At 48.7% G+C, this 115,343-nt stretch carries 98 protein-coding genes and 1 other RNA gene (1 of these 99 only partly in view); 55 read left to right on the top strand and 44 right to left on the bottom strand.

The features are described 5' to 3' along the window. Positions 1-223, bottom strand: partial view of a polyprenyl synthetase family protein gene (locus EL633_RS03905; protein WP_126625939.1) — the 5' end (the start) only. Its footprint begins 902 nt before the window's first position; only the first 223 of its 1,125 coding nucleotides appear in the window; its start codon is at positions 221-223; the stop codon falls past the left edge of the window. Between the two features lie 76 nt (positions 224-299). Further along, complete coding sequence (locus tag EL633_RS03900; protein WP_126625938.1) at positions 300-794, bottom strand: hypothetical protein; 495 nt, start codon at positions 792-794, stop codon at positions 300-302. A gap of 295 nt (positions 795-1,089) precedes the next feature. Here EL633_RS03900 and folP point away from each other — a divergent pair, with 295 nt between their 5' ends. Further along, entirely contained in the window at positions 1,090-1,998 is a 909-nt protein-coding gene (gene folP, locus EL633_RS03895) for a dihydropteroate synthase (RefSeq protein WP_246039077.1), read from the top strand. 9 nt (positions 1,999-2,007) lie between these two features. Then, on the top strand, positions 2,008-3,432 hold the full coding sequence (locus tag EL633_RS03890) for a bifunctional folylpolyglutamate synthase/dihydrofolate synthase (protein ID WP_126625937.1): 1,425 nt from the start codon (positions 2,008-2,010) through the stop codon (positions 3,430-3,432). A 43-nt stretch (positions 3,433-3,475) separates the two neighbouring features. On the opposite strand, the gene EL633_RS03885 is transcribed toward EL633_RS03890, so the two are convergent. Together EL633_RS03885 and EL633_RS03880 are read right to left on the bottom strand one after the other, a co-directional pair. After that, the gene (locus tag EL633_RS03885; RefSeq protein ID WP_126625936.1) at positions 3,476-5,083 is read right to left on the bottom strand and encodes an asparagine synthase-related protein; all 1,608 of its coding nucleotides are present in this window, start codon (positions 5,081-5,083) and stop codon (positions 3,476-3,478) included. A 46-nt stretch (positions 5,084-5,129) separates the two neighbouring features. After that, positions 5,130-5,432: a hypothetical protein gene (locus EL633_RS03880; protein WP_126625935.1), complete on the bottom strand. Its 303-nt coding sequence runs from the start codon at positions 5,430-5,432 to the stop codon at positions 5,130-5,132. Positions 5,433-5,938: 506 nt separating this feature from the next. Here EL633_RS03880 and EL633_RS03875 point away from each other — a divergent pair. Further along, positions 5,939-7,003: a C39 family peptidase gene (locus EL633_RS03875; protein ID WP_126625934.1), complete on the top strand. Its 1,065-nt coding sequence runs from the start codon at positions 5,939-5,941 to the stop codon at positions 7,001-7,003. A gap of 85 nt (positions 7,004-7,088) precedes the next feature. Here the strand turns inward: EL633_RS03875 and EL633_RS03870 are convergent, their stop codons facing one another. The 3 genes from EL633_RS03870 to EL633_RS03860 all read right to left on the bottom strand — a co-directional run bounded on the left by EL633_RS03870 (position 7,089) and on the right by EL633_RS03860 (position 9,380). After that, complete coding sequence (locus tag EL633_RS03870; RefSeq protein ID WP_126625933.1) at positions 7,089-7,925, bottom strand: PIG-L deacetylase family protein; 837 nt, start codon at positions 7,923-7,925, stop codon at positions 7,089-7,091. 26 nt (positions 7,926-7,951) lie between these two features. Then, positions 7,952-8,737, bottom strand: coding sequence for a lipoyl protein ligase domain-containing protein (locus tag EL633_RS03865; protein WP_126625932.1), 786 nt, complete (start codon positions 8,735-8,737; stop codon positions 7,952-7,954). A gap of 193 nt (positions 8,738-8,930) precedes the next feature. Further along, a complete protein-coding gene (locus EL633_RS03860; protein WP_161981925.1) occupies positions 8,931-9,380 on the bottom strand; it encodes a MerR family transcriptional regulator in 450 nt (149 codons plus the stop codon). Positions 9,381-10,000: 620 nt separating this feature from the next. Here EL633_RS03860 and EL633_RS03855 point away from each other — a divergent pair. The 3 genes from EL633_RS03855 (at position 10,001) to efp (ending at position 12,908) form a co-directional block, all read left to right on the top strand. Continuing rightward, positions 10,001-10,798: a hypothetical protein gene (locus tag EL633_RS03855; protein ID WP_126625930.1), complete on the top strand. Its 798-nt coding sequence runs from the start codon at positions 10,001-10,003 to the stop codon at positions 10,796-10,798. A gap of 376 nt (positions 10,799-11,174) precedes the next feature. Continuing rightward, positions 11,175-12,227, top strand: coding sequence for a THUMP domain-containing class I SAM-dependent methyltransferase (locus EL633_RS03850; protein WP_126625929.1), 1,053 nt, complete (start codon positions 11,175-11,177; stop codon positions 12,225-12,227). A 111-nt stretch (positions 12,228-12,338) separates the two neighbouring features. Next, entirely contained in the window at positions 12,339-12,908 is a 570-nt protein-coding gene (efp, locus tag EL633_RS03845) for an elongation factor P (protein WP_126625928.1), read from the top strand. A gap of 397 nt (positions 12,909-13,305) precedes the next feature. On the opposite strand, the gene EL633_RS03840 is transcribed toward efp, so the two are convergent. The 9 genes from EL633_RS03840 to gltX form a co-directional block, all read right to left on the bottom strand. Beyond that, the gene (locus EL633_RS03840) at positions 13,306-13,536 is read right to left on the bottom strand and encodes a hypothetical protein (protein ID WP_126625927.1); all 231 of its coding nucleotides are present in this window, start codon (positions 13,534-13,536) and stop codon (positions 13,306-13,308) included. Positions 13,537-13,684: 148 nt separating this feature from the next. Next, positions 13,685-14,113: a diacylglycerol kinase family protein gene (locus tag EL633_RS03835; protein ID WP_126625926.1), complete on the bottom strand. Its 429-nt coding sequence runs from the start codon at positions 14,111-14,113 to the stop codon at positions 13,685-13,687. Continuing rightward, complete coding sequence (gene ybeY, locus EL633_RS03830) at positions 14,110-14,682, bottom strand: rRNA maturation RNase YbeY (RefSeq protein ID WP_126625925.1); 573 nt, start codon at positions 14,680-14,682, stop codon at positions 14,110-14,112. Before ybeY ends, EL633_RS03835 begins: the two co-directional genes overlap by 4 nt. Positions 14,683-14,874: 192 nt before the next feature. Beyond that, positions 14,875-15,057 carry a 30S ribosomal protein S21 gene (rpsU, locus tag EL633_RS03825; protein WP_126625924.1) on the bottom strand — a complete coding sequence of 61 codons (183 nt, stop codon included), beginning with the start codon at positions 15,055-15,057 and terminating at the stop codon, positions 14,875-14,877. 137 nt (positions 15,058-15,194) lie between these two features. Then, positions 15,195-16,364, bottom strand: a complete 1,170-nt coding sequence (locus tag EL633_RS03820) for a lysylphosphatidylglycerol synthase transmembrane domain-containing protein (RefSeq protein WP_161981924.1) — start codon at positions 16,362-16,364, stop codon at positions 15,195-15,197. Between the two features lie 577 nt (positions 16,365-16,941). Next, a complete protein-coding gene (locus EL633_RS03815) occupies positions 16,942-17,892 on the bottom strand; it encodes a UDP-glucuronic acid decarboxylase family protein (protein ID WP_126625922.1) in 951 nt (316 codons plus the stop codon). A gap of 315 nt (positions 17,893-18,207) precedes the next feature. Further along, complete coding sequence (locus tag EL633_RS03810) at positions 18,208-18,843, bottom strand: CPBP family intramembrane glutamic endopeptidase (protein WP_161981923.1); 636 nt, start codon at positions 18,841-18,843, stop codon at positions 18,208-18,210. Positions 18,844-19,013: 170 nt separating this feature from the next. Next, positions 19,014-19,670, bottom strand: a complete 657-nt coding sequence (locus tag EL633_RS03805; RefSeq protein WP_126625920.1) for a DUF6483 family protein — start codon at positions 19,668-19,670, stop codon at positions 19,014-19,016. Between the two features lie 93 nt (positions 19,671-19,763). Beyond that, positions 19,764-21,287, bottom strand: a complete 1,524-nt coding sequence (gene gltX, locus EL633_RS03800; RefSeq protein ID WP_126625919.1) for a glutamate--tRNA ligase — start codon at positions 21,285-21,287, stop codon at positions 19,764-19,766. A 94-nt stretch (positions 21,288-21,381) separates the two neighbouring features. Between gltX and lysA the strand changes: the two genes are divergently transcribed. Then, positions 21,382-22,716, top strand: a complete 1,335-nt coding sequence (gene lysA / locus EL633_RS03795) for a diaminopimelate decarboxylase (RefSeq protein ID WP_126625918.1) — start codon at positions 21,382-21,384, stop codon at positions 22,714-22,716. 90 nt (positions 22,717-22,806) lie between these two features. Further along, positions 22,807-23,454, top strand: coding sequence for a hypothetical protein (locus tag EL633_RS03790; RefSeq protein WP_126625917.1), 648 nt, complete (start codon positions 22,807-22,809; stop codon positions 23,452-23,454). Here EL633_RS03790 and EL633_RS03785 read toward each other — a convergent pair. Further along, entirely contained in the window at positions 23,451-23,990 is a 540-nt protein-coding gene (locus tag EL633_RS03785; RefSeq protein WP_126625916.1) for a bifunctional nuclease family protein, read from the bottom strand. The two genes, EL633_RS03790 and EL633_RS03785, sit on opposite strands and share 4 nt — an antisense overlap. A 341-nt stretch (positions 23,991-24,331) precedes the next feature. On the opposite strand from EL633_RS03785, the gene lexA reads away from it, so the two are divergent. The 3 genes from lexA to EL633_RS03770 all read left to right on the top strand — a co-directional run bounded on the left by lexA (position 24,332) and on the right by EL633_RS03770 (position 27,266). Next, positions 24,332-24,976: a transcriptional repressor LexA gene (gene lexA, locus EL633_RS03780; RefSeq protein WP_126625915.1), complete on the top strand. Its 645-nt coding sequence runs from the start codon at positions 24,332-24,334 to the stop codon at positions 24,974-24,976. A 294-nt stretch (positions 24,977-25,270) separates the two neighbouring features. After that, complete coding sequence (locus EL633_RS03775; RefSeq protein ID WP_126625914.1) at positions 25,271-26,371, top strand: hypothetical protein; 1,101 nt, start codon at positions 25,271-25,273, stop codon at positions 26,369-26,371. 97 nt (positions 26,372-26,468) lie between these two features. After that, positions 26,469-27,266 (top strand): DedA family protein, encoded by a 798-nt coding sequence (locus tag EL633_RS03770; protein ID WP_246039076.1) that lies wholly within the window; start codon positions 26,469-26,471, stop codon positions 27,264-27,266. A 141-nt stretch (positions 27,267-27,407) separates the two neighbouring features. Here EL633_RS03770 and EL633_RS03765 read toward each other — a convergent pair whose 3' ends face one another. The 3 genes from EL633_RS03765 to EL633_RS03755 form a co-directional block, all read right to left on the bottom strand. Next, entirely contained in the window at positions 27,408-27,863 is a 456-nt protein-coding gene (locus tag EL633_RS03765; protein WP_126625913.1) for a hypothetical protein, read from the bottom strand. Positions 27,864-27,885: 22 nt separating this feature from the next. Beyond that, positions 27,886-29,064 (bottom strand): AI-2E family transporter, encoded by a 1,179-nt coding sequence (locus EL633_RS03760; protein WP_161981922.1) that lies wholly within the window; start codon positions 29,062-29,064, stop codon positions 27,886-27,888. Between the two features lie 352 nt (positions 29,065-29,416). Further along, on the bottom strand, positions 29,417-29,617 hold the full coding sequence (locus EL633_RS03755) for a hypothetical protein (protein ID WP_126625911.1): 201 nt from the start codon (positions 29,615-29,617) through the stop codon (positions 29,417-29,419). A gap of 378 nt (positions 29,618-29,995) precedes the next feature. On the opposite strand from EL633_RS03755, the gene EL633_RS36460 reads away from it, so the two are divergent. Further along, complete coding sequence (locus EL633_RS36460; RefSeq protein WP_161981921.1) at positions 29,996-30,172, top strand: hypothetical protein; 177 nt, start codon at positions 29,996-29,998, stop codon at positions 30,170-30,172. 38 nt (positions 30,173-30,210) lie between these two features. On the opposite strand, the gene EL633_RS03750 is transcribed toward EL633_RS36460, so the two are convergent. Further along, positions 30,211-31,782, bottom strand: coding sequence for an MFS transporter (locus tag EL633_RS03750; protein WP_126625910.1), 1,572 nt, complete (start codon positions 31,780-31,782; stop codon positions 30,211-30,213). A 224-nt stretch (positions 31,783-32,006) separates the two neighbouring features. Here EL633_RS03750 and EL633_RS03745 point away from each other — a divergent pair, with 224 nt between their 5' ends. Further along, complete coding sequence (locus tag EL633_RS03745) at positions 32,007-32,543, top strand: RNA polymerase sigma factor (RefSeq protein ID WP_126625909.1); 537 nt, start codon at positions 32,007-32,009, stop codon at positions 32,541-32,543. Positions 32,544-32,555: 12 nt separating this feature from the next. Then, on the top strand, positions 32,556-34,151 hold the full coding sequence (locus tag EL633_RS03740; RefSeq protein ID WP_126625908.1) for a WD40 repeat domain-containing protein: 1,596 nt from the start codon (positions 32,556-32,558) through the stop codon (positions 34,149-34,151). 20 nt (positions 34,152-34,171) lie between these two features. Here the strand turns inward: EL633_RS03740 and EL633_RS03735 are convergent, their stop codons facing one another. Further along, positions 34,172-35,332 carry a sensor histidine kinase gene (locus EL633_RS03735; protein ID WP_126625907.1) on the bottom strand — a complete coding sequence of 387 codons (1,161 nt, stop codon included), beginning with the start codon at positions 35,330-35,332 and terminating at the stop codon, positions 34,172-34,174. 381 nt (positions 35,333-35,713) lie between these two features. Between EL633_RS03735 and EL633_RS03730 the strand changes: the two genes are divergently transcribed. The 4 genes from EL633_RS03730 to EL633_RS03715 all read left to right on the top strand — a co-directional run bounded on the left by EL633_RS03730 (position 35,714) and on the right by EL633_RS03715 (position 39,363). Further along, positions 35,714-36,037, top strand: coding sequence for a sigma factor (locus tag EL633_RS03730; RefSeq protein ID WP_161981920.1), 324 nt, complete (start codon positions 35,714-35,716; stop codon positions 36,035-36,037). Positions 36,038-36,049: 12 nt separating this feature from the next. Beyond that, the gene (locus EL633_RS03725) at positions 36,050-37,054 is read left to right on the top strand and encodes a Clp protease N-terminal domain-containing protein (RefSeq protein WP_126625905.1); all 1,005 of its coding nucleotides are present in this window, start codon (positions 36,050-36,052) and stop codon (positions 37,052-37,054) included. Between the two features lie 1,251 nt (positions 37,055-38,305). Next, the gene (locus EL633_RS03720) at positions 38,306-38,887 is read left to right on the top strand and encodes a hypothetical protein (protein ID WP_126625904.1); all 582 of its coding nucleotides are present in this window, start codon (positions 38,306-38,308) and stop codon (positions 38,885-38,887) included. A gap of 275 nt (positions 38,888-39,162) precedes the next feature. Further along, a complete protein-coding gene (locus EL633_RS03715) occupies positions 39,163-39,363 on the top strand; it encodes a helix-turn-helix domain-containing protein (RefSeq protein WP_161981919.1) in 201 nt (66 codons plus the stop codon). A 128-nt stretch (positions 39,364-39,491) separates the two neighbouring features. Here the strand turns inward: EL633_RS03715 and EL633_RS03710 are convergent, their stop codons facing one another. Together EL633_RS03710 and ssrA are read right to left on the bottom strand one after the other, a co-directional pair. Next, positions 39,492-39,815 (bottom strand): FHA domain-containing protein, encoded by a 324-nt coding sequence (locus EL633_RS03710; protein ID WP_161981918.1) that lies wholly within the window; start codon positions 39,813-39,815, stop codon positions 39,492-39,494. 452 nt (positions 39,816-40,267) lie between these two features. Continuing rightward, positions 40,268-40,639, bottom strand: a transfer-messenger RNA (tmRNA) gene (gene ssrA, locus EL633_RS03705). 186 nt (positions 40,640-40,825) lie between these two features. On the opposite strand from ssrA, the gene EL633_RS03700 reads away from it, so the two are divergent. The 4 genes from EL633_RS03700 to EL633_RS03685 all read left to right on the top strand — a co-directional run bounded on the left by EL633_RS03700 (position 40,826) and on the right by EL633_RS03685 (position 46,882). Further along, a complete protein-coding gene (locus tag EL633_RS03700; RefSeq protein WP_126625901.1) occupies positions 40,826-41,599 on the top strand; it encodes a glycerophosphodiester phosphodiesterase in 774 nt (257 codons plus the stop codon). A 213-nt stretch (positions 41,600-41,812) separates the two neighbouring features. Next, positions 41,813-42,826, top strand: a complete 1,014-nt coding sequence (locus EL633_RS03695) for a glycosyltransferase family 2 protein (protein ID WP_126625900.1) — start codon at positions 41,813-41,815, stop codon at positions 42,824-42,826. Positions 42,827-43,040: 214 nt separating this feature from the next. Further along, the gene (locus EL633_RS03690) at positions 43,041-45,311 is read left to right on the top strand and encodes a DUF2079 domain-containing protein (protein WP_126625899.1); all 2,271 of its coding nucleotides are present in this window, start codon (positions 43,041-43,043) and stop codon (positions 45,309-45,311) included. Between the two features lie 65 nt (positions 45,312-45,376). Further along, complete coding sequence (locus tag EL633_RS03685; RefSeq protein WP_126625898.1) at positions 45,377-46,882, top strand: hypothetical protein; 1,506 nt, start codon at positions 45,377-45,379, stop codon at positions 46,880-46,882. A gap of 74 nt (positions 46,883-46,956) precedes the next feature. Here EL633_RS03685 and mfd read toward each other — a convergent pair whose 3' ends face one another. The 4 genes from mfd to EL633_RS03665 form a co-directional block, all read right to left on the bottom strand. Continuing rightward, entirely contained in the window at positions 46,957-50,469 is a 3,513-nt protein-coding gene (gene mfd / locus EL633_RS03680; protein ID WP_126625897.1) for a transcription-repair coupling factor, read from the bottom strand. A 263-nt stretch (positions 50,470-50,732) separates the two neighbouring features. Beyond that, positions 50,733-51,695 carry a helix-turn-helix transcriptional regulator gene (locus tag EL633_RS03675; RefSeq protein WP_126625896.1) on the bottom strand — a complete coding sequence of 321 codons (963 nt, stop codon included), beginning with the start codon at positions 51,693-51,695 and terminating at the stop codon, positions 50,733-50,735. Positions 51,696-51,727: 32 nt separating this feature from the next. Continuing rightward, positions 51,728-52,447: an aminoacyl-tRNA hydrolase gene (gene pth / locus EL633_RS03670; protein ID WP_126625895.1), complete on the bottom strand. Its 720-nt coding sequence runs from the start codon at positions 52,445-52,447 to the stop codon at positions 51,728-51,730. Positions 52,448-52,465: 18 nt separating this feature from the next. Beyond that, positions 52,466-53,767: a metallophosphoesterase family protein gene (locus tag EL633_RS03665; RefSeq protein WP_126625894.1), complete on the bottom strand. Its 1,302-nt coding sequence runs from the start codon at positions 53,765-53,767 to the stop codon at positions 52,466-52,468. A gap of 247 nt (positions 53,768-54,014) precedes the next feature. Here EL633_RS03665 and EL633_RS03660 point away from each other — a divergent pair, with 247 nt between their 5' ends. Continuing rightward, positions 54,015-55,013, top strand: a complete 999-nt coding sequence (locus EL633_RS03660) for a sugar phosphate isomerase/epimerase family protein (protein WP_126625893.1) — start codon at positions 54,015-54,017, stop codon at positions 55,011-55,013. Positions 55,014-55,104: 91 nt separating this feature from the next. Here EL633_RS03660 and EL633_RS03655 read toward each other — a convergent pair whose 3' ends face one another. The 4 genes from EL633_RS03655 to EL633_RS03640 all read right to left on the bottom strand — a co-directional run bounded on the left by EL633_RS03655 (position 55,105) and on the right by EL633_RS03640 (position 58,269). After that, positions 55,105-56,085, bottom strand: a complete 981-nt coding sequence (locus EL633_RS03655) for a D-alanyl-D-alanine carboxypeptidase family protein (RefSeq protein WP_126625892.1) — start codon at positions 56,083-56,085, stop codon at positions 55,105-55,107. A 103-nt stretch (positions 56,086-56,188) separates the two neighbouring features. Beyond that, positions 56,189-57,646, bottom strand: coding sequence for an Asp-tRNA(Asn)/Glu-tRNA(Gln) amidotransferase subunit GatA (gene gatA, locus EL633_RS03650; protein WP_126625891.1), 1,458 nt, complete (start codon positions 57,644-57,646; stop codon positions 56,189-56,191). Between the two features lie 6 nt (positions 57,647-57,652). Next, complete coding sequence (gatC, locus tag EL633_RS03645) at positions 57,653-57,943, bottom strand: Asp-tRNA(Asn)/Glu-tRNA(Gln) amidotransferase subunit GatC (protein WP_126625890.1); 291 nt, start codon at positions 57,941-57,943, stop codon at positions 57,653-57,655. A gap of 29 nt (positions 57,944-57,972) precedes the next feature. After that, positions 57,973-58,269, bottom strand: a complete 297-nt coding sequence (locus tag EL633_RS03640; RefSeq protein WP_126625889.1) for an acylphosphatase — start codon at positions 58,267-58,269, stop codon at positions 57,973-57,975. Between the two features lie 314 nt (positions 58,270-58,583). On the opposite strand from EL633_RS03640, the gene EL633_RS03635 reads away from it, so the two are divergent. From EL633_RS03635 to EL633_RS03590, 10 genes are all read left to right on the top strand, one after another. Continuing rightward, on the top strand, positions 58,584-59,552 hold the full coding sequence (locus tag EL633_RS03635; protein ID WP_126625888.1) for an AAA family ATPase: 969 nt from the start codon (positions 58,584-58,586) through the stop codon (positions 59,550-59,552). A 2-nt stretch (positions 59,553-59,554) separates the two neighbouring features. After that, positions 59,555-60,757 carry a DUF58 domain-containing protein gene (locus EL633_RS03630; RefSeq protein ID WP_161981917.1) on the top strand — a complete coding sequence of 401 codons (1,203 nt, stop codon included), beginning with the start codon at positions 59,555-59,557 and terminating at the stop codon, positions 60,755-60,757. Between the two features lie 14 nt (positions 60,758-60,771). Next, positions 60,772-63,258, top strand: a complete 2,487-nt coding sequence (locus tag EL633_RS03625) for a DUF4129 domain-containing transglutaminase family protein (RefSeq protein WP_126625886.1) — start codon at positions 60,772-60,774, stop codon at positions 63,256-63,258. A gap of 111 nt (positions 63,259-63,369) precedes the next feature. Beyond that, positions 63,370-63,732 carry a hypothetical protein gene (locus EL633_RS03620; RefSeq protein WP_126625885.1) on the top strand — a complete coding sequence of 121 codons (363 nt, stop codon included), beginning with the start codon at positions 63,370-63,372 and terminating at the stop codon, positions 63,730-63,732. A 175-nt stretch (positions 63,733-63,907) separates the two neighbouring features. After that, positions 63,908-64,102, top strand: coding sequence for a hypothetical protein (locus tag EL633_RS03615; protein ID WP_126625884.1), 195 nt, complete (start codon positions 63,908-63,910; stop codon positions 64,100-64,102). Between the two features lie 315 nt (positions 64,103-64,417). Further along, positions 64,418-65,353, top strand: a complete 936-nt coding sequence (locus EL633_RS03610) for an ABC transporter ATP-binding protein (protein WP_126629329.1) — start codon at positions 64,418-64,420, stop codon at positions 65,351-65,353. A 12-nt stretch (positions 65,354-65,365) separates the two neighbouring features. Beyond that, entirely contained in the window at positions 65,366-66,196 is an 831-nt protein-coding gene (locus EL633_RS03605; RefSeq protein ID WP_126625883.1) for an ABC transporter permease, read from the top strand. Between the two features lie 88 nt (positions 66,197-66,284). Then, entirely contained in the window at positions 66,285-67,265 is a 981-nt protein-coding gene (locus EL633_RS03600; protein WP_126625882.1) for a GNAT family N-acetyltransferase, read from the top strand. Between the two features lie 97 nt (positions 67,266-67,362). Further along, positions 67,363-68,052: a GNAT family N-acetyltransferase gene (locus EL633_RS03595; protein WP_126625881.1), complete on the top strand. Its 690-nt coding sequence runs from the start codon at positions 67,363-67,365 to the stop codon at positions 68,050-68,052. A 237-nt stretch (positions 68,053-68,289) separates the two neighbouring features. Further along, complete coding sequence (locus EL633_RS03590) at positions 68,290-68,484, top strand: hypothetical protein (RefSeq protein WP_126625880.1); 195 nt, start codon at positions 68,290-68,292, stop codon at positions 68,482-68,484. A 33-nt stretch (positions 68,485-68,517) separates the two neighbouring features. On the opposite strand, the gene EL633_RS03585 is transcribed toward EL633_RS03590, so the two are convergent. Further along, positions 68,518-68,886, bottom strand: a complete 369-nt coding sequence (locus EL633_RS03585) for a VOC family protein (protein WP_126625879.1) — start codon at positions 68,884-68,886, stop codon at positions 68,518-68,520. 8 nt (positions 68,887-68,894) lie between these two features. Further along, entirely contained in the window at positions 68,895-69,392 is a 498-nt protein-coding gene (smpB, locus tag EL633_RS03580) for an SsrA-binding protein SmpB (protein ID WP_126625878.1), read from the bottom strand. A 377-nt stretch (positions 69,393-69,769) separates the two neighbouring features. Between smpB and EL633_RS03575 the strand changes: the two genes are divergently transcribed. Further along, positions 69,770-72,094: an MMPL family transporter gene (locus EL633_RS03575; RefSeq protein WP_126625877.1), complete on the top strand. Its 2,325-nt coding sequence runs from the start codon at positions 69,770-69,772 to the stop codon at positions 72,092-72,094. After that, a complete protein-coding gene (locus EL633_RS03570) occupies positions 72,091-73,212 on the top strand; it encodes a lipocalin-like domain-containing protein (RefSeq protein WP_126625876.1) in 1,122 nt (373 codons plus the stop codon). The genes EL633_RS03575 and EL633_RS03570 overlap by 4 nt, the downstream gene beginning before the upstream one ends. A gap of 80 nt (positions 73,213-73,292) precedes the next feature. Here EL633_RS03570 and EL633_RS03565 read toward each other — a convergent pair whose 3' ends face one another. The 3 genes from EL633_RS03565 to EL633_RS03555 all read right to left on the bottom strand — a co-directional run bounded on the left by EL633_RS03565 (position 73,293) and on the right by EL633_RS03555 (position 77,218). After that, positions 73,293-74,375 (bottom strand): ABC transporter permease, encoded by a 1,083-nt coding sequence (locus EL633_RS03565; protein WP_126625875.1) that lies wholly within the window; start codon positions 74,373-74,375, stop codon positions 73,293-73,295. A gap of 3 nt (positions 74,376-74,378) precedes the next feature. Continuing rightward, on the bottom strand, positions 74,379-75,398 hold the full coding sequence (locus EL633_RS03560; protein WP_218027414.1) for an ABC transporter ATP-binding protein: 1,020 nt from the start codon (positions 75,396-75,398) through the stop codon (positions 74,379-74,381). A gap of 101 nt (positions 75,399-75,499) precedes the next feature. Beyond that, positions 75,500-77,218, bottom strand: a complete 1,719-nt coding sequence (locus tag EL633_RS03555; protein ID WP_126625874.1) for an alkaline phosphatase D family protein — start codon at positions 77,216-77,218, stop codon at positions 75,500-75,502. Positions 77,219-77,733: 515 nt separating this feature from the next. On the opposite strand from EL633_RS03555, the gene EL633_RS03550 reads away from it, so the two are divergent. From EL633_RS03550 to EL633_RS03510, 9 genes are all read left to right on the top strand, one after another. Continuing rightward, positions 77,734-80,436 carry a sensor histidine kinase gene (locus EL633_RS03550; RefSeq protein ID WP_126625873.1) on the top strand — a complete coding sequence of 901 codons (2,703 nt, stop codon included), beginning with the start codon at positions 77,734-77,736 and terminating at the stop codon, positions 80,434-80,436. 69 nt (positions 80,437-80,505) lie between these two features. Beyond that, a complete protein-coding gene (locus EL633_RS03545; RefSeq protein WP_126625872.1) occupies positions 80,506-81,228 on the top strand; it encodes a response regulator transcription factor in 723 nt (240 codons plus the stop codon). Between the two features lie 946 nt (positions 81,229-82,174). Further along, positions 82,175-83,578, top strand: coding sequence for a DUF4388 domain-containing protein (locus tag EL633_RS03540; protein WP_126625871.1), 1,404 nt, complete (start codon positions 82,175-82,177; stop codon positions 83,576-83,578). Beyond that, complete coding sequence (locus tag EL633_RS03535; protein ID WP_126625870.1) at positions 83,578-84,009, top strand: response regulator; 432 nt, start codon at positions 83,578-83,580, stop codon at positions 84,007-84,009. The genes EL633_RS03540 and EL633_RS03535 overlap by 1 nt, the downstream gene beginning before the upstream one ends. Positions 84,010-84,118: 109 nt before the next feature. Beyond that, on the top strand, positions 84,119-84,484 hold the full coding sequence (locus EL633_RS03530) for a response regulator transcription factor (protein WP_126625869.1): 366 nt from the start codon (positions 84,119-84,121) through the stop codon (positions 84,482-84,484). A gap of 119 nt (positions 84,485-84,603) precedes the next feature. Continuing rightward, positions 84,604-85,209: a chemotaxis protein CheW gene (locus EL633_RS03525; RefSeq protein ID WP_126625868.1), complete on the top strand. Its 606-nt coding sequence runs from the start codon at positions 84,604-84,606 to the stop codon at positions 85,207-85,209. A gap of 210 nt (positions 85,210-85,419) precedes the next feature. Further along, positions 85,420-87,489: a methyl-accepting chemotaxis protein gene (locus EL633_RS03520; protein ID WP_161981916.1), complete on the top strand. Its 2,070-nt coding sequence runs from the start codon at positions 85,420-85,422 to the stop codon at positions 87,487-87,489. 153 nt (positions 87,490-87,642) lie between these two features. Then, positions 87,643-92,151 (top strand): response regulator, encoded by a 4,509-nt coding sequence (locus EL633_RS03515; RefSeq protein WP_126625866.1) that lies wholly within the window; start codon positions 87,643-87,645, stop codon positions 92,149-92,151. Positions 92,152-92,173: 22 nt separating this feature from the next. Continuing rightward, positions 92,174-92,401 (top strand): hypothetical protein, encoded by a 228-nt coding sequence (locus tag EL633_RS03510; RefSeq protein WP_126625865.1) that lies wholly within the window; start codon positions 92,174-92,176, stop codon positions 92,399-92,401. Positions 92,402-92,438: 37 nt separating this feature from the next. Here EL633_RS03510 and leuB read toward each other — a convergent pair whose 3' ends face one another. Further along, entirely contained in the window at positions 92,439-93,557 is a 1,119-nt protein-coding gene (gene leuB / locus EL633_RS03505; protein WP_126625864.1) for a 3-isopropylmalate dehydrogenase, read from the bottom strand. A gap of 116 nt (positions 93,558-93,673) precedes the next feature. After that, a complete protein-coding gene (locus tag EL633_RS03500; protein WP_126625863.1) occupies positions 93,674-94,747 on the bottom strand; it encodes a Gfo/Idh/MocA family protein in 1,074 nt (357 codons plus the stop codon). A gap of 560 nt (positions 94,748-95,307) precedes the next feature. Between EL633_RS03500 and EL633_RS03495 the strand changes: the two genes are divergently transcribed. The 7 genes from EL633_RS03495 to EL633_RS03465 all read left to right on the top strand — a co-directional run bounded on the left by EL633_RS03495 (position 95,308) and on the right by EL633_RS03465 (position 105,365). Next, positions 95,308-95,838, top strand: a complete 531-nt coding sequence (locus EL633_RS03495) for an NADH-quinone oxidoreductase subunit B (protein ID WP_170216718.1) — start codon at positions 95,308-95,310, stop codon at positions 95,836-95,838. A gap of 3 nt (positions 95,839-95,841) precedes the next feature. Continuing rightward, the gene (locus EL633_RS03490) at positions 95,842-96,582 is read left to right on the top strand and encodes a hypothetical protein (protein ID WP_126625861.1); all 741 of its coding nucleotides are present in this window, start codon (positions 95,842-95,844) and stop codon (positions 96,580-96,582) included. Further along, positions 96,575-97,903, top strand: a complete 1,329-nt coding sequence (locus tag EL633_RS03485; protein ID WP_126625860.1) for a complex I 51 kDa subunit family protein — start codon at positions 96,575-96,577, stop codon at positions 97,901-97,903. The genes EL633_RS03490 and EL633_RS03485 overlap by 8 nt, the downstream gene beginning before the upstream one ends. 32 nt (positions 97,904-97,935) lie before the next feature. Then, a complete protein-coding gene (locus tag EL633_RS03480; RefSeq protein ID WP_126625859.1) occupies positions 97,936-100,344 on the top strand; it encodes an FAD-dependent oxidoreductase in 2,409 nt (802 codons plus the stop codon). Positions 100,345-100,548: 204 nt separating this feature from the next. Beyond that, on the top strand, positions 100,549-102,957 hold the full coding sequence (locus EL633_RS03475; RefSeq protein WP_126625858.1) for an FAD-dependent oxidoreductase: 2,409 nt from the start codon (positions 100,549-100,551) through the stop codon (positions 102,955-102,957). 267 nt (positions 102,958-103,224) lie between these two features. Further along, complete coding sequence (locus tag EL633_RS03470; RefSeq protein ID WP_126625857.1) at positions 103,225-104,607, top strand: glycoside hydrolase family 1 protein; 1,383 nt, start codon at positions 103,225-103,227, stop codon at positions 104,605-104,607. A gap of 128 nt (positions 104,608-104,735) precedes the next feature. Continuing rightward, positions 104,736-105,365, top strand: coding sequence for a DUF4126 domain-containing protein (locus EL633_RS03465; RefSeq protein ID WP_126625856.1), 630 nt, complete (start codon positions 104,736-104,738; stop codon positions 105,363-105,365). 35 nt (positions 105,366-105,400) lie between these two features. Here EL633_RS03465 and EL633_RS37085 read toward each other — a convergent pair whose 3' ends face one another. The 3 genes from EL633_RS37085 to EL633_RS03450 all read right to left on the bottom strand — a co-directional run bounded on the left by EL633_RS37085 (position 105,401) and on the right by EL633_RS03450 (position 107,728). After that, positions 105,401-105,649, bottom strand: coding sequence for a hypothetical protein (locus EL633_RS37085; protein WP_174845154.1), 249 nt, complete (start codon positions 105,647-105,649; stop codon positions 105,401-105,403). Between the two features lie 313 nt (positions 105,650-105,962). Further along, on the bottom strand, positions 105,963-107,504 hold the full coding sequence (locus EL633_RS03455) for an ArnT family glycosyltransferase (RefSeq protein WP_161981915.1): 1,542 nt from the start codon (positions 107,502-107,504) through the stop codon (positions 105,963-105,965). A gap of 44 nt (positions 107,505-107,548) precedes the next feature. Continuing rightward, on the bottom strand, positions 107,549-107,728 hold the full coding sequence (locus EL633_RS03450; protein WP_126625854.1) for a hypothetical protein: 180 nt from the start codon (positions 107,726-107,728) through the stop codon (positions 107,549-107,551). 182 nt (positions 107,729-107,910) lie between these two features. Between EL633_RS03450 and EL633_RS03445 the strand changes: the two genes are divergently transcribed. The 4 genes from EL633_RS03445 (at position 107,911) to EL633_RS03430 (ending at position 113,100) form a co-directional block, all read left to right on the top strand. Further along, positions 107,911-109,200, top strand: coding sequence for a sensor histidine kinase (locus EL633_RS03445; protein ID WP_161981914.1), 1,290 nt, complete (start codon positions 107,911-107,913; stop codon positions 109,198-109,200). Then, positions 109,197-109,892 carry a response regulator gene (locus tag EL633_RS03440; protein ID WP_126625852.1) on the top strand — a complete coding sequence of 232 codons (696 nt, stop codon included), beginning with the start codon at positions 109,197-109,199 and terminating at the stop codon, positions 109,890-109,892. The genes EL633_RS03445 and EL633_RS03440 overlap by 4 nt, the downstream gene beginning before the upstream one ends. 481 nt (positions 109,893-110,373) lie before the next feature. Next, the gene (locus EL633_RS03435; protein WP_126625851.1) at positions 110,374-111,807 is read left to right on the top strand and encodes an IS4 family transposase; all 1,434 of its coding nucleotides are present in this window, start codon (positions 110,374-110,376) and stop codon (positions 111,805-111,807) included. Between the two features lie 294 nt (positions 111,808-112,101). Then, the gene (locus EL633_RS03430) at positions 112,102-113,100 is read left to right on the top strand and encodes a BON domain-containing protein (protein WP_126625850.1); all 999 of its coding nucleotides are present in this window, start codon (positions 112,102-112,104) and stop codon (positions 113,098-113,100) included. Positions 113,101-113,386: 286 nt separating this feature from the next. Here EL633_RS03430 and EL633_RS03425 read toward each other — a convergent pair whose 3' ends face one another. Both EL633_RS03425 and EL633_RS03420 read right to left on the bottom strand, forming a co-directional pair. Further along, positions 113,387-114,622 (bottom strand): trans-sulfuration enzyme family protein, encoded by a 1,236-nt coding sequence (locus EL633_RS03425; protein WP_126625849.1) that lies wholly within the window; start codon positions 114,620-114,622, stop codon positions 113,387-113,389. Positions 114,623-114,741: 119 nt separating this feature from the next. Beyond that, positions 114,742-115,242, bottom strand: a complete 501-nt coding sequence (locus EL633_RS03420; RefSeq protein WP_126625848.1) for a redoxin domain-containing protein — start codon at positions 115,240-115,242, stop codon at positions 114,742-114,744. Positions 115,243-115,343: the final 101 nt, after the last annotated feature.

Raw genomic sequence — 115,343 nt, 5'->3', positions numbered from 1 at the left:
CCAGCAGCAACAAAGTTGGACGTAACAGTTTACCTGGATTACTTCTGGTGGGAGTTAATTCCGCATCTACCCAGCCAAGATGATATTGCATTTGCCCATAATAGGCATCCAGGGCTGCGACCCCAGATGCATCAGCGACCGTCTGAAGCGTTGTCCGTAAAGCGGTATCAATCGAACGCTGGTGTCGGAGCAATGTAGATTGTAGAGTTGTCGATAAGACCATGAATATGACGATACGAGATGGTATAGCGCGTGCTCGCTATTCTCCTCGTCCCCCTTTCTCTCCTCAGTATCTCGATTTATGGATGCAGATAAAAGAAAACCCCTGCGGCTACTGTTCCAACTGCAACCAGGATGCGTGACAGGCCGCGAATGCCGCCAACACGTTTGAATGGTGAGCACATGTCGCAATAGCGATTAATATATTGATAACGATGCCCACGTAATCCTTCGCGTGCAATGACCACATCTTCATCCTTGCTTTGTGTATGGAGGTCATCACAGATATAGCGTCCACAACCATGGCAGTTGGACTGATCGACATAGTGCGTCGTTTTTGAAAGTGACCACTGATCTGGATAGACCTGGGTGCCACAGACGTAACAGACCTGTGTCTGCGCTAATTTCATCTGTCTTTCCGCACAAGGAGAATGTTGTTGCTTGGGGAAATGTTCCTGGCAGAAGCCCATATGGCAATCAGGACAACGTCCAAGTGCCTCTTCATTGCATTCATGACAACGACGAGCGGCATTAACACTACGCTGATAAGCTTTCATCTCAGTGGTGTTCTGCATACTTTTTCTTCTTCCATTGTCGTTATTGGCTGATTGCGATATATAGTCGCAATCGTATCTGTACAATAAGATGTTTAAGAACATGCTATTAGGTAGTATAGCACTGATAGATCTGTGGTTTATAACGAATCAGACGGCTGAGTTGTTGTCAATCTGACTAAAAGACCTATAAATGATGGCTACTTGCGCTAGTACAGTCTTTACTTTTACCTATCGTATTCTGAATGAGAAGATTGAAGTTGGTCTGGTAGTTGCCCGTGAGTTGAGTGACAAGGTATGATGTGGAGTGATTCTCGTGTCTGAACAGAAGGATGGTTTCTTGATGGCATCATTACTAGCAGCTACTTTACCTCCAACCCGCTGGGCTGATTATAGTCTTGAATGGGGCCAATCTACCTATGTGATGGGGATTATCAATGCGACACCCGATTCATTTTCGGGTGATGGTTTACAAACGGATAAAGATGATTGGATACAGCGTGCTGTGTCACAAGCGCAACAGTTTGTGGCTGAAGGCGCAACCTTTATTGATGTTGGTGGGGAGTCGACGCGTCCCCATGCTGAACTGGTTACAGCGACGCAAGAGATCGAGCGGGTGGTGCCTCTGATTCGGGCTTTACGTGCGGCCTTGCCTGCGCAGATTATGATCTCCATCGATACCTATAAAGCTGAGGTAGCTGAGCAGGCATTAGCCGCTGGTGCCAGCATCATCAACGACATCTGGGCGCTCAAGCAAGATCCAGCGATGGCTGAGGTTGCGCGGGCACACGGAGTGCCAGTGGTGTTGATGGCTAATATGCGTGGTTATCAGAAGCATGAGATTGTCAGCGATGTGACACGTTTTTTGTCCTCTGCCATCGATCATGCACTGGCCGCAGGTATTGCCTGGGAACATATTATAATTGATCCTGGTATCGGATTTGGTACCACTCCTGAGGAGAATCTGACCTTGTTACGTCGCCTGGGTGCTTTACAAGCACTGGGACGCCCCATCTTATTGGGAACTTCGCGCAAATCGACTATTGGCCTGATTCTGGGAGGCTTGCCAGCTACAGAGCGGCTAGAGGGTACCGCCGCTACCGTTGCTCTAGGAATTGCGCAAGGAGCCGATATCGTGCGTGTTCATGATGTGCGAGAAATGATGCGAGTTGTGAAGATGAGCGATGCCATTGTACGTGGCACATTCCAGCAACCCCAGGTGTAAAGAGGGAGGATGATGATGGATTATAAAGAAGCCTTAAGCTATATTTATGGTTTTACCGACTACGAACGTAATGGAAAATACACACGTGATCGTAATGAAAATATTTTGCGTGAGGTTGAACTGCTCAAGCGTCTGGGCGATCCCCATTTGCAGTATAGCAATACATTGATTGCCGGCACCAAAGGCAAAGGTTCGACCGCTGCATATATTGAACGTGTCTTGCGTGAGGCGGGCATACGCACCGGTTTATATACCCAACCTGATCTGCACACATTCCGTGAGCGTTCTCAGTGTAATGGTCACCTGATCAGTGAACAAGAGGTAGCTGAACTGGTGCCGGAAATCAAGTCTGCTGTTGAGCAGATTGAGGCCAGTCAGGAGTATGGTCCTTTTATCACCTACGAGATTGGAACGGCCCTGGCACTCCTCTATTTCGCGCGCCAGCATGTACAGCACGCGGTCGTTGAGGTTGGATTAGGTGGACGGCTGGATGCGACCAATGTGACGCATCCCCTTGTTTCCGTGATTACCTCAATCAGTTATGATCATATGAGTATCCTCGGCGATACCCTGGCCAAAATAGCGACTGAAAAGGCTGGTATCATCAAGCCGAATGGCATAGTTGTGACTTCCGCGCAGGCTCCCGAAGCCTTGTTAGCGATCGCAGCGATTGCCCAGCAGCGCAATGCCCGTATGATGCGCATTGGCTCTGTGGGAGTAGATCCGGCTGAAGCGGAAGTTGTGGCGGGCGCCTTGCTGCCATGTAGCTATCGCTATCAGATCCATGAACAAAGTGAGCAAGGGCAGCGTTTCTCGATTCAGACACCAGCTGGAACCTATGCTGATCTATGGACGCCGCTGATTGGTGCGCACCAGGTTGAAAATGCCACGGTTGCGGTTGCGACGCTAGAAGAGCTACTCCAGAAAGGTATCCAATGGGATGAAGCGGCGCTGCGTAAAGGTTTAGCCGCGGTCCATTGGCCCGCGCGTATCCAGGTAGTAGGCCATCAGCCCACTGTTGTGGTTGATGGCGCACACAATGCTGATTCGATGCATAAGCTATTGATTGCGCTGCGCTCAACCTTTGAGCCACATCGTTTGATCTGTGTACTGGGCGTCAATAAAGACAAAGATATAGCGCGGATGTTGCAGGAATTAGCTACCGTCGATACCATTGTGCTCACACAGGCGAATAATCCCCGCGCCATGAAACCGGAAGAGCTACAGGCGTTGATGAGCGCATATGCGCCCGCTGTCTCTGTGCATCTGGCTGATACCTGCGATCAGGCAATAGAGCTTGCCAAGGATCTGGCTGATCCTTCTGACCTGATCTGTGCCACCGGTTCTCTTTATCTGGCAGGAGAAGCTTTACGCTGGGCTGCCGGACATGGTGATACAACCGTGGCTGCTGAGATTGAAGGCATCGATCACTAAATTGTGCGAAAGAGCGCCTCCAAAAAGTAGGGCGCTCTTTTTTTTATACCCACTCCTCGATACCAAACAGCATACAGAACAACTGCGTCGTAAAGATGAAGATCAATGCCTGCTCTGAGGCCTGGTCATCCTGCATACTTTTCTGTAGGGTCTGGACAGCAGTAGAATCAAACAGACCGATATTTTGTATGATGACTGGTGAAAGTACCTGTTCGAGCAGCTCGTTGGCCTCAGGACCACCACCGTGTAGCGATGATGTGGGTAACGTCAGTGGTAGTTTTGCTGGCACTTCTGATAGTCCAGGAATATAACGGTTGATCATCTCTGCAATCTTTTTCCTATAGCTTAGATCATCTTGCAGCGGTCGGGCCAGACCAATCAGTGTTTCCATAATGGGTGGATGTAGATACGGTGAGCGTATCAGCATTTGCTCTTGAAGTGCCAGCTGGTAGAAGGGGTGAACCAGTAGATCTGCAAGGTTTAAATGGAGGTCCAGATAATGCATACCCAGATCGTCGTCTGTATATTGTTGTGCCCGCCGCTGGAGTTTGCGGGCATGTAAAGTCTCTTCCCAGGCTTCACTGGATTGTAGCAATTGTTTCGCGTCCGACGACCAGATGTTCTGCAGTGTCTGGGTGAGATCTGGTTGCGTTAGTTGGCGTTGGGCTGCTAACCGGTTGGATGTTTGGGCCAACGCAACAGGTAAGCGTTTACTGGTTAGTCCCATCAGCGTCTGTGAGCCCAGGCCGCTGAGTACAACCCTGGCACCTGTTTCAGTTGAGACCGTATGTAACAACTGATGGATCGCCAGCGGGCGGCTATCGCGACAAGGAGCCTCAAGTCCAAGGATGGTGGCTTGCCAGAATTCTGGTTGATCTACACCAGTCACTTCCAGTAAAGGGAGCTGATACCTGTCTGAAGTGGTTTGAATGTTGTGCCAGGCAGAGGTGGCGAATGGTTGGTTAGCGCCCAGCGTCGCCAGCGGAAATGCCTGTTGTTTACTCTGGGCAGCCAGGGCCGCAATCAGTAATGCGGCCCTGTCACCGCCTACCAGTGCCACCAGCTGATCATGAGAAGGTAGCATCGCCTGGCAGGATGAGGAGAGCAGGCCCTCTAAGCGTTCAAGGTTTTGTGCCGCCGAGTCAGGCGTCTCCATGACGAAATCGCTGGAGGGGCTGAGTACTACGTTGGTATGTTGCCAGCGTAAAATTGAGCCTGCCGGTACTATATGGATATCTTTAAATGCTGTCCACGGAGCTGGAATTGTACCATAGCGGGTCAGGGCATGTAGAGCCGCTATATGCAGGCGTCTGGGGGCTCCTAATGCGAGTAGCGCTTTTATTTCGCTGGCAAAAAGGAGATTCCCTTCCGCTGGCCAATTCTCAATATAGTATAGGGGATGCAGTCCCGACAGTGGTCTACGATAGACGAGCGTTCGACGTTCAGGCACCCAATCTAATACTGCCGCCTCCTTCTGTTGCTGCATCGCATAGGCCGTATCGGCAAATGCGATCAGGCCCGCACCTGGCTGGATGGTACGGGCCGCTTCACCACCATGGCTGGCCAGGACCTCGCCCATGGCCGTCAGTGTCTGCTCAATCACCTCTTGCGGCACCTGCTCGCCGGTCAACCATCCTGCAAGTACGGGCATCTGCTCCTTGCCTTTCTTTTCGCGATCGTGCGTATGGCCTTGCTAGCTATCGATCTTTGGCCTGACGGGTATTTCCCAGTGGAACATCCGAGCGACGAATCCAGCGCTTTTCGGCGTATACATTTTCAGCATATACATAGGTATCATCGCGATCATAGTATTCATTGGTCAGATCGCACTCGGTCCACTCGGCGGTTGTACCTTCATCTGCCAATTTTTTAATTACGGCTTTGATGATATCAGGACCCTCTGTCCGATCCAGACCAGGAAATTCTTCCTCGGTCACATCGCCATCCAATTCAACTGGCTGTTGCTGTTGCGTTCCACGCAGAATATAGTACACGTACATGGTCATCCCTCTTTTGCTGAATTACTGGTCGAGCATGCAAGCTATATGTAGAAGCTCGTTCATTTTCGCTGCATTGCTTGCTCAATAGAAATAAAACACCTAGATCATATCATGATCCTGATCCTGTGTTAAGACAATATTTTGCGCCTATGTGCAGGAGATAAATGGCTGCGAAAAAGCGTAAGTGCCTGAGTTTATAATGATATATCACCTGATGCGGTAACAATAAGTTTTGTGTTTCCAGCCTGCGCCATCAGATTAAAGTTTTTTAATATAGATAGCTATATTCTATTATGATTTTGCTGGCAAGCGCCTGTTTTGTATGTTATAATAGTAAAGATTTGACTGGCTTAATACCAGGAATGAAGCGGCTTCCCACTTTATAGCTGAGGTGTAGATTACATCCGGGCTACGCAGGTTGGAATGGTAGCAATTGTCATATATAGTTGTAGATGATTATCTTTCATTGTAATCAAGTAGTTTTTTGTATAACAGGGGAGTTGTAAATGATTATTGTCCTGCTGACGCTGTTGGCTATTGCTTTGACGCTAGTAGTTGCAGGATTATTCCTTTCGCCCAGGCCTCAGTCCTCCAACCGCCGCGAAATCTCATATGCATCGCGTAATGAAGCACGCCAGCGGTTATATGGTCGGGCCAGTGGTCAGGGCTATCGTGATGATAAAAGCATCAAGCTTCCACAAAACGCTCGTGTTCAGCGCACAGCTCGTTTACAGCAACCCCAGATACGCTATAACTATGGGGCCTATGACCTCTCAGAGCCTGCGGCGCCAGCAGCAGGTGGCTGGTCGCACTTTTTTTCCTTATTAGATGTCAGACAATTAATCCAACCACGTCAAGGAGAGCCAACTCCCTGGTTAGGCATGTGTTTGATTCTTGTGGCATTGTTTGGCGTTGGCATGATTTCATTGCAGCCATTGCTCTTTGCACGTTCTAGCTCTGTTCAATCCTTCTGGAACGCCATGCCAGACACTTCTACAAGTGACTCCACTACGAAACCAGCGCCAAAGCCCGTCACCAAACCTTCCCAGCCATTATATGCAGGCGTTTCTGGTGCCTCTCAGGCTTTGTTGCGTGTCAATCAGATGTCGCTTGATCAATATTCATCCCAGAGTGAATTTGATCAGTGGGCGGCATCAGCATGTTCGGCTGCGGCCATGACTGAAGTCATTAATTCCTATAATAATAGCCATAAATTCCGTGTTACCGACATCTTAAAAGTCGAGGCGAATTTGCACCAGATCACGCCTGAGAGCGGTTTGTTACAGCCAAGCGGCATCGATATTACCGTTGATAAATTCGGGTTTGATGCCACTCATTTAAACAATCCCCCGCTCGATGATATAGTGAAGATTGCCAATCAAGGACATCCTGTGATCGTAAGTTTCCCCCCGGATCGTGTACCTGGTGGACATATTCTGGTCCTCCGGGGTGGTCAGGGCGATAATGTCTATCTGGCTGACTCTTCGCTGTTAAATCGAACAGTGATGACAAAGCAGAAATTTCTGGCTCTCTGGGGCGGCTTTTCCGTGGTCGTGACCCCTAAAAAATAGCTGAAACGGACCAGTTAAAGACAGAGAAACAGGGCCTGCTCTCAATCGAGAGCAGGCCCTGTTTCTCTGTCTTCAGGTATAGGCGTTACTCTTCACTGCCAGGAAGAGTCGTGGTCTTGGGTGCTGGTGGAATATGCAGTTTCATGCGGCGGAATGATTCTGCATAGCTCATCTCCAGGCCCTTTTTCTCTTTGGCCTCTCTGGCTACGCTGGCGGCCCGCTCACGCATACGCTCAGCCATGCGCTCGGTATCATCTGGATTAAACTGTGAAGCATGGCACATCAAGCCCTGTCCCTTTTTATCAATGCTCTCAGTCACATCCACATAGGTGTTAGTCTGCAGTGTCCCGAAGAAGTATACTTCATGCACGCGATAAGGCTGTAGTCCTTCAGCCAGCAGTTCGCGGAAGGAGCGAGGGTTGCCAGCAAAGGGGAAAATCGAATCAACGACAATATTCCCGGTTGCTCGGTGATCTGGATGGTTCAGATAGCCGGTGGCATCTGGCTTCTCATCAGGATCCGGAGCCATGATATGGGAAGTAGGATCGTGTGTGAAGATAACACGTGGGCGATACTTCCGAATCAGTTTAACCACATTGCGGCGTACATCCTCGGTATTCACCAGGTGACCATCACGATTGCGCAAGAACTCAACGGCTTTTACACCATAGACTTCAGCGGCGGCGCGCTGTTCCTGTTCGCGGAGCAGCATCAACTCTTCATCGCTCTGGCTAGGAATTTCACTACCTTCTGTACCATCGGTCATGACCACCCAGACCACTTTTTTGCCCTGGCTGGCCCATAATGCACACGTAGCGGCAGTGCCAAAATCATTATCATCAGGATGTGCCCCGATAACCATCGCTTCATAATCGGGCTCAGTCAACATCTCGACTGCACCTTCAGCTGTTCGATCTCCCATTGTATAAAAAAGCCTTTCATAGAATATTAAATAAAGGATAGAGGATCAATCACAAAACGCTGACGCTCGTCTGGAATGAGGACACGTTCAAACGCACTGATCACTTCGTTACTAGTGATAACACGTCCGAGTAGTGTATCTAATCCCACCGCACGATCCAGTAAGCCTTTTTGTAGAATTTCTTGTTCCTCTGGCGTATGACCTAATAGATGGGCCAGAAGCTGTGTATCCCATTGCAGGAGTACACCTGCCTGTAGCAAACTTCCCGATCGCCTGCGGATCATATCAAATCCAACTACTTTACGTTGCCCAACCACCACCTCATACGGTGAGAGCGAGCCATAGCAAGCACGGTTCATCAATAATTCATAGTCTCGCGTCTCTGGCTGTTTGCGCAAGGCACGCTGCGCATGAGCCTCGGCTGGTGCTACTACCCGTGTGGCTACTTCGAGTTGTGCTAGAGCGGCAACCCAGGCTTCTCCAAACCAGCGGTATGACTCAACCAGATCTGGCAATTGTAGAGGATGATCAGCGGGCAAGATTACATCTAAGCTAAGCAAAGTTGGACCTACCAGTACCGCAGTCCCACCGGCGCGCCGATGATAAATAGGCAGTGATCCGGCCAACAAGGCAGCAGGATTAATGACCGTTTGCTTTTGTGAAAACCCAAGCACCAGACCGGCAGGTTCGGCGATAGACCAGAAAAGGGTGGCGGGATCACCAGTTTGAACCGTCGATAGTAAGTGTTCACCCTGCTCAATGTGCCGTTGCTGATCTGCAATTGTTAATGGATAGATGAGCCAGTTACTCATAGCGGATTTAATACATCTTCTTTTTGTGTTATCTTAACCATCCTGCTTTGTGAGCCTGTTTTCAGGCAGATCGCAAACCGGACTGGCATTGACAAGGATAATGTAGCAACGCTCCTGATTTTATCACGGACGAGATTTGCTGTCACTGCCTGAAGCATTCAGTTGATTGGAGCATAACAAATGAGCGACACGTTCAGGAATTTTGGAGGATAGAACGTTTGTGGCTATGTTTCTCCAGGCGCAGTATTAATTGTTGACGCATTTGTTCCAGGCCGGTAATTTTTTGTTCGACCAGGGCAAGTTGCTCATGAATTAGCTCATCGGAACGATCCAACTGGGCAATTTTCTCTTGCACATCGGTTTGTTGACGGAAGGCTGTCCTTATCAGTTCGCGTTCATCTTCAACCTGCAAGAACTTGCGGACCTCATTCAATGAAAAGCCCAGCAGTTCACGCAGCGACTTAATGTAGAGGATCCGTTGAATATCATCTTCCGTATAGCGACGATAGTTTCCCTCTGTACGTTCCGCCTGCGGCAGTAATTCCATCTCTTCATAATAGCGCAAGGTACGCTTGGTTAATTGTGTCCTTGTGGCTACCTGTTCAATAGTGTAATAAGCTGATTCAGCTCTATTTTGATCCATTGGGATCTCATCTGAATGCGTCATAATTACGCAAGCCTTCTTCTTCATATGTTATAAACCGCCTTGAAAGCAGTCAACAGCTCGCCTACCCAACACAATCTGCCAGCAAAAAGTTGCATAGGATGTTGCAGATCCATTATCCAGATAATTGTAGCACAACTTTAACGTTTACGTCAATGTTGTGCTTTGATATACCAGGGCTTTTTCATGTTCCTTTTTGGCGCCTGCGGTGCCGGGTTGGGGGAGTGGAGTGTGTGTGGTGCGGCTGCAGCCGCGCACCACACACACTCCACTCCCCCCGAAACAATGTACATCTGATTGCTTGCGAGTGATCTCCCTGCCATCTTTGTGCGAACATGAAAAAGCCCTGTTGATATACCCCTCTAAAAAGTAACGGGCATGCAGCGCAGGCTTATTTTTAGCGGTTCTGCTTAGTGGGAAACGTATGGTAAAATGATGAGTGTAGTAACCTATAAGCCCTCATACTGGCTACCTGGTATATGGAATGCTTATTTGAGAGCATGATATGTCAGGAAATGGTGAGGTACCTATGACGTTGTGCAGGAAATTGAATTGGAACCAGCGTTATTTTCGTTGTTTTGATGCAAGGGATAATTGATATGCACGACACATTATCCTCTCTGGTTGAGAGGGCCGTAACAGGCCATCATCGACCCTTAGAATTTTACCTGCGTGAGCATAGTCGTCTTCCTGGACCGCGCGCCAACCTGGAATTGGCCAATGACCTGGCCTATTTATTAGCGTCTGCTAGCTCTACCCATCCAGATACTGTGCTTTCTCTGATCTATGCTTTTTCCAATGGAAATCGGAAAGCTATGGTTGATAATACGCCATCCGAGTTTGTAATGCTCTGCGGTGTGGTTGCAGCAGGAGCCTGTGCCGCTGTGCGTAGTGAATGGAGAGAGCAAGTTATCGAAATGCTTAGCTACTACGCTTGCAGTACCTCCTGGCGGGTTAGAGAGGCGGTCGCCACAGCTTTCCAGCATCTTTTGACCGCAGATTCAGAGATGATATTGCCGCATCTCTCCCAGTTGGCTGCCAGTGAAAACTTTTTGCAGCAGCGGGCAGCCGTTGCGGCGCTGGCAGAACCGCGTCTTTTATATACCCCAGAACTGGCCGAAAATGCTCTCCAATTGCAGCGCATCGTATTTGAACACATGGCGCACATCCCTATGCCGGAGCGTAAATGTGAAGATTTTCGTACCTTGCGCCGAGCACTCGGCTATACACTCAGTGTCGTTGCCGCAGCCTTGCCAGAGAAAAGCTTCGCCTTTATGTGTGAGTGTGCGCTTTGGAATGATGGTGACATTAATTGGATTTTACGCGAAAATTTGAAAAAGAAGCGCCTGGCAAAATTTTCGCATGAGATTACAAGTGTGATGAACCTTCTCACATAAACATGAGGAATGTTGTCCACATGCATAATGCGACTTAAACACCTGAAGTGCTACGCCTGTGGGCAGAAACGATGGGCGTGGAGGGGGATCGCAGCAGGGATTGCGAGATCAGGTCATCTATGGTATGATGACACGCTGATATATACTATCGTACGTGCCAGGCTTGTGCTCTAGATGGAGGCGTGGCAACTGGCTGTACATTTTTATGGGTAAATCTGGACAGCCACTGCGCTTTTTTCCTCTACCTGATCAATGTCAGGATATGCGCGTTAAAAAATATCCAGGCTCCACACTAATAGACTGTTTGTGGTGTCTGGCAGAGATATATGCTGGCTCTAAATATAGAGCAGAGTAAGCAGCAAGAAATTTGGAATACATGTCAGATCTTTTCTATGCAATGACTATGCCAGGATTGGAAACGCTGGCTTTTAGCGAGATCCGTGCGGCGATCCCCGAGACAGAACTGGTCAAATTTATGCGCGGTATAGCGCTTTTTCGTACAACTACCTCGGCCGAGAATCTGTTGGATTTGCGTACCACTGAAGATGTGTTCGCGAATCTGGCCCACATCAAGGGCCTGCGCCGTGGACAGGACGCTTTACGTGTCTTGCATAGCGCTACTTTAAACGCAGATCTCGCAGGTGCTATCGCCAGTTGGAGACGCGCCCATCATGGTGCGAGGCCACAAACATGGCGAGTGGTGAGCCAGATGTCAGGAACATATGATTTTCGCCGTGTCGATGCCGGTCAGGCTGTGATAGACGCTCTACGCAAAACGATGCCGCGTGGCATACGTCAGGTTGAAGATGACGCAGATTTAGAGATCTGGCTCTGGCTAGGTGGGGGTGACGTGCTGATTGGTTTGCGCCTCAGTGATGCTACCATGCGGCATCGCCCGTATAAACGGGACCACATTCCCGCCTCCTTGCGTCCGACCGTAGCGGCCTCTATGGGCTGGCTCTCCCTTCCGACCGCCGAGGATATTGTATTAGATCCACTCTGCGGAGCGGGAACGATTTTGACTGAGCGTGGCCTGTTAGCGCCATACCAGCAATTACTGGGAGGCGATCTACAAGAGCAAGCCATCAAGATTGCGCGGCGTAATGCTCGTTCAGCCGATGTGGATGCCACTTTGAAAAACTGGGATGCCCGAGCTTTACCGCTTGAAGCATCGAGTGTGACCCGCATTATTACCAATTTGCCCTTTGGTAAGCAGATAGGTTCACGTGAAGAGAACGAAGCGTTGTATACTGCACTAATACAAGAGTTCGATCGTGTGATGGGTCCCGATGGACTGATGGTTTCACTCACTAGTGAAGATCGTTTATGGGATAGAATTCTGCAGGAACATGGTTGGCGTACGCAGAAAAAAGTTGTCTTTGTCGTGCTCGGTCAGCCAGCCAGTATTTTTGTATCTGGACGAGCATAATATCCGTAAGCAAAATTAGAGCCATGAACCATCACCTGAAAGTAGGTGAAGCAGGCGCCTGGCTCGTATAGCTGAAAAAAACTTTGAGTATAGAGAGAGGAGATTACTCCCTTGGCTAATGCATCTACCACTGATTTCCGTAACGGCATGGTGATCCGCTATAACAATGATCTCTGGACAATTACTGAGTTCCACCATGTCAGTCCTGGTAACTGGCGTGCATTTGTACGTACACGCTTGAAAAACCTCAAAAATGGCCGTGTGATTGAGCAACGCTTCCGCGCCGGTGAAGAGGTTGATGAGGTACGTGTTGAGCACCAGAACTGGCAATTTCTCTATGTAGATGGTGATGATTATGTCTTTATGAATACCGCGACATTTGATCAGCAGCCAATCGCCAAAGAGATGTTAGGCGATGCCATCAAGTTTTTGAAAGAGCAAGATGAAGTAGAAATGCTTGTTGATGGCGAAAGTATCATTGCCGTCCAGTTGCCAAACTTCTTGGAGCTTACGGTTGAAAGTGCCGAGCCTGGTGTTCGTGGTGATACTGCCAATAACGTTACCAAGCCAGCAACGTTAGAAAGTGGTGCTGTGGTTAACGTGCCCCTCTTCGTCAATCCTGGTGACCGCATTCGTATCGATACACGTACTGGTCAATATGTTGAGCGCGTGAAGCAATAAAAATTTTGCGTACATAGCGATAATTGAATGTAAGAAATTATTCCGCTTGATGGGCTAGCTGTAGCTAGCCCACTTTTTATGCCTATTGTGATTATATATTGATTGCATTCTTAGCTCGATCTGTACATTTTTCACACTTTGAGCTGAGAAAGATCCTGGATTGTCGTCATTCTGCGAGCTCATTTTTCGGCATTTTTACAAAGTCGAGGTTCGATAGTGTTTATTTTCTACTCCCATCGTGGAGCGTGTAGCTAGGCACACGCGGGCCCTGAAGGGCCCATCCTTTTTTTTAATGTGGGGTCAAAAAGTGTCCTACGAACACTTTTTGACCCCACATTAAACTGTTGGAGCGCTTTAGCGCCCGAGTGCGGCTGTCCGCTGTGATGACCCAGCAAAATCAGCGTTTGTGGGTGATCAGGTCGCGTAAATAGGTAAATATGCCCGGGAAAAAGAAAATAATCAGCATCAGGATCGCGAAGCCGAGTATTGTGGGTATACTTTCGATAAAGGCTTGCCGCCTATATTCGCGAGGACTTCTGAAGATGCGCAACAGAATAATGATTGCGATAACGATGATTACAACGATCCATAAGAGTAGCGCTACGATTGGATTGGAAAGAAAAGACATCCCTATAAACTTCTTTCTATGTTATAAAGGGTGGCCATTGATCATAGAGAGCCATAAAACATCCAGCAAATATTCATCTCCATGATTGTAATTATCAAAGATCTGACCTGGCGTTTTTGCGACTTGAGAAGCAAATACAGTTAGCCCCTTAATGCAAGTGGGAAAACAAATCCCATAGATGAGGTCCGAAAACGCATAGGGCAATGATGATTGATAAAATTGCGTTTGCCAATACGGCTCCGGCCGCTACATCTTTCGCAATTTTTGCCAGGGGATGATAGGTGGGTGAAGCCAGATCCACACAAAGTTCAGCTACAGTATTAAACATCTCAGCGATAAAGACACTGCTAATGGCAATGAAGATTATCGCAAATTCGAGGGCTGAAATACGCAAATAGATACCCAGGAGAATGGCTAGAATAGCGAGTGTCGTGTGTACACGAGCATTGCGCTGGGTCCGTATTGCATACCAGAGTCCTCGAAAAGCGTAACCAAAACCCGCAATAAATTTTGTCAGTTCATTGCCTGACGTCTTCTCATCTAATGAAGGTTCTGGTAAGTCCGTTCGTCGGTTCATGAACGATAAGCCTTTTGTCCCATTGTTTGTAAAACAGCCTGCTGAATACCAACCATGGCTTGATAACCGGCTTCAGTCTGATCGTCATAGCCAATGAGATGCAGTATGCCATGTGAGAAGAGATAAATCATCTCGGTCAGGTAATCGTGGCCAGCAGTCTGTGCCTGGAGTAGAATGGTTGGCCAGGAAATCACGATATCACCTAAATTCATAACCATACCTGGAGGCGTTACGAAAGTTGTGCCCGGCTCTGTGGCTTCAGCTCCCTCTTCTATGCGTGGAGGCCATAACTGATCTTCAGGTGCCTGTACGATTGGTTGCTCCAGTAAGGGGAATGAAAGAACATCGGTTGCTTTATCTTGTTCACGATACTGCTTATTCATATCCCGAATGCCAGCGTCGTCAGTAATCAGCAAGGTGAGCATGACCGGCTGTGTGATGCCTGCAAGCTCTAAAGTACGGGTCACCACATTATCCAGATTGATTGTAGAGAGAGCCTGCTCAACCTGGGTATTTTGTGAGTCATCGTTTAAATTCACATATAACTCAATTGATGGATGCTCTTGCATGAAAAAGATTCCTTAAAAATAGAAGAGAACGTATATGGAGGGCGTAAAAGATAATTTTCGAGGATAAAGGAGCGAGCGGTTGATAAACAAAAAGTGTTACGAGAGACACCATAAATACTGTTTGTGCAGACTTATAGTGTCTCTCAAGCAAGACGTACCAGACGCTTGATCTGAAACCGTTCGCTTTAGCCTTTAGCCTTTGCGAGCAAGTTTACGTAAGCGTGCAGCCGCTTTTCTTTTGCGTTTTATGCTTGGCTTCTCATAGTGTTCACGGCGGCGTGCTTCAGCGAGGATACCGTCCTGCTGAATTTTGCGGTTGAAGCGTTTCAACGCCGTCTCAAACATTTCTCTATCGCCGATTTTTACTTCTGACACCAGATCCCCCCTCTCCTGGCCTGTTTTCAAAGTAGAGATAATTGTGTTCGTATTGTATACCTCTACTTCGTGGACCTGCGCAAAAATTATAGTGTAGGCATTCCAACATGTCAAGGCATATGGCCTTCTGGCCTGACTTACTTTGTGGATCGAGCCGCTTTTTTACTAAAGGCCACAATAAAGACAATAAAGCCAATTACCAGGATACTAAACAGACTGATAATGCGATCAAGGAGAATCGCGGCTGTAGTCTGATTGACCAGATCAGCTCCTGTGTAAAAGAGAGCGATCATAGCAGCCATGCCCCCCTCTACGAGGCCAATACCACCACCAGTAGCTGGAATGACCGTTAGTAACGCCTCTCCTAGCCCTATAAAGATTGAGGCAGCCAGGATATGGAAGATATTGCCACCAATCAGGTTAAGAGCCAGAGCAATAAAAAAGAAGCGCAATGCCTCACAGCCCCAGACGCCAATAGTCAGAACAGCCAATCGTGGTAAGCGCCGGAAAGAGCCAAGCGTCCCTTCCTGGAAGTGGTAATACTGCTCACGAAAACGAGCCGGTACTAGCCGGGCGATCGGTTCGCGAGCCAGCCGTAAGACAAAAAGGCCCACAACTCCAATAGCTACAGCGACCAGGAGAATCTGCATCCCAATGGCAAGTTGCGGAGGCATATTTTGATGCAGACTGATAAGAATAGCTGGAATGAAGAGCAGCAAGAGCACAATCAGGTCCAGTAGGCGTTCTGCCAGCACCGTACCAAAACTACGCGTGGTGGAGACATTAATCTCCTGGCGCAACAAATACGCGCGATAAAGATCACCTAATTTAGCCGGTACCACAACATTTGCGAAAAAAGAGATATAGACGATTTCGACCAGTTTTCGATATTTGGGAAGGTGAATACCATTTTCAGGCTTAAAACCGACATTCTCTAGCAGATATTTCCAGCGGAGAGCCCGCAATCCAAAGGAGAGGTAATAGATGGCAAAGGCCGCCAGAAAGAAGAAGATATTTGCATTCTTTACCGCATTCCAGGTTTTTTGTGGGTTGATGTTAGCCTTTTGAGCCACAAACACCAGAGCGATAATCACAATGACGAGAGGAACCAGTGTACGCCAATTCAGAAGTCGCTTCCCTAACGCGAGTTGTTCACGCGTAATCTCGGCCTCGTGTGTGACCTCTGGCTCAGAATTATCGAGAGGTGTAGTATCTTTCACAGATTTTCCATATGGTGCTTGTTGTTCGCTATTACTATCTACAGCAACCAGGCGGGAGCGCCGGGCTTCATCCTTATCATGAATCAAGACATCCTCCACGTTGTTTGCGATCCTGCATGTGCTCGATTGGTAGCGTCATCATTGACGCTGGTATGTTGGACATTGAGCGTTTGAGCTATACAGGGAGAGATTGAATGTTATTAGATTGGGATTGCGCAAGGTAGAAACGAGCGAATGTGCTTGTGTATACCCTATCTCTACCCAGTATACTGGAGCACCTAAAAAAGATACGGATGAGAGATCGGGAAGGATCCTTAAACGAGGGCGACAAGGGGATAGCGCTTTTGGCTCTTTTTCATATCAAATTTCATTGATAATCTCACTTTCCCATGGCCCTTACTTATTTTTGTGTGTCGCATAGATGTCTATCTATGCGACACACAAAAATAGTGAACTTTGTGCATATACCTATGTATAAGTAGGGAAGGATAAATAAATCAATAAGTGCAGAGGGCATATCATTGATATGTTTACCACTAGAGTCACTTTATCCCCTCAAGGAACATTTCTGCTTATGCCAGCTGCACAGGCTATCTTGTCCTTTGTTAAGTATATTTGTTTTTGCTAACCATGAGACGACGGACCATAAGGAAATGATGCGCTATTAGGAAACTGTTGAGTATTGGGCAATACGCTTGGCAAACCACTCAATCGTTTCACGCAGGCCCTCTTCCATACCAACCTTACGTTGCCAGCCCAGGATTGTTTGAGCTTTCGTTGCATTAGCACGACGGCGTTCGGGATCATCAACACGACTGGTCTCAAACAAGATCTCAGATGACGAGTTGCAGAGGCGAATAATCATCTGTGCATATTCCAGCACGGTATGCTCTTCAGAACTACCCAGATTAAAGACCTCGCCCGTGGTATTTGGGCTAAACATGGCTCGTATCAAGCCATCGACCAGATCACTCACGTAGGTGATACTACGGGTTTTATTGCCATCTCCATAGATCGTAATCGGTTCATTTTTCAGCGCCTGCGTAATAAAGTTAGGGATCATGCGGCCATCTTCAATGGCACTATTTGGACCATACGTATTGAAGATACGTACGATGCGTACATTGGTCTGATACTGTCGATAGTATTCCATAACCAATGTTTCTCCCAGGCGTTTGCTCTCATCATAGCAAGCACGTGGACCAATGGGATTTACATTTCCCCAGTAATCTTCACGTTGTGGATGGACCAGGGGATCACCATAGATCTCTGATGTAGAAGAGATCAGGAAGCGAGCGTTGTTTTTACGTGCCAGTTCCAACATACGGTGGGTGCCAGTACTATTGACCAGAATTGTCTCAATAGGATGTTCAAGGTAGCCAACCGGGCTAGCTGGACTGGCCAGATGGAAGATAACCTCGGCATCATTATCAAATGGTTCGGTTACATCTTGTTTTAAAAATGTGAAATGAGGATGATCAATGAATGCTTGAATGTTTTCAGTTGAGCCAGTAATTAAATTGTCAACACAAAAAACAGTATGTCCTTCATCAAGTAAGCGTGCACAAAGATTGGAGCCAATAAAGCCTGCTCCACCTGTAACTAGGATTTTCAATGAGAACCTCCAGACATAAATAATATCTCTGCTAGATATTTTGTACCTAATGGGTAGACGAATTGTGCATGGTCTGGTAACGAGAATAGCACAAAGGGCTGTTACTCGCTTTTGTCTTCATTGTAATTCCTACGAAAGGATAACAATCGACACCCAGCACGTTTTTTCCTGGTTCAGTTTTATGCTTTAGCACCCATCCACCCAACCATTTGTGGCAACCTGTAGCATCCAATGGTTGGCTTTGGCCCGCCTATTCCTACAATCAATACGGTTTGGTGCTGAAATTCGTCGCAGAATATTTGCACCAAATATATTTTACACTGTTTTTGCTTGTAGATGCTTCCATCTCTGGTAAAGCACCTCGTCGCCCCAACTGAGGAAGCCGCTAGTTGTAAAGCCATGGACAATAATCACTGCCAGCAATGAGTGAGGTCCTGGTAGTAGCAGATAAACCAGGCTGAAGACTACTCCTGCCAATCCAACTCCACCAACGCTCCGCCAGTTCCATTTACCCAGGCGATGATAAAGAGTATACACAATTGTACTAGCTAGCCAGCCCAGGAATAGAGAATGCGTCCACTGTGCAACTGCCGCCAGCATAAAACCACGGAAAAACAATTCTTCAACTGGTCCATTGATGAAGAGATAGAAAATGGTTTGGATACATTGATCCCACGCAGTTGGTTTGCGGAACCAGGGACCAACAATCAGCATGCGATATGTTACCGCGAATGCCGCCATGCCCACACCTACCAGTATACCCACCAGTAGATGAAGTGGGACCGAGGTCAAGGTCAATCCCAAGAATGACAGCGGTAAATGAAAGATTGCAATATATATAAGTGGTACGCAACCCATTGGAATGATACGCATCAGAATATCGGGCCACATCCAACGCCAGGTACTATTTACTGTTGAATAAACTAACTGAGAAGATTTTGCTGATGACACACGATTACCTCTTCTCGGTAAAAAAACGCTTTTTGCTTGTGTTGTTGCCATTGATTATACGAACTTTCTCATCTTTTGGTTTAAGGGATTGTTAAGAGATGTTAAGTAAGTGTAATCAATGAACGTGTTATTTGTCTAGTGCATAGGAAGGGCCTCACATTTTACAAGGGCTATACTTCAAACGCTTTGAGCTGCTCAATGCCTTCATGTATCTCTTCTTGCGAAAAATTGCCCAACTCCAGATCAGTAGAACTTTTCTCCTGTAGGCGCCCATAAAAAGCCCGACCAGCCTCAATCATGCCAGGGGCGGGATGATGTTCCAGATAGTCAAAAAGAATATTCTCGGCCTGTGCATACATGCCTTTTTGTTCATAATAGCGAAAAAGCTTTTGTTCTAAATGTGCTGGCAATTCATAGTCAGCCAACTTCGCGATAAGATTGGCTGCATCTTCGTAAAGATCAGAATCGAAAGCCACATGCTCTTGATGTAATATTTCTAAAAGGATAAAAAGAGATTTTGTGTAGCGATAATAGCTTTCGCGGCTATTATTCAAGGCGCTATAGGCTTCTCCCTCTTCCTTAAGTAAGGATGCGATCCATAAGCTGGATTCCACATTTAGCTTACCGAGGGGCGAGAGACTTTGTAACAAGGTCTCATCTGAGAGGGAATTAATAAAGCGCGAGGTCATGCCTGTATATTTAAGGAGGAGATTATCAATAGCCAGTAACTCATCCTCATGGAGGTTACGTTTGCGTAAGCGCAGCACGATTGAGAGTTCATATCCTATCTGTTCGGCGAGCCGTAAAATATAGTCCTTATTAATCATAAGTGTCCTCAAAGCTGTGGAAAAAAAAGCGATAAGAAGACAGAAGGGCACCCATCATGAGTGCCCTTATTCTACAAACCATAGAGTTACTTACTAAGCAACTTTAGCGATAGCCTTATCAATACGTTGCATACAAACATCACGTCCGAGCACCTCCATCATCTCGAAGAGAGGCGGAGTTGCGGTACGACCGCTGACAGCGCTCCGGATCGTACCAAACAGCTGGCCATTTTTTATACCAAGTGTGGTCACCAATTCACGCAGGCGTGCCTCCAGTACGCTGTGCTCCCAGGTCTCCAGACCAGCCAGGAGTTCACGCGTCTTCACCAGGGCGTCATGGGTGCTTGCAGCATCCATCTTTTTCTGAATGAGAATGTCAAGCCCATAATCAATTTCTTTCTCATAAAAGAAAGAAACGACATAAGAAGCCTCACCTAATGTCTTGAGGCGCTCATGCTCCAGTGCCAACACACGCGTCGTATAGTCGCGATCTAATGGACGTTGCACACTGTCAGGTAGTCCACCCTCAGCCTCGGGACGCTCCATAAAAGGTAGGGTACGCTCTACTAATTGCGCTAAAGTCAGTTTACGGATATAGACGCCATTCATCCAGAGCAACTTATCAGGATCATAGATGCCCGAAGAGATGCCCACTTTCTCCAGTGTGAATGCCTTAATCAGCTCTTCCTTTGTGAAGAGTTCGGTCTGATCATCATATGCCCAACCCAGCATTGCCAGGAAATTGAAGACTGCCTCTGGCAGATAGCCCTCTTTCTTATAATCGGACCAGGATGGGGCATTGCGGCGTTTACTTAGCTTCTTTTTGTCCTTCCCCAGCACATTGGGCACATGGTAGAAGAGAGGAGGCTCCCAGCCAAGCGCCTGATAGAGCTGAACATGGCGTGGGGCACTGGAGATCCACTCTTCACCACGCAGGACATGGGTAATCCCCATCAGATGGTCATCGACCAGATGGGCCAGATGGTAAGGGGCCAGACCATTGGTTTTGAGGATCACGGTGTCATCCAGATCGGTATTTTTAAACACCATGTCGCCATGTAACATATCATGTACTACGGTCTCGCCCTCTAATGGCATGGCAAAGCGCACTGTCCATGACTCACCTGCATCCTCATGGGCGGCTCTCTCTTCAGGAGTCAGATACCGACAGCGTCGGTCATAGCGTGGTGGCAGCTTATTGGCGATCTGCTCTTTACGCATCTCATCCAGGCGCTCAGGTGTGCAATAGCAGTGGTATGCGCGTCCAGCCTCTACCAGCTGATTCGCATACTGCTGATACAAAGCTTTACGCTGTACCTGATAATAAGGGCCGTAAGGACCACCAATCACTGGACCCTCATCGACATCCATGCCCAACCATTCCAGACCATTCACAAAATCTTCAACCGCTCCTTCTACTGTGCGTGCCAGGTCTGTATCCTCAATACGTAAAATGAATTTGCCACCGCTGTGACGGGCATAGAGCCAGCTAAAGAGAGCGGTCCGAAATGCACCAATGTGTAGAAATCCGGTAGGGCTAGGTGCGAAACGCAGGCGAGGAGTGTTGGTACTCGTCGCCTGTAGGTGCCCCTCCGTACGGTTGTCCGTCTGTGTCATACGAAGAATGGTTCTCCTTCACTTCTTTACTACATTACCGATCTATTGTAACATAGCATCACTATACTGAATAGCGTGCGAAAGGTTGTCTTTTATGGTACCGCCACAACTTGCTACTGACCTCCAACTTCTACCTGATACTACCACGATTTCTGCCGACGGGCAGGTAAGTATCGCCGGGAAAACGTTAAGTGAACTGGCGGATAGCTATGGCACCCCACTTTATATTTTTGATCGAGCCACGCTTATCAATGCGTGCGTAGCATACAAGCAGGCTTTTGCTACTTATTATAAGGCGTCGACGGTACGTTTTCTCTATGCATCCAAAGCATATCTTTCTCCTCACCTGGCGCGCCTGTTAAGTGGCCAGGGATTTGGTCTGGATGTGGTTTCCGGTGGTGAAATGCTCGTGGCACAACGAGCAGACTTTCCGCTGGAACATATCTCTTTTCATGGGAATAATAAATCGGAAGCGGAGCTGGAACTGGCGCTTAAACTAGGGATTGGCCGCATTATAGTAGATAACTGGAGCGAGCTTGAGCGTTTAATACGCATCGCTCGTAAAAGCCAGTCGCGCCCTTCGGTCCTATTGCGGGTTGCTCCAGATATTGATACAGACACACATAAATATCTACAGACCGGACATGCCTCGGCTAAATTTGGCTTCCCGCTACAATCTGGAGAAGCAAAGGCGGCTATATTGCGTATCCTGCAAGATGGTCAGCTGCAACTGGTGGGTTTGCATGCTCATAGTGGAACCCTGTTACGCGAGACGCGTCCATATGAGGAGTGTCTGGAGCGACTATTGGGATTGGCCGGTGAGCTCTACCAGGAGAAGGGCTGGTGGCCTGAAGAGATCAGTCCAGGTGGTGGCTGGGGTATTAATACTGTGGAGGCTCGGCAGATGCCAGAGGTAGCGCTGCTGGCGCAGGCGTTGCAAAGGAAAGTAGAGGCCCTCTATCCACAATTACCAGCGCCCATGCCGAGCCTTGTTCTCGAGCCTGGCCGCTCTATTATCGCGCGTGCAGGTGTCGCGCTCTATCGGATTGGTGCCAGCAAGGACACGCCTGGTGGGATCCATTATCTTTTCGTGGATGGTGGCATGGCTGATAATATTCGTCCAGCATTATATGGCTCACAATATACTGCCATCGCACCTGAACATATATATGAAGTTGCCGACCAGACCTATTGTATCTCGGGGCGTTACTGTGAATCTGGCGATATGCTGATCGAGCAGGTAAAATTACCAGTCCTGCGGGAAGGTGATCTGGTCTGCCTGCCAACCTCTGGCGCCTATTGTTTACCCATGGCTAGTAACTACAACCTCGTCCCACGGCCGGCCGTAATATTGATTGATGACGAACAAATATGCGTAATGGAACGCCGTGAGACATACGAAGATATCCTCAAGCGCTATCCTATATAGCATTTACAGTAATTGATAGCGCGTATGGCAGGGAAGATAGTAGGCTGTGTTGTTGTTTATGCCTGCATATTCTTAAGAAAAGAGGTATCAATGGGGTTACGTTTTGTATTGCACAAGCCGGAAAAAATCGATGAGCATGATTTACCAACGGAACCACTGCCAGACCTTGTTTTCGCACAGCCAGACCAGCCTGATCGTGACAAATTGCCCGATCAACATACCACAGTTTCTATCCCATCCTCTACTAATAATCCTGCTTTCTATCCAGCATTGCCTGGTATGTCGACAGGTGGTGGGGCATTGCAGGTAGAAGCTGGTAAGATTAAGGGGCCTGGATCTCTTTTTAGACAATTGCGGATGTGGCCCCAACTTCTTCCGATGTTCGCATTACGGTTACTACCCTTAGGGGTGGGTTTATGCTTTGTGGGTCTGCAATTACTACTATTGCTGCGTTTCGGCCTCAAAATTTGGAGTCCCACCCAAGAGACGACGTGGATGAATGCAGTTTACGTAAGTAGTGATCTGGCGTTGTTGCCTTTCCATCTATTACTTCCTCCCTTACAGCAGGAAGTATTTACACGGATAGAGCCCTATACACTGCTGGCGGTGATCATCTATGGACTATGTTCGCGTATGTTTGTCCATCTCTTGAAAATCATTGTCAGTGCATATCTGGCGGCAGGTACACGTGCTGAGGCGGATATACATGCGAGCAAGCTAGCCAGCCGAACCGATTAATCCTTACCGAATTCATCCAGAACATCTAAACTATTGATGAAATCACGATAAGCATCCAGATTTTCCTCTTCCTCATCGGACTCATCTTCGTGTTTGATATCAGATTTCAACATAGGGGGTTGTGGCTCTTCATTCTGCTCGGGAACAACGCCAGCGCGTTCTAACACACTTTCGTCAACATAAATGGCTGTTTTAGCCCGTACAGCTAACGCAATTGCATCGCTTGGCCGCGAATCGATTTCTACATGCCGACCGTCTACATCGAGTACAATGCGAGCATAATAGATTTCATCGATCAAATCAGAAATTACGATACTCTCAATTTTTGCATTCAGCTCCCCAATGACATTTTTGAGGAGATCGTGCGTAAGCGGTCGCGGCGACGTGGTTCCTTGCAGCTCGACAGCAATAGCATACGCCTCTGCATACGCTATCCAGATGAAGAGATAGCGTTCTTGCTTCGTCGCTTTTAAGATGACCACTCGCTGTTGCGTAGCCAGATTTATGCGCACGCTCTCAACTGTCATCTCTACCATAGTTTTTCTGACTCTTTCTTTCGTGCATGGATCCGTCGATTACCAATGCCTCTATTGTACACCTAGGGAAGTATTGGACGCAAATCAATGCGCATCTTTAGATAGCTTAGCGTATCTCAATGTTCCTTTTCAAGGGAGTATAACAAAACCTACTGTCGCTGCCAAGTCCTGGCCTTATAAATGTCCCTTACAAGTATATACGAATAAATATTTGAAAAATACGTTCAAAAAAAGCTTGAATTGCTTGTGCTGTTGTGGTATGATCATTTGGAATAGTCGTTCTAGTTTTTGGCTGTGTGGGGGAGTTAGCTGAGGTGTTCAGAAAGGCAGGAGACCATACTATGTCGTTGGAGCAAGCCAGCGAAATACAGCGCCGCATGTATGATTTCATTGTAAATTACATGAAGTCTGAGGGGATGCCCCCTACCAATCGTGAGATTGGTCGCGAATTAAATATTGCCAGCACCGGCCATGTTGACTATCATCTCACCATGCTAGAAAAGAAGGGCTTGATCTCTCGTCAGGCGAAAAAGAGTCGTGGCATTAAGTTGACCAAGCAGACTCAAGACGGTATCCCTGTCATGGGCCATATCGCAGCCGGAGAGCCCCTGGATATTTTTCCTGGTGCGACTGAATCAGTCGACGTTGGCCGCAATTTTACAGATATTGATAATACCTATGCTCTGGTTGTACGTGGACGCTCAATGATTGAAGATCACATTTGTGATGGTGACTATGTGGTGATTAAAAAGCAGGCCACCTGTCGCGATGGAGATATCGTTGTAGCTGTTCATATGCAAGAAGGCGTCAGTGGAAGCGCGACACTCAAGCGTTTCTTCCAGGAAAAAGAACACGACCGTGTTCGTTTACAGCCTGCCAATTCAGAGCTCGATCCTATTCTGATCCCTAAAAGTATCTGGGATCGTGAATGGCAGATTCAGGGGAAGGTTGTGGCAATCTTCCGGCAGTGTATTCCCGCTGCATAAGACACTGGCTGGCATTTCGGGTTTTAATATGGCCACACAAGGCGAAAGTAGCGACAGATACATGTATCGAGATAGCTCTTCTCACTTCGCCTTGTGTTTGCTTTGTCACATGATATTTTATAGACATATGTCTATGTATACTTCCACATGTTCTTCGCCCTCTGGCCCCTCCTGAATGCCCCATGCTCTTGTACTCTTCTCTCAAGTTTGGTATACTCCTAACTAATAGGATTGTAGGGATTTTTTTGTTGTGAGCCTCAATACTTTACGGGAGCTCAGAAAGGAAGCAGGCCTTTGTTAAAGGCTGTTGCTGCGGCACTTGTGTTTATTATCGGTGCTGCGGTTGTTCTCTGGTACGCGAATACTCTGAATTCCTGGGTGGTAGGTGGCTTGATCGGTGGTCTGGCGGCTTTACTCCTTAGTATTCCCATTTCTTTAACTCTTTTTGCTTATCTCTCACGACGTCATGAGCAACATGTGCAACCAGATGTGGAGTATGAAGAAGAGGAATTTTATGCTGAACCGCAGCAATTTGTCTATGAATACCGAGAAGTTCCTGAGCGTGTAGCCAGAACAATCTATATAGAAGAGCAGGATGACTATCCTACCGGCCATAGGGGTAGGGATGAAGACTATGAGGATGAGCGACACTACCTACCCGCACCCGCACCCAGACGTCAACTTCCCTCACCCTCTTCACGTTATTCGGATTCAGATCGCTATCCTGTGTATCGATCGCCTTCAACACAATCACCCTCTACCAGGCAACCATCCAGGCGTGACAATGAAACGCCCAGCCGACGGGCAACGACGCGTCGACTGAATACCCCTGGTTTTCCTGGCTATCAGCCAGAAATGACACGGGGACAATTCCAATCGCAGGCTTTACGTATCGCACGCCAGGAGGCTTCCCAGCGTGCCGAAGAAGACTATACTGAGGAGTATGTGGACTACCGTTCACGGCGTCCATCATCACCATTGTCTCGACAGCATGGAACAGATAAGCAGCCTACTCAGAAGCCTCCCACTTCGCATGGGTATCGTCAAAGTTCGCGAGAGAGGCAAGATCCTGAAGAGGGGAACTCTTCATCCCTGGAAACCTATCCACGGCGGGGACGACGTGTTGTTGATGCCAGTCCTACTCCGAATAGCCCTTATCGATCTTTTTCGTCATCTCAAGAGCGACCAGCCTCCCAAAAGTACCAATATACAGACCCTGAAACAGAAGCGTTCGATCAGAATTTCTCAACTGGAAATCTGAAAAAACCGCTTGTGCGTCGAGCACCATATATGTATGATGATGATGCACTAAAAGACGAGTTGGCACAACAGGTTGAGCCACCGAAAACGCGCCGTTCCTCAAGAAATCTGGCACCGAAACGTGATGAAGATTAAACTCTTTATGCTCATTTTCAGGACCATCGATTCTGGCCTCTTTCGATAAAATGTGCTAGTATGAAGCAAAATTGCAAGCTCTACGAAGGAGGCAGACGTGGCCCAAATTTCGGAACTTTTAACTACGTTTATTACCAATCTCTATATCTCGACCGGTTTGTTAGGTATTGTGTTGGCAATGGCAATTGAGAGCTGTTGTATTCCTTTGCCCAGTGAAATTGTCATGCCGGTTGCCGGACTCCTGTTAGCCCAGCATAAACTACTTCCCGGGGTAGATACAAATGTTGGCATTGTATTGCTCGGTTTATCAGGCGCGCTGGGATGTCTTGTTGGCTCTATTCTGGCGTATTGGATTGGCTATAAAGGTGGCCGTCCGTTGATGTTGAAATATGGGCGCTATGTCTTGATTTCGCAACACGATGCGGATCTAGCGGACCGTTTTTTTCAACGCTGGGGAAGTCCAACGGCCTTCTTCTCCCGTTTGCTTCCCGTGGTTCGTACTTATATTTCCTTGCCAGCCGGTATCACAAAAATGTCTTTTACCAAGTTTTGTATTTACTCATTTCTTGGTTCTTTCCCATGGTGTGTCTTGCTCGCCTATGCCGGCGTCGTGTTGAATGGCAATATGACCAAAATCGAGCCATATTATAAAAGCTTCGAGTATGTGATCGTAGCTCTTTTGATTGTACTGGTTGTGTTGTATGTCTGGCGCCATGTGCGCAACGACAAGCGTGCACGGGCCGAGCACGCCGCTGCCGAAGCCGCAGAGGAGAACGCAGAAGCCACTACTAGCAATCAGCCATTGAATAATCGTCAGCATCAGTTCCAGCAGCCCTGGAACCAGCAGCCCCAGCAGCCTCAAGAGCCGACCCAGTCTCAGCCTCCTCGTTGGTAGATAATAGATGTTTTGTCCCATATAAAGCAGGAGCGCCTATATCCTCATGGATAGGCGCTCCTGCTTTATATCAGACAAAAGTCCTAAATTTCAAATGCTGATTTTTTGAGCTATGAAAGTTTTTCGCTGGATCGTCCTGCATCAAAAAAGCGGCTGTTGAATTGGCCTGGGAGCAGAAGAAGGTGGAGAGATAATAAATGCTGGCACTCCAGCTTTACGAGCAATGGACAGCGCGCTGTTGGTGCCTGGACTCTGACCATCCCAAAATGCTACTACAATTGATGCCGTACATGCAATCTCATTATTCTTCTCACAAGCTGCACTGTTTCCTAAACCCTCCCAATCCGGAATGAATTCCTCGACTTTATAACCATATTGACGGGCCGTCGTAAGTGCCTGCTGATTAACCTTGCCTGTCCGACTGGAGATAACAATGCAGCCTGTCGGGAGATGAGCGATAAAGGAAGTAATCAGCGCTAATGGCGAGAATGATGTCGATCCAATGATCGCGACCCGCACAGACTGCGCAGGTTGATTAGCGAGCAGGGTCGAAATAGCTTGTAACGCTTCGGCAAATTGAGCCGCACTGGCAGTCACGATCTTAATCCTCCAATAGACCTTACGTTTGCTCTATACCTGGTATAGTTCTGTTTGCGCTTAGAGGAAGCACCGGAAGCTGATCTGCGATCTCCTCTGGAAATTCCTCTGGATGGCGTTTAGTCCAGGAGCGCCAGTAGGTCAGAATAATAATTTGTATAATACCAGCAATCGGAGCGGCAAAAAGGGCTCCAAGTAAACCAAAGAGGTCAGCGCCTATCAGCAGGGCTCCAATGGAAATAATCGGATGAATACCCACCGAATGACCGAGAATACGCGGGGCTAATATCTGACCATCCAGGCCACCTTGCACAATGCCAGAGAAGATGGTCACGATCAAGGCAGTCTGCCAGCCCTTTGTCACGAGCGTAAGAGCGATGGCGATACCAATTGAAATATATGACCCGATCTGAGGCACAAACTCAAACACAAAAATAATGATCGCAATAAGCATAACATAGGGAACACCGATAATCGTATAGCCAAGCCACATAATCGCACTGATGACCGTGGCCAGCGTGATTTGTCCACGCACAAAGCCGCCCATTGTACTATGTAACGTATCTAGAAAAAAGATGATTTTAGCACGTAAATGAAGTGGTGTTTTTTCACGTAGCCATTTAACTGTATGCTGTCCATCCAGCAAGAAATAAACACTTAACGAGGTCACAATGATAATATTGATGGCAATCAAGAAGATGCTATTTACCAGAGGAAAGATATTGCCAGCCACTGATAACAAGTAATTAAGAACTTGTTCACTCGATGCCAGTAACTGATTGGGAGAGATACTGGTCTTCGTAATCTGACTGATGAGTGGTTGTAGCCTGTTAAGAATGTCAGGTAAGCTTTTTTGAATTGAGACAATCAAGGCCGCCAATTGTCCAATCGCAGTCAGGACTACAAAATAGATAAGCAGGAGCAGCATGGTCAGGACTCCTAGATAGACAAGCAAGATGGCGAGTGGACGTGGGATGAAACGTTCAAGGAGCCGTACCAGAGGATAAATCACATACGCGATCAAGGCTGAGATACCGATAATGATCAAGGCATTAAGAATCCTGCTGAGCACAAGCCAGATTCCCATCAGAATAATCATCCACGCGACAATGGTCAGTGCAATGAGAAAACGCCTCGTCCATGCCGCAGTGGAATTTTTGTCGCCCTTTGGTACAATGTTAAAATTCGATACAGAGGACATTAGTTCTCTCCTCATGCGTAAACCACCTGTGGATGAGCATAGATATGCAATATTCATGCCATGATCGGCCATGCTTTAAAGGATGTTAATGAGAAGATAGCAGAAGGGACACTATTTTGCTTCAACCAAAAGATGTAATATTGGGGCGGATTGCCTTGATTCTGATTATCCTGGGATTGAGAAGAGCATGTGAGAGTTAGTTACATTCCATACTCTTCTCGATCCATTTTACGCGTAAAATAACTTTAGCTCGTATTCTCTAACGGCTAAGCAGTAATTTTCATCACGTTCATGAGGTTTGTCGCAAATCCCTTTGGGAACAAAAGGACGATCGTAGAAGGCAGAGTATAGACTATGAATGCTTTTTCTCTGTAGCTGGTTGGGCTTCAATGCCCTCTGAATTCATTTTGCCTGCATACATATAGGCATCATGGCGTACACTGAATGACCGCACAATTGGATCATTCGGGCCAGGACCCCCACTCATTGACGTACGTTCGCGAATCAAAAAAACCTGTTCGGTTAAGGGTTGGACATAGTAGCGATTTTTCATCACCCAAATACCTCCGCTGAAAATCCCATTTGGGATTTAAAGTATGTAGTAGGATTATGCGCAGATACTTAACACGTAGTACCGTGACTTATCTGGATATTCCAGTGGCGGGTTACTGTTGGTAGCCCCTCGTTGTAATGTGTATAGGCAAAAGTGAACATTCAATACGCATCATGCGTGTGTGCCAAAACAATTGAATATTCATCAGAAAATGTATCGGCAAGTGGAAATAAGCGTACGTTGAAAATCGTCAGGATACACGCTGGCTATGTCTTCAAACATCGGCGCTTCCATGCAAAGTGATGTGAACGCGAGTACCAGTAAAGCGGCAGCGTTCATGGGAAGAACTGATAATGAACGCCGTCAGGGAAGAGGAACATGGTGCTCGTTCGCAACTATAAGACTACTGGCAGTATAGCCTACTTTGGCACAAAAAACAATATTTTTTTATGCCACTTCATTTACTTTTTGCGTTTGTTTGTGTTTCCCAGTGATGCAACCTTCATTGGTATGGTTGAGCAGACAATGGAAAGCTGTCAGTTGATTCTGGGTTGATCAACTGACATACATCGTTATACGCAAGCATGGGTTGCCTAATGAAGCTGTTCCACGGTCGCTCCTTTACCACGTGCCAGGGCGGTAAAGATACCGATGGCCGCGAAGGCTGCACAGCCGAGTAGGCCAGAGCGAAAACCATTGATAAACATCTGTTGCAGTGAATGCAATTTGTCAGGTGTCAGTGGGTGCGCCTGGGTTGAGAGCAGATGACCGGCTAATGAGCCACCGAAGGCTGCAAAGATTGTTCCGATCAAAGCCACACTCAGCGCCTGCCCAATTACACGTCCTGTGGCTAATAAACCTGAGGCTTCCCCTTGAGCGCTACGAGGGGCTGCCCCCATTATCGTACGTGTATTAGGAGACTGAAAGATTCCCTGACCAATGCCGATAACCACCAGGCGCCAGATAATGTCCCATAACGCGCTGTGAGTATTGATCTGGGCCAGTAAGACAAGTCCCAGACAAGCGATAGCCAGACCCACCGGAGACAGCCAGCGAGAGCCAAAGCGATCAGCCAGCGAGCCACTGATAGGAGCCAGGAGTGCCATGGTTAATGGGAGTGGTGTCAGTAATAGTCCAGTTTGTTCGGTTGAGAAGCCGCGCAACTGCTCAAAGTAGAACGGCATCAGAAAGCCAGGCGCAAACAGGGCCATCATACAGAGCATAAAGCTAATATTGGCAAAGGCAAATGTACGATTGGTGATCAAGTGTAGATCCAGAATAGGATAAGGCATCCGACTCTCAACAAACACTGTAATTGCTAGTGTTACCACTCCGATGCCAATTGAGCTCAAGGTAGCAAGAGAAAGCCAGCCCCATTCCTGTCCAAAAGAGAGGCCTAACGTGAGCGTAGCCAGTCCAATCGCCAGGAGCGTGGCACCGATAGGATCGAAGCGCCCTCGTTGTCCAGAGGCAGGACGCTTCTCTTTATAAATAAAGTAAGCGGCCAGCAGAACAACCAGACCTAGAGGAACATTCACATAAAAAATCCAACGCCAGGTCAAATATTGAGTGATCAAGCCCCCAATAGTTGGCCCCGCGCTGACGCCTAGCGAAACAATAACGGCATTCAATCCCAGTGCTAAGCCACGTTCATTGCCAGGAAATGTGCTGGTAATCATTGCGATATTCACCGAAAAGATCAAAGCGCCTCCTAGCCCCTGAAAAATGCGAGCCACGATAAGTAAAAGTAGTGATGGTGCCATACCACTCAGGGCTGAACCTGCGATAAAAATTACCAGACCGGTTAAGAAGATTGGTTTGCGCCCAACCATATCAGCCAGTCGCCCAAAAGTTAGCAGCACCGCTGCAATAATGACCAGATATCCAATAATGATCCACTCAATGGCCCCACTCACGCCCACATGAAAGGTTTGAGAAATAGCCGGCAAACCGATATTGACAATTGAGCCATCTAACGTTGTTAAAAAACCACTAGAAGCCGCTAAACAGAGTATCGCCCACTTATTGACCGCCACCTGTTGCTGGGTGGTATCACGAATAACCTGCGCCGACGAAGCCTTCAGATCCCCCGAAATACGCAGCGATTGGCCATGGGTAGCCGTCTCAAACTTGCCATACGCAACATCCTTGCGTTTATCATACATTCTTGCATCTCCCACCAAAAAAGATAACGTTTTCTGTCATACTTTAGTTATAACAAAAAACGAAGAGAATATCATCCGTTTTTCATGTTTGATATTTCTTATGGAGCGACCAGTCCTCACTATAGCTTTTTAGGGATAAACTTGTGACGTTTTGTGTATATCTGCGATAGTTATGACTGATGTGTTCATACACAAACATTGATGAAAAAATGCAGGAATCAGATATGCGGCAAAAGTTATACCTGGATGAGAATGTAGATTCGACAATAGCTGTCGTCTATCAGCAGCACGCACCCAAACTCATTACATATTTACGTTTACATTTGCCTTTACGGGAAGATGCGGAAGACATTCTGGTGGATATCTTTGTTGCGGCTATGGAGAATCAGACATTCAGCACACTTGAGCCTGTACAGCAGCGGCAGTGGCTTTGGCGTGTCGCGCACAACAAGGTTGCTGACTACTATCGTCTGGTGGCCCATAAACGGCACACAGTGACCTTAGAGGAAATCACTGATAGCCTTCTTGATGACGACGAATTGGCGCCCGAATGGCTGGCAGAACGTAGCGAGGAACACACAAATTTACAGATGCATGTACAAGGACTGCCAGAAATCCAGCAGAAGGTGTTACATTTGCGCTTTGTGAATGGCTTACGTTGCGCGGATATCGCCAGAATGATAGGAAAACGAGAAGGAAACGTACGCATGATCCTTTCTCGCACACTCAATCTCTTACGCTCTATCTACGAAAGGCACTAAGGTATAGGAACGATGACAGATCACAACAACGAATTCACACCTGAGGACGTGGATGAAAAGATTGAGCAACATATGATCTTCACAACCAACGAGCCTTTGCAGTTGATAGGTCCAGAAGCTAGTGCTGATGACAGGCTGATAGTAGATTTACAGCTGATGTATAGCCAGGGCGCACCGCGAGCGACAAGTGATGAAGATGAGCAATCACTCCAGTATGCCTGGAAGCGCATCACAGAGGTTGCCGCAGTGAATCAGGCAAGGAAGTCGGGGCATGTTCTGCCTCAGAATAAGAGGAAGGTCACAATGCTTCAAAGAGACAAGCAGAAGAACGGCCTGCCAGAGAAGAAGCATACACTGCAGAGCCGCCTGGTATTGATTGCCGCGGCATGCGTCGCGATAATGGTCGTAGGTAGTATGGTGTTATTGCTCCATAACGTACGTCAAGTAAATACAAAGGTGACCGTACAGCAAGGAAACACACAGGCAGGTGCTGGTACGGGAGGGGGAACTCCAAGTCCAGCGGTAACCCCAACACCTGGCTTCAAACCCACGACAACCAACTCACCCGTGAAATTGAGTGGCAATGTAGGGAAAAACGTCTATACCTGGAGTGGTAACAAGCATGGACAGGTATCTGGTATGTATGATCTAGCCTGGTCGCTAGATAGTAAGCGTATCGCCAGCGCCAGTCTGGATGTTGATGTGTGGGATGCCACCACCGGTAATAATGTTGTCTCCTTTCAGCCATTTAATAGTAGTACTGGTGGAGCGAGTATCCTGGCGGTAAAATGGTCGCCTGACGGTAAGTATATTGCATCTTCAAAAAATGGACAGATACAGATCTGGGACCCCATCACAAAGGCGATTGTCCAGACCCTGACCTATCCAGGATTTCCACCTCTCGCCTCAAATGGACTTCTGCCAACGATGAGTATGAATTCATATCTTGGCAGTTATCAGCAGATGAGTGGTGGCGTAATGATCAACGACTTTGACTGGTCACCCGATGGAAAACAACTTGTAGCTACCAGTCCGGTTCCCAATGGGGCAGATAGTATGGCAATCTGGGATCTGGCAACCCAGAAGACAACGACATTGAAAGGGCATACCGATCAGGTAGCTCATGTTGTCTGGTCACCTGACGGTAAGTACATTGCTTCATCGTCCTACGATGGCACGGTACGTGTATGGGATGCGACAACCGGAACAAACATTTATACACGCAATGCTCCAGGACCACGTGCTGCCGCCTCACTCGCCTGGTCACCCACCAAAGGAGACGAGCGATTACTAGCAGGTTATAGTAGTGGATCAATTGAGATCTTTGACGCACCTGATGGAACTCATGCGCTGTCATATAGCACACATGTGAGCCAGGGCATTTCTGCAGTAGCCTGGTCTCCAGATGGAAAGGTTGTTGCCGCTGCTGGTGGTGGTGTGAAGTTGCTCGATGCGCACAAAGATGCACTCCTCTATACCTATACCGGAAACACAAACTACATCCGTTCGATGGCCTGGTCTCCGGATGGCAAATACATTGCCACAGGCGACAATATGAGCGATGGTGGTTCCGCGAATAGCGACGTAAAGGTATGGATCGCTCAGTAGAGGAGACCGGGGGACAATAGTTACATTGTCTTCTTTTCCAGTTCCCGCGCAATAGGCAGCATTACGGAGAATGTAGATCCTTTTTCTTCTTCACTTTCTACAGTAATGTTGCCATCATGACGTTTGACTATTTCTTCGCAGATATAGAGTCCAATACCTAGCCCTGTCAATGTCTGGTTTTTTTGCTCACCAACGCGATAGAAGCGTTGAAAAATTTTCTGCTGGTGAACCTTTGCGATCCCTAATCCGAAATCATGCACACGGACAATGGCATTTTTTTCGTCACTATCGATTTCAACGCGTACAGTTATCTGGTTTGCATGTGGAGAATATTTGATGGCATTTGCCAGCAAATTTATGATGACCTGTCCGAAGCGATCCTTGTCACCAAAGACCTGTACGCTTTCCTGATGCTCTATTATTATCTGGTGGGTTAGCGTTGCCTCCTGTACCGTCTCCACAATTTCTTGCACAAGTGCATCCAGGGCGAATACTTCTTTATGATATTCGAGCTGTCCAGTTTCGATAATAGAAACATCTAGCATTTCGTTGATGAGTCTGATGATCCGATCTATTTGCCGATTCATACGTGCTAGAAGGCGTATGGCATCCTCATTATTCTGCTGTTTAAAACGGCGCAACAACACTTGCGTAAAGCCCTTCAGACTGGTGATAGGTGTTTTCAGTTCATGGCTGGCCATGCTGATAAATTCGTCCTTTTGTCTTTCGGCTAGTTTTTGCTCACTAATATCACGAGCAATCTTCGCTCCCCCAATAATTTTGCCCTCACTATTTTTGACTGGAGATATACTTAAGGAGACATCAAGGCGGGTTCCGTTTTTGCGCACGCGAATAGTTTCATAATGGCGGATGCGTATGCCCATTTGAAGTTTCTGAATGATTTCTGGCTCTTCATATTGAAGTTCTGGAGGAACGATGATGGTAATTGGTTGTCCAATAGCTTCTTCAGCTGTATAGCCAAACATTTCTTCGGCTGCATGATTCCAACTTATGATAATGCTATCAAGTGTTTTACTAATGATTGCATCATCTGCAGAGTCAACAATAGCTGCGAGGATAGCTTTTTCTTCTAATATACTTTCACTTTGTATGAGTGTTTCTCCAGCTTCTTGGCTTTCGGTGCCATCGGTACATGTGATTTTCTTCTCGCTTGATGCCATATGAGTTTATCCTCTTTTAGCAGTATTAGGAACTTCATGGAATTCTTGATGTGTTATAGCATCAGAAAAATATTTTCCCCTGTAAAGAATTGCTTAAGAATAGATTTTGCCTGTTGATCTATATTAGCATGGCTGATCGATAGTGCACACCTTAACTTTGATATTATATCTTTTTTAAAGAACACTGGACAGATGTGGAATCTTTTCCTGCTTTATCGGACTATTGATGTGTTGTTGATTGATATTTAGCCTTTATCTAACGCCATCAAGAAATATACTGTACCTCTCTTGCATAGGCTGTCCTTAAAGAGGGCCTGTAACGCGGAGCTGTTCTATATAGTGAAGAGTTATTACAGAGGGGAATACAAAGCAACAATGGAAATGTCCTTCTCGGAAAAGGATGGGCTGCGACGTACTCTTATGGAAAAAATTTTCCGTGAGCACTACACTGAAGTGCATTCCTTTATCTCCAACAAGGTTAGAAATACTGATGTCGCTGATGATCTGACCAGTATGGTTTTTCTCAAGGCGTTTCGCTGGTTACTTGAGGATCGTGGTATGTGGCAAGTGCGCAGCTGGCTTTATGCCACCGCTCGCACCACGCTTGCTGATTACTGGCAAGAGCAACTGAAACATACCTTTCTCCCACTTGAGACTATAGAGGACAGTGTCATAGCCCCTTTTGAACGGTTGGAGAATGAGTAGCTTCAGGAACGTGTGCAACGCCTGCTTTCTTTGTTGCCAGCCCGTGAACGCGAGGTACTGCTTTTACGATACCTACAGGGCTATACGGCGGCAGAGGTTGGCCGAGAATTGGGCTTAAGTGCTGGTCATGTGCGGGTAGTGCAGTTACGTGCCTTACGCCGTGCGACCCTCTTTGCACCGAAGGAAAGGAAGCTTTCACAGATGGACGAAAAAGATCTCACTTATACAGAACAGGGTCAACGTGTTCTTGCGTTAGCAAAAGCAGAAGCACTCGCTTTGAAGCACTACTATATCGGAACCGAGCACCTTTTGCTCGGCATCCTGGCCGAGGGGAGTGCCGCAGCTCCTTTAGTTGAGCAAGGAACAACACTTGAGCATGCGCGAGCAGGCTTGATTTTCCTCATAGGAAGAGATCAAGGCGACCCTGAAGCTAACATCCAACTCACACCACAATCACGACAAGTTCTTGTAGAGGCGGGGCAGGAAGCCGGGGGGATGGCGATCAGCCCACAACACATCCTACACGCTTTACAGAGCACAGAAAGCGAGTACGGAATAGCCTATGGGATGCTGCAATCATTAGGGCTCGAACGAAGTCCAGGACAAAAGCAGCCTGTCGATGAAACTGTGAACGAGAGTGTTTTGAACTTGCAGGAACATCTCATTAAGCTACATCCTGCACTGAGCCCAGAGGAAGAACTACAACTCGCTCACCTGGTAACGAGCAGTGAAAAGGAAAAGAAACGTGCTGAATACTTCAACCAAAGCCTGGATAATCAAGTTGTTGAGGAGGGCAAAATAGCCTACTTTCGGCTATTCATGGCGAGCCAGCACCTGGTACTCTCTGTCGCAAAGGAGTACTTCGCGCCCGGAAAAGACCTGGGAAAACTTCTTGAAGCCGGCAATAAAGGGCTCACATATGCGATCCACAAATTTGGCATGAAGAAGCAGGTTCCCTTTCGCTCTTACGCAGCCCACTGGATTCACCTGGAAATTATGGAATCAGTCCTTGAGTGATTAGAATGGCGAGGAGAGAGGGCAACTCAAACACTCTTCAGTGTATCCTCTCACCTCGCCATAGAATGCGTAGCATACCGCTTATTCGGATTGTCTCTGAGTCCAGCGTAACAACAAAATAGAAATGATGCTAACAATACAATAGAGGATAACATTTACATAACCGAGTATACCTCGGTTACTCCACATAGTCACAAAGAGCTGCACTACTGCAAAATAAAAGAATGTGGTAATAACAAACACCCAGGGATGTATTTGTTTAAGTTTCCGCATCATTTCATTTACCTCATTTGGCTCTCCGTCCTTTGGGGGGAGACCATCCATTCAAGAAAGCAGGTGATGGCCATGGATATGCTCACGCCTCTCGAGCACGTTCCCCAGCGTAACGGCAGGGCTTGCCCCTGCTCCAGTTCACGTACGAACCGTGCCAGAAACACGTGGTCATGATGCGGCGCGCCTGAGGAAACGTCGCCAACCTCGTACGTGTACCTGCTCGTACGTGAACTGGAGCAGGGGCAAGCCCTGCCGTTACGTTGAGAGACAGGCTCACTGTTCGCCAGCCTCTCTATCAGGAGGCGCCAGGGTGAATAGATTGGCCCTTGCAACCCATTTCACCCTGAAGGACGGTGAGCCCCTCATTTTTCGTCATCATGTCCTATATGTAAGACGTTTGGCGCTTGAATTTATAAATAGAAAAACGCACCCCACACAATCAGTAACACGTGGACACAAGTTACACATGAAAGACATCGTATGCTTTTCCAATATTGAAGAAGAGCGTCATAGTCATGTTACGTGTCAGCCCTTTCACTATCAATTTGAGTCGTTGTAGTCAAATATTGTAGTCAAAGGTTAGTTATGTGACCTGAGCATGTATATAAGAGAGGCTAGAAGCGATAAGGTAAAGCCGCTTCTAGCCTCTCTGTGTGGTGGAGATGGGTAGAGTCGAAGTCTGCAAAGTCCATTTTTCGACTTGGCTTGTCTGTTGCCTCGACGGGCTTCTAAAGCTCACTTACAGAAATTTTCTTGTCTAACTTTGTCTAACGTTGATGAATGTCGTTGAGGGTTTTTGCTCCCAGTTTTGCTCCCAGTTTTGCTCCCAGTTTTGCTCTTAGACAAAAGGATATTAACATCTCAGTTTTTCGTGTGCTTAATCATTTCTCGTTATGATATAGTAGAGCTATACAAGAACACAAAAAGAGATTATAAGGGCATGTTTGGCTTCAAATTTTGGTGGAAAGAAAATTGCTGATGGAACAACGTACTCACTCTACTGAGATTTCCGAACTTTCAGAAGAAGCGTACCGTTTTGCAGAAGACGCTCAAGTTGGTTCCCCTCTGCGCCTCTATAAGATGCGGTCACTAGCATTATCTATGTATAAATGGATTCTCATTACGAGTATCGTAGGAGCTATTCTGGGTATTGCTGTTGGTTTTATCGGACTCTTTATTTTTTTGTACCGGTGGTTTATCCCTCCCTGGGAAAGCTTTGACTACTATGCACCAATGGGCATCTTTCTTCCCTGGCTTATCGGTCTTATGTGCAGTGGATATGCTATTGCGTTAAAAGGGATGTACAAACGTGGACTTCCTATGTCTGTTTTAGTCTGCAGCAAAGGTCTGCTCGTAATTCGTCCTAGGGGAGTTGAGGTAACATGGTGGAATGAGGTGAACTATATTGTCAACTTCTCAGATGGCAACAGAAGAAAAATTATACTCGGCCGGAGCAATCGTAAATCACTCTCCTTGGGTAGCGCACTTGAAGATCTGGATGGTTTACAGGCCCAGATCGAGCAGCATATCGAAAAAGGGATAAAACACCTAGACGTATAATGCACGAATATACATGTATTAATTGTCTCTAAATGTTCATTTTTTCTTCTCTTTCTAGTCCAGGTGCTTTTTTTTGTTTGTCTTAGCTCTTTATCGGTTTAATCTTGCTTCGAACACTCACAACCTTGTGGACAGGAAATTTTAAGTCTCATCAACACTGGAGCTGTCTCCATAAGCCGCTTGAGCTCCTATACATCTTGTTCAGCAGGAGAGATTTTCGTATGGCCAATTTGAATATTTCTTGTGTGTGTTTTTCTAAAAAAACAAAAACTAATATGCAACATTTACAACAGATAGACGAACAACCATTATTGCTCACTATGAAGCAAGTAACACAAAGGTTACAACTGGGCCGACATAAGATTTATGACCTGATCATTAATAAAGGCTTACCAGTACAGCGCTTTGGTCGTGCTATTAGATTTAATCAAGAAGAGCTTCTGGTCTGGCTGGAGGCTCGTGATCAACAGAATTAGATGTAAGTATGTGTGGTTTGCTAGTGGTCCTGCCCTCATCGGACACTTTATGGCTTGCAAGGATGATTGGACACTTTAGGGTATAAAAGGTCTATTCAAGCAAGAACTGCCTTTGAACATGAACCGATTTACAGCTCATGTTCAAAGCGAACTTGTACAGCCCCAAACTTAAGAATATCACCGTCATGGAGGGGGTACTTTTGTTTGGGCGTGAGGAGGACGCTATTTAAGCGGGTTCCGTTAGGTGTATTAAGGTCCTCAATGGTATAACCTTCTTGCTTATCTATGATGGCGTGCCTCCGGCCAACGCTCCGATCATTAAAGTTGATGTCTGGGTATGGAACTATCTGGGTATCATCTCGTCGCCCTACTGTCATAGGCGGGGCATCCAAAGGAATTGACTGTCCTGAAGCGAGTACAACGAGATGTGCAGGTTTGTGATTAAGTGGCATTGGTGAAATTTCCTCCATATGCGCCATGTTAGTCATCCTTGAATATGTCCGTTACTTGGGAAACGAAGATCTCGCATCATTTTAGCGTATATGTTTCAGCCCATGGAATGAAAGGATTTACACATAACAGAGCTAAAAAGCTGGGGAGCACTTATCAGCTGGGAAGCGTAACTATCATTTAGATTGGTCAGTCGCTGAATATGCCTTTGTACTATAAAGTGTCCTGTTTGGTGTATATCTACGAGCATCAGTTCCCAAAAATATGAGCTTTTTGTACAGTTTGCCTCATCGTGCGAAAGATTTGGATCAAAGGACATTTTGACACTGATTCTGAGCCGTTGTAGTCAAATATTGTAGTCAAAGGTTAATTATGTAACCTGAGTGTATAATTGAGAGAGGGTATAAAGAGAGGCTAGAAGCGGGTTTACACCGTTGCTTCTAGCCTCTGTGGTTGGTGGAGATGGGGGAGAGTTGAACTCCCCGTCCAAATAGCCCTACCGAGGAATGTACTACAGGCTTAGTCGATATTTTTCTTATACGCCCTGGTCTCCTATCGACAGGATACTTGAGCGCTGGCCCGCTAGTCTTTTATGACGATTAGTAGGCGGTCGTCGTCATAGCACCTCATGTTTATGGCGCCTGTACCCCAACCCCATGAGGGAAGGTTGGGCAGACGTCGTGTCGCTACTTCTTAGGCAGCGAGAGCGAAGTTGTTTGTTGCTGGTTTGGCAACTAATGTTTTGTCGGTTGTTTAACGAGAGTGCGTACCGACACCTCGACCTGCAATTCTTCAATCTGACTACCTGTCGAAACCCGACATCCCCAGATTGAGTTGAGTGTTTTTCAAATGAATACTGGCTTTTGGGGCACAGAATCCGTTTGATGTACTCAATATTATAGCATGGTGGTTGACAAATAGCAAGACATTGTGCCTGGCTTTTTTGTTCTGTTGTATAATATTTTGCGTTGCCTGTACGTGAAATACTTTAGTTTAAGGTAGGTGGATATTTATGGCCGGATTTCAGCGTTCGTTGCTGCGTATCGCTCATCGGGGTGGGGCTCATCTTGCTCCGGAGAATACGTTGGCGGCTTTTCGCAATGCTTTGACTATGCCGGTGGATATGGTTGAGCTGGATGTTCAATTGAGTAGTGATGGCCAGGCGGTGGTCTTTCATGATGCTACGATGGAGCGTCTGACCGATGGCGAGGGTAATGTACTGGATCTGAACTTTGAATATCTACGGTCCCTGAATGCGGCTGCCCATTTCTCCGGTGGCTGGCCTCAGCGGGAGCAGATTCCGACGCTGCGAGAGGTGTTGACGCTGGCTCGCAATCGTACTCGGGTCTGTATTGAGATTAAGTTTGGCGAGCGGGATGGCACGTATAGCCGCTATCACAATATTGCTGAAGCTGTTGTGCGCGATCTACGGGCGACGAAAATGGTGGAGCGGGTGATTGTGATTTCATTTGATTGGGTGATGCTGGCGAAATTACGTCGCCTGGAACCTGATCTGATAACGGGCGCTATCGTGAGTCATAATCTTTGGTCCGCTGATGAAGATCCTCAATTGGTACAATTATTTAAGCAGATAACGTTGGCTGGCTGTAACTGGATCCATCTGGATCGTCAGTTGTTTACTCCCGAAGTACTCTCCTTGAGTCATCGCAATGGTTTTAAGCTAGGCATCTGGACCGTCGATGAGCTTGATGAATTGCGTGCGCTGGCTGAGGCTGGCGTTGATTCACTGACAACTGATCGTCCTGACCTTTTTGCTCAGCTTTAGCTTTTTTGCTGCATAGAGTGGTGATGGATACTTACAATTAAGTAATGGTTCAGCGGGCGAATGTATCTGCCTTAAATAGTTATCCGTTTGTATTACCAGAAAGAGCAATGGTACCATGTGCTATAGCTCGTAATCAAGGGTATGTTATAATGAGCCCCGAATACCAGCCATAGGGCGGGTTGAATCTCGGTTGTGAGTGGAGAATCTGAGGCTATGCAGCAATCTGAAATTGCAATAAAAGAACACGCGTCTGAGCTGGCGGCTCCTGAGTCGTTATCGAAACATATTGATATCACGATTGTCGTTCCTTTGATGAACGAGCAGGAGAGCATTCGTATTCTTTTTGAGAGAATACAGGCGCAAATTGAAAAAATTGGTAAAGTGTATGAAATTATTTTTGTAGATGATGGTAGCACGGATAAAACTTTTGAGGTCTTGAAAGCGCTTCATGCCGAGAATCCTGGGATTGTGCATGTTGTGCGTTTTCGTAGTAATTTTGGTAAGACTCCCGGTCTGGTAGCTGGCTTCGAGCGCGCACGTGGCGATGTTGTGTTTACGATGGATGGCGATCTGCAGGATGATCCACAGGAGATTCCTCGCTACCTGGAGAAATTGGATGAAGGGTATGATCTGGTTACCGGTTGGAAGTTTCCTCGGCTAGATCCTATCTCCAAAACGTTCCCTTCACGTATCTTTAATGGGCTGGTGAGCCAGTTGACAGGTGTTCATCTGCATGACATTAACTGCGGCTTTAAGGCGTACCGACGTGAGGTGATTGAAGATCCATACTTGAAGCTGTATGGCGACTTCCATCGCTTTATCCCTGTCATCGCCAAGTCTCGCGGCTTCCGTATCGCGGAAATTAAAGTGACGCACCATCCTCGCCAATTTGGTGTCTCCAAGTTTGGTGCTAAACGCTTCGCCCAGGGTCTGATCGACCTGATGAATATTCTGTTCCTGACCACCTTCCTGCGCCGACCATTGCGGTTGTTTGCTCCGCTAGGTTTCTGGTTTTTTGTTATAGGTGTTCTGGTTGATCTCTTTATTGTGCTGCGCAGTTACTTCTGGATCCATGAGCCGATTCACCAGCAGCCAATGCTGTTTGTGGGTATCTTGCTGATGATCTTTGGTGTGCAGTTCTTCCTGGCAGGCTTGCAGAGTGAGATGGTTCGTCACTATGCATTTCAACGCGGTGAAGAGTATAGTATCAGGCAGGAACTTGTTTAATGCAAGGGGAGTTCCTTCCGGGATCAAGGAAACGGGTATGTCGGCAGTGGCTACCCGTTGGGGTATGGGCGGCCTCGGTATGCCAGATTACCTTGCCTTACCTTTATGCTGAATGTGCTGCTCGTCCAGTGGACGATTTCAGACGAGCAGCAATTTCCCGGACCTCCTCCGTTTGGGTCGATGTGTTGACAGTGATGGGAAAGAGGTGTAGAGCGTGAATAGGGAAATCTGGCGTAAACGGCTTGTCTATGCTCGAGATCGCTTATGTTTGTATCCGGAGCCACAGCCGCTACCACGTACACGGGTATTCTGGTTCGTGATGGGCTTGATCACATTGGCAGTTATCTGTTTTTGTACCTTCTATATCTCATACATGGGTGCCCGACACGTTGCTTTCCAGACTAATGCTGAAGATTTCGGTATTATGGATCAGTCAATCTGGAATACCTCCCATGGGAATATCTTGCATGATAGTATTTGCAATATTATCGGTGATACCAATTGCGCCTCACCAGATGGATATGTACGCTTTGCTATTCACTTTGAGCCTATCTTATTTCCTATTTCCTGGCTATATCTTCTCTGGTCCGATCCTAGAGTCTTATTTTTCCTGCAAACGATCGTGGTCGCTTCAGGTGCCTATCCCGCCTTCTGGTTAGCTCGTTTACGTTTGCGCAATGAATGGCTTGGAGGAGCATTTGCTTTTCTTTATTTACTCTATCCTGCTCAACTGCAAGCCACGACATCTGATTTTCATGCTGTTACCTTAACCATAGCTTTTCTGCTGTTTACATTGTATTTTATGTATACACGCCAGACGCTCTGGTTTTTTGTCTTTGCGATCCTATCCATGGCTTGTAAGGAGAATATTCCGCTGGTTGTGGCCACTATCGGCCTGTGGTCTGTTATTTTTCAACGCCGCTGGAAGAGTGGCTTATCCGTAACGCTGCTGGCAGTCATCTGGCTGTTCCTGGCCACCAAGGTGATTATGCCACACTTTAGTCCAACTGGTGTTCCATTGCTCAGTGGCCGTTATGGAGGGAATGCCGGGATGGGCTCCTTATTCAAGGATGCTTTGTTCCATCCGCTAAATTTCCTGCATACCTATGTGTTTGAGTATAAGCATCTGTCTTATATTCATGCGGTACTTGCACCCGCTGGTTATATTCCTAAGCCACATGGGGGGGGTATTTTCTACCTGCCAATGCTGGCTCCCTGGATTCTGATTATGGCAGTACCTTCGTTCGCTGTTAACCTGTTAAGCTCAAATCCACAGCAATATAGTGGTTTATTTCATTATAATGCCGATCTTGTGCCGATCATTATTTTCTCAACTATCGAGGCATTGGTAGTGGTACGCTGGTTAACGCGGGTCTGTCTGGCAGAATTGGGGCGCAGACACATAGTTACACCTACACTGACATTTCCAAGACGTTTGTGGTCAGATCAGGGTGTGTTGCCGCTGATATTGATAAGCTTATTGCTGGTGGGCGTGATTGGGAGTACCCTGCGCACAGATTATTACTTTCATGGTCAGCTTCCTGTTTCTATTGGTTTTCAATGGCCGCAGGCATCAGCGCATGATGAGTTGGCGCAGAAGTTTATACATATGATTCCAGAGGATGCCTCCGTCTCGGCACAAACGAAGTTGGTGCCACACCTGAGTCATCGGAAGAACATCTATATGTTTCCTTATGCTGTGGACACTAAGCTTACAGGGGAGCGATATGCTGATAAACTGGCTGACTATGTTTTGTTAGATGTAACCGGCGATATCTATCCATATTTTGAATCACAACAGTATATTACCCAGGTAAAAAGCGTGCTGGCCGCTGGAAACTATGGCGTGCTGGCGGCACAGGATGGCTATCTTTTGCTGAAACGCGGCTTGCCCGCGCCACATAGGTTGCCCGGAACGGGACGGTCGCAAGATCCCGCATCATTATTATTTGATTTGCCGGAGAGCTTCTGTTCTAATATCTATGTTTCTGCCCAGGAGGTTCAAAATCCTCTGCAAGTGCAGTTTCAACAAAAAGATGGTGGCAATGTACAACTTGCTGGCTTTCAAGTAGGAGCGAGTAGTCCATTTAGTCGAACCAATGGCTATGGAACGCTGACCACCTACTGGCGTGTGAATCAGGCAGGCAAACTGCCACTACAAGAGCTTATTTTCTTGCAAGGAAGCAATGGACGCGAATATTTTGTCAGTACAGATGTATCAGACCTTGCCTGGTGCCCAACACAGACGTGGAAACCTGGCTCTATCGTGCGCTTGCAGAGTCGCACGTTTAATCTGCAAAAGAGCGATATATCAAATGGACTAGCACAAATGTCCATAGCACTTTTGCCACAAGCACAATCATCGAGTACAATAATGGATGTACAAGCCCGGCTGCCGTTGCAGGTTTTGAATGCGCCACGTACAGTTAGTGTCAATCAACGTACGAAGGCGTTGCAGTTAATGCCACTAACCATTGTGGATTAATGGTTGGTTAGTGGCATGAGCAGGTCTCCATGGCATGCCCGCAGTAGAATGAAAGAGGATGTAGGATGGGCATTTATTTAGGTCAACTCCCGCCCGCGGAAATCGCGCGCTTAAAAGCTGAATTAGCTGAGACGCTGATCGCAAATTTCTGCTATCCGCGTTTTTTTGATCATCGTACCGAGTCACTGCAGATGCGTCCGGTTGACCGTGCCAAGCGTCAGGAAGTGTGGCTCTACCTCAGCTCTGTCGATTTTACTGCCTGGAGCCGTATTGACCTGACAACTCCTGACTTTCAGCATCAGATAGAGCGTCTGTTTATCCAGTTTGTTCAGCGCAACCGTAACTTTTTCGGCAATCAGGGCCGTCGACGTATGTCGGATATCCGTTTATTGATCAGCGCATGTGCATCGACTGTGGCACAAAATCTGCGCAATCATTTAACAGGTCAGAAACCTGCGGCGGGCAGCCTGCCTTTTGGTACTCCCCGTCCAGTAGTTTCCTGGTCCGCTTCAAGCATTAGTGGCCGGGCAGAACCAACGTGGGAACAGATTGCGTCTTCGACGTTGGCTTTACAGCAGCAATTGCAAGAGATTCGGGGTGAAGGTAAGTCTGCTCCTGTCGCACCCGCTGCTCAGCAGTCGCAGGCACCTACACCAGTTGGAGCAGGTGCTAGTTCCGCTAACCACTATGGATCCAATGGGGCAATCCGTCGTGTTACTCCGACCGCCGCTCCGACCAGTGCGCCGCATCAGAAAGAGACGGCTATACCAGCAACACAGAGACCGGCAGCGGCAGCGCCGGCAGCCACATCACGTCCAGCGCAGCCCGTTGCGCCTGCTGCAGACGGCAGAAAAACCGCAGCCCCGGCGGCAACTGCTGCCGCCGTGGCATCACCACCAGCGGCCAGAACTGGCCGGCCAGCCGAAGCAGAACCAAAGGCCGCGCCACGCAAATTAGATTCATTATCCCAGCCCTATGATGGTAAGGTGGCAACTCCAACCAATCGCAGTTCTCAGTCGACGGCAACGCCATTAGCGCCGCCACCGGTAGCTCCGGGTGCACCAGCGCAGGCTGCTCCTGCATCCTCGCCAGCCTGGCAGAATGGTACAAATGGAACACGTCCACCAACCTCCCCACTGGGAGATACCTCACCAGCAGCAGTAGCTACGAAGCAAGCGTCACAGGCAGCCGCCGTCAATGTAGGTCGTGATCTGTCAGCCACGACCTCTCCCGTCTCTTCATCCAACTCCATGGCTACCACAACTGCTAATGGAGCGCGTGACATGATGTCGGTAGGTGAAGATGATGTGGCCATTTTTGAGCAGATGCGTCATCAGCTGGTTATCTGGCTACGTGTTGAAGCTATCAGCGCGGGACTAGAAATAAATAGTCAGAGCCCAACGCAGTTGTTAGAGATGCTCCGCCAGCAAGCTCGCTTTGATGAGACACGACTTCAGGTCGTCTCAACCCTATTAAACCTGGCCAATCAAGTCATTAAGACTGGTATGGTTACGGTACTGGATTATAAGCAGGCGTTGATGTTCCATCTTATGCATACACGTCGCCAGTAATACACACAAAAAAGCCAGGCTCTTTGTAGATAATGCAAAGAGCCTGGCTTTTTTATATCCGGTTATATGGAGCTTCAGGATGCTGTTGAGGAGGCTGAAGCTGTAATCACCGGCAATAGATCCTTCAGCTGCTTCATCCATGCCTGGCCTAATAGGCGACGTGGGATGCGAATGACACCCTGTTGAACACGGGCCTCATTACGGAAACGTCGATAAAGGATAATACGGTTGGGTACAACATCCCGCTTGACTGTCAGCACAAACTCGTTGTCCTTAACGGAAATGGCTTCATAACCTAGATGCGCCGCTTCAACTTTTAAGTTCACCAGTTCTAATAGATTATGAACTTGTTCTGGTATAGGACCAAAGCGGTCTGCCATTTCTGCAGCCATAGCTTCGACTTGCTGTGCATCTTTCAGATTAGCCAGTCGTTGGTAGAAATTGACCTTTAACGTACGATCTCCAATGTATTCGTCAGGCAGATACGCGTCGATGGGCAGATCCACAGATGTTGTTGGCGTTCCTGCCTCTGCTTGCTTGCCTTGTAGTTCCTGAACGGAATCTGCGAGTAATTTACAGTAAAGGTCAAAGCCAACGGAATTCATAAAGCCAGATTGTTCAGCTCCCAGTAGACTACCGGCGCCACGGATCTCTAGATCTTTCATGGCAATGCGGAAACCGGCACCCAGCTCGGTGGCTTCAAAGATCGCGCGTAAACGCTTCTCTTGAATTGGGGTCAACTTGGCATTTTTACCATAGAAGAAGTAGGCGTACGCTTGCTGGGTCGCACGTCCCACACGTCCACGTAGCTGATAGAGCTGTGAGAGTCCAAAGAAGGCCGCATTGTTCACGATAATCGTATTGGCATTCGGAATATCCAGACCATTTTCGATAATCGTGGTCGAGATGAGTACATCATAATCCCCGTTGGAAAAGCCTACCATGACGCGTTCAAGTTGTTCCTCATTCATCTGCCCATGTCCCACAATAATGCGCGCTTCAGGAATCAGGCGTTGGAGTTTTTGTGCCAGGACCTGAATGCCTTGAACCCGGTTGTGGACAAAGAAGACCTGACCGCCGCGATCGATCTCGCGTAAGATTGCTTCGCGGATCAAGGCGTCATCATACTCACGAATTGTTGTACGAATTGGCAGGCGTTCTTGTGGTGGGGTCTCAATAATACTCATATCGCGTAGATTAACCAGCGACATATGCAATGTACGGGGAATAGGTGTCGCCGTCATCGTTAAGACATCGATCTCTGTACGTAATTGTTTTAAACGCTCTTTATGAATGACGCCAAAGCGTTGCTCTTCATCCACGACTAGCAAGCCGAGATTTAAGAAGACAACATCTTTTTGGATCAGGCGGTGGGTACCGATAATAATATCTACCTTACCGAGCGCCAGATCTTCCAGGATCTGTTTCTGTTCTTTCTCGGAGCGGAAACGACTCAGCAACTCTACCCGTACAGGATAAGCTTTCAGGCGTTCTTTGAAGTTATTATAGTGCTGCAGGGCTAGAACAGTAGTGGGAACCAGGATGGCGACCTGATGTTGATCTAGCACGCATTTAAAGGCTGCCCGTAGCGCGACCTCGGTTTTTCCATAGCCAACATCACCACAGACCAGGCGATCCATTGGTCGCGGCCGCTCCATGTCGGCTTTGACTTCATCGATCGAGCGCTGTTGATCGGGCGTTTCCTGATAAGGAAAACCGTCCTCTAGTTCTTGTAGCCATGGTTGATCACTATCCGGTGGAAAGGCATGGCCCTGAGCCGCCTCGCGTATACTATAGAGTCTGAGTAGCTCGCGAGCCACCTCCTGTACATTTTCTTTGACCTTAGATTTTGCGCGGGTCCATTCTGTTGTTCCCAGTTTACTCAAAGCTGGCACTGAGTCACCCATGCCGATATAGCGGGTGATACGATCAAGTTGATCGGTAGGAATATAGAGTTTGTCTGTGCCAGCATAGTGAATCAGAAGGTATTCGCGTTCGACGCCCGTCAGATTCATTTTGACCAGGCCTTCAAAGCGGCCAATACCATGTTCTTGATGAACTACATGATCGCCGGGATTAACTTCAGCCAGGAATGATGCTGGCGTGACCGGTTTGCGGCGCTGGACATTGCGACGTTTCGACCAGCCAAAGATCTCTGTATCGGTATAGACATGCAGAGCCAGTGAACGGGACTGCCAGCCTTCGTTTAGCTGTCCTTGAATCAGTGTCAGTGTACCGGCCTCTGGAAGATTATTGATATTGGTACCCGGACTGACCTCAATAGTTTGATCCTGTAGAATGGCTTCATCACCCAGAACCTCGGCCATACGTCGCGCCTGCATCGTGATGATTATCACCCGATCCCTATTATCCAGCGCCTTGCGGCAATCCTGTACAAAGGCGCGTAAGCGGCCTCCATAAGAATTCGCACTATGACTGCCTGGAACGAGATTTTCAGTCCCGCCTTGCTGGCGAACATCAAAATCGCTCTCGGCCGTTGAAAGGATATCGGCGAAGCGTAGTTGTCGGCGTTGTTGGATCTGAGTTTCCAGATGCTTCCAGTCCAATGATGCTTCGCGTAGATGGGCTGGATTTTCTCGTTCTTTTTCGTGTTGTTCGCGGATCTCCTGCGTCTGCAAATCAAGTTGCAAGATATGGTTTTGGATGCTGGCAGGATTATCCAGGATCAGCAAGCCATTGCGCGGTAGATAATCGAGCACACTGGCTGGAGCATGGAGATAGGGAAGATAGAAAGCAATGTCATCGAATGAACGTCGCTGGTTAAGCAAGTCCATATCACTTTTCCAGCGTGCCTCGGCATCTTTATTCAAGAGGCGTGTATCCAACTGCGCAAGCTCTTTAATCGCCTCTGGCCCACGAGCCGGCAGGGCTTCACGTGCTGGTCCCAGTGTGCAGGAATCGATGGTATTAAGTGAGCGCTGTGTCTCTTGATCAAATGTACGGATTGACTCGATTTCATCGCCAAAGAACTCCAGGCGTACCGGTCGTGGCAAGGTGGGTGGAAACATGTCGATGATACCACCACGATGACTGAACTGCCCGGATTCCTCAACTTCAGCCACTGGCTCATAGCCAAGATTATAGAGGTGCTCGATCAGCATATTTAGATCGACTTCCTGGCCGGTTTGTAAGCGGAACAGAGATGCTGCAAGTTCCTGGGGAGGAATGATCAATTGAGTCAGGACACGCGCAGAGCAGACTACTAGCGGGGTGCGCTCGCGTTCAACCATCGCCATTAAGGCCTGCATGCGTTGTTGTGTGGTTAGAGCATCGCCAAGCAAGCGTTCGTAAGGAAGTGCATTGCGGTCTGGCAGACAAAAGACATCGCTTGGATTGGGCACAAAACTTTTGAGTGTCTCAACCATTTGCGTGGCTTCATTTTCCTCGCTGACCACCAGTAGGATAGGCTGTTTAAATGAAACTGCCAGGCTAGCAACGACATAAGGGCGTGCGGCCTCTGTGATCCCCGTAAGCGCTGGAATGCCTTCTGTATTTTGCAGTTTTTCGCTTAGACGGCGAAATTCTGGTCTTTGTGTTAGTAATGTTAGTAAACCCTGTAGTGTCAATTCATCCTCCAGCAGTGGACAGTATAAACAGCACCCCTTCCGCAATTCCAGTGGGGGTGTCTGTCGTGAGCGTTGCCCGTATTCCGTACTTTTGTTATCATACCGTACTGAACACCTTGCCGTCTAGACAAGACGGTATACGTTGCCTCTTTTATCCTATCATAGAATAATTTGAAGTTTCATCATATTAAGTTGGAGAAAACTTTTAACGTATCTTTAGTATAGGTCTATCCAGCAACTTTCTGACTAAAAACACCTTTTGGCTATTCTGTTGGTATCGTTGTGGCGATGCGTGTAATGTCAGTGGCTAATGCCAGTAACGCGTCGCGCAACTCTGGTGGCTCGTGGACCACAAAGGGCAAATCAAGTCCAATGAGGTAACGAGCCATGGAAGGTAAATGGATATGGTGGCTTTGAAAGAGTACACCAGTCGCTGTTTCTGTCAACGTTCCATGGGAAGAAGGAATCTTATGTTGGGCTTCGTAGAGTTTTGTTTGAAACTCTACTTTTATAGTCCACCTGTCAGGTATTGTACCCAGCCGTTCAATGATAAAGGCCTGATAATCAAAATCCTGGGTTGGGACAAATATGGTGTTGAGTAGCTGTACATCTTGCATCCGATCCAGGCGAAACATGCGTTGCTCCTGACGCAAAATGCAGTAGCCAACCACATACCAATTCCCTTTCCAACCAGCCACACCATATGGTTCAAGCTCACGCTGTGTTAATTGATTGTGGTGAGAGCGATAGTTGAATCTGATACGACGATGTTCGTAAATTGCGCTACTCAACTCAACGAGCAAACTGATATCAGGCCGCCTGTCCTTCTGATGGGGAGAGAGGAGCATATGGGTGGAGATAGCCTGTAGTCGTTCACGTCCTTTTTGTGGTAAGACGCGATAAACTTTGGCGAGCGCTCCTTCGACACTGACCGAAGGGAAGTTAATTTCCAGCCAGGACGTTCCTAGTAGCCCTAGAACTACAGCCGTCGCTTCATCTTCGCTAAACAGGAGAGGAGGAAGTTTAAAGCCTGCGCGTAAGCGATAGCCACCGCCAGGTCCCCGATTACTTTCGATAGGCATCCCCATATCTTGTAGCATACCAATATAGCGACGGACCGTACGAGGTTCCACCTCAAGTCGACGAGCCAGTTCATCTCCATTCAAATGAGGATGTGTTTGCAGTAACTCAAGAATAGTCAGTAGACGTGTGCTGGGATGATACATGCCAACTTCCTCTCATTGACCGACTGCCTGAATCAGTCCGAGACGGAAGAATTTTCTGACTGCTGCTGATCTTGCTCTGACTGTTTGGAGGCTGCTTCCTGAGCCAGACGTTCGGCTTTAAGGCGTTTCTCCTGCTCTCGGCGTTCCAATTTCAAGCGTTTTTTCTCTTCGGCTTTGCGTTGTGCTTCAGGATCTACATTGATCAGATTCATTGTTGCATCCAGACCTTTTTCCAGGTAGAGAGGGACCGCATCAGCCGCCTTACGCTCACTGATCTCTAAATCGATCCGCTCTTCGTTCCCCGGAACTCCCAGTACATGCTTGACGGTGTCGCTCTTAGCATGAGCGGACCGTCCAATGCCGACACGCAGGCGTGGAAACTCGTTGGTATGCAGATGACTGATCAGGCTATTGATACCATTATGTCCACCGGAACTGCCACTACCCCGGAGTCGCATTTGTCCCAATGGGAGATCCAATTCGTCATAGATAACCAGGAGATCACCTGGGTCAAGTTTAAACCAGCGTACCAGTTCGCCGACAGCCTCACCACTATTATTCATAAAGGTGGTTGGCTTGACCAGGACCACTTTTTCGCCGTGAATAGTGCCATTGGCGATCATTGCTCGCCCATGTCGCTCCCAACGCATCGAATATGTGGTAGCAAGGAAATCCACAACGTGGAATCCCACGTTGTGGCGTGTTTTTTCATATTGGGCGCCTGGATTTCCCAGGCCAACAATTAATTTCATTGATAATTTACTACCTGATTAGCGACCATAAGCCAGACGTGTCGCCAGATACTGTGGCAACTTCGCCTTCTCGATCTTCTCTTGTGTTTTTCCAAACGAGTAAGGGATACGATAGAAATTGAAGCCCTTTTCAGAGTCATAAATCATAAAAGCTGCGCGTGGATCTCCATCCCGTGGTTGACCGACACCACCTGGATTGACGATAGCACGATAGCCGTTTGGAGCACTCCAGGTACCCTCAGGTGGTACCAGCATCTCATTAGTGACTTCGATCATACTCTGGCTCAGGCCAAGCAACGTGAGAAGCTCCTCAATTTCCTGATTAATGCGCTCTTCAGCTCCCTGGATGGTTTCCTCAGATGAGACATCATCATCATCTTCTTCAGCATCCTCCACGGTCTCTTTGTCAGCAAATTCCTCCAGATCCTCTTCCTGTTTGTAATTCTCGGCGTCGGTTGCTTCCTGGTTTGTAATAATCTCTTTGAGGTCTGCGGGCGTATCGGGACTAACCTCAGGCGCGTCATCGGCGATCTGGTGTTGCAGATCCGCTATAGCATCAGCCGCGTCCGCCACCAGATTTTGAATCTGTTCCGCCTCGCTATTCTGGCCCTGCTCTGTCTCACTACGGGCACTCTCATTCCGTGTTGCCGTTTGACTGCTTTGAGCAAGTACAAGTTCAGCCTCATCTGTGGCTGTATCCTCGTCCAGAACTTTTTCTGGCTGGCTGGCTTCGTCCTTATTCTCGTCTTGATTTGATTGGGACTCAGTCTCGTCTTGCTTTTCCATGATCTCATCTACTTCAAGAGGACGAGTCGGTGTATTCGCGACGGTATCAGGCTGTTGGAAAATCACCGGTACGTGGGTGTGACCGACAAAACAGAAGCGACTATTAAAGTGTTGAAAGCTTCTTTCCGCCAGCACTTCAGAGGTGAGATATTCCCACAGTGGCCCGTATGGACTACCATGAACCAGCAGGCACTCGCCCTTCTCAATGCGCTCAGGCAGGTTAGCGAGAAATGCACGATTTTCTTCTGTGAGTTGTGTCGCAGTCCATTCGGCAGAGATGCGTGCCGCCTCACTAAAATCGTCTAAATCCAGTTTGCCAACCGCAGCCCAATCGTGATTGCCTGCGATAATAACATCTGTGCGTTCTCGCAGCTTCTTAATACACTCATTGGGATTTGGTCCATAGCCAACCAGATCTCCCAGAAACCAGATCTCATCAACTGGTTCCTTTTGAGATATTTCATCAATTTTGGCAAGCACTGCCTCTAGTGCTTCTAAATTCGCGTGAATATCGGTAAAGATTGCGTAACGCATGCAGCATACTCTATTCAAAATAATGATACTTGTAAGTGTGATCTATTTTATCATGTTTGTGACAACCTTACCAGTAGCTAGACATATTGAAGCTGACGAAAAGTGCCTCCACCCGATAGATTGTGGTATGGTATACTCAAGAACAAACAATAATAAAGTTTTCCGATCGGCCAGGGTGGTGCTTCTCTCCTGTATATACAGCCTGGTCGATGGAGCAAGCGAAAAAAGTTTTTGTAAGGGGGACGTAATGGCACGACCTATAACACTTTTTACTGGCCAATGGGGTGACCTGCCTTTAGAAGAGCTTGCGGCCAAAGTGAGCCGTTGGGGGTTTGATGGCCTGGAACTGGCTTCGTCCGGTCAGCATTTTGATGAAGTACGCATTCTTAATGAGCCTGGCTATGCTGAATCTCTGCGTGCGATTCTGGATAAATATAATTTAAAAGTGTATGCCATTGGTGCACACTTAATTGGTCAGGCGACCTGTGATCCAATCGATCCACGCCATAAAAATATTTTGCCGGCAGAAGTCTGGGGTGATGGTGAGCAAGAAGGTGTGCGCAAACGTGCCGCCGAACGTATGAAAGATATTGCACGTGCCGCCGCCAAATTTGGTGTTGACCGCGTGACTGGTTTTACCGGTTCCAGTGTCTGGCATATGCTCTATTCTTTTCCACCCAATGATTTTGCGGAGATCGAGCGTGGCTATGCGGATTTCGCGCAACGCTGGAATCCTATCATTGATGTCTTCGATCAAGAGGGTGTGAAATTTGCACTGGAAGTGCATCCTACTGAAATTGCCTATGACTTTGTGACCACTCGTAAGACCCTGGATGCAATCAACAATCGCCCAGGCTTTGGCATCAACTTTGATCCCAGTCACCTGGTACCGCAGTTCCTGGATTCGGCGACCTTCCTGGCAGAATTTGCGGAGCGCATTTATCATGTCCATGTCAAAGACTCCAAGCGCCATTTGAATGGTCGCCGAAGCATCCTGGCTTCGCACCTGAATTTTGGCGAGGCCGAGCGTGGTTGGGATTTTGTCTCACCGGGACATGGTGATGTAGATTTCGAGTCGATTATCCGTACATTGAACCGTATCGGTTATCAGGGTCCTCTCTCCATCGAGTGGGAAGATTCTGGTATGGATCGTGAGTACGGAGCCCAGGATGCCCTGGCTTTTGTGCGTCGCTCTGATTTCGCGCCATCTAATGTGGCTTTTGATGCTGCTTTCAGCAAAAAATAAATGGCCGCTGGCAGACAAACAGGGGAGGACACCATCATGGTGTCCTCTTTTTTATATGGGCATGAGATAGAAATTGATCTGCTAAGTTAAATCAGACTTTGGATGGCAACATCGGTAATTGAAAGCCCCAATCCAAAAGTGCGGCAGCATCTGTATTCCGCTGTATCTCGTCGGGACTATTGAGAATGACTCCAATTAAATGGTGCTGCTCACGTGTGGCTGAGAAGACCAGACAGTAGCCCGCGCCAAAGGTGTGTCCTGTTTTAATACCACTGATGCCTTTATATGTGCCAATTAATTTATTCGTATTGGTCCAGACCAGGTCCCGATTGGGCGCGTGGGCGGTGTAGGTCTCTGTCTTTACAACCTGAGCAAAGAGTGGGATATTCATAGCATAACGGCTTAAGAGTGCCAGATCATAGGCGGTGGTATAGTGGGTTGTACTATCAGCGGTCAGGCCGTCAGGACTATTGAAGTGTGTTTGAAAAAGGTGCAGGCGCCGAGCGAAAAGATTCATTCTCGCGACGAAGACCGCTCGATCTCCCCCTCCCAGTTCATCGGCAATTGCATAGGCGGCGTCGTTACCGGATGGAAGCATCAGGGCGTAGAGCATATCCCTGAGAGGCAATACATCTCCTACAACCAGACCCGCGCTACTACCATCATCTAACACCACGCGATCGATCGCATCCTGATGTACATGAATCGGCTGATCTAAGTTTGCTGTTTGGATGATGATCAAGGCGGTCATAATCTTGGTGGTGCTGGCCATCAACAGTGGCTTTACTCCCTGATGTTGGTAGAGAACGTTGCCGGTATCGGCATCGAGTAGCAAGCTAGCTGTCGCAGTGATGGGAGGAGGTGTGCCTCGGGCTGTCAATACTGGTCTGGGTGTTGGAATAGGGGTTGGTGAGGCAAGTGGTAGTGGCGTGGGTGTGGGCGTAGGAACTGTCACGATACCGGTGCTTGTAAGTACAGTGGTACCCAGAGGGGTAAAGGCAATGATTGGAGCTAAAATCAGCAGGCAGAGCGCTATACAGAGAAGAACAATGATAAGCATACGACGTCGCATAATCATCCCATTCATTTTTTAATAGATCATAAAAAAGGCGCTCAGGTGCTTTCTTCTGACAGAGAGATGCAGTAGTAAAGACCTGAGCGTCAAAAAAGTTGTTTTATAGGTTAGGCCAGAGGGTATGGTAGTCAGTGACCTGCTCAAAGGCATCAGCAATGCGTAAGATAACATCTTCTTTAAAGACATTGCCCAGCAATTGCAGTCCTACCGGCAGGTTCTCGCTGAATCCACCTGGGATCGAGACGCCGCAGATGCCAGCCAGGTTCGCGGGAATTGTAAACACGTCCTGTAGATACATCTGATAGGGATCTGAGATCTCGCCAATTTTGAATGCGACGGTAGGAGCAGCGGGACTGACCAGGGCGTCAAACTTTTCAAAGGCCTGATCAAAGTCCTGTTTAATCAACGTGCGGATCTTCTCTGCTCGTTTGTAGTATGCGTCATAATATCCGGCTGAGAGGGCATAGGTACCCAGCATGATACGGCGCTTTACCTCGGCTCCAAAGCCAATCTCACGTGTTTTTTCCATCGCTTCCCACATATCGCTGGTATCGCGGTACGAGTAGCCATACTTTACACCATCGTAGCGCGACAGATTCGAACTGGCTTCCGCAGGAGCGATAATATAGTAAGCGGCAACACCATATTTGGTGTGGGGAAGTGAGACGGGACTGACTTCCGCGCCCATTTCACGTAGGCGTTCGATGTTGGCTTTAACAGTGCTAACCACTCCAGGCTGTGTGCCTTCAACCCAGTACTCTTCAGGTACGCCGATGCGTAGTCCCTTGATGCTACCAGAGAGAGCGGCCTCATAATCCTGCACTGGTTCGGGCGAACTGGTGCCATCACGACGATCATGACCAGCAATGGCTTGTAGCAAGATAGCTGCGTCACGCGCGTTGCGGGCAAAGGGTCCGATCTGGTCCAGTGAAGATGCAAAGGCGACCAGGCCAAAGCGGGAGACACGGCCATAGGTTGGCTTCAGGCCTACCAGGTTACAGAGTGAACCAGGCTGACGAATCGAGCCACCAGTATCACTACCGTAAGAGCCCATGGCCATACCGGCAGCCACTGCCGCCGCCGAACCGCCGCTACTTCCGCCAGGAGCACGCTCAAGGTCCCAGGGATTATTGGTTGGGAAGAAGGCTGAATGCTCGGTGGAGGATCCCATGGCGAACTCATCCATGTTGGTTTTACCCACCATGACAAAGCCCGTCTCATTCAGACGTTCCATGACCGTGGCATTGTAGGGAGGCTTAAAGTTTTCCAGCATGCGTGAGCCACAGGTTGTGGTGATATCTTTTGTGCAGATAACATCTTTAATCGCCAGGGGAATGCCTGTCAGAGGATATAAATTCTCGCCGCTCGCAAAGCGTTTATCGGCCTCTTTAGCCTGTTCTAACGCCAGCTCATCGGTAACCAACGTGAAGGCCTTTACTTTTGGCTCCACTTCACGAATACGCTCCAGGTGAGCTTGCGTCAGCTCAACCGCAGAAATTTCACGCTGGCGTAATAGTTTGCCAGCTTCAGTAATGCTTAACTTATGTAGTTCAGTCATCGTATCCTACTCCTCCTCCAGTACCGCATTAACCTTCAGGTAGTTGTCTTCCTGATCAGGAGCATTCGCCAGTAATACCTCAGGGGGATAGGATGGCTCGGGCTCATCCGCGCGCATGATATTGGTCAGGCGCGAAGCATGTGCTGTTGGGGAAACGCCACTCACATCCGCTTCCTGTAAAATATGGATGTGGTCGAGAATGGCGGAAAGTTGATTGCCAAAGGTTACAACCTCTTCCTCGCTCAGCCCCAATCTGGCGAGTTTGGCCACGTTTTGTACCGTCTCGCGATCAATCATTACGTATGTCCTCTTCTATTTTGAACCTGCTACCATCTAGTGTGGAAGCCGCTTACATGTTCCGTGGGTTGTCGCCAGGTTGCCTGTACATCTTGTACCTGTGCCGCTGATGGTCCCTGCCGCAACAGGGCCAGAAGCTGTTCGAGAGCGGAGCGCGTCCCCTGAGCGACTACTTCAACGTCGCCGTTACTATCATTACGTACATACCCATGTATTCCCAGGGCATGTGCTCTTTGGACGACAAAATAGCGAAAGCCTACACCCTGTACAAGTCCGACTACCACTGCGTAGAGTTCTTCTTTTTGGTGTGGGTTGTTCTGGCTCATGCCCCCCATAATAGCATAGACTGGCCTTTCAGGATAGTCCCTTTGTTGGCAGGAGCGAGGCGATTCTGGCTAGTCTTGAGATATATTCATAAGGATAGGCGTATAATCATGAAGAAGAATGCAACAAAAACAGATAACGCATCGTACTAATTAGGAAAGTCTGCGCACTGTTATCTTCACCATAGACAGCATAGCTGTGTTGTACTCAAGATGGGTAAGTGGTACCATATGTAGATATTAGTCACTGACCCTCGCAGTTTAAATAAATAGATGTCGATGCGTCCGTTCACATAAAAACTTGAGTGGAGTAATGAATGCAGTCAGTACAAGATCTTGCTAGCGCTGTACAGCGTGTTATTGGAAACGTTGAACGGGTCATTGTAGGTAAAGCTGAGCCTGTTACGTTTAGTTTGATTGCGGTAATTTGCCACGGGCATATTTTGATTGAAGATGTCCCCGGAGTAGGCAAGACTGTTCTTACGAAATCGATTGCACGTTCCATCGGTTGCACATTTAAGCGGATTCAGTTTACACCAGACCTGCTGCCAAGCGATGTGACTGGTGTCTCTATCTATAATCAGAAAAACGGTAACTTTGAATTTCGCCCTGGTCCAATTATGTCACAGATCGTGCTGGCTGATGAGGTAAATCGTGCAACCCCAAAGACGCAGTCTGCCTTGCTTGAAGCGATGGAAGAGGCGCAGATTACGGTGGACGGCTCCACGTACCGCTTGCCCCAGCCGTTTATGGTCATGGCCACCCAGAATCCCATTGAATATGAAGGCACCTTCCCCTTGCCTGAAGCTCAATTAGATCGTTTTATGATGAGCATTCAACTCGGCTATCCCCGTCCGGAAGATGAAATCAACATTCTGGATAGTCATCAACACCACCATCCACTCGAAGATCTGGCCCAGATTATGACGGCTGAAGAACTGGTATTGATTCAGCAGCAGGTGCGTAGTGTGCATGTTGATCCATCGATTCGTGAATATATAGTTTCCATCTCTAATGCGACCCGTCGGCACGCGCAGATCTATCTGGGTGTGAGCCCACGCGGTTCTCTGGCCCTGTTCCGCGCTTCACAGGCCCTGGCAGCCATTCGTGGCCGTGGCTATGTGATTCCAGACGATGTAAAACTATTGGCCAAGCCTACACTCGCTCATCGTATCATTGTCACACCCGCTGCACGTGTACGCTCGGTCACCTCAGCCAATCTCCTTGATGAGATTCTCAAAGAAGTGCCAGTGCCAAATGCATGGGTTGGTGGAAGGGGGCGCTAAACATGCGTCCCTGGCAAGTCTTTTTACTTATCCTCGCCCTGGCCTTTTTCGCGGTTAGCAGTGCCTGGAAAGTGCTCTATGTACTCACATATGTCCTGCTGGTGATCTTTGTGCTTTCCTGGATCTGGACCCGCTTCAGTCTGCGCCAGATGGTTTTTCGCCGCAACTCGTCGTCAGGACGCGTACAGGTTGGCGAAATGTTCGATGAGGAATTGATGTTAGACAATCTAAGCACTTTCCCCAAACTCTGGGTGCAGATTGCCGATGGCTCTACCCTGCCTGGCCACTGGGCCGGTTATGTTGCTAGCATGGGTGGTCGTAAGCGCGCACGATGGCGCGCTCGTAGCATCTGCCGACAACGTGGCCGTTTTCAACTTGGACCAGTCATGGCTATGAGTGGAGATCCCTTTGGTTTGTTCCGACGACATATTGTGTTGGCGCCATCTAAAGAAGTACTGGTCATGCCCCGTGTCTATCCATTAGCAAACTTTACGCTTTTTACAGGTGGATTACCCGGTCGGGGTAAACATTCTCGTCGTGCATTACAGACAACGACCACACCGACCACCATTCGGGAATATGTGAATGGGGATGCGCTGAGCCGTATTCACTGGCGCTCCAGTGCCCACTATAACAAGTTAATGGTCAAAGAGTTCGATCTGGATCCCGCGGTAGATGCTTGGATCTTCCTGGACCTGCATGATGCGGTACAGGCTGGCGAAGGTGAAGAATCTACAGAAGAATATGGGGTTACAATTGCCGCTACCCTGGCGACATATCTGCTACAACAGGATTTTTCACTAGGTATGATTATCAATGGTGAACACAGAGAAGTTCTCTCGCTTGACCGTGGTGATCGGCAGATTGAGCGCGTGTTAGAACTACTGGCTGTAGTAACGGCTGGTCCTGGTCCAGAACTAAAAGAGGCTCTGGCCATGGACTCATTTCACTTTGGCCGGAATACTGTCGCTATCGTCATCACCCCTTCCAATTCTCAGGATTGGCATGAGAGCTTGCGGCACTTGAAATTGCGGGGTGTACAAACCGCTGTCATCGGACTTGATGCGGCCTCATTTGAAGAGCGGCCTCCCGATGAAGACACATTTAGTTTGCTCGAAGGCTCGGGTGTTCCAGTCATTCATGTGAAATCTGGTGAATCGATTGCTCAAGTTTTAGAAACTGGTTCTGTTGTGCGTTCAAGATAATAGAGGTGAACGTCATGCGCAACGCGGCGATGGAACGTCTATCCAGACTCATCACTGATCCTTCAGAAAAACCTCGGCGAGGTAGATCTGATGATGAGGACAGATTTTCGGCGAAGATCCTGGCCATTCATTTAGATGAAGGCTGGTTTTCATTTTTTCTCCTGGCCCTGATGGTTTTTTGTGTGACCTGGTGTATTCAAGTAGCCAACTGGGTTGATAATCTGAATGTCTTAACTTTTTCGACGCTCCTGGCATTGCTGCTGGGTGCCTGGTCTGCGAAACAGCGGAGCTTCCCACCAGCACTCGTTTATGGAGGCGCAGTTTTACTGGGAGTCCTCTTTTCAGTCTGGCGTACGCTGGTCCTTTTTTATGATGGAAGCTTCAATGCAGGTATACAGGGTGTTGTTCGCGGATATGAACTTGTCCTGGCGAACCGCCCCAATGGCGATGATGGCATGGTATTCCTGTTTATCATCTTTTCCTGTTATATATTGACCTATTTCAGTGCACTTTTGCTCTATCGCTGGCGGCTCCCCTGGTTAGCGGTTGTTGTGAATGCAGTTGTGTTGATCTTCAACTTGAATAATGTTGATGCCCCTTATGTTATCTTGCTGGCTATATTTTTGCTGGCGGCGCTGTTATTGTTGTTGCGGATCAACTTATATCAAGCTATTCATGGTTGGCGCCGCAAGGGTTTGCGCTACTCCGATGATCTCAGCTGGGACTTTATGCAGACTGGTGTGGTGATCACTATTGGCATCTTGATTTGTGCCTGGCTCCTCCCCAGTTATTATGTGGAACCACATCTGGCACAGGTCTGGGATCCGAAAGGACCATTGGGACAATTTTCCAATCTTTTTAATAGTTCCTTTACGAACAGCGGCAATGTGGCGGCCAATCATGGTAACTTCAAAGATACGCTTGTGCTGGGTGGTAATCCCAATCTGACCAAGGATATCGTTTTTAAAGTCAAGGTGAATGATCCCGAAGCTCAATATCTTACATTGGTGACCTATGATACTTATGATTCTGGCTGGTCGATTGCTTATGCGGACCAAAAGTATCATATTAATGCCAATACTACTCTGATTACCAGTACAAAGAAGACGCATACGGTGAAACAGACAATTGATGTTGTTGTACCTCCGGGTGAGCAACAGCCATACCTGGTTGGTGCCTCTGATATTACTCAAATGTCTGTACCTGCCAATGCTTTAGATGGCAGCGGTGGTATTATCGCCTGGTTGGGAGATGACAACACCAGTTTGAAGGCTGGCATGCACTATGATGTGATCTCCACTATATCCTCTGCCGATAAAGCATCTTTGCGCGCAATTCCCATGCCCGCTGATGCCCCTGATTTTAGTCCTGAGCAAACTCCAACTGCGCAAGTACCGATTGAATACTTTAATCCCCAGGTCGTAAAAGATTTTACAAAGGTACCTGTCTATCTAGAAAAAGACAAGCGCATTAAGGATCTGGCGGAGAAGATCGTTACCCAGGCTAAAGCTAAAACGATGTACGATAAGGTTGAGGCGCTGGAATCGTATTTGCGCCAGCATTATACGTATAATACAGATATTCATCCACGTGGTGATGTTGATCCCGTGTTGTGGTTCTTGTTTGCTAATAAAAACCACGATGGCTACTGTAATTACTTTTCGACCGCCATGACCTTGATGGCCCGCTCGCTGGGTATTCCTGCCAGAGAAGTTGCTGGCTATGCTCCCGGCACCTATGAAAATGGTCAGTATACTATTCGCGGCGTGGATGCCCATAGCTGGACGCAGATATACTTTGCTGGCTATGGCTGGATCAATTTTGAACCATCAGCCAGTTTTAAAACCTTTACGCGCCCTTTGGCTGATCAATATACTGGTAGTAATGCGGCAGCCAATGGCAATAATCAAGTTACCATACCTTCTACAGGTGCCAGGGCCAACCGTAATCGTAATATTGATAATCCAGCCGACAATGGAGGTGGTTCAAGTAATAACCAGGGACAGGGAAAGTTCTGGACGCAGTTCTCTATCGTGCTGTGGAGTGTCCTGATCATACTCTTGCTTCTTGGAGGAATCTTCGCGTTCTGGTGGCGGCGCCTCTTTAGTCAGTATAGTCTGGCGACGCAATTATATGGTCGCGTCTGTACGCTGGCCGAGTGGGCGGGTATTACGCGTCGCTCATCGCAGACGCCTTATGAATATCTCCATTATCTGGCTGGTTCGGTTTTGTCCACGAAAGATGATACCCTTGCTCTTGATCGCCTGGCAGATATCTATGTACGTGAACGCTGGGCGGATCCTGGGAGTTCTGAACACCCACAGTCTACTGGTGAGAGTAACGAATTGCCAGTGCTATGGAAACGCTTACGCCTGCATTTGTTTGTCTACGTACTCAGACACCCGGCCTTCTTACGCAGGGTGCCAGAGGCGCTAGTGCGCTTCTACAAGGGCATACAGAAGAGACTGCGCAAGCGTAAAACTCCACGGATAGAATTTTAGCATGGTGTGCTTGACCTATAGTGTGCATTCTCGTACACTATAGGTTGCGGCCTCCTGTCATTTTAACTGTGGGCTGCACTTTCTATGGTTATTGTTTGGTAGGAGGATTCCATGTCTGAGAATGAAGTTGTCAATTCAGAGCAGTTTTTAATACCTCTGGTTATTCCCGAGAAACGGGATATAGAGATTCCTGATGCCGCACCGGTACGCTTACAGACGCTTGATCTGGCCCGGCACATTGCCATTGCCCCTGATCGTAAGCAATACGTTGTCGCTACTTTTGCTGATCGCAACATGGGACGTGCTTATGTGACCTATGTGTATCCGCAGCAGGGTGGCTACCATACACTGGTACGCCTGCCAGTCTGTGAATTTGTGGCTGATGATGCAGATGATGCCATTGAACGCCATATTAAGTTGGTGCAGGTCATCCAGCAAGGGAAGCTAAAAACCTATCTAAAGCAGAATCATTAGACACTGTTTTATTCAAACAATGAAATTGTTCTGATATTCCCCTTGACATATCGCAAGTATATTCCGTATACTTGAACTAAATGGGGATTGCGTATGTAATCCCCAATACCTCACATAATTGTGGGGCAATTTTTCATGTATTTTAGCTTAAATCTAACGAAAGGAGATGGCAAGCATGATAGATAATCGTGTCGCATTCAGCGTGTTCGCGCATGAATTCAGAAATAAGAACGGCTACGATTCTCATGCTCTGCCTTGTGCCATGAACAATCTGTATGCTGCAGGCTTTACTCATGCTGAGCATCCCACCTTTGTGGCCGTAGGGACCACTGTGCCCATCTCCTGGGGAAGACCACCGGATATAAGTTGACGGTGAGTCAAATGTAAGAAGCACCCCCTCAAGCCGTGGGCACTGGTGAAGCAGAAAATCCAGTTCCACGGTTTTTTTATTGCATTTTTTCTGGGATTGTATATTGAATTTGCTGTCGATTAGGAGGGTAGCATGCGATTTTGAGGTCGGAAGATGAAAGGGTGGAAGCGACTACGTTATTACTGTCTTGTTGTACAGATCCAGACCTGTTCGAATGTGCGATGTGTAAATGTACCGCTTGATTTACACTATCGATGAGCTTAACAGTGCTGGATATTCCGAAGGAGAAAATTCTTGGCTACTCTGGATTTAGAAATGACGCCTCTGTTAAAAAATATTACGATTGATCCGGCTAACGATGCCGTTGTTATTGATGGTGTATCAAAAATTTTTAAAAAGTCACGTCCCTTATTAAGTCGCTGGCGCAAAGCATCTGCAGACGATACGTTAAAGCGCGAAGTACGTGCGGTTGATAACGTGACGCTGACCGTCAAGCGGCGCGAGATTGTAGGTATCCTGGGCGCGAATGGATCAGGAAAATCCACATTGATTCGCATGCTCTCCACTTTGTTGATTCCCGATGAAGGCACAGTGCGCATCTTCGGCTATGACGTGATCAAAGATGAGTCTGTGGTACAACGCCTGATTAACCGTGTCAGTGTGGAGGCCTCGTTTTTTAAAAAACTTTCGCCAATGGAAAACCTGCTCTACGCAGCCCGGCTTTACAACATGAGTGGTGCAGAGGCGCGTAAGAGTATCCGCGCGATCCTGACACGCCTGGGCATAAAGCCCGATCGCATTGATGCACCGTTAGAGGATATGTCGCGTGGTATGCAGCAGAAAGTTGCTATTGCCCGTGCGTTTCTTACCTCACCTATCTTACTATTGCTGGATGAGCCAACGACAGGACTTGATCCACGCTCGAAGGTCGATGTGCAGGCTTTTGTAAATGAGCTGCGCGACGTGCATGATGCCACCATCTTGATCACTACTCATGATATGGACGAGGCTGAAGCCCTGTGTGATCGTGTTGCCATTATCGATAAAGGCCGCATCGTAGCCATGGGCGAGACGCAGGCGCTCAAACGCGTTGTCGCTGATATACGTGGCCAGGCTGAGCCAGTCACTATGAATGAAGTGTTTATGCATTATACCGCTGCCCACCTGATCACTGAAGAGCAAGTGAAGCGTTATGGTAGCTGGGAAAAAGCTTTTGAAGCGTTGGAAGCCCAACGTGAGGAAGAAAAATAAGAGAGGGAATATATGTCATCTTTAATTCACCAGGCACGAGCCAGCTATGCGTTCTTCGAACGCAACTGGAATCTCACGAAGCGCTACTGGGCCTGGGAAATTGTCTGGCTGGTCTATAACGTGGCGAATGCCCTTTCAATTACTTTTCTGGGGGCGAGCGCGCAGAACTGGGGTGGGAAAGGGGTGGATACGAATCGCTTGATTCTGTTCCTGTTGATCGGTACCTCAGTCTGGTCATATCTCAGTGTCACCTTCGAAGGTGTGACCGATCTGATCACTATCGAGCGTTGGGAAGGCACAATTGAACATACTTTTATGGCACCTATTTCACGCTTTACGCATCTGGTTGGTAGCTGTTGGTATGCAATTGCGCATGGACTTCTTTTCACCTTTTTACAGCTGTTGATTGTAGGCTCGTTCTTTCATCTGGATCTGGCCAAAGCTAATTATCTGACCGCTATCTTTATGCTATTAATTGGTAGCGTGTCCTTCATTGGTTTTGGTATTGCTGCCTCAGTGTTACCTTTGCTTTTCACTGAACGCGGTTCGCAGATGTCCTACATTATCCGAGCACTCTTGTTGCTTGTTTCAGGCGTGTACTACGACATCAGCGTCATGCCAGTCTGGATGCAGCCGTTGGCCCAGGTATCTCCGGCCACCTACGTCCTGACAGGTCTGCGGGCCGGCATTCTGGATGGAACACCGATCTGGTCATCTATCGTATGGAATAGCACCTGGCCCCTGATCATCATTGGCGTGATCAGCGTGCCTATGGGCATCTATATCTTTAGTCTGGCTGAGCACTATGCCAAGCGTACAGGAAAACTTAAACGCAACGGCTAAGCAATGAATGTTGCCTGATCAGACAGGCAATGGTGGAGGCGCCGCTGAGGCCGCTTCCACCACCCAATGGAACGGAGAATAAATAAGCATGACTACTCTTGCGAATACCTTTACCATGCGCTCACTTACTCTGGAAGATGTAGAGAAGGTTTTTGCGCTCACCTCTGCGAGTCAGTTACATTGGCTGGGCAGGGTGGATATGTCCTTAGATGAAGTGCGTTTGTTGCTTTCAAAACCAGGAATTGATCTCGCTAAAGATAGTTTGATTATCTTGTCTGCTGACAACATTGCCGTTGGCTATGCTCTGATGGATCACACCCAACATGCACGTCTCTATGTGCGCTGTACGACCCATCCTGCATACCTTGAAGATGGTATTGATGATTTTCTATTAGAAAAAGCTGAAGAGTGGGGGCAGCAGCAAATTCCGCTGGCCGAACCTGATGTGCGGGTAGACTTGCGTGGATTTACGATGAATGAGAATACCGCCTTACGAAAAGCGTTTGCGCGCCATAACTTTCAGCCGATACGTACCTTCTGGCGTATGGGAATTGAACTGCTGACCCAACCCGTTGCGCCCCGGTGGCCAGAAAATATACGCATAGTGACGGCGACCCCGGATCTATTTCATGCCATTTATGAGGCCGATGAAGACATTTTTAAAGATCACTGGGGATTTATCCATCAGCCATATGAGCGGTGGGCGTACTGGTCTGTGGAGCGGGAAGACTTTGATCCCTCGCTCTGGTATATCGCTATAGATGGCAATGAAATTGCCGGGATTGCACTCTGTGGGATTGAAAAAGGTAGCGATGGTTGGGTTCATGATCTGGGTATTCGTCGGGCCTGGCGTCGTCAAGGTCTGGCATTATCCCTTTTGTATCACGTTTTTACAGAATTTTATCAGCGCGATATCCATCAGGTTTATCTATCGGTAGATGCGGCCAGCCTGACGGGTGCGACACGCTTATATGAGCGGGCGGGGATGCATGTAGTACAGCAATCTACCCAGTATGAGAAGGAGTTACGAGGTGGTAAGGAATTGGGCACACGGATATTAGCAGAATAAGGAGCCTGTTTCTGACTATCTCTTGTCTCCATCTTACTCAGCATGAGGAATCGTTTGTAGTTATTGTGAGTCCTCATGTAAAGAATGGAGCACTGTTGTGATTATACGGTTACATCAATTGTCGGCACGTGCCCCACGGTTACAAGATCTTTCAGGGGTTGCACGTTTGATGAATAGTAGCAAAGAAAATGTCCTATATACGCGCCCATCTCTTGAAGAGGAGCTTAGAAGCGTCTGGCAAGCCGACTGTTTCCAATTAGCGCGGGATGCCTGGACGATTGTGACCAGACAAGGAGCGATTGTGGGTTATGCTGATGTGCAGCGCAAGTGTGAGAAGATGGAGCAGTTCTTCACTTTAGCGTTACATGTCCATCCTGAGTACACGGAGCGTGGCATCGAGTCGCTCTTGATACGCCTGGGAGAAGAGCGTATCCGTGAACTTGGCTGGAGCAGGGAGACCGATCCACAGATCAAAATACACATTTCTGTAACGGGTTCTAATGAGTATCTCCACGAGGTAATGCTCTATGAAGGCTATTGCCTGGCGCAGCAGTTTTTATGCATGCATATAGCCATGGAGCAACTCGCTGAACCATCTTTCTCTGCCACTGATGGTTTGCTGACTTTGGAAGTAGCACTGCATAATGAAGAGCTAAGTGTGATCAGGAATGAGCAGCAGCCAGCGGATGTATATAAAACACAAAAATATACGGTCTATGAAAAAATGCTAGGAGGTAAGATGCGTGTAGTTGAGCCGAAGATTGCTCTGCCATGCGCAGCAGGATAAAAAACTATGTCGAAAAAATTTTTAGTGACGCTACACGCCAGAACAGCGCTTCTGGCGTGTTTTTTTGTATGTCGCTCTTTTTTAACGTATGCTCATAGCACAATGCTACTGGTTGGTGTATGTGTGCTCAAATTCGTTACTTTCCCCCACTTTGCATAGTCCTAGTACATAGTGTTATGATTGCTTACAAATATATTAAGCACGTACAAATATGGGAAGGTAAAGCGAAAAATTTCTATGTCTGTGTTATTGATGGTGGCTGCGACCAGAATGGAAAGTGCAGCGAATGCGAATAATATGCGTGTCCTCCTCCTGGTCTTATTGATCCTGGCGATCTGCCTGATTCTTGCGGGCGCTATTATTGCTCTGTGGACATTATATACCTATATCAGGACGCGCTCTGCAAGCTCAGATCGTTTGCCAGGGGAGTAGTAATACAGAGAAGAGGGTGGCACCCATCGTGCTTTATGCGCAGGCCTGGATGAACTCCAGACGATTGCCAAAGGGATCGCGAGTCTCAAAGCGCTCATAACCCGGAATGGGTACGCCATCCAATATGGTGAAGTTGTGCTCCTCTAATCGCTGCCTCCAGAGTGCAATATCGGTAACCTGGTAGGCAAGGTGAGCCTTTGTGCTGGTACGCTCGAAGCCATCTTCAACCCCGACATGCACCTGGAGATCACCTACCAGAAGCCAGAAGCCACCACGTCCCATCAGGGAATCTGGTTTCTCAATTTCGGGGAGACCGAGCAAGTGGCAATAGTAGTGCCGTGCTTGCTCTTCTGCTCCAACTGGAATCGTAATCTGCGCATGGTGGACGCCGGTAATCGTCATGATTCTGTTTACCTTCCTCGTACGATGCGCTCGATATCGCGCTGCGCATCACGTTTAGCGATTGCCGCACGTTTATCATAGAGTTTTTTACCACGGCATAGCCCCAACTCAATTTTTGCGGTTCCGCCTTTGAGATACAGTTTCAGTGGTACGAGGGTCAGACCTTTGGTCGCCACACGAGCAAGTAATTGATCGATCTCACGTCGATGCAACAATAATTTGCGGCTACGCATCGGATCATGGTTGTAGCGGTTACCGTGTGCATATATGGCGATATTGGCGTTTTCCAGCCAGAGTTCATCTTTACGCGCGATCGCATAAGCGCCACGTAACTGAACCATACCATCACGGATCGACTTGATCTCGGTACCAACCAGGGCCACGCCTACTTCTAGCGTACGTTCTACTTCATAGTCATGATAAGCCTGACGATTAACCGAGATGATCTTAATCGGCACATGGTTCACTGGTGCCGTCTCTTTTTTTGCTGGGGCTGATTTAGCCATTTCAAGGAACTCCTTCTAGATAAAGGACGTTTATCTGCCATACCTTTACGTGTTCTATGTTGACGATAGCGCGATGGCAGGAACACTGCATTGCAGGTTTATCTTTCTTCCAGGAACTGCATAGTAAAAGTCTATCAGCTTTGTCCTGAACAGAAAGATTCAGGTGCATAAAGTTTAGTGGATAGGTGCCATTATTATACAACATGCCAGATACATGGTTGAAGTTCGCCCTGTGGTTCTGTATGTCGTAAGCACAGCTAACGATACTGAGATTTTGTCCGCCGCCAGTATTACCCCTCCAGATGAATAGTATCGTCATACAATAGTGTGAGAAGAGTTTTTTTGCCAGCTTCACCATGCTATAGAAAGGTCCTATTATGTTTTACCGTTTGGGCAAATTTGCCACCCGCCATCGCTGGTTGATTGTGGGATTGTGGATACTTGCCGCGGTGATTGCTCTACCATTTGCTCCTCGGGCGAGCCAGGTATTGCAATCGGGTGGATTTGAAAGTCCAGATTCTGAATCTCAAAAGGCTATTGACACACTGGTCCAAAAATTACATGTGAATGAGACTATCGTACAAGTTATCTTTACCAGTGATCGTTATACCGTGGCCGATCCACAATTTAGCCAGCAATCTGAGCAAGCTTTAGCCAGGATCCGTACCTGGTCAGAAGTTGCCCAGGTTACCAGTTATTTAGATAATCCACGGCAGGTCTCGCAGGACCAGCATGCCGCTTATGTGAATATTCAGATGAAGGCAGATGCTAATGTCGCCGCCAAACTACTTCCAGAGTTGGAGCAGCGTCTGCAAAAGGTTCCAGATCTGCAGATGAAGGTTGGTGGTGGACCGGTTTTTTATGAGGATATTCAGCGTGTCAGTGAAAATGATCTGCGGCGTGCTGAATTACTGGCTTTTCCTTTTGCTATTATTGCGCTGCTCCTCGTTTTTCGCTCGGTAATTGCGGCCGTCCTGCCGGCACTGGTCGGTGGCTTTGCTGTGGTGGTTTCATTGGCCTTAATTTTTGGCCTTGGTCAGCTCACACCACTGTCCATTTTTGTGCTGAATATTACAACTCTCTTTGGCCTGGGACTTGGTGTAGACTATTCGCTATTTATGGTTAGTCGTTTCCGTGAAGAATTGGCGCATGGTAGAAGTATTGACGAGGCTATAGCAATTACAGTCGCAACCGCTGGACGGGCGGTTACCTCTTCGGGTTTAACCGTCTCGATTGGTTTGTTTGGTCTGACCTTTTTCCATATTAATATGCTGCATTCAGTTGGTATGGGAGGCATCCTGGTTGTTGTGCTGGCTGTAGTGGCGGCGATTACGCTCTTACCAGCGATGCTTTCTATCCTTGGCCTCAGAGTTAATGCCCTGCCTGTACGCTTGCCACGCTTTGGACGCCGACCGGCAGTTGTCAATACAGAGCTTGACCCGCATCATGGTTACTGGTACCGACTCTCACAGTTTGTGATGCGCTATCCGTTACGTGTCTTCTTTCCGGTATTACTGCTCTTGCTGAGCTTTGGCGCACCATTTCTAGGCGTACGTTTCTCAGCGCCAGACGCCTCAATCCTGCCTGCTTCTGTACCCTCGCGTGCGGCCTATGATTTGCTGGTCCAACGCTTCAATCAGCGCGAAACCACGCCTATTTTGATGGCTGTCCAGACAAAAGGCAACGCGCTCACCCCCGATAATATTAAAAATCTCTATTACTATGTCAGGCGCATCGAAGCCGATCCCCGTGTAGAGCGCGTAGACAGCATTGTGAGCGCCGATCCACGCTTTACCCTGGAGCAATACCAGCTACTTTACACCCATCCAGAATTGATCGCTGATCCTTATCTAGGGGCATTCCTGAAATCCTCTGTTTCTGGCAATACGTTGTTTGTACAAGTAATCAGCAAGCACGGCATGGTTGATCCTGACTCACAGGCCCTGGTACAAACCATTCGCAACACTGATCCAGGTAATGGCATCTCAGTACTGGTTGATGGTGGAACGGCCGGAAATATTGATTATGTCAGCTCACTTTATACAGATTTTCCTATAGCAATCCTGATTGTCTCGATTACTACCTATATTGTGCTGCTCTTACTGTTCCGTTCTTTGCTTTTGCCATTAAAAGCCATTATCATGAATACGCTCTCGATTCTGGCCAGCTACGGTGCCCTCGTCCTGATTTTCCAGGATGGTTTCTTACACCAGATTTTAGGCTTTACGCCACTTGGATTTGTTGAGGCGTCCAGTCCTATCCTGTTGTTCTGCTCTCTCTTTGGCTTATCAATGGACTATGAAGTTTTCTTGCTATCACGTATTCAGGAGGCTTTCTGGCAGACGGGCGATAACCGTCGTGCGGTAGCCCTGGGCTTGCAGCGCAGTGGCGGTATTATTACCAGCGCGGCAGTCATCGTGATTGTGGTAAGTGCCTGTTTTGCCACTGCTGATATGATCCTGGTTAAGGCTCTAGGAATAGGTATGGCCCTGGCTGTGATCATTGATGCCACCCTGGTACGTGGCTTGCTGGTACCTGCTACCATGCGCCTGCTGGGTGATTGGAACTGGTGGTTACCCTTCCTGGGTGTGCAACGCCATCCACCAGCCCTGGCCAAATATATGACGCCAGACGATGGTGCTACAGATTATACGGCTACTTCATCCACTGATATGGATGTACATGTAGGAGGCAAACGATGAGAAAGAGCACACCGCGCGCACCACATTACTGGTCGCTGGCCGTTTGCCTGCTACTCACATTGGTTTTATCATCCTGCGCGTTTCCAGGCTTAACCACTACCGACGCGACTTTGCCACAGGTGAGCCAGCAGCCTGAGAAGACAGACCTGCCACCAATCCACTTTCCGCAGGATGAAGGGACGCATAATAACCTGACCGAGTGGTGGTACTATACCGGACATATGCAGGCGACCGATGCCAGCGGTAAACAGCGCACCTATGGCTTTGAACTGGTCTTTTTCCAGGCACTGCGTAGTAACTTGCCAGCCGTTCATCCTGCGCATTTCGCCATTACTGATATCAGCCGTGACGAGTTTCACTATGATCAACGCAGTACGACTGCGTTTAACGCGCCCAAACCCGATGGAAAATCTACCCAGGGGGTCAATATCCAGGTTGGCGATTGGTCTGCTCAAGGCTTGAACGGAAAGGACCATTTGCAGGCGTCGATGCAGAATTATGCCATCAATCTTAACCTGACCGGTCGTAAGGATCCAACCTTGCATAATGGCAACGGTTTGATTACTTATGGCCTTGGTGGCTTCTCCTACTACTATTCACGGACGCGTATGGATGTGGGCGGTACGTTGATGGATCACAATCAACCTTTGAAAGTCACCGGTACCGCCTGGATGGATCATCAATGGGGCAACTTTCTGACCCTGGGAGGTAGTGGATGGGATTGGTATAGTATTCAGTTGAATAACAATACTGAGATTATGCTGTACTTTATCCGTGATGCTACTGGTAAAACCATCTCTACCTATGTTGGGTATACCGATGCCAATGCGAAATCACTGGTCTTACCTGCACAGGCGCTCGAACTGAAGACGCTTGGTACCTGGACCAGTCCCAAGACGGGTATTCGCTATCCCTCTGGCTGGCAGGTTTCGATTAAAGATCCGCACCTACAGGCTACGCTGACCATTAATCCACTCCTCAAGGATCAGGAATTGGTTGTCCTCCAATCAACCGGTAACGTTTATTGGGAAGGCGCGGTCAATATTAAGGGCCAGAGCAATGGACGTTCCGTTGCTGGTGAAGGGTATGTAGAACTGACTGGCTATAAAAAGCCATAAAAGTAAATTAATGCGTAAGTTGTATGAGAAATTCTATAGAATTTCTCATACAACTTACGCGGAAAATAATAGCTATAGTCTTACCAGCTCCAACGGAACGTGCTGATGGATAGAAAGAGGAGCAGGAGACCAGTGAAGAGCAGGATGCCTAGCTCTGGTATGATGGCTGGCAGGGCGGCACTATTCAAGATAATCTGGTGCAGGGCCCGATTCAGGTGCGTCAGCGGAGCGATCTCGACAATAATGGATAGCCAGCCTGATGGACTAACTGGAAAATAGCTGCCTCCCAGAAACATCATTGGCAAGGCGATTAACGTCGCGACTGCCTGCGTCGCATTGGGCCTAGAGACAAAATTGCCGACCGCATAACCCAGCGAGATAATACTAAAAGAGCCGCTTAGAACTGCGATGGCAATGCCTGGTAACATAGCGATGGTGATATGCACCTGAAAGACGGTGACCGCGATCGCCAGAATTATCGCAGCCTGTAAGAAACTCAGGAGAAACTGACTGAGGATCTGGGCCATGATCAACTGCCAGGCTTTTAACGGTGTCGCGTTCAACCTTTTTAATACGCCATTCATACGCCAGGTGGTTAAGGCGATGCCGACATAGATATTGGCATACATTGTGGTCATTCCAATCATGCCAGGCGTTAAATAATCAATCGTGCGCAACTGCTGTGTACTGATCTGTTGTTCATCAACCTTGATGAGATCTTTATAGCCAACTGTCTGCTTGCTGATAGCATCAAAAACGCCATTGATACTGCCTTTGCTGCGTGCCGAGCCGATCAGATCCGACTTATCAATATAGAGTAGTGCTCGGGCGCCCCCTGTTTTTAGTTTGCTCCCAAAGCCTTTTTGAAGAATTATCAGCGCCGAGAGCTCGCCATTTTTAACGCCATCGAGCAATGCCTGGCGTGTGCCCTCGCTGATCTGGAGCGAAGCATCCTTTTTTAAGGCTGTAACGATCTGCGCGCTGGTTGCTGATTGATCCTGATCCACGATCCCAACCTTTAGCGGTTCGGTGCCGGTATTTTTGAATAGAAAGCCGAAGATAAGCATAGAGATAATGGCAATACCCAGGCTCGCTACCAGGAGGGTACGATTTCTTAATACGATTTTAAATTGATAGAACGTCATTACAAAAAGATTTTTCATCGCTTATTTTTTATCCTCTTGCTGGTTGGATAGCGTATTGCCAGTAAGATTTAGATAGACGTTCTCCAGGCCTGGATTGTGCGTGGTAATCTCTGTCAATTGTATTTGATAATGCGCGGCAGCCTGGAGAAGCATGCTTAGGGTGTGAGCCAGATTGGTGGTGGATACCGTAAAGCTTCTGGCTGTTGATTCGACCTTGCCGATACCTGGTAACTGCTTGACGACCTCCAGCATGGTTGAATGGGCCTGGGCAGTAGGTAGGCGGCAGGTAATGCTTTGTTCGGTGGCATACTGATTAATCAACCCGGCTGGTGTTCCCTGTGCAATGATACGACCAGCATCCATAATCGCCAGTTGGTCACAGAGAAGTTCGGCCTCCTCCATATAATGGGTTGTCAGGATAATTGTTTTACCTGCTTGTTGGAGACCACGGACCTGTTCCCACATGCTGCGACGGGCATGTGGATCAAGGGCTGTCGTTGGCTCATCCAAGAATAGTAATGAAGGATTATTGACCAGCGCGGCGGCCAGCGATAGGCGTTGCTTCTGCCCTCCCGAGAGCGTATTGATGCGGGCCCCGGTTTTTTGCTCTAGCTTAAACTCGGTGAGTAATTCTGAGACGGAGCGAGAATTGCGGTAGAGACGCGCCAGCATCGTAAGCGTCTCAAGGACCGTGAGCTCTTCAAAGAGCGCGCTGCTTTGTAATTGTAGGCCGATATGTTGATGCAACTCTTCACGTTGTTTACGATTGCGTACATCAAAGCCTCCAACCAGGATCTGTGTGCTGTGATGATTGTCAGGCTCGCGTAGTCCTTCAATGATTTCCAGTGTGGTTGTTTTACCCGCGCCGTTGGGTCCCAGAATGCCAAAAATATCACCACGTTGTACTGAGAAGCTAATGCCGTTGATGGCTTTTTTGCTGCGATATGTCTTAAATAGATCACGTACTGTTACGGCCATATTTTCTGAGACAGCCGAACCTCTCTGGATTGCTGAATTGGAGTCAGCTTCAGCCTGAGCCATGGCGTTTCCCCTTTATTACTTGTACTTGAGATTATGCAGATAACACTGAGATAGGAGATGCCATGGCTGTATTGGAAAAGGTCATTGATAGGTGAAAAGAGCTAATCTTTGGTCTTACTGCCGTTTTCTGACGATGCTGTTGTTGGGAGAACGGTAGTAGCGATCTTTTGCAAACTCCCATCCATGTAGCCCAGATACTCTTGTTGTGGCGTGTACTGTCCTTGTTGATCAGGGTGTAAAGTGAGCATGGCGATTGTATTTTCAAACAGGAGGTTATGCTCGATATGTATATCTCTGGCTGTGGGAGTCATGGGCAGAATTTCATGTTTGAGTCCACCATAATTCAGACGTGAGATACGTGCTTGTGCCGTGATTTTTTGTTGGTCTGATGCATTTAATGCATTTTGCAATGGCGTTGAAACAAACTGATAGAGATAGCGTTTCTGGCTTGTCTTTCTTGTACTTTCCGCCGTCAGGGCATAAGAGAAATGCACATCTCCCGATAGTATCAGCATATCATGTTGTTGCTGTTGAAATAAAAGAATGAAGTCTTGCCAGGAGAGGGAATATAATGGCCAATGATCAAAGCTTGCTCGGGCGGCGACTTTTTGTTGGAAACGCGCTAATCGATCACCCAGCCAGCCCAGAATGCCGTGCTGCTTAAACCAGAGGCGCAGTCCCGTCAAATACTCAATCTGGCCAATGAGCGGTGGCAGCAGGACGGGTACAGAGGAGACGATAATGGATAACGTACCGTGATTGTTCCTGGACCAATTCTGGAGATCGGTAGTCTGGGATTGACTGATAATGCGCATTGGTTCATACACCACCTTCTTTTTATCTGTTGGCATAAGAACCGAGCGTTCCGTGCGTGCATTGGCGACAAAAATAGCTGGTTGCGAATGAATTTCATAGTGCCATGGCAATAGTGCTTCTCCATATAAGTCCTGTCGAATGCGGGCACGTAAAGCCTCCACTGCATCTTCACCGCTTAAGGCTGCTTTTTGCATGATTTTTAGCAATGGATGCTGTGAGGTAGCTTGATCCAGATTACCCCAACCCTGGTAGATCCAATAGGCCAGAGTTCCATCGACAAGAAGTTGTTCCTGGCCAGCAGCGAGCGCTTCAGCGCGCCATGTGGGTAGTGAGTTCCAGTTATTTGTAATCTCATGATCGTCAAAAATCATGTAGGTTGGAATGCAGGCCAGAGCCTGTCTGGCACCTGGATCAGTAGCCCAGGCATGCTGATAGAATAGACGAAAATCTTCAAATCCGGAGGCCTTGGATCCTAGTTGTGAATAGGTCTGGCGGATCTTTTCTGAAGGTTGATCAGCATAAATTTGATCGCCGATGAGCAAGAGGAGATGAGGCCAGCTAGCTTCACGGCTAGTTGCCTGTTCACGTAACCAATTTCCAAAGGCGCTAAATACATCCTGCTGTCCCGTTTCAGATTTGCGGCATGAACCATATGCAATGCGTAGCGCCGGCGTATTTCCTTCAGCAATGTCTGTGTCTGGCAAGGTACGAAAATATTGTAATGGTTGTTCAGCTGTAGCCATTTTTAACTCGCTGTTAGGATCTGCTCCCGTTAGCTGATAACGATACCATGTTCCTGGCCTTAAACCCTGCATGTGTAGCGCTACATAATGGTGACCACCGACCAGGACCGTGGCCTGACTGACAGTTTGAGGCGCTTCTCCAGGCGTGTCTGATTGCGCTCGTAATGTCACTGACTCTGCAGCTGTTAATTCAGCCCAGATCACAATACTGGTTGGGCTAACCGCTCGTACAAGTGGGCCAATACAAAGGTCGGGTATCATCTTCTGTCTCCATCCGCACTTTATTAAAAGATATAGTTGTAATCATGCGCATGTATTTTATGGTAAAAACTTCTATTTAGTATGTCATATTTCTCTCACTATAGCAGGATCAGATCAAATATACGTTAAATAAGTAGAAAGAAATGCTAAATTTTATAGCCGCTAAAATTGAAGCTATCTCTATAGAGAGAGTTAACCGCGTTGACCGAGACCGATCCAACTCGGGGCAATTTTTATAACCACCTTTTTTATGATCCCCACAGGCATTGACCCATACTGGTACGGATGTGGTATACTTTGTGGCAATAGCAAACAGACATTTTGCGGGTAGATAGGGATTTGTGTTATTTTTGGGTTGTACTTGTTTGTTGGATAGATAAAATGTGATGGGAAATCCTGGATATTATTTGCACTATTATTAGTATATTGCAGTTTATATACACCAGGAAGTGTATCAATTATGTCTGATACTCATTAGTAATGATGAGTGCGTAAGTGTAGCCTGGCAGGAAGTGATGGAAGCGAGAACACATACCTCTGCTCTTGAAGAGTCTGCGATAATAGAGCGCGTTGCACGTATTGTCTTCAGTGTGCGTGGTACCAAGCCCGATTACACACGTCTGGCAGCTGAGTTAGAATCAGCTGTGCCCTTTGATGTGTTCGGGGTTGTATTGCTACGCCATGATCGGCAGGCTGTGCGGGTGACAGTATGCCAGCGCGATGGTGCTGTGTGGAAAGCTTTTCTGCATCAGCATCCATTAACCGATTCTATGCTGCAGCAGGTTCTGAAGCAGCCTGCGCTCCAGGTTCGTGACTATCCAGATGGACTGGATGGTTCGCCAGCGGTCAGTGGTGATGCCCTCAGTTCATATCATCAACTGCGCTCCACCTTAATTGCCCCATTGAAAGTAGAAAACCGCGTGCTGGGCACCCTTGAATTGGGGAGTACTGCGCTACATACGTATGCTGATCATAATCTACAGCGGCTGGTGGATGCCGTGGTGAGAATGCTGGCTGCATCCATTGAAAGTGTTCAACTTGGAGGCAACGCAGCGATTCAAGATCGTCAGCGGCAAGCTCTTAAAGATGTTACCAGTGCGCTGACTTCGACCGTGGAACTTTCAGCGGTTCTCGAGCAGATTGTGAAGGGCGTCTCTCAAGCCCTGGGCAGCGCAGCTTTTATTGTCTTATGGGACCGGCAGACGAATTCTTTACATGTAGGAGCTCAGGCAGAGCTCGACAAAGAAGCACTTGAACATCTTTTGCAGCCGAAGGGTATGAGTGAGAAAAGCATTTTCTGGCAAGCAATCAAACGCAGGCAACCAACTGCTTCGATCGATATCGCCACAGACGAGCATTATCCAGACAACCAGTTACTTGCGACTGAATTAGGGTTGCATTCGCTCTATTGCTATCCTCTAGCAACTGGTCCCGCTGTCTATGGCGCGCTGGTGCTATGTTCGGCTGAAGCTGGCGGTTTCACACCACTCAAGACAGACATCCTGGCCTTGTTTGCCAATCAAGCCACGGTTGCAATTCATAATGACATGTTGTTAAACTCGGTCAATCAGCGGCGTCGATTTCAGTCCTCTTTGGAGAATTTTGAACTGACCCAGCTTGCCCGCGAGACCCGTAGTGCTGAAGCGCAAGCACAGGAAGAGCTCAAATCACTTCAGGAGATGCGAGAAGCGGCCCTGCGCACATTTGGTGTTAGCTTCCCAGATTTAATGCGTTGGGTTAGTGAGCAACTGTTAACACAGCATGAAAGAAATTTGCAGGCAATGCATTCGACGATTGAAAGCAGGCAGTTGCTAGAAGCTTTTCCATCGTCACTTGAGACCGAACATCTAGGCACCTTCCCTGTATTCTTAGATGAACCCATCCTACAGCCCGAAGCTCCTTTTGCTGAGACCCAGGCATTGCTTGCCCAGACTGCGGAATCAGCCTTGACGCGGACCGCTATGATTGGCGAACTCAGCCGCTTAATCACCCATTTAAAGCAATCGACGAACTGGGTGCGCGACCCCTGGTTTGTGGTAGATCTGGATGGTTCATGTCTCTTTATGAATCCAGCGGCGCGTCAATGGTGTGGGTTGAGTCTAGAAGCAATGTCGACAGATTATTATCCGTCCATGCTGGTTTCGTCCGTGGTGCAAGGTCAAACGCTGGGACCCTCTATTGAAGAAGTCTTTACCCAGTTATTGCCGCGTATGCGTGACGAACGGGAGGTGCGGCAATATCTGCAGGATTTCACGCAGGAGAGTATTTATCGGCCAGTGTTTCGTTGTATCCTTGCCAATGAACCATTGGATAGTCAGTCTACAAGCATTACTGTTAGCAGGCGCGATGAAGGCTCGAACAGTGATCATCACTACCAGTTTACGCGCTACCCTCTTTACACTCAGGCAGGACAGTTAGAAGCTATCGCATTACAGGTACAGAATGTTACTGAACAGGTGCGAGAAGAGAAAAATCGCTCTGCATTGTTATCGGCTTTTTCGCATGATTTACGTACCCCTTTGACAACCATTAAAGCCGCCGTGACCGGTCTGTTACAGCCCGATCTGGACTGGGGTGAGGAAGATCGCAACGATATGCTTGTCGATATCGATAGCGAGGCCGATCATCTCACAATGCTGGTGAACGCCTTAATTGAGCTATCCCGCATTGAAATGGGGGCCATGGAATTAAAGCTGGAATGGTGCGATGTGGCCGAGATTCTCTATGCAACTACGAAAAAGTTGCAACGTGCTCTCGCCGGGCGTCAACTGGTGCCAGAGCTATCAGCGACATTGCCATTGGTTTATGCCGATCATGCTCGTCTGGGGCAAGTACTCTATAATCTGGTAGAAAATGCAGCTCGTCATAGTCCAGACTTTTCTACTATTTCTCTGGTAATTGATACCTTACATTGCGAAAAAGAAGTGTTGCGTGTTCGTGTAATTGATCATGGAGTACGCATAACAGAGGATGAATACGAACGAGTTTTCACCTCATTTCAAAGTCAGGCTTCAGCATATGGGAATGGCTTGTCCCTGGCAACATGTAAGGGCATTATTGAAGCTCATCAAGGTCGTATCTGGGCGGAAGCCGTAGATAACGCTGGGTCATGCTTTACCTTCCTATTGCCGCTTCATCCACAGACGGTTTCTCACTCGGAGTCAAGGATGATCGCACGACACGATGAAGGTGGGAGAATATCACATGTTCGAAGTTAGTAAGAGGGAAGAGCCGTGCTGATGGGCGATGATTGTAGGAAGTAGGGATATCTGCGAGGAGGGAGCACTATGAAAGTGAAGGGGAAACGCATTCTGGTTGTGGACGATGAACCACCGATTCAACGTATCCTGCGTCGTAATCTGGTGGCTGGTGGCTACGATGTTCTGGTTGCAGAAAGCGGACGCCAGGCGGTGGATATGGTTCGCTTACATCAGCCAGATCTGGTCTTGCTGGATATTTGTTTGCCTGGTGGAATGGACGGCGTTGAGGTGTGTGTTCAGGTCCGTCAATTTACTCAGACACCCATCATTGTTCTTTCAGCAGTTGCTGAAGAGAAGCAGAAAATCAAAGCCCTGGACTTTGGGGCCGATGATTATTTGACGAAACCATTTAGCAATGATGAACTGCAAGCACGTGTTCGGGCCTGTCTGCGGCGAGCGGGAACAAAAGAAGCAGTCAATGAGCGTGAGCCAGAAGTTTTGACCAGCGAGGATGGATACCTCTACATGGATGTTGTGCGGCGGCAGGTCCGCGCAGGCTCTCAGGAGGTGCGTCTCACACCTACGGAATTTGAACTTTTGCGGCAGTTGATGTTGTATGCTGGTAAAGTCATGACTCATCGCTCACTGTTACGCGCGGTCTGGGGACCAGAGTATGGCGAAGAAGCTGACTATTTGCGCGTCTATGTCAGACAGCTCAGATTAAAAGTTGAAGCAGAACCGTCACGACCAAAGTATATCGTAACCGAGCCTGGTATCGGGTATGTTTTCAGGTCACAGGGCGATTCCTGAAATCTTTAATAAAATTTTAATGCACTATCCTGAATTTTTATAGCGATCTAACTTCTTTAGCAGTAAACTCTAAAGAAGGGTTTTTTTAGCTTCTTGTAAGCACGCATACCGCTGTTTGCGGGTTGAAAAAAAGCACACTGGCACAGATGTTTCTTTTTATGTTACTGTATGCCATAATAAGTTCTGGTATTGAACGCTGATTCGCTGTAATATAGAGATTATCTAGCAGCCTGGTGGGGTGGTGAAAAGTTGAGTTTTCTAGTATGCTAGTTCCAGGAAACTATTGACCTTTCTAAAGATAGTGGAAAAGCAATAGAATCGGACTGATACTAAGTATATGGATAAGAAACAACACTGTATGTTATAAGGGGATGATGGCGTATCCTGTTTGAAGAAAAGCCTTGAGCACCGCCGCGCAAGGGGGAATTTTTCTTATATATGCCGAATAAAAAAATCTCCCTTTATAGCATACAAAAGATAAAAATAGATATATGTGTGTGGTAGAGGCATGTAGATGTTGCCTATAGTGTATGGCGCTTGTTTGATTTAAATATGTGGTTGGAAGATAGTGGTGTTTGAGGTAGGGAGGTAGAAGGGGAGGAATAATGCTAATGACATCCATATTGTATTGGAACGCATCTCTGGGTTTTGTTGCCAAATGGGTCTCTCGTAATGGGGTGGCTGTTCATTGGTACTTTGCCTGTGTGATCCGCAATTGACAGGGATTCGTATAACATTTATCGGGATGTCTTTTATGCCACTCATATGTCACACAAAACAACGGCAACTGTTTTTTGCGTACCTGCTAGCGGGCAGGGATCTGTTGCCGCATACAGGCATTGTAGAGCCATGGATGGGCATCGGCAATGTGCCTGTAACAAGACCGCTTGCATCCAAAATATTTATTGAATTCGCAAGCTAGTCTGGTAAAGGAACTGGGAGAAGAATGGAGCAGCAAGACCGTATTATGGATGGAGATTTGCAAACGCTAGGTCTCCAATCTATTTTAAAAATGCTCGCCCTGAGTGGAAAAACTGGAAAGTTATTTGTGACTTCGGGACCAGAGACACTTTCAATCAGCTTACGTAAGGGGCAGATTGTTGGATTACACGAAGATGGCGTACCCCAACCTGACATATTGGGAATGCTTTGTTTACTAAATAAATTGGATCCTCCACGTGCACAATATATTCGTGAGCTGGCTCGTGGAGATATGCATATGTCTCTGGCCTTGCTTGTTGAGCGAGGTTGGATGACTGCCAGCGAGATGCAGCGCCGCCTGGAATTTTTAGTGACGCAATCCATCAGTCATGCGTTACGCTGGGTGAATGGTCGCTTTGCTTTCCATCGCCAGGTCATTCCTATGGAGAGCAAGATGCAGCCACTGGATGTCGACTCTGTCTTGCTGGAGGCTTTACGCCAGGCAGATGAATGGGAAGAGATCATCGGTGAAGGCGTCACACATCTGACTCGTACCACGGTAGCCCGCTGGCAGCCAGAGGTTAGCAATGATGTGCGCAACCTGGGCCTCAATCAAGAAGGCATTGAGGTTTTGTGTCTCGCCAATGGAGAACTGACATTGCAGGCTGTTGCGCTCGCCTTGATGTCTCCTGAGGCTAGAGTCGCCCGGATTATGGCTCGTCTGCTCGAATTAAACTTAATTGAAGTGGTAGATACTGCTCTGGAGACGGAACTACAGAGTGATTTATCTAACATCATCATCAAGTGCCAGTATTTGTTGGCGCAGCAGCGTCAATCCTCAAATCCTGAGCAGCATTTGTTAGGATTAATCACCACGCTCTCCGAATGTATCAATGGATTGCTGGTACACCATGGAACCTATGCGCGAAGTTTACGTGGGCGAGGAAAAATCCCCTCTATGGAAATTGCCCGCTATTTGGAACACCGGTTTATGCCCCAGTTACAGGCCTTCTCCCAGCAACAATTTCCTATTCTGGAAACAACCTCGTTCCACTATGGTCAACTTGATTGTAATGATATACTGACCCTCAATAAAGTTGTGAAGGGTGAGCAACTCGAAGAATTTTATTGGGAAGCCGTACAAGGCCTGGTCGCTTTTTTGCGTATGATATTCACTGAATTATTGCGTGACGAAGTAGGAAATTCTCATGTTGGCCGACAGTTAACCGTCGCATGGCGAATCTTCTTATCTGAAATCGATCATGAAGTTCAACAATATCAGATTTACCGGGCACATCGAAATACCCAATTGTCCCGGGGTCGAGACACTATCCAACCCTCATCTTTAGGAATTGTACAAAATTGGCAGAACCCCGCCGACAATAATGGGGAAATGTGGTCGCCTGATACGCGAAGGAGGTCAATCTAATGGCTGAACCAACGGTACTCGTCGTAGACGATAGTCCCACTGTACGCAAAATTGTGCAAATGACATTACAGCGAGAACATATCAAAGTCGTAACTGTTGGCGATGGCCTCAGCGCGTTGACCTCGGTAGCCGATGAGATGCCTGCCCTTATTCTACTTGACATCCAACTTCCACGGATGGATGGGTACCAAATTTGCCAGATAATACGCAAACACTTGCAGTTTCGGCAAATTCCCATTATTATGCTGAGTGGGAAGGATGGCTTGTTTGACAAGATGCGAGGCCGTTTAGCGGGATCCACAGAGTATCTGACCAAACCATTTGACTCGGCTGAATTGGTACATACAGTCAAAAAACATCTTGCGAACTGGCAAGAACGCGTACCTGTCCAACAGGAAGGGACGCGCCCTCGCTTACGTTATCGCGGCTAAATCTCCAGTCACAGTACCTATGATGCTCGGCATCTTCGGTAGGGTGGGTTGGAGGGTGAGCCAAATAATTCCATTGCTAGGTTGGCTTGTTAGGAAAGGTTATAATCAGATGCCTGGGCAAAAAATACTCGTTGTGGACGATAGTTGGACTGAACTAACAATGATCGTCACTCCATTGCGCAATAGCGGCTTTGATGTTGTGACGGCTGTCGATGGGGAAGAGGCGGTTGAGAAAGTATTTAAAGAACGTCCACAGTGTATCGTACTTGATGTCGTGTTGCCAAAACAAAATGGTTTCCAAGTATGTCGCAAATTAAAGAACTCAGAAATGAGTCGCAACATTCCAATCATTTTGTTGACGTCAAAGAATACTCCCCTGGATAAAGCCTGGGGAATGCGACAGGGGGCTGATCTCTATATTACAAAGCCCTTTAATGGAGATGAATTAGTAGCTAGTGTGCGACGCCTGATTTGAGGCGCCGCAATCGGTGGGGGGATGGAGCAAGGAGACAAAAATAATCTTGTTTCATCTTCTGTCAGTGATCTTGCATAGGATGTCTCTCGCTTCTTGTGCCCTATATGGAGTAAGTTTTTGTGTCCAGTGAAGATCAGAAAAAACGTGAAGCCTTTGCTGCCATTCAGCAGTTAATCTCGCAATCGCCATCGGTTGCCGCTTTACAGTTGCAACTTGCACAGGGACAATTCGGTGTGAATGGTTCGCCCGATGGAGAAAATCCGCCTCCCGCAGTTATTGGTGAACAATACCTTGTGTTCTCTTTAGCTGATCGTGAGCTGGCTGTCAAGGCTGAATTGGTACAAGGCGTTGAGCGGTTAGTCGAGTTAACGCCAGTTCCCAATGTTGTTCCCTGGGTTAGAGGGGTGATGAACCTGCGCGGTTCTATCGTCTCAGTAGTAGACTTTCGAATGTTTTTAGATATAGAGCAGATGGCTTATACTCCACGCACGCGTTTGTTATCATTACAAAGTAACGAAATGGTCATCTGTGTGGCTGTAGATGGTGTTAGTGAGATGTTGCCCATTCCCGCCACGGCTATTAATGGAAACATACGTCAGGCTACTATCCCATCCTGGGTCGCTCCATATGCTACAGGGAGCGCGATTTTAAGCAATCGCGCAATTGTAGTTCTGGATGTTCCCCGCCTTCTTTTCTCTGAAAAAATGCAGCGCTATAAGGCCTAGATAGGAGCCCCACGGATTCATCCGGGGCCTGAAAATTGGCATCCCGTGAGGGAGAATGCATGCGAAAGAGGAAAGAGGAGACGCGTTCCCTCCTCATGCCTGAAGGCAGGGGTTTTCCACGCGAACTTGCATATGATAATAGGGCGGTAGCCTGTTGTATGGTTGCCTAAATTGAGATAGATATATTTTTTATCAATGGAGGTCTGGCGGATGAATCCTGATCAAAATAGAAGCGGTTCGGCGCTTAATGGGCCGCTTACGTTGGGCATGTACGGCTCAATGTTTATTCCAGCGCTATTTTTAGTCATTGTGGGCGTTTTGTCTATTACTGCCGGAGCCACTACTGCTGGTTATGTTGCTTTTGCTCTCGCCTTTGTTGTTGCTATTATTGCTTTTTTCTTAAATTATAATATACAGCGCCGTGTAAAAAGTAATTTATTAAGTCTAGCTGAAGTTTGTCGCGATTTTGCTAGTGGCGATCGTTCGGTACGCGCCGCTGTATATGGTGATGGTGAGTTGCCCCAACTGGCAAGCGCATTGAATGCTGTTCTCGATGGACAGGGATCTTCTAACAGTGTTTCGATGGGGGCAGCCGGAAATGATGCCGCAGCCCTGCAAGCGCAAATTGAGAAATTGCTGCAAGAGGTTAGTGCCGTTGGTGATGGTGACTTGCGTGTACAGGCTGAAGTAACTCCGGATACGCTGGGTGTATTGGCCGACTCTTTCAACTATATGATTGAAGAGCTGGCGAAGGTTGTAGGTCGTGTACAATCTACTGCTGTACAGGTAACTAACGCGACGCGACGTATTCTGGATCGTTCAGCTGAACTGGCTCAAGCTTCTGAGACCCAGGTAAAACAAATCATCCAGACCACCGAAGCTGTAGAAGCGTTGGCTGTCTTTATTCAGAACGTAGCTCGTAATGCACAATTAAGTGTGGATATGGCGCAGGAAGCGCTGCGCAGTGCTAATAATGGTCAACAAGCTGTGCGTCAAACGATTGAGGGTATGATGCTCATTCGTGAGAACGTACAGGAAACATCGAAGAAAATTAAACGTCTCGGTGAGCGTTCAAACGAAATTGGTGAAATCGTTCGTATTATTGAAGATATCGCCGATCAGACGAACTTGCTGGCTTTGAACGCCGCTATTCAGTCTGCTATGGCTGGTGAGCATGGCCGTGGATTTGCCGTAGTTGCTGACGAAATCCGTTTGCTGGCAGAACGTTCAACCGAATCCACAAAGCGTATTGCAACGCTGGTAAAAAGTATTCAGGGTGATACATACGAAGCCGTTGTCGCTATGGAAGATAGCACACAGGAAGTGGTCAAAGGATCGCAACTGGCTGACGATGCTGGTCGCTCGTTGAACTCTATTTATAGCGCTGTAGAGCGACAGGCGCAAATGATTGAAAATATCGCGCGCGCCGCGAACGAACAGACCTCGGTCTCTGAAGCAGTTGCTGTTGCCATGGGTCGTATCTCAGAAATCACCCGTCAGACAGACGCTGGTACCCAGGAGGCTGCGGTAAGTGTAAGTTATCTGGCAGAACTCTCTGAGCAACTTCGTGCATCAGTATCTACTTTCCGTCTGCCTGATCGTACAAATGACATGCTTGGCTCGTTCTCTAATGTATCAGCGATGGGTGAGTTATCCGATCAGCATGAGCAGTCCTTTAGTCCTGCCCTTGGTTCCGGTTCCGCCGCTGATGGTGGTTGGGGTCAGAACTTCAGTGGAAATTTCCCACCGTTACCAGAACCTGGTAATAGCGGGTCGTTGGTTTCTATGGGTACACGTTCTGGACAATTCTCTATGGGGAATCAGCCAGATTTTAATAATTCAGCGGCCTTGCCACCGTCAGGTTTCCAGAATCAGATGCAAGCGCCGAATGAATTCGGTGGTAATGGCAATAATCAGCAGTTCTTTGGAAGTCAGTTAGATTTTAGTGAGTTGGGTGATTTCGATAATCAACAGGGAATGAATACAGGCTTTGGTGCCCCCCAATACAACGGTGGACAAGGCTTTGATGGTGCTAACTTCGGTCAGGGTTTTGTCGGCTCTAATCAGGGCTTTGGTGGCTCTAATCCTGGCCAGGGTTTTGATGATGCTAATAACTTCGGTCAACCATTTTTCCCACCATCGAATCCAGCTTTTGGACAGCAGGCACCAAACTCTGGTTTGCTCCCATCACCATACCAGCAGCAGCCACAGCAGCAACCTGGTCAGGCTGGTAATCCGCGTCCACGCTGGCAGAGCGGAATTCACGACCAGAATCAGTAATTGTTCATATGAACTCACTACGATTGTGAGCGAAAGAAAAGTAGTGAGTTTGTAGAAGTAAGGTGTTACTTCTCCTGTTGAGGCTCTTCTTGAGTAAGAAAAGGGAAGGGCCAGGAGAGGTAACACCAGAATAGTTAAGTGAGTACGCGCAACATGTCGAACACATTTGATAAACTATCCGTCCTCGACTCGTTTATCGAAGAGGTGAATAGCTATTTGCCAGAAATCGAGACGAACCTCGGGCGACTGGCACAGTCACCTGGCGACATGGATGCCCTCGAAGAAACTTACCGCCGCACTCACACCATTGGCGGTTCCGCTTCCATGATGGACTTTCCTGGCCTGGCCCATGTGGCTCATGGTATGGAAGACATCCTGGGTGACGCATTGGATGGACTAATCACGTTGGATGATCCCTCAAGGGGATTATTGCAGCGTTCATTGGACCGTCTGCGCAGACTCCTGGAGGGTATCCGCGGTGGTATTGATGAAGAAGCTGTGATTGCGGAGGATGATGCCGACTATGCTCGCTATCGTGCTCTGGTTGAATCTGCTAATTCTCCTGCAGGAGATGGAGCAGCTGTTCAGGTGACGAACCCTGTTCAGACACAAGACACGCTTTCTTCCCTTCCGCCGACGCCATCTTTTGATCTCTATTCACCTCAGCCTTCGTTATCATCATCGATGCCTTCGTTTGATGAGGTGCTAGCTTCTTTCAGCACTCAGCCTGTAGCATCTGGTGAAGATATTGGTTGGCCCGAGGAGCCTGCATTGGGGAGGCGTTTTGATACGACCTCTTCTATGTCGTCTGTTCCTGCAACCCCGACTCAGCCAGAAGCTTATGTGCCAGAGCCTGCTCCGGTAGAGCCACCTTCTCAGAGCACTCCAACCAGTGCGTTTGATACTTTGATGGCTGCTACACGGCGTCCGCAGGAGGCACCACTACCACCTGTAGTGCAGCCGCCATTTTCAACGCCTTCACTACCTGCTGTTCCTTCTTATGCTGATGAGCAACCAATGGCCTATGCTCAAGCAGATAGCCAGTTCGCCAGCAAAGAACAGCACGTCGTTCCATCGGTTCCTGTCGATCTAACAACTGAGACGCACGAGGCGAATTTGCCGCAAGCATATGAAGATATGCAGAATGAGGAAAAATCGCTAGAGACGCAGGCCTCATCCTTAAAGAATGTGGTGTCACAGTTACGCGATGCTATGGGGGTCATTGAGGCGCAGCGTAGTGAATTTAAGGGCTTCTTGAATGGCTCGAAGGATGCGCTTGATCGTATGGAAATATGGGCGGGTAAAGCCATGGGGCTGAACTTGCGCAATAGTCCTGAACAAGTTCGTCGTTATTTGCCACTCTCTGTGATGTGGGTCTCCAACGCAAAACTCAAAAAAGTTTTGGATCTCATTCATAAAATCACTGGTGGGGTTGAAATGACTGAGGAGCAATTGCAGACGACCTTGCAACAATTGCATGCCTCTATACAATCCTTTGGTGATGTATTTGAGCAACTGAATGGGCGCAATACATATGAGTTAAGACAAGAAGCAGGTTGGAGTCCATGGGATATCAGGGTTGACCCTGATACTGCTGGTCTGCGAGAGCGTGTAACGTTTGAGCGCCAGGGTGATCCAGCCATGTTACGGGCTGAGATTGAAGCACAGTTACGTGAAGAGCTCCGTCAGGAATATGCGTCTCAAGCGAGTAATGCGGCGCGTGAGCGAGCTGAATTAGAGCAGCAAATCCGCCAGGAGGTACGCCAGGAATATGCGGATCTCCAGAGGATGCAGGCACACGCTACTGGTTCTTCTGCATTGAATAGCGGTTCTATTCAGGAATTAGAGTCGCGCTTGCGTAGTGAAATCGAGATTCAGGTTCGACAAGAGTTCTTGGATCAGATTATGCATACTGGTGGCGAGGAGTCTGCCGCGCTTGCAGCAGGTCTAGCTCCTACTGAGGCCCAGAGCCGCTTGAATGCGAATAGCATGATGACTACCGTTCCTTCGGCGGACGTGCCGGCATCTGGTCCTGAGACATTACTACCGCCGCAAAAATCTTCAGCTGCTTCGATGCCTGCAACGGAATCAACCGGCAGATCTACCACTGCTAGCTCGTTTAGTACGAGCGACTTTGGTGAAGAGGCAGCCGAAATTTTCCGTCTGGAGGCGGAAGAGCATTTGCAGTCGATCAGTATGCATGTAGCCGCGCTTGAGAAAAATCCTGGCAATCGTGAGCTGATCCAGGGCATTCGTCGTGCTACCCATACACTTAAGGGTGCCGCTGGTATGATGGGCTTTAAAACCATCGCGGACTTGAGCCATGTATCTGAAGATCTGCTTGACCTGATTATGGAAGGGACGATGGCGATCTCGCCAACCGTCGTGAGCTTGATTCTGGATACGGCAGAGGCGCTAGAGCTGTTGATCACAGGTACTGATACTGCTATTGCTGACAGCAAGGTTCGAGATCTTCATCGGCGCTATGTAGAATTTCTTGGCGAACGTAGTTCTTCTAACCAGATGATGGAAGAAGATTTGGAGGACGACGATCACGGTACTGATATTCATGCAGCGGCCAATACAGGAACCGGTGAACTTGCTACTGATGGTCTGACGCCTCGTACACATGGAGATTTGAGTGTGCGTGTGCGTCTGCAAAAGCTCGATGAACTGGTTAATCTCTTTGGCGAGATGCTGGTGAACCGTAGTGTGCTTGAAGAGCGTATCCAGCGTCTGGTGCGCCTGGTCTCGGACGTTGCCGTGAGTAGTAATCGTCTGGGTGATGTGGGTCAGAAGTTGGATAGTCGTTTTGAAGCGGCGACTTTACCCAGTGGACGTTCAGTACAGGCGATGCCAGGTGAGGGAGACCAGAGTCTGGCACGCAGTGGACAGTCTGGCTTGCTGACCAATAATGCTCCCCTGGCGCTGCCTGCTCCTGGTAATAGTGATTCCTTCTCAACTGGCCAAAATCAAAATGTACGCAAAGGTGTGGCTCCGGCTCACCTGTCAGATTTTGATGAATTAGAGCTTGACCGCTATACCGAGTTCCATCAACTGGCTCGTGGTTTGAGTGAAGGTATCTCGGATATGGCGACCTTGAGCACTGAAATGGATACCATTATCCGTGAATGTGAAGGTGTTTTTGCCCGTGAAAATCGGTTGAACACCACCTTCCAGGACCGTTTGATGAAGGTGCGCCTGGTGCCTCTATCGACTATGGCTCCTCGGCTGTACCGTGCTGCACGTGCAGTGGCGCTCAAACAGGGCAAAGAGATCGACTTTGTGCTGGAAGGTGAGACCACCGAGGTTGATCGTACCGTGTATGAAGAGATTGCAGGTCCATTGCTGCATCTGGTTCGTAATGCGGTTAACCACGCTATTGAGCGGCCAGAGGTACGTATCCAACGTGGCAAGTCTCCCATGGGACAGATCAAGCTCTCGGCCACTTATGAAGGTAATCAGATTATGATTACTGTACGTGATGATGGTAATGGTATTGATCGTGAACAGGTCAGACGTACGGCTATCGCGCGTGGCATTATTCGTGCCGATCAGCAGATTGGTGAGGATGATGTGGTATCCTTGATCTTCCGTCCAGGTTTCTCGACCGCTGAATTTCTAAGTGAAGAGAGTGGACGTGGTGTTGGTCTGGACGTGGTACGCGATAGTGTTTCGCGCCTGCGTGGTACGCTGGTGGTTGAGTCTGCTCCTGGACTGGGTACTGCGTTTACAATGACCTTCCCCACCAGTCTGGCTATCCAAAGCGCGATGATGGTGAAAGTTTCAGGTCAGCAGTTCGCTATTCCAACGGTACACGTAGAATCCATTGGACGGCTGGATAACTTTAAACGCACCAGTTCTGGTGGTCAGGCCGCTGTAATTGTGCGTAATGATCTGTATCCATTGAATATGCTGGCGCAATACTTATCTTTGCCCACTCCTGCTAACATAGATGACAAGGCGCAGTTGCTACTGGTGAATGCCGGTGGTCATCGTGTCGCCCTGGTTGTCGATGAGATTCGGGGCAAGTTTGATACTGTGATGAAAAATCTCGGTCCACACTTGCGCGAGGTTCATGGTATTGCTGGTGGTACAGTGCTTGGTAATGGTCACGTTGTGCTGGTACTTGAGTTGAACAATCTGCTCAACTCGAAGATCAGTATGCCGCTGACAAAACGTGACACGGCTGCTCCGCTTGGACAGGTGAAACAGCGTATCGATGTGTCGAATAAGTCGCAGGATCTTCCATTGCGACCTGTGGCGACACCTACCCCAGAACGTGGTAAACATCTTCTGGTGGTTGATGATAGTCCGAGTGTGCGTCGTGTGGTAAGCAATATGCTCAAACAGCATGGCTGGACGGTGCAGATGGCGCGTGATGGTGTTGAGGCATTAGAAATGATTTCTCAGGAAACTCCTGCCGCGGTACTCCTCGATATTGAGATGCCGCGTATGGATGGCTATGAGTTGATTTCTACAGTGCGAGCGCAAGAACAGTATCGAACCTTGCCATTGGTCGTACTTACATCGCGTGCGGCCGCTAAACACCAGCAGCGTGCTATGTCTCTCGGGGCGAGTGCGTATGTGGTCAAGCCATATCAAGATGAGGAGCTACTTAATACTATTAACACACTGGTGTATGGAGCGGTAGCTCGTTAGCAAGATATAGTGCAGGTGGATAATGGGCGTTGAACGTTCTGTGACGCGCTGGTATATTCAGCGTCAATTGATTCTGGATGAACTGGCTCAGTTAGAGGCGCAGGTTTCTAATAGTCAGGAAAATTCAGCATCGGCGACAGCGCCTGTAGATACGGCGCAGGCTCCTTCTGAAGAGATAATGCAAAAAGTAGCAATGACCCGGGCCAAATTAAAAGCCCTGGGTCATTGCCCTAAACCAATGATGGGATAATATCGTCTTCGCGGTTGCTCGGCTCTTTTTATATTTTTTATTGGAGCAGGGTGGCTGCGATTTTTTGTCCCATTTGTTGTGTATTAATGATACGCGCTCCTGCTTCACGCAGGTCCTCTGTGCGATACCCCGCTTCAATCGTCTTTGTTACTGCGTCCTCGATGGCGGCGGCCTCATCCTTTAATCCCAGGGAGTATTGTAGCAGCATCGCGGCGGAGAGGATCGCGGCGATTGGATTGGCCTTTCCCTGGCCTGCGATATCTGGTGCCGAGCCATGAATAGGTTCATAAAGGCCCAGCCGACCATGGGCTGTCTTGTGCGTACCCAGGCTTGCCGAGGGTAACATACCCATCGAACCGGCGAGCATAGAGGCCTCATCCGTGAGAATATCACCAAAAAGGTTTTCCGTTACGATGACATCAAAACTGGTTGGTTTGCGCAGCAAGTGCATCGCGCAGGCATCAACCAGCAGATTTTCAAACGTGACATCTGGATACTCAGAGGCGACTCTGTTTGCTACCTGTCTCCATAGCACCGAAGAACTCAGGACATTGGCTTTATCTACGGAGGTTACTTTCTGCTTACGATCTCTGGCGGAATCAAAGGCGACACGAAGGATGCGTTCAATTTCAGTTTCTGTATAGATCAGTGTGTCGATAGCTTCACGTCCATGCTCGGTCTGGCGAATTTCGCTTGGTTTGCCCGGGACCGGAGGCTCTAGATGTCCATAATATAGTCCACCGGTTAACTCGCGTACCACCAGTAAGTCAGTCCCCTGTAATACTTCCGGCTTGAGGGTTGAAGCGCTAAGCAAATTTTTGAGGGGTTTTACCGGTCGCAAATTGGCAAAGAATTGTAATCCTTTGCGTAGTTTGAACAGGGCTTCTTCTGGCTTGACCTTGTCGCTACCATCATAGTTAGAGATGCCGCCAACAGCCCCAAATAAGATTGCATCGCTTTGTTGACATATCTCCAGGGACTCGTCCGAAATAGCTACACCCTCGGCCTCAATTGCGGCCACACCCACCAGGCGCCGATGGTACGTGAAGGTGTGCTGATAGCGCCTGGCAATGGCATTTAAAACCAGAATGGCTTGTTCTGTGACCTCTGGTCCAATCCCATCTCCGGGTAGCACAGTAATTGTATAGTTTCCCATACTGTCTTGCCTTTCTTTTGCTGATGTTTGCTATGGGTGACTCCTGTCGGTAAGATTGTCTATCTTACCGGCAGAAGAAAAATCGCTTAGATTGGATGAATACCTGGGATTGAGATTTAGCGTGCCCAATCCATGGGTTCCGGTTGTGTAAAGTTTGATGTCAGAGTGACAGGTTTGCCAGTACGGAAAGAGTCTTGGATGCCACACAAGATATCTACCACATGCGCGGCCTGTGCGCCAGTGATGCGTTGTGGACGATCGTTTTGAATGGCATCGGCCAGATCCACTACGCCGCGGCTCCATTCTGTCCCTTTATAGGGCTCTCTGACGTAAGGAATAGGCTCATAGGTGCCAGCAAATTCAGCAAACTCGACTTTGGCGTGAAAATCCTGCCAGTCACTTAAGTATACTGAACCCTTATCACCGTGGAATTCAATACCTTTCTGTTTGCCATGATTACCGACATAGAAATTTGTGGTCAGGCGTGCTACTGCGCCATTCTCAAATTCGATGGCGGCTACGGCGAAATCTGGGGTCGAGATATGGAACTCAACGCCTTCTTTGGTGACGCGATCGGGATAGAGCACTTTACCAAAGGCGGTGATATGGCGGGCTGGGCCGAAAATGCTGGTGAGAATTGTTAATGGATACACACCAACATCGAATAATGGTCCAACCTCATAGAAAGGACCTGGTGCTGGATGCCAGGACTCGATACGGCCCCAGTTGACTTCAGCGTAGGCCAGACGTACCGTTCCTGGCAGTCCGTCCCGAATAGCTTTCCATGCTGTCTGCTGGGCTTCCCCTAAAATAGTGATCGGTGCACTACTTAAGCGTCGTCCTTTTTCCTGCGCTAACTGCACCAGACGATGGGCATCCTCAGATGTTAGCGCGAGGGGTTTCTCGGTATAAACATCCTTGCCGGCATTTAAACATTTCGTAATAACTTCAGCATGGGCATGGTGAATGGTCAGATTAATAACCAGATCCACCGTATCATCTTCCAGAATAGCTTCTAGTGAAGGGTAGACTTTGCCGCCATTGGCTGCGACATATGCTTCTGCACGTGCAAGATCAATATCGGTTGCCCCAAGCAACTTGATGTGTGAATAGGGCTTGAGTGTTTTGGCGTAGGCTCCGGCAATATTGCCGCAACCAACAATGGCAACGTTCAGAGATTGAAGATCCATCTTTGCTATCTCTTTCTACTAATGCTGATGGCCGTTTCATTTATTGATAGGTCGCTTTCAATCCGACCACACTGAAGTAGTATCCACATGATAGATGTGATACGTCTTTAATAAAGAGAGACACATCATTGCGAATGGAATCAAAATCATGCCATTTTCTGTGTTATCTGGCTTGCCAGATAGGAAGATGGCGTTGGGATGATCCTTTTAAGCACTGGTCAGGTTAATTGAAAACTTGTCAATACACCACAGTTTACCAAAGCGGTTGGTTGTCTGACAAGTGCAAAACAGCCGTTTAAATCCTTGATTTTTGTGCAAAAAGGGGTCTCGCATCGGGCCTGCGCTCGTGTGGGTGTTTATAGCGTGGTTGGGCGAAACGTGCTATAATAGGTCGCAGATGGAGTGTACATACATCGCCCCCGTCTTGAGAAAGAACCCTACAATTATCCTTACCAAGCAATAGGTGCTGCTGAACCATTGCCTAGGAGTGAATTTATATGAGCAGCGAAATCAACGAAAATGGGAAAACAGCAGGTCGCCGCAAACCGATCCCAATATCGATGGCGACCGGACCCCATGAATATGTTCCGGGAGATCAAGAGCTTCCAGTTCAGCTGACAAGTGTAGCTGACATGCTGCAATGGGCGCAGAACTGGGCCCGATCGAAATCCGTGTGGCCTTTAGGTTATGGTCTTGCATGTTGCGCCATTGAGATGATGGCTTCAGCGCAGGCACACTATGACTTGTCTCGTTTTGGATCAGAGGTTTTTCGTTCCAGTCCTCGTCAGGCTGACTTGATGATTGTGGCTGGAACTGTATCGGTGAAGATGGGTCCGCGCCTTCGTCTTCTCTGGGAGCAGATGCCTGAGCCAAAGTGGGTATTAAGTATGGGTCAATGCGCAAACTCTGGTGGCGAATTTTACGATAGCTACTATACTGTACAGGGTGTCGATACCATCGTTCCTGTAGACGTATATGTGCCAGGATGCCCACCTCGACCAGAAGCACTGATCGAAGGTATTCTGAAGTTACGTGAGAAGATTGCCAAACAAGGTTTAAAAGTGCGCGGCGAAAACGAAATCGAGGTATAGTGTATGCGTGGTATCCTGGAAGGCATGGGTCTCACCTTTAGCCATATGTTTCGGCCAAAGGTGACACGACTCTATCCCTATGAGAAGCCAAAACTGCCACCGCGTAGCCGTGGTTTGATTCAACTAATCGCCCAGGAAGGTCTGAAGACCGAATTTAATTTGAAGTGTGAATCTTGTTTGCTGTGTGAAAAAGCCTGTCCTCCTCGTGCTATCACGATCGAGTACGAGCCTATTCATGAGTGGAAAGATCGCCCGTGGTTTAAGTCTTACATTCGTGATGGAGCCGATAAGTTCACTCCACGTAAACTTGCACCCGCCACTGGCACTTCGCATGCTGGCTTTTATAAATCGCGCATCTCTGAGTATGCGGTCGATTACGCTAATAAGCCTGTGACCCCTTGTGTCGCCATGCCGGTCAAAGATCATCTGGAACCCGAAATCGATCTGAGCAAGGTTGATATGCTTCTGACCACATGGTCACAAGAAGCCGGGGCCCTTCCTGGCTTGCTAGATGCAGTGATGGATATCTATGGGTATTTTCCATTGCAAGCAGCCAAGCGTATTGTCCAGGCCCGTGGTGTAGACCTTAGCGATATCTTTGGCATCGCTACAATGAGTCCAAAGTTTAAACCCGCGCCCGCCGTTAAAGGCATTACCCGTGATGATCAACCATCACGAGGACTGGCCTCAAGCAAACGTGGTGTATGGGGAAATATTAATCATGTGAGGCAGCCAGATGCCTAAATTCGAACAATCTTATCGTCTATTGCAGCGTGGTGCCGACGCGGATCTACGTTCCTTAAATGCGTATCGTAGTAGCGGCGGCTATAGTGCGCTGGAAAAAGCTCTTCGTGATCTGTCACCTGAGCAGGTTAACCAGCAGGTTATTGATGCAAAACTGCGCGGTCGTGGCGGCGCCGGTCGTTTGACGGGCGAAAAATGGCGTATTACGCGACAGTCAGATGATAATCAAAAATACGTTATTTGTAACGCCTATGACGCGGACAGTCGCTCATTGGCGGCGCGCACATTGCTCGAACAAAATCCTCATCAGGTAATCGAGGGCATTCTCCTGGCAGCCTATGCCGTAGGCGCTTCGGAGGCATATCTTTTCACACGTAGCACCTCTGTCGATGCTAATGCTACAGTCCAAAAGGCTGTGCAAGAAGCTGTCGAAGCCAATCTTGTCGGGCGCGATATCCTCAGCACTGATTTTTCTTGTACTATAAGTGTGCTCGGCGCTGAGATGGGCTTCATGGGTGGTGAAGAGACTGTGCAGATGGCGCTGATCAAAGGGCGCCGTGGTATGCCCGAGCAGCGTCCACCTTTCCCAGCACAATATGGTCTATGGGACAAGCCAACGGCGATCAACTCGATTGAGACCCTGGTGAATGTGCCCTTTATTGTGCGTGAGGGTGCGGCTGCATTTGCCAGTGTGGGTTCTGCCACAACTGGTGGTACAAAAATCTTGACCGTCTATGCAACGCCTACCAGTGAGCCACAGGTTGTAGAGGTTCCGTTTGGAGCTACCCTGCGCGACATTTTGGAGCATGCTGGGCTGAGTTCGGCTAGCAGTAATGTTGGTGCCGTGGTTGTTGGTGGAGCCGAAGGTGGTGCTTTACCTGTTGCTGCTCTGGACACACCCTACGATTTCGATCCGCTGGAAGAGGCGGGCGCGATTGTGGGTTCCGGTATTATCGAATTGTTGCCTGTTGATACTTGCATGGTAGCATGGGCGATGGATCAGAGTGCCTATCTGAGCAAAGAGTCATGTGGTAAATGTGTCCCCTGCCGTCTGGGTGTCAAACGTATCACAGGTATTCTCGAAGGGGTCGTCAGTGACCTCGGCGTGAATGGAGACCTCGACGTACTGGACGAATTTGCAGACTATGTGCCTAACGGCTCTCTCTGTGGCTTTGGCGTTCAGGCGACCAATCCACTGAAAACTGCAAAACGTTACTGGCCCGAACATTTTACGACACATATTCAAGAACAGCGTTGCCCTACAGGCACCTGCGTCCCGGTGCGTGCCCATCGTTTTGTGACGAAACACGTTCTGCCTTAGTTAGATCCTAGGAACTTCGGAAGAGGAAGTACATGGCTATATCAATCCGAGATAATTTCTCACCAGCGACTCAGGCTTCGCAGCCTCCGATGGTGCGTAATGACGTGGGACATCCCAGTTTTACGCTGACCATTGATGGTAAGACCATGCAAGCATATCAAGGCCAGACGATCCTGAGTGTGGCGATTGATAATGGGATTTCGGATATCCCAAATTTATGTAATGACGAGAAGTTGGAGCCAACCTCCGCTTGTCGTATGTGCCTGGTGCATATTGAAGGGGCGGAGCGCCCCCTACCTTCCTGTAACACACCTGCTGAGCCAGGAATGGTTGTTGCCACCAATTCTGATGAGTTATTTCATCTACGTCGTACCAACCTGGAGATGATGCTCTCAGACCATAATGCCTACTGTCAGCCTCCTTGTCAGGTTGATTGCCCGACGCATATTGATATTCCAGGCTATCTGGAATTGATTGCGCAGGGAGAGATGAAGGAAGCGGCCCGCCTGGTAAAAGAGGTCTTGCCATTTCCCTTTGTTCTGGGTCTGACCTGCCCTGCCCCCTGTCAGAAGGCTTGCCGCCGTACACTGGTGGACGAAGAGATCGCTATTTGTCGTATGCACGGTCACGCAGCAGAATCCTGCTTGCTTGATCCACCCCTGCCTTATGTGCAGGATCCCCCGACGGGCAAAAAAGTTGCCGTTGTTGGTGGTGGCCCTTCAGGTCTGACTGCTGCCTACTACCTTGCCATGCGCGGCCACTATTGTAAAGTTTTTGACATGCAGCCACAGGCTGGCGGTATGTTGCGCTATGGTATTCCTGAGTATCGCTTGCCAAAGGATATGATGGATCGTGAATTCCAGCAATTGTGGGATATGGGGATCGATTTCCAGGCGAATGTGAAACTTGGTCGTGACTTCACGGTCGATGATCTGTTTGCTCAGGGCTTTGACGCTGTCTATCTGGCGATTGGTTGTTGGACCAGTAACGACCTGCGTGTCCCTGGTGAGGAAGCTGATGGCGTCGTTAACGCTATCCGCTATCTGGCCGAAAAAGTTGAAGGCAAACCGGTTCCTGTTAAGAGTGGTGATGAAGTCATCGTAATTGGTGGTGGTTTCACCGCTTTCGACTGCACACGTACCTCGCTACGCCTGGGTGCCGATGTACATACGATGTATCGTCGTGGTCGTACCGAGATGGGTGCTACTACCGAAGAGGTCGAGGATGGTGAGGCCGAGGGCACACATCTGCAACTCTATGTGAGCCAGACCCGTGTGATCACTGAAAATGGCCGTGCTACAGGTGTTGAGTTCCAGCGTAACAAGCTTGGAGAGCCCGATGCCAGTGGTCGCCGTCGTCCTGTGCCGATTCCTGGTTCTGAGTTTATCTTGAACTGCGACACAGTGATCCCAGCTATCGGTCAGGCCGTTGATACCAGCGTGCTTGATGATGCTTCTGGTATCAAATGGACCAAATGGAAGACGATTCAGACCAATCCTCATAACTTCATGACCGATCGCGAAGGTGTCTTTGCTGGTGGTGACTGCCAGATGGGCGCGAAAACGATCATCGAAGGTGTGGCCCAGGGTAAGTTGAATGCTCGATCGATCCACTCCTATTTGGTAGGAGAGGATATGAACGAGGTTGCCCGTCGTTTGGAGTTAGAGGAGCGCCGTCCTGACCTGTTCGATATCGTGCCCTACAAGCCGGTCGAACCCAAAGTCAAGATGCCAATGCTGCCCTATGAGAAGCGCGAGCACAACTTTGCTTTGATCGAGATGGGCTACTTGAAAGAGCAGGCTCAGCGTGAGGCGGCTCGTTGTCTGCAGTGCGCCTGTCCAGCCGCTGGTCAGTGTGATCTGCAAAAGTACAGTATCGAGCATGGTCTGGCTGATAACCGCTTCCATGATGGTGAACCCAGTGACTATCATGATTATGACGTGGATCTCTCGCATAGCTTTATCCTGCGCGACCCCAACAAGTGCATCAACTGTACACAATGTGTGCGTGTCTGCCATGACGTGATCGGACCAGATTGCTATGGGATGTTTGGTAAGGGTTTTGACACCATTGTCTCGACCCCCTTCAATGTTAGCCTGCACGATACCGATTGTGTGTCCTGTGGTGCCTGTGTTCAGGTCTGCCCGACCGGTTCCTTGATGATGGCTGAGCGCTCCCTCTCGCGCTACTCCTTTGCACTTGATCGCTGTATCTTCTGCGGCGACTGTGTCGAGGTGTGCCCTCACGGTGCGCTGGGTGAGACCCCGAACTTCGAGCTCTCCTTCTTCAACCGTTTCGGTGAAGATGTGACGCTGGAGAAGAACGATCTGGCCAACGCTGCCAACTACCTGGTGCGTCAGCGCCTGCCACGTGGCAAGAAAGATCTGCCGGTCATGAGCCCATTAGTGCGCCCATTGCCTGCTCGCTCGATCCGCGACTAGGCAGCGCCAAACACAAAGAAGGAAGACTGAAATGTTTAAGCGTTTCAGTCTTCTTTCTTTTTACACTAAAAAATCGAAAAATATCCTTTTCTCTGGTTTTTTTGTAGAAGTTTGAGGTACTATAAGGATAGGTATATTCTATGGAGACATGCATGATAAGAAGTTATTCCTACTGTTTAGGAATTACGAAAAAGAGGCAGAATTATGACGATCGTAACGCGCGATACGTTCTCTCTCACGCCTCAAGAGACTGTCGGTCCAATAACGCGAAATGAGCTAGGACATCCTGGTTTTGCAGTCAGCATCGATGGTAAATTGCTGATGGCGTATGAAGGACAGACGATCCTGAGCGTGGCCATTGACAATGGGATTTCGGATATCCCAAATTTATGCAATGATGAAAAACTGGAGCCAACCTCGGCCTGCCGTATGTGTCTGGTACATATTGCTGGCATCGAGCGACCCCTGCCCTCTTGTAACACCCCCGTTTCTCCTGGTATGGTGGTCACCACTAATTCTGATGAACTGTTTCATCTACGTCGTACTAACCTGGAGATGATGCTCTCAGACCATAATGCCTACTGTCAGCCTCCCTGTCAGGTTGATTGCCCGACGCATATTGATATTCCAGGCTATCTGGAGTTAATTGCGCAGGGAGAGATGAAGGAAGCGGCCCGCCTGGTAAAAGAGGTCTTGCCATTTCCCTTTGTTCTGGGTCTGACCTGCCCTGCCCCCTGTCAGAAGGCTTGCCGCCGTACACTGGTGGATGAAGAGATTGCCATCTGCCGCATGCATGGTCATGCGGCAGAAACCTGTTTGTTGGATGCTCCTTTGCCTTACGTGCAAGATGAGCCTACAGGTAAGAAAGTGGCTATTGTCGGTGCTGGTCCCGCAGGCCTCTCTTGCGCCTACTATCTGGCTTTGCGCGGCCACTATTGTAAAGTTTTTGACATGCAACCGCAGCCAGGTGGCATGCTGCGCTATGGTATCCCTGAGTATCGTTTGCCAAAGGATATGATGGATCGTGAGCTTGATCATGTCTGGCAGCTTGGCGTAGATCTGCAGAGCAACGTCAAATTTGGCCGAGATTTTGAGCTAAATGATCTGTTTGCCCAGGGTTTTGACGCTGTCTATCTGGCGATTGGTTGCTGGACCAGTAAGTCGATGCACGTGCCTGGTGAGGATGCTGAAGGGGTCGTCAACGCGATCAAATTTCTGTATGATAAAGTTGAGGGCAAGCCGGTTCCCGTGAAAGAAGGTGATGAAGTCATCGTGATTGGTGGCGGTTTCACTACCTTTGATTGCACGCGCACTTCTCTACGTCTGGGAGCGAAGGTTCACACGACCTATTATCGTACTCGTGCTGATATGACCGCGACCGTTGAAGAGATTGAGGATGGGATCGCCGAGGGCACGCAGCTACAGGTTCGAGCCGCCCAGCAGCGTATCCTGGAAGAAGATGGCAAGGTGACTGGTATTGAATATCAGCAGACCAGACAGGGAGAGCCTGATGCCAGTGGTCGTCGCCGTCCTGTGCCGATTCCTGGTTCTGAATTTACCATCGCTTGTGACACAGTGATCCCGGCAGTTGGTCAGGCCGTCGATACCAGCGTGCTTGATGATGCTTCCGGTGTTAAATGGACCAAATGGAAGACGATCCAGACCAATCCTCATAACTTTATGGCTGACCGCGAAGGTGTCTTTGCTGGTGGTGATTGTCAGATAGGAGCCAGTACGATTATCGAGAGTGTAGCGCAGGGCAAACTGGGTGCACGCTCCATCCACTCCTATTTGATGGGAGAGGATATGAACGAGGTTGCCCGTCGTTTGGAGTTAGAGGAGCGCCGTCCTGACCTGTTCGATATCGTGCCCTACAAGCCGGTCGAACCCAAAGTCAAGATGCCAATGCTGCCCTATGAGAAGCGTGAGCACAACTTTGCTTTGATCGAGATGGGCTACTTGAAAGAGCAGGCTCAGCGTGAGGCGGCTCGTTGTCTGCAGTGCGCCTGTCCAGCCGCTGGTCAGTGTGATCTGCAAAAGTACAGTATCGAGCATGGTCTGGTTGATAACCGCTTCCATGATGGTGAACCCAGTGACTATCATGATTATGACGTGGATCTCTCGCATAGCTTTATCCTGCGCGACCCCAACAAGTGCATCAACTGTACACAATGTGTGCGTGTCTGCCATGACGTGATCGGACCAGATTGCTATGGGATGTTTGGTAAGGGTTTTGACACCATTGTCTCGACCCCCTTCAATGTTAGCCTGCACGATACCGATTGTGTGTCCTGTGGTGCCTGTGTTCAGGTCTGCCCGACCGGTTCCTTGATGATGGCTGAGCGCTCCCTCTCGCGCTACTCCTTTGCACTTGATCGCTGTATCTTCTGCGGCGACTGTGTCGAGGTGTGCCCTCACGGTGCGCTGGGTGAGACCCCGAACTTCGAGCTCTCCTTCTTCAACCGTTTCGGTGAAGATGTGACGCTGGAGAAGAACGATCTGGCCAACGCTGCCAACTACCTGGTGCGTCAGCGCCTGCCACGTGGCAAGAAAGATCTGCCGGTCATGAGCCCATTAGTGCGCCCATTGCCTGCTCGCTCGATCCGCGACTAGGCAGCATCAAAAGCCATACAAGTAGTCATAAAGGAAGGCCAGACTTTGTAAGCGATCCGGTCTTCCTTTATGATTGTTTGCTACTTTGTTGTCAACTCCAGTTGTTTGTCGCACGCTATCTCATCCTGAAATTTTTGTTGTGCGTGTTACAATGGAGAGTATTCCTGTTGTACAAGCGGAGAGCCCCCGGTTCAGCACGTTGCCCGGGTCATATTCTGATTGCTATCAATAGAACCGCTATTATGGAGAATCGATGGAGCATAAGGAATGAGTCAACAGCGTATATTACGGTTTCCACGTGGATTTTTATGGGGCACTGCTTCGGCTGCTTATCAATGCGAAGGGGGCAACACCAATAACCAATGGTATCGCTGGGAGCAGCAAGGCCATATTCGTAGCGGTGATGTTTGTGGCAAGGCGTCTGATTGGTGGGAACATGCGGAAAAAGATTTTTTGCTGGCCGAGCAGATGGAAAATAATGCTCTACGTTTAAGTCTGGAGTGGAGCCGTATCGAACCAGAGGAGGGGCACTGGGATGATACAGCAATAGAGCGTTATCGTGCTATGCTTGTGGATCTCCGGCGTCTACATATGACTCCTGTTGTGACATTGCATCACTTTACCGATCCCCTCTGGTTTACTGAGCGTGGAGGCTTTGCTGAGGCTGAGAACCTGCGCTTTTTTACGCGCTATGTGGAGCATGTGGTGGCCGCTTTACAGGATGTATGTTCTTTCTGGATTACGATTAATGAGCCAAACGTCTATGCCTTTCAAGGCTATCTAAGAGGTATTTTTCCACCTGGCGAAAAGGATCTGCTGCGTACTTTTATGGTCTTACGTAATCTGATGCAGGCGCATATAGAGGCCTTCTATGTGATTCGCCATCTTCAGCCAGAAGCCTTGATTGGGTATTGTCTGCATTACCGCCTGTTTGATCCAGTGAATGCGTTGTCCCCCTTAGATAGGAGTGCTGCATCTATCCAGGAGAATATGTTTACCTGGTCGGCTTTGCAGGCGGCAGAAACCGGCCGGCTGACCTTTCCGGTTGGACAGGTACTGCCTCCACTTACGCATGCTGTGGGTGCGCGTGATTATCATGGTGTGAATTATTACACGCGTGAGATGGTGCGCTTTGATCCTTTAATGCCTGGAGAGGCCTTTGGGCGCAGGGTTGTGCGCCCCAATGTGATCCGTAACGATGATGGTATTGATGATGGCTTTGGTGAGATCTATCCCTGGGGGCTTTATCGTGTATTAACATCGATCTATCAGCGCACCCGAGGCAATAAGCCATTGTATATTACAGAGAATGGCTTTAGTGACCGGGACGATGATATGCGACCTGCGGCCCTGCTGGCGCATCTGGCTGTGCTGCATCGTGCTATTCGAGATGGAATACCTGTGCGTGGCTATTTTCATTGGACGCTGGTAGATAACTTTGAATGGAACGATGGCTGGTTTGTACGCTTTGGCTTGATCGAGATTGATCCGATCACGCAGCGGCGTATGCCTCGTCGTAGCGCCAGTATGTTTGGTGAAATTTGTCAGGCCAATGCTATCACCGAAGCTATTGTAGAGCGCTACGCACCTGAACTCAGCGCATCCATCTTCACGAAAAGTGATTTGCAGGGAAAAGAAATTCGCGTTTGAGCTGTATCTTCCAGTTAGATTTTTGGATAGTGGCAGGTTGGTTGCGTTTATATTAGAGGAGTATAGACCTCCACCTGTAATTATGGATTTATCTTTTTTGCTGTGGCCGGACATGGAGAAAATTACGCATGGATATTGGGACATCTTATGGTCTCGCTTTTGCATCTGGTATTAACGCTTATCTTCCTTTGCTCTCATTAGCGATCGCTGCACACTTCTTTCCTGGCAATTTTCATGTTAATTCACACTTTACTTTTATTACTCAGCCCTGGTTTATGGTTGTGATGGGGATCCTGACCGTAGCTGATCTGGTTGCAGATAAGATTCCTGGTGTCGATCATGTCTGGGATACTATTCATACTATTATTCGTCCAGTGACTGGAGCGCTTGTGGCTGCGGCGGCTGGCAATCAGGCGATGGATAATAATTGGCTGTTGCCTGTGACGATGGCCGTAGGCGCGAGTATCGCTGGTGTTACCCATACAACGAAAGCTACTACACGCTTAACTTCAACCGCGACGACGGCTGGTTGTTTAAATATAGGATTGAGTATTGCTGAAGATATTGTGATGGCATTGAGCATCTTGATTTCGTTTGTTGCTCCATATGTGATGCTGATCATCGTGGCCATCTTTATCCTGGCATTTCTCATCTATGCACCAAAAATTGTGCGTCGTTTTCGTCAGTGGCGTCGGGGACGCAACAGGCAAGCGGTTGCCACAGCCCCACTACAGAATAACTCATCTGGGCATATCTAGAGCACCGGTCAAGTAATCAAGCAGCGTCTTAAAGATCAGTTTGAAGTGACTGAGAACGGGCCAGGACATGGAGATTGTGGGCGCACTTCCTCAATTTTTGCGCCTGCCTGCACCAGCAGGCTCACAAGCGGTTCCATCTTGCTCTGGCCGCGCAGTTCCAGACCCATTTGGCCGAGGAACCCAAAGACGATGCCCGCAGGCACCTCCAGGGAGAGATCATCGAGCGCTTTGACGGTTCCAAAGAAACGGGAAAGGTGTTCGATGTGAATCATTAGTTCTCGCATAACTCTCCTTTCAATGAGTGCGTTGAGTGAATCGATCAATTGATGGGTCCATTTTGGAATGAAGTGGCTCATGCCGATGAGAGAGCCAAGAAATTCGACGACGATGAACAAAACGCTCCCAGTTCTGGTAGGACGAGGGCACAAAGGCCCACAAGCGCATGCCAGATACAAAACCAGGCCGAAACGCACGAATTGCCAGATCGTTCTATTCCGCATGGTTCGTTTGGAGGCGACATGTTCGTGCATCTGGCTTGTTTCGCTCGGCGCAGGTGCGAGTTTTGGGAATGTGAGAGTTGGCATAACGAAACTGTCCTCAATCGTAATGTTTCCCGCGTACCCAGATCTCCGAGAATGGGAACTTCGGCTGCCGCAAAATCAGGATCGGAGCATGATTTTCAAAGGTCACACAATTCTCACAGGACGTCCAGGCGGCCAGCGTCACCGATCTGTACGCTTGCGCAGCGTTCTCTTGAGCAATATTGATCGTGATGAGGACTTGGCCCGTACAGCCTTGTGGCCCCCACAGATAGAAGGCGTTGTGTCCGCTGATTGGCTCTGGCAGATGATAACGCCCACCAAATTGCGCGAGCGCGGCAGCCTCGCCATAATTGGACGTATAGATGCAGGCCACCCGCTGTTCATCCTTTGGCAGGCTGTGATACACCTGAGCAATCAACGCGACCTGCTGTTCCCAACCAAAGCGATCCGCCAGGTTTTGCGGCAAGCCGTTGCTCACACTTACCCCTGCGCTGCTGCTCTTGCCATAGATCTGTCCATACACGTTGGGGGGCAACACCGGAATCGCCACGGGGGAAAGCCACAAGCCAACCAGGGCCAGCAGCATGGCATAGACCGTGATCCAGCGGCGTATGCGTACGTGCCATGTTCCGACCAGCACCGCCCCACCAGCAAACAACGGCGGGTAGGCCGGCGTCAGAAAGTAGGACTTTGCCTGAAGCGCGGTGAAGAGTCCAAAGAGGATGAGGAATGCCCACCCGAAGACCCGATAGCGCGCACCGCGTTTGGAGAAGAAGTAGCACAGCCCAGCCCCCCAAAAGAACACCGAGAGGGGATTCATCACAACGATCTGGTTGACCAGGAAAGCGAGGGGTGACCCACCGCCGAGTTGATTGTGGGAATAGCCCGCCCAATACTGGAACGATGCCCACCCATGAAAAGCATTCCAGATCAGGAAAGGCGAGACGAGAGCAGAGGCGATCAGGCCCCCAAACAGCGTCCAGCGAGTGAACAGCAGACGACGTTGTCGCGAAAGCAAGAGTCCAACAACGAGCGCGAACCCCCAGAAAAGGATGGTCTCCTTCGTCAACAATCCCAGGCCGGCCACCAGACCGAAGGCAAGGAAGCCGCGGGGACGTTCATCGCGCAGCAGCACGATGAGGATCGTGGCGCAAAGCGTCCACCAGAATTCATCGAAGACATCATAGGTGTAGAGGGAGCCGGAAATCATCATGATGAGGGCTGTCGCCGAGGCCATGGCAGCGAGCCCCTGCACCCACCGCGCACCGCCAAGGAGTCGGGCCATCAGTCCGGTCAGGATGATTGTCCCTGCACAGACCAGAGCCGAGATCACATGGATGGCCCATAAGGCATTGCCGGTGAGCGCACGAGGGATGAGCGTGATCCAGGGAACCAGCGGTGGGACATCCACATAGCCAAAGGCGGGATGCTGGCTCATGGCCAGCACATAGAGTTCATCGCGAAAATAGCCGTAATTGTCGCCGACCAAGACATGGGCCACAAATGAGATGCAAGCGACGATCAGCACAGCAGGAGCGAGGTTGGCGCGGCGATACAGGGTAGTGATTCCTGTGCGCAGAGATGAAGCTGCCCGCATAGCGACCGCTTGCGACGAGGGAGAAACGTCTTGAAGTAGGAGTCTCATGAGAACACATCCTTTCGCGAAACAACCAGCAAGTCACTGCCCGACGCAGGAGCCGATATGAGGCCGAGCCTGGAGAGCACCGTTTTGCTGGATGGATAGGCACGGGTGAGCGAGCCATCTTCCTCGCTCTCCAGTATAGCCGGCCAGGGCAGGACAACGCCTGTCCCATCAGTCACGAATCAGGGGCCTATTTCTGGCGCCTTTCTGCGATGACCTTGAGCATAGGTCAGTTGCGAAGACCTATGACCAGCGTCATAGGTCTTCGCACACAGGTATGACTGCAGACACTGGTGAACAGGAAGCCGCGTCTGGTATACTACGAAAAACACGCGTCTCTCTCATCTTTGAGGGCAAATCCATGAAATTCAAGCAAGAGCAGATCATCCAGACGTCATCCTCCCCACTCACAGGTTGGTTCCTGCGGTGGGTTCCCCGGGTCATCACGGTTTTCGCCTGTGTGGGTTATTTCTCCGGGGTCCTGACGACGCAGCCTCTCAGCCTGCTCAGCTTGCTGCTCCTCACGGGGATTTATGGGGCCTGGCTCGTGATCTATCATCTCGAAAAACAATTCGATGAACGCGCCCACCTCTCCTGGTTGCTGGCCCTGTTCTGCCTGGCCTGCGCCTCTCAATTCATCCCCTTGCCCAGTACCGACGTCTATTGGCTCCCGCAGCTGCCGCTCATCACAACGAGCTTGATGACGGCGCTCAGACCACGGTCTCTCGGGCTAGGGCTCTCCTGCGTCCTCTGCTTGAGTTCCTATCTGGCAATCCGTCGCATCGTTCCGGACTGGGGTGTCAGCGGCCAGGTGAGCGTCCCGCTGGTGTTTCTCGTCCTCTATGGATACGGGACGATCATCCGTGAGCTCGCGCTGGCACACGCGGCGAAGGAGGTTGCCAATGCCAGGCTCGCCGCGGCCAACTCGCGCCTGCAGGAGTATAGCGCCCAGGTGGAGGAACTTTCGGTCATTCGCGAACGCAACCGAATCGCCCGTGAGATCCACGACACGCTTGGTCACGCCCTGACGCTCCTCTCGGTCCAGCTGGAAACAGCCACGCAGCTCGAAGCGCGCGGCGACCCCCGTCTGCGTGAAGAATTGCTGGAGGCACGACAGGTGACGAAAGCCTGCCTGACGGAAGTCCGTCACTCTGTCGAGGCGCTCAGACCAGACGAAACCTCTGCGGGATCGTTGTTGGAGTGGCTGCAGAGGCTGGTGGCGAAATCTGAAACCACCTGCCGCGAGACCAGGATCACGCTCGATCTAGAAGAGGCGACACATCCGCTGAGTCCTGAAGTGTGCCTGACGCTCTACCGCTGCGCGCAGGAGGCGCTGACGAATATTCGCAAGCATGCGCATGCCACCAAGGTGCTGCTGCGTCTCTCCACGAGCGGTGGAAAGGAGGGACAGGTAGAACTGACCGTGCTGGACAACGGCCAGGAGTGCGAGCCGATCCACGAACAACGAGCGCGTGGCTTCGGCCTGCTGGGCATGCGTGAGCGCGTGGCGCTGCTGGATGGGACACTGTGGGCTGGCCCCCAAGCAGCGCACGGCTGGCGTGTTGAAGTAGTGCTCCCGCTCACACCACAGGGACAAGCGGAAGGCGGCTCCACGGGAGCACACAAAACCAGGGAGAAGGTCGAGCCATGACAGAGCGTCTCCGTGTGCTGATTGTGGATGACCAGCGCCTGCTGTGCGAGGGCTTTCGCAAGCTGATTGAGCTGGAGCCGGACCTGGAGGTGGTCGGCATAGCGGGGGATGGCGAGGAAGCGTTGGCGATGGTCGAACTCCTCCAGGCTGAGCGAACAGCCCCCGATGTGGTGCTGATGGATGTGCGCATGCCACGTCTGGATGGCATCGCCGCGACGCGCGCCATCATCGAGCGCTGGCCCGAGATTCGCGTGGTCATCCTGACGACCTTCGATGAGCGCGAGCTGATTCAGGCGGGTTTGCAAGCGGGAGCCTCGGGCTATATGCTCAAAGACATCACCGCCGAGCAACTCGCCACGACCATTCGGGTGGTCGCACAGGGGCAGTTCCTCTTGCATCCCGATGTAGCACACAAATTTCTTACCTCCCTCTCCTCTGCCCCTATCGAGCCCATAGTGCCCGTTCCTGCCGCCCCTGCGTTTTTCAGCGGGAGCGACGTGGCGCCGTTGACCGAGCGCGAGCGGGAGATCCTGGCCTTGCTGGCGCGTGGGGCTTCCAATCGCGAGATCAGCGAAACCCTCTACATCGCCGGCGGCACCGTCAAGAACCACCTCAGCAACATCCTGGGCAAGCTGGGGGTGCGCGACCGGACGCAGGCGGCCCTCAAAGCCAGAGAACTCGGCTTGCTGTAAAGAAAGCACGGGTTGAATGATGCGCTTTCCACAGGAACTAGCATGAATATGCACGTTTCACCTTGTGATACTCTACCCCATGATCTTCACTATGATTGGTGTGCCGATGCTTTGAACTGTTCTCCCGCATTACTTGACCGGTGCTCTAGAGTTTTATCGATGCCATTTTCCCACAACATAAGTCACCCCGATTTTTAAGAACGGGTGTTCTCTTTTTCTCAATGTGCCTGAGAAGCGGGGTTGCAAGGGGCAGCCGGCCCCTTGCCGGGGTTTGAGGGGTGTCCCCTCGTTTCTCTTCTTCCCTCGCGCGCCGCCGCAGGCGGCGCGCAAAAGAAAAAAAAGGGTTTTTCGGGGGACACCCCCGCACCCCCGGCTGACTTTTTATCACATTTTTAGTCGTCGAATCGTGGGAGTAGAAAAGCCACGATTCTTGGTACGCATGCCATTGGAATAGCCAAGAACGAAGAGAAAGGAGAAGGTGATGTTGTCCCCAGCAATCTTGTTGTCGTCTCAGCAGTGGGCCCAAGCAACCTTTGGCTCGGTCCAACTGGGCGATCCACGTCGTGTGAAGCGTGCCGTCGATCTTGCGTTTCATCTGGCGCAGAATCCACAAGCGTCTCTGCCTGGTGTATTGAACCCAGCGGCTTTGCAAGCGTCCTATCGATTTGTGCATTCGTCGCATACCTCGTATGAACGTCTGGTTGCCCCCCATTGGGAGCACACACGACAAGCCTGCCACCAGCATCGGCAAGTCTTGTTGATTCAGGATACCACGGAGATGGATTACCAGGCTCATCCTACGACACGTGGACTGGGACCCATTGGAAATGGAACGCATCACGGCTTTCTGTTGCAAAGCGTCCTGGCTGTTGTCCCCCAGCATGATCAGTTGTTGGGATTGGCTCATCAAGAACCCTTTTTGCGCCAGCCAGCCCCTGAGAAAGAGAGCAAACAGCAACGCTGGAAACGCGAACGGGAATCGGAGGTATGGGAACGTAGTGTGCTCACACTGGGCTCGCCTCCTGTTGGCTGTCAATGGATTCATGTGGGCGACCGCTACAGTGACATCTTTTCGTTCATGCGCCAATGCCGAGAGCAGGGGTGTGATTTTCTCGTCCGGGCCTATGAAGATCGCTGTATTGATCTGTTGGTGGAACAGGGGGAGGCACCTGTGCCTCCACGATCGCATCATCATCGTAGCCCAACGCTGCATTTGCTGGAGATGGTCAAGCAGATGCCTATTCGATCGAGCATGTGGATGGAGCTCAAGTGTAGCCAGAAACACCCGACCCGCAAGGTCCTTTTGGCAGTGAGTTGGCAGTGTGTGCGTCTGTTGCCTCCCCGCACCCGGGAAGCCAACCAGTGGCGTCCGCTGGTGATCTGGGTGATCCGCGCATGGGAACCTGATCCCCCGGAAGGGGTTGAAGCCTTGGACTGGATCTTGTTGAGCTCGATTCCCACCACCACAGCCACTCAGGCTCAAGAACGGGTCGCGTGGTATCGCAGGCGTTGGATTGTTGAGGACTATCACCAAGGTCTCAAAACGGGATGCCATATGGAAGAACGAGAGATTCGAGATTACGAGGGATTGCGAACATTGTTGGGCATCATTGCCCCCATTGCCGTGCGCTTGTTGCAATTGCGCGTGCTTTCGCGTCAATGTCCTGACGAGTTGGCGCGGGTAGTGATACCCACTGACATTGTGCTGGTGGTGGCTCATTTGAGTGGGCATCCAGCACAAACCATGACAGTGCGGCAATGCTGGCATGGCATTGCACGTCAAGGTGGCTACTTGGGTCGCAAAGGCGATGGTCCACCCGGATGGAAAACCTTGTGGCTGGGATGGATGTATATCCAGAACGTGTTGCAGGGAGTGCAACTCGCCTCCCTCCTTTCGAATCAACTAGATTTGTGATAAAAAGTCAGCACCCCCGGCAGGGCGCTCCGCCCCTGCACCCCGGTTTTGGACTTTTGTTCCAAAAATTTGGGATGACTCATTTTTTCCTCTGTCTGAAGCAGGCCGTATTGGCCTGTCCATCTTTCTTTTTGCGGTGCGTAATAGATGTATATATAATAAGCGTACCGTCGCCATACGGTGGTGATGTATCTTGTCATTCACGAGTATAAAGTGCTACACTCACATTAGTATAACGATATAGCTTGTTTCAGGTTGTATTGGTTGAGTAATCAAGATGAGGTTAGACGATAGATGGACAAATCAACTCGGATCTCTGAGATGGAGACATTCCATTTTGGAGGTAAAGTCGTTTGCTCTAATGGAGAAGGCGGAACCCTTTCCCATTTGGGCATAGACCCCAGTTCACGACGAATTCTTTCTGTGGGCGTGAAAACGGGTCGTTTTTTTGGTAAAACAGTTTATGTACCTTTTTCAGCCGTTGAGACAGCTTCTGGTAATGGCATCGTTGTTACTATGACCCGTGAAGAACTGGCTGTGGCCTCAACGCAGGCTACAGGCGCGGTTTTAGATGCGCGTAGCTCTGTCCAGGAATCTGGTTCGAATGCAAAGGGTACATTGAAGCTTGTCGCAGCACATCCTCAGACCGGTGAATTGGCTTATATAGTCGCACATTCGCTGCGAGCCAACCAGGATCTTTTGCTACGTCCAGAATATATTGTTAAAGTTGATAATGATACTATTAGTGCAAATGTGCCTGAACCTATTTTCCAGACATTACCTGCGTACCGCACCGACGAAGATCTTCAGCGTGAAGTTGAGGCGGTAATTTTTGATATGACCCCTATACACGTTGATTTTCCTGGCATGAGATTCCGCGTGTTGGACAGTGTGTTATATATGGATGGTAATATCTCTAGCTCGTTGCGTGGTGATATGGTTGAGGACCAGGCGTCGGGTGTACAGGGATTGCTTGAGATCAAGAATCGTCTGATTGGAGACGATGAACTGGCCGCTGACCTGGCAATGGCCCTGGGTCGCGACGAGCGTACCCGTGACCTGCCAATTGGTGTCTATCCTCGTTTAGGCCATGTTCGCCTGAGTGGTTCTGTTCGCACAGCTCAGCAGAAGGCTGACGCCGAGGAGATTGCCCGCAGTTTTGAAGGTGTGCGCTCATTAAATAATGGATTGGTCGTTAATCCTAAGACAGAAGGATTAAATGTGATGGCCTCTTCAGCCGGTGGTGATGGTGAGGATTTGATTCCTGGTAGATATATTCGACATACAAAGTAACTGTTTAGAGGCGAGATCGCATACATATCCGTTTTACCAGCAATCATCTTTTTATATTGTAAATAGTGTTTGATTGCTACTCTTACCGAGGAACAGACAACCAGCCGCACGCGGGCCCTGAAGGGCCCATCCTTCTTTTAAGTGTGGTGTCAAAATATGAGCAAAGCTCATATTTTGACACCACACTTAAAAAACTTTGAAGCGCTGGAGGCGCGAACCTTGGAGCGCTGGAGGCGCGAAAACAATGATCAGCGATCCGTAGATTTCATAGGAATCAGAGACTATCTTAATAGGCGAGTGCCTGATGCAGATCACTGATGATATCTTTGACATCCTCAATACCAACAGATAAGCGCACGCAGCCATTACTGATGCCCATCTTATGAAGTTCAGCGGCATTTAAGGTTCGATGTGATGAGATGGGAGGATAGCTGACCAGCGTAAAGACATCTCCTAGCGAGGTGGCTGAAATACACAACTCTAGTTTATCTATGAAGCGAAAAACTGCTTCACGGGATTGAGCCTGGAGTTCAAAGGCCAGAAGTCCACCGAATTGTTCATGATCCATTAACTTGCTTGCCAGTTGGTGGGATGGATGTTCAGGCAATCCAGGATAGTGTACCTGCGCAACGGCCGGATGCTGTTGGAGGAAGCGTGCGACCTCCATTGCATTGTTGCACTGGCGCTCCATACGTAATGAGAGGGTGCGCAGACCACGCGACATGAGATGTGCCTCAAAAGGACTCAGCATAGCACCAAGCAGATTACTATAATCACGCAGTTGATTGAGCAGCGTATTTTTGGCGCTAATCACAATTCCGCCCGTGCTATCGCCATGTCCACCGATATATTTGGTTGTGCTATGGATGACCAGATCAAAGCCATGTTCGATTGGTCTGACTAGATATGGTGTACTAAAGGTGCTATCCACAATCGTGACTGCACCAATTTCCTGAGCTACTGCACTGATCGCATCGAGATCCACGATCCTGGTGAGAGGATTGGAAACGGTCTCAACATAAATAACGTCTGGTTCTTCATTACGAATCAGCTCATAGATCTCTGGTTGGCAAAAATCTGCCAGCACTAATTGTGTCCCGATGGTAGAAAATAACTTCCGCAACAGGGTGATCGTAGGACCATAGAGATCCTGTGAGGCAACGATTTTTGTGCCTGTTGTCAGTCCAGCCGCCAGTAAGGCTGCATGCATCGCAGCCATCCCAGATCCAAATGCGACTGCCCCTACACCGCCCTCAATATTTGCCATAGCGCTCTCAAAGCCATAGGCATTTGGATTCCCCTGACGAGCATAAACATAGGCCGGCTGACCATCAGTTGTTTTACCACTAAAAGCTTGATCCAGTGCCTCAACATTATCATGCATGTATGTGGTGCTGGCATAGATTGGTCGGACCGTTGGATTGCCACTCTCACCAGGATGTGCACCTTTGTGGCGACCTCCATGGACAAGTCTGGTTGTCAGATTCCATTCCGTTGCCTGTGATGGATTTTGTTGCGTCATATGTATCCTTTCATGACAGAGGGGAGGATGCTTTTTTTCTGATCCGCGCTTATTTATACATACGCATTAATAGATAATTACAGCTAGTGTGGTATCTGTAGCATCAGAAAATGGACTACTTATGGAGTACACAGTTTATTCAGGTATTGTAAACTATCCAACAGCTCTTGTGAGCCGGGCAAATCGCTGATATTTTCTGCGATCCAGCGTCGATAGAGGGCGCTATAGCGATCTGCCAGTATGATGCATGGCAATAAAGTATGCTCCGTAGCATTCCATTGCGTATAGCGCGTAATTACCTTTCCTTGCACATCCGAGAGCAATGGAAACGGCAGGCGTAATTCTTCCTGAGTTTGCAGATTCATCAGTACCGCATTGGCTGTAACCGCAAGTACGGCACATTGCTCTTCGCGAAAATTAGCATAGGCGCGTGCATAATCCTGCAACAAAGCCCGCTCAGTTGCTGAGGAAACATCCGTTAAAAAGAGAATTACTAGATGTTCTCGCTGCTTATAATCCCACGGACTATGAGGCATACCATCTGCCCCTGGTAGGCTAAAGGCTGGTAGGATCTGTCCTGGCTCTAGAGCTGGAACATGAGGATGATCTATATTGGACATGGTCTTCCCTCAAGTATGTAATGATATAGGTGAGTACCTTCCGTCATTCTTTCCACTATTATAGCGTATGGCGTGACCTCTTCCTATAGCTAGTTGATCTA

Origin of the sequence: Dictyobacter alpinus, from assembly GCF_003967575.1 — a bacterium.
Classification (GTDB): Bacteria; Chloroflexota; Ktedonobacteria; order Ktedonobacterales; family Ktedonobacteraceae; genus Dictyobacter; species Dictyobacter alpinus.
Note: the sequence above shows the minus strand (reverse complement) of the source record. Positions and strands in the feature narration are given on the sequence as shown.

Excerpts from the sequence above, each read along its gene's own strand:
- EL633_RS03900 (WP_126625938.1), bottom strand. The coding sequence starts at position 794 with ATGCAGAACACCACTGAGATGAAAGCTTATCAGCGTAGTGTTAATGCC.
- EL633_RS03890 (WP_126625937.1), top strand. The coding sequence starts at position 2,008 with ATGATGATGGATTATAAAGAAGCCTTAAGCTATATTTATGGTTTTACC.
- EL633_RS03885 (WP_126625936.1), bottom strand. The coding sequence starts at position 5,083 with ATGCCCGTACTTGCAGGATGGTTGACCGGCGAGCAGGTGCCGCAAGAG.
- EL633_RS03880 (WP_126625935.1), bottom strand. The coding sequence starts at position 5,432 with ATGTACGTGTACTATATTCTGCGTGGAACGCAACAGCAACAGCCAGTT.
- EL633_RS03875 (WP_126625934.1), top strand. The coding sequence starts at position 5,939 with ATGATTATTGTCCTGCTGACGCTGTTGGCTATTGCTTTGACGCTAGTA.
- EL633_RS03870 (WP_126625933.1), bottom strand. The coding sequence starts at position 7,925 with ATGGGAGATCGAACAGCTGAAGGTGCAGTCGAGATGTTGACTGAGCCC.
- EL633_RS03865 (WP_126625932.1), bottom strand. The coding sequence starts at position 8,737 with ATGAGTAACTGGCTCATCTATCCATTAACAATTGCAGATCAGCAACGG.
- EL633_RS03860 (WP_161981925.1), bottom strand. The coding sequence starts at position 9,380 with ATGGATCAAAATAGAGCTGAATCAGCTTATTACACTATTGAACAGGTA.
- EL633_RS03855 (WP_126625930.1), top strand. The coding sequence starts at position 10,001 with ATGCACGACACATTATCCTCTCTGGTTGAGAGGGCCGTAACAGGCCAT.
- EL633_RS03850 (WP_126625929.1), top strand. The coding sequence starts at position 11,175 with ATGTCAGATCTTTTCTATGCAATGACTATGCCAGGATTGGAAACGCTG.
- EL633_RS03840 (WP_126625927.1), bottom strand. The coding sequence starts at position 13,536 with ATGTCTTTTCTTTCCAATCCAATCGTAGCGCTACTCTTATGGATCGTT.
- EL633_RS03835 (WP_126625926.1), bottom strand. The coding sequence starts at position 14,113 with ATGAACCGACGAACGGACTTACCAGAACCTTCATTAGATGAGAAGACG.
- ybeY (WP_126625925.1), bottom strand. The coding sequence starts at position 14,682 with ATGCAAGAGCATCCATCAATTGAGTTATATGTGAATTTAAACGATGAC.
- EL633_RS03805 (WP_126625920.1), bottom strand. The coding sequence starts at position 19,670 with ATGATTAATAAGGACTATATTTTACGGCTCGCCGAACAGATAGGATAT.
- gltX (WP_126625919.1), bottom strand. The coding sequence starts at position 21,287 with ATGACACAGACGGACAACCGTACGGAGGGGCACCTACAGGCGACGAGT.
- lysA (WP_126625918.1), top strand. The coding sequence starts at position 21,382 with ATGGTACCGCCACAACTTGCTACTGACCTCCAACTTCTACCTGATACT.
- EL633_RS03790 (WP_126625917.1), top strand. The coding sequence starts at position 22,807 with ATGGGGTTACGTTTTGTATTGCACAAGCCGGAAAAAATCGATGAGCAT.
- EL633_RS03785 (WP_126625916.1), bottom strand. The coding sequence starts at position 23,990 with ATGGTAGAGATGACAGTTGAGAGCGTGCGCATAAATCTGGCTACGCAA.
- lexA (WP_126625915.1), top strand. The coding sequence starts at position 24,332 with ATGTCGTTGGAGCAAGCCAGCGAAATACAGCGCCGCATGTATGATTTC.
- EL633_RS03760 (WP_161981922.1), bottom strand. The coding sequence starts at position 29,064 with ATGTCCTCTGTATCGAATTTTAACATTGTACCAAAGGGCGACAAAAAT.
- EL633_RS03755 (WP_126625911.1), bottom strand. The coding sequence starts at position 29,617 with ATGAAAAATCGCTACTATGTCCAACCCTTAACCGAACAGGTTTTTTTG.
- EL633_RS36460 (WP_161981921.1), top strand. The coding sequence starts at position 29,996 with ATGGTGCTCGTTCGCAACTATAAGACTACTGGCAGTATAGCCTACTTT.
- EL633_RS03750 (WP_126625910.1), bottom strand. The coding sequence starts at position 31,782 with ATGTATGATAAACGCAAGGATGTTGCGTATGGCAAGTTTGAGACGGCT.
- EL633_RS03745 (WP_126625909.1), top strand. The coding sequence starts at position 32,007 with ATGCGGCAAAAGTTATACCTGGATGAGAATGTAGATTCGACAATAGCT.
- EL633_RS03740 (WP_126625908.1), top strand. The coding sequence starts at position 32,556 with ATGACAGATCACAACAACGAATTCACACCTGAGGACGTGGATGAAAAG.
- EL633_RS03735 (WP_126625907.1), bottom strand. The coding sequence starts at position 35,332 with ATGGCATCAAGCGAGAAGAAAATCACATGTACCGATGGCACCGAAAGC.
- EL633_RS03730 (WP_161981920.1), top strand. The coding sequence starts at position 35,714 with ATGTCCTTCTCGGAAAAGGATGGGCTGCGACGTACTCTTATGGAAAAA.
- EL633_RS03720 (WP_126625904.1), top strand. The coding sequence starts at position 38,306 with ATGGAACAACGTACTCACTCTACTGAGATTTCCGAACTTTCAGAAGAA.
- EL633_RS03715 (WP_161981919.1), top strand. The coding sequence starts at position 39,163 with ATGCAACATTTACAACAGATAGACGAACAACCATTATTGCTCACTATG.
- EL633_RS03710 (WP_161981918.1), bottom strand. The coding sequence starts at position 39,815 with ATGCCACTTAATCACAAACCTGCACATCTCGTTGTACTCGCTTCAGGA.
- EL633_RS03700 (WP_126625901.1), top strand. The coding sequence starts at position 40,826 with ATGGCCGGATTTCAGCGTTCGTTGCTGCGTATCGCTCATCGGGGTGGG.
- EL633_RS03695 (WP_126625900.1), top strand. The coding sequence starts at position 41,813 with ATGCAGCAATCTGAAATTGCAATAAAAGAACACGCGTCTGAGCTGGCG.
- EL633_RS03685 (WP_126625898.1), top strand. The coding sequence starts at position 45,377 with ATGGGCATTTATTTAGGTCAACTCCCGCCCGCGGAAATCGCGCGCTTA.
- EL633_RS03675 (WP_126625896.1), bottom strand. The coding sequence starts at position 51,695 with ATGTATCATCCCAGCACACGTCTACTGACTATTCTTGAGTTACTGCAA.
- pth (WP_126625895.1), bottom strand. The coding sequence starts at position 52,447 with ATGAAATTAATTGTTGGCCTGGGAAATCCAGGCGCCCAATATGAAAAA.
- EL633_RS03665 (WP_126625894.1), bottom strand. The coding sequence starts at position 53,767 with ATGCGTTACGCAATCTTTACCGATATTCACGCGAATTTAGAAGCACTA.
- EL633_RS03660 (WP_126625893.1), top strand. The coding sequence starts at position 54,015 with ATGGCACGACCTATAACACTTTTTACTGGCCAATGGGGTGACCTGCCT.
- EL633_RS03655 (WP_126625892.1), bottom strand. The coding sequence starts at position 56,085 with ATGCGACGTCGTATGCTTATCATTGTTCTTCTCTGTATAGCGCTCTGC.
- gatA (WP_126625891.1), bottom strand. The coding sequence starts at position 57,646 with ATGACTGAACTACATAAGTTAAGCATTACTGAAGCTGGCAAACTATTA.
- gatC (WP_126625890.1), bottom strand. The coding sequence starts at position 57,943 with ATGATTGATCGCGAGACGGTACAAAACGTGGCCAAACTCGCCAGATTG.
- EL633_RS03640 (WP_126625889.1), bottom strand. The coding sequence starts at position 58,269 with ATGAGCCAGAACAACCCACACCAAAAAGAAGAACTCTACGCAGTGGTA.
- EL633_RS03635 (WP_126625888.1), top strand. The coding sequence starts at position 58,584 with ATGCAGTCAGTACAAGATCTTGCTAGCGCTGTACAGCGTGTTATTGGA.
- EL633_RS03630 (WP_161981917.1), top strand. The coding sequence starts at position 59,555 with ATGCGTCCCTGGCAAGTCTTTTTACTTATCCTCGCCCTGGCCTTTTTC.
- EL633_RS03625 (WP_126625886.1), top strand. The coding sequence starts at position 60,772 with ATGCGCAACGCGGCGATGGAACGTCTATCCAGACTCATCACTGATCCT.
- EL633_RS03620 (WP_126625885.1), top strand. The coding sequence starts at position 63,370 with ATGTCTGAGAATGAAGTTGTCAATTCAGAGCAGTTTTTAATACCTCTG.
- EL633_RS03615 (WP_126625884.1), top strand. The coding sequence starts at position 63,908 with ATGATAGATAATCGTGTCGCATTCAGCGTGTTCGCGCATGAATTCAGA.
- EL633_RS03610 (WP_126629329.1), top strand. The coding sequence starts at position 64,418 with ATGACGCCTCTGTTAAAAAATATTACGATTGATCCGGCTAACGATGCC.
- EL633_RS03605 (WP_126625883.1), top strand. The coding sequence starts at position 65,366 with ATGTCATCTTTAATTCACCAGGCACGAGCCAGCTATGCGTTCTTCGAA.
- EL633_RS03600 (WP_126625882.1), top strand. The coding sequence starts at position 66,285 with ATGACTACTCTTGCGAATACCTTTACCATGCGCTCACTTACTCTGGAA.
- EL633_RS03590 (WP_126625880.1), top strand. The coding sequence starts at position 68,290 with ATGTCTGTGTTATTGATGGTGGCTGCGACCAGAATGGAAAGTGCAGCG.
- EL633_RS03585 (WP_126625879.1), bottom strand. The coding sequence starts at position 68,886 with ATGACGATTACCGGCGTCCACCATGCGCAGATTACGATTCCAGTTGGA.
- smpB (WP_126625878.1), bottom strand. The coding sequence starts at position 69,392 with ATGGCTAAATCAGCCCCAGCAAAAAAAGAGACGGCACCAGTGAACCAT.
- EL633_RS03575 (WP_126625877.1), top strand. The coding sequence starts at position 69,770 with ATGTTTTACCGTTTGGGCAAATTTGCCACCCGCCATCGCTGGTTGATT.
- EL633_RS03570 (WP_126625876.1), top strand. The coding sequence starts at position 72,091 with ATGAGAAAGAGCACACCGCGCGCACCACATTACTGGTCGCTGGCCGTT.
- EL633_RS03565 (WP_126625875.1), bottom strand. The coding sequence starts at position 74,375 with ATGAAAAATCTTTTTGTAATGACGTTCTATCAATTTAAAATCGTATTA.
- EL633_RS03560 (WP_218027414.1), bottom strand. The coding sequence starts at position 75,398 with ATGGCTCAGGCTGAAGCTGACTCCAATTCAGCAATCCAGAGAGGTTCG.
- EL633_RS03555 (WP_126625874.1), bottom strand. The coding sequence starts at position 77,218 with ATGATACCCGACCTTTGTATTGGCCCACTTGTACGAGCGGTTAGCCCA.
- EL633_RS03550 (WP_126625873.1), top strand. The coding sequence starts at position 77,734 with ATGGAAGCGAGAACACATACCTCTGCTCTTGAAGAGTCTGCGATAATA.
- EL633_RS03545 (WP_126625872.1), top strand. The coding sequence starts at position 80,506 with ATGAAAGTGAAGGGGAAACGCATTCTGGTTGTGGACGATGAACCACCG.
- EL633_RS03540 (WP_126625871.1), top strand. The coding sequence starts at position 82,175 with ATGGAGCAGCAAGACCGTATTATGGATGGAGATTTGCAAACGCTAGGT.
- EL633_RS03535 (WP_126625870.1), top strand. The coding sequence starts at position 83,578 with ATGGCTGAACCAACGGTACTCGTCGTAGACGATAGTCCCACTGTACGC.
- EL633_RS03530 (WP_126625869.1), top strand. The coding sequence starts at position 84,119 with ATGCCTGGGCAAAAAATACTCGTTGTGGACGATAGTTGGACTGAACTA.
- EL633_RS03520 (WP_161981916.1), top strand. The coding sequence starts at position 85,420 with ATGAATCCTGATCAAAATAGAAGCGGTTCGGCGCTTAATGGGCCGCTT.
- EL633_RS03515 (WP_126625866.1), top strand. The coding sequence starts at position 87,643 with ATGTCGAACACATTTGATAAACTATCCGTCCTCGACTCGTTTATCGAA.
- EL633_RS03510 (WP_126625865.1), top strand. The coding sequence starts at position 92,174 with ATGGGCGTTGAACGTTCTGTGACGCGCTGGTATATTCAGCGTCAATTG.
- leuB (WP_126625864.1), bottom strand. The coding sequence starts at position 93,557 with ATGGGAAACTATACAATTACTGTGCTACCCGGAGATGGGATTGGACCA.
- EL633_RS03500 (WP_126625863.1), bottom strand. The coding sequence starts at position 94,747 with ATGGATCTTCAATCTCTGAACGTTGCCATTGTTGGTTGCGGCAATATT.
- EL633_RS03495 (WP_170216718.1), top strand. The coding sequence starts at position 95,308 with ATGGCGACCGGACCCCATGAATATGTTCCGGGAGATCAAGAGCTTCCA.
- EL633_RS03490 (WP_126625861.1), top strand. The coding sequence starts at position 95,842 with ATGCGTGGTATCCTGGAAGGCATGGGTCTCACCTTTAGCCATATGTTT.
- EL633_RS03485 (WP_126625860.1), top strand. The coding sequence starts at position 96,575 with ATGCCTAAATTCGAACAATCTTATCGTCTATTGCAGCGTGGTGCCGAC.
- EL633_RS03480 (WP_126625859.1), top strand. The coding sequence starts at position 97,936 with ATGGCTATATCAATCCGAGATAATTTCTCACCAGCGACTCAGGCTTCG.
- EL633_RS03475 (WP_126625858.1), top strand. The coding sequence starts at position 100,549 with ATGACGATCGTAACGCGCGATACGTTCTCTCTCACGCCTCAAGAGACT.
- EL633_RS03470 (WP_126625857.1), top strand. The coding sequence starts at position 103,225 with ATGAGTCAACAGCGTATATTACGGTTTCCACGTGGATTTTTATGGGGC.
- EL633_RS03465 (WP_126625856.1), top strand. The coding sequence starts at position 104,736 with ATGGATATTGGGACATCTTATGGTCTCGCTTTTGCATCTGGTATTAAC.
- EL633_RS37085 (WP_174845154.1), bottom strand. The coding sequence starts at position 105,649 with ATGCGAGAACTAATGATTCACATCGAACACCTTTCCCGTTTCTTTGGA.
- EL633_RS03455 (WP_161981915.1), bottom strand. The coding sequence starts at position 107,504 with ATGCGGGCAGCTTCATCTCTGCGCACAGGAATCACTACCCTGTATCGC.
- EL633_RS03445 (WP_161981914.1), top strand. The coding sequence starts at position 107,911 with ATGAAATTCAAGCAAGAGCAGATCATCCAGACGTCATCCTCCCCACTC.
- EL633_RS03440 (WP_126625852.1), top strand. The coding sequence starts at position 109,197 with ATGACAGAGCGTCTCCGTGTGCTGATTGTGGATGACCAGCGCCTGCTG.
- EL633_RS03435 (WP_126625851.1), top strand. The coding sequence starts at position 110,374 with ATGTTGTCCCCAGCAATCTTGTTGTCGTCTCAGCAGTGGGCCCAAGCA.
- EL633_RS03430 (WP_126625850.1), top strand. The coding sequence starts at position 112,102 with ATGGACAAATCAACTCGGATCTCTGAGATGGAGACATTCCATTTTGGA.
- EL633_RS03425 (WP_126625849.1), bottom strand. The coding sequence starts at position 114,622 with ATGACGCAACAAAATCCATCACAGGCAACGGAATGGAATCTGACAACC.
- EL633_RS03420 (WP_126625848.1), bottom strand. The coding sequence starts at position 115,242 with ATGTCCAATATAGATCATCCTCATGTTCCAGCTCTAGAGCCAGGACAG.